Origin of the sequence: Mycobacterium barrassiae (assembly GCF_025822765.1) — a bacterium.
In the GTDB taxonomy this organism is placed as follows: domain Bacteria; phylum Actinomycetota; class Actinomycetes; order Mycobacteriales; family Mycobacteriaceae; genus Mycobacterium; species Mycobacterium barrassiae.
Window position 1 is genome coordinate 227,396 of sequence record NZ_JACKUK010000029.1, and the last position, 114,018, is coordinate 341,413.

Sequence of the window (114,018 nt, forward strand, 5' to 3'; positions counted from 1 at the left end):
CCGCGGCGCACATCGGCGAATTGGAATTGCTCTATCCGAGAAGCGATTCCCGGCACGAGAGCGATCTTGTGCTCAAACGCGGTGGGGCATGAGCGCACCGGGCGGGATCGCGCCGAACTTTCCGGCGTTGTAATCCTCCAGGGCCTGAACCAGTTCGGTCTTTGTGTTCATCACGAACGGGCCGTAATGAACTACGGGCTCGCGGATGGGTTTGCCGCCCAGCAGCAGGACTTCAAGTGCGTCCCGGTGGGACTCCTGCGAGGAGTCGGCGCTGACGTTGATCCGGTCGCCAGGTCCGAGCACCGCGAGTTGGCCCTGGTGAATCGGGTGGCCGACGGGGCCGACCGACCCGCGGCCGGACAACACGTACACGAGCGCGTTGAAGTCGCGGTTCCACGGCAGATTCAGCCGGGCACCGGGCTCAATCGTCGCGTGCGCCAACGTGATCGGCGTGTGCGTGGCGCCCGGACCCCGCTGTCCCGCGATGTCGCCCGCGATCAGCCGCACCAGCGCCCCACCGTCGTCGGAGGACAGCAGCTTGACCTGCTCACCCTCGATGGCCTGGTATCGCGGTGTCGCGAACTTGTGCTTACGCGGCAGGTTCACCCAGAGCTGGATGCCGTGGAACAGCCCGCCACTCTCGACCAGTTCGGCCGGCGGCGTCTCGATGTGCAGGATCCCCGACCCCGCGGTCATCCACTGCGTGGCGCCGTCGGTGATCAGGCCGCCGCCTCCGTGGGAGTCCTGGTGGGCGAAGCGCCCGTCGAGCATGTAGGTGACGGTCTCGAAGCCGCGGTGCGGATGCCAGTCGGTGCCCCTCGGCTCGCCCGGCTCGTATTCGACCTCGCCCATCTGGTCCATGTGGACGAACGGGTCGAGATCGGCGGTGCTGACTCCGGCGAATGCACGCACGACGGGGAAGCCTTCACCTTCGTAACCGCGCGGGCCGGTGGTGATGGAGCGGACCGGTCGCTCGGTGTCGGCGGGTTCGGCCGCGGCGATCCGCGGCAGTGTCAGGGTGTCGGCGCTGATAGCAGGCATGCCATCGATAACCGGACTGCAGTCCGATTTATTCCCGGGCCAACTTCTCCTCGCGAGCAGACGCAAGAGTGCGTGTCGCGGCGGCGTGTCTGGTCGCTTTGCGTCTGCTCGCGAGAACTAGCCCAGGACCGCCAGGGCCGCGGCCCGCGCGTCTGCCGCAGTGCTGGCGGCGAGCACGGCTTCGGCCGCCTCACGGCACTGCGTCAGCGACGCCTCCGCGAGTCTCGCGCCGACGCCCTGGACGGCAGCGGCCGCAGCCGACAACGACGTCACGCCGAGCCCGGCGAGTACACATGCCAGTAGCGGGTCCGCGGCGGCCTCCCCGCAGACGCCGACCGGCTTACCCGCCGCGACGCCCGCCTGCGCCGTCATCGCCACCAGAGACAGCACCGCCGGCTGCCACGGGTCGGTGAGCACCGCGAGGTCGGCCGACATGCGATCGGCGGCCATCGTGTACTGGGCCAGATCGTTGGTGCCGATCGACAGGAAGTCGATATGGTGCAGGATCCGCTCGGCGAGCAGCGCCGCCGCCGGAACCTCGATCATCACTCCTGGCGTCAGTCCGTACGAACGTGCTTGTGCCGCAAAGTGTTCAGCTTCTTCAGCCGTCGCGATCATCGGCGCCATCACCCACGGCGCGTTGCCGGTCCGCCGGCCCGCAGCAGCGATGGCCTCGAGCTGCCTGCTCAACAACCCCGGATTGCCCGCGGCGATCCGAATGCCCCGCACACCGAGCGCGGGGTTGGCCTCCTCGGGATGCCCCGCGAACTTCAGCGGCTTGTCGGACCCTGCGTCGAGCGTCCTGATGACCACCTTGCACCCGGCGAAGGCGTCGAGCACCTCGGCGTAGACATCGGCCTGTTCCTCGATGCCGGGTTCGGTGTCGCGGTCGAGGAAGCACAGCTCGGTGCGGAACAGGCCGACGCCCTCGGCCGCCGTCAGGCGTGCGGCCCGCGCGGCGGCCCCGTCAGCCACGTTGGCGAGGATCGCGACCTTATGCCCGTCGGCTGTGGCACCGGGGCCGCTCCAGCGTGCGGCGCGCTGGGCGTCGCGCTTCGCGGCAGCCACCGCCTCTCCCGCGATCACGGGGTCGGGTGTGACGACGACGGTGCCGGCCGTGCCGTCGACGAGCACCATCGTTGCGGCACCGACGGCGTCGAGCCCTTGGACGGCGACGACGCACGGGATGCCTAGCTGGCGCGCGATGATCGCGGTGTGGCTGGTGGGCCCGCCCAGGGCCGTGGCCAGTGCGACGACGCGCGTCGGGTCGAGGCCTGCGGTGTCGGCGGGGGCGAGGTCGTCGGCGCACAGGATCGACGGCACATCGGGCACCGGGACGCCGGGTTCGGGCAGGCCGAGGAGTTCGGCGAGCACCCGGTCGCGGATGTCGTTCAGGTCCGTCACGCGCTCGGCCATCAGCCCGCCCATCTGGGTGAACATGTCGACGAACTGCTCGATCGCGCCGACCACCGCGCGGACGGCGGGAGCGCCCGCGTTGATCCGCTTCTCCGCGGCGCCGAGCCAGGCACGGTCCTGTGCCAGGGTCGCGGTGGCCGACAGCACCTCCGCAGCGGCGCCCGAGGCGAGTGCCGCGCGGTCCCGCAACCGTGACGCGACCGCGGCCGCGGCGGCCGAAAACCGGGCGGCCTGAGCAGAGCGGTCGGATTCGGGCACCTCACCGGTCCACTCCCCCTCGAGCGAGGGCAGCCGACCGGGCCGGATCACCGGCGCGTACGCGACGCCGGGTACCACCGGCACACCGCGCAGAACAGTGCTCATTCGTTGAATCTTTCGCCCAAACGGCCAATTCGGCGGGCATTGTCGAGAGGATTCCGCCATCACGTTTCTCATCGGCGATCCCACGACCCAGGAGCACCATGCCCACCAAGACCGTCATCGTCGGCTCCGCCATCGGTCTGCACGCCCGCCCCGCGGCCATCATCGCCGAGGAGGTGGTCAAGGCCGGGGTGCCCGTCGCTCTCTCGCTGGACGGCGGTGAACCCGTCGATGCAGGCTCGGCGCTGATGATCATGACCCTTGGGGCGGGCAACGGCGCGGAAGTGACCGTCACCTGCGACGACGCCGACGTGCTGGCCACCGTGGCCGGGTTGGTCGCACAAGACCTGGACGCCTAGGCCCCCGCAAACCGGCCCCCACAAATTGCGGACCTGACCCCCCTCGCCACCCCCTTAGGATTGGCTGGATGTGGGGGACAGCCGGGGGTTTGCTGTGGGCGTATCTGCCCGTCGCAGGCCCGGTGACTATCGGGGGAGGTGCATAGCGAGTGCACCGCCTTGGTGTGTTGCTGGCCGTGTTGCTGCTGGCCTTGTTCAGCGCGCCGCCAGCAACGGCCATCGAGCCACCCGCGATCGACCCGGCGGTGATGCCGCCGGATGAGACCGGTCCCGATCAACCGACCGAACAGCGCCGCGTCTGCTCTGCGCCGACGGCGTTTCCCAACGCCAATTTCGCCGACAAGCCCTGGGCGAGCGACTACCTGCAACTCGCTGAGGCGCAGAAGTTCGCGACGGGCGCGGGGATCACCGTCGCGGTGATCGACACCGGGGTCAACGGCTCACCGCGAGTGCCTGCCGAACCCGGTGGCGACTTCGTCGACCAAGCCGGAAATGGCATGTCCGACTGCGACTCCCACGGCACCCTGACCGCGTCGATCATCGCCGGCCGGGCCGCGCCGACCGACGGCTTCATCGGGGTGGCACCCGACGCCCGCATCCTGTCGCTGCGGCAGACGTCGGAGGCTTTCCAACCGGTCGGCGCCCGCACCGATCCCAACGATCCGAACTCGACGCAGACCGCGGGTTCACTGCGCAGCCTGGCCCGCGCGGTCGTGCACGCGGCCAACCTCGGCGCGCAGGTCATCAACATCAGCGAGGCGGCCTGCTACAAGGTGACCCGGCCGATCAACGAATCGGGCCTCGGCGCCGCGATCAATTACGCGGTCAACGTCAAGGGCGCTGTCGTCATCGTCGCGGCGGGCAACACCGGTCAGGACTGTGCCCAGAATCCGCCGCCCGATCCGGCGATACCCGCCGACCCGAGGGGCTGGCAGCAGGTGCAGACGATCGTCAGCCCGGCCTGGTACTCCCCGCTGGTGCTGACCGTCGGCGGTATCGCGCCGAACGGCCAGCCGAGCACCTTCTCGATGTCCGGACCGTGGGTCGGCGCAGCGGCGCCCGCGGAGAACATGGTGGCGCTCGGCTACGACGGAAGACCGGTCAACGCACTGCAGGGTCAGGACGGTCCCATCCCGATCAGCGGCACCTCGTTCGCGGCCGCCTACGTGTCCGGGCTGGCCGCGTTGCTCAAACAACGCTTCCCCCAGCTGACGCCGGCTCAGATCATCAACAGGATCACCGCGACCGCGCGGCATCCCGGCGGTGGCGCCGACAACTACGTCGGCGCCGGTGTCATCGACCCTGTGGCCGCGCTGACCTGGGACGTGCCCGAGGGGCCGGCGCGAGTTCCCGTCCAGGTCAAGGAAGTTCCGCCGCCGGTCTACATTCCGCCGCCGGACCGCGGACCGATCACCGCCGTCGTCGTCACCGGCGCGGCCCTGGCGCTGGCGCTCGGACTCGGCGCGCTGGCCAGGCGCGCCCTGAGGCGCCGATGAGCCGGATCACGTCCCTGCTCGGGTTGCGTTTCACCACCGGCCACGCCATCTGGGCGGCGGCGCTGACCCCGGCGGTCCTACTGCTGTTCATCAGGCTCGAGCTGCTCTGGCTGGGCATCGCCCTGGCGGTGGTCATCAGCCTGACCGCGGTGCTGACCGTCCGCGGTCGACGCCTGACCGGCTGGGTGGCGGCGGTGTTCGGCTGGCGGCGACGCCACCGCAGCGCACCCGACCGGCCATCTGAGCCGGCCGTCGGCGCCACCGTTATGCCGGGCGATCATGTCGCCGTCCGCTGGGAGGACGGTTACCTGGTCGCGGCCATGGAGCTCGTACCGCGACCGTTCACGCCCACCGTCATCGTCAACGGTGCGGCCTTCACCGATGACGTGGTCGACACCAAACTCGTCGAGCAGTTGGTCGCGGCACACTGCCCTGACCTCGAAGCCGACGTGGTGGCAGCCGGGTACCGAGTGGGCAAGACCGCGCCCGCGAGCCTGGTTGCCCTCTACGAGCAGGTGGTCGGGCCGTATCCGGCGCCGGCGAATCGTCGCACCTGGATCGTCGTCAGAGCCGATCCCGAGCACACCCGAAAGTCCGCACAGCGGCGTGACTCGGGCGTCGCGGGGCTGGCCCGATATCTGGTCGCATCGACTACCCGGATCGCGGATCAGTTGGCCGGCAACGGTGTTGACGCCAGGCCGGTCCGCAGTTTCGACGACTTCGACAGGGCGACCGAGATCAGCTTCGAACGTGAGACATGGTCGACGATCAAGGGACGCAGCACTTTCACCGCCGCCTACAGCGCGCCGGGCGGGCCCGACGTGTGGTGGTCGGCGCGCGCCGACCACACCATCACCCGTGTCCGCATTCGGCCGGGTGAGGCCCCGACCACGACGGTGTTGTTGACCACGCTGGCGAATCCGTCGACGCCCCGCGGATTTTCCTGCCTGTTCGGCGGTCAGCGGGCGGCGTTGCGGGGCATCAGCCCCGTCAGCGACCGGCACTACGAACTGCCGATCGGATCAGCGGGCGTCCTGATCGGCGAGACCGCAGATCGCTACCCGGTCTACATGCCGTTCGATGACGTCGATGCGAGCATCAACCTCGGCGACGCGCGGTTGTTCACCCAGTTCGTCTCACGATCTGCCGCCGCGGGCGCTGTCGTCACCCTGTTGCCGCAGTTCACCGAGTTCGCCGGCGCCATCAACGCTCAGCTCGGTCCCGAGGCCAAGATCGCATGGCCGAATGCGACCACCTACCTCGGAACACATCCCGGACTGGGACGAGTTGTGTTGCGCAACACCTATATCGACACACCACGGCACCGACAGCTTCCGATCCGGTTGATCAACCCGCGCGAGGAAAGCCGCTATCAGATGGCGCTGGAGGTGTAGCGGTGGCGGGCGACGTACAACGGGTCGAACCCGGTGCGCTCACCAGCCAGGCCTCCGAGATGAAGGGCCAGAACTGGCACGCGCCCTCCGAAGTCACGGTGACACCGCCGGATGCCCTGCCTGCCACGAAAGACGCGGTGGCCAACCTCAACGACAATGCGCAGTCGCTGAAGCAATTCGAGCAGTGGGCCGAAGTCGAGAACCACCGGATCGCGGAAATGCTCGAAATCGCCTCCGCCGCTTACCAAAAGGTCGATGACGACTACGGCAGGGCGATCGAGGATCCCGACCGCGCCGCGGCGGTCGACGCCATCACCATCCCCGATCCCGCCACGCCGCCGCCGCAGCTTCCCGGTCCTGTCGGCACGCTGCGCCTACTCGATGGCAGCGGATACAGCAACGTCACCCAGACGCAGGCCGACCTCACCGCGCCCGACAGCGGGGCCTCGTTGAAGACCGCGATGCTGCAGTGGGGCGTGGCGTCGAAACGCATCGAGAACAACAAGCCCAAGCCGCCGCCGGGCAACTGGGAAGGTGACGCCGCCGACGCCGCCTACGCGCGGATGACGGAGTTCGGCAGCTGGCTGACCCAGCTCTCCGAGGCATGGTACGACCTTGCCAAGGCGGCCGCGAAAATCGTTGCGGCACACGATAAGGCAAAGACTACGCACGACCCGATCCATCAGGAGTACGTCGCGCTGGAACAGCGGATGATGGAGCTCGCGAGCGTGACCGGGCCCCATGGCGGCGTGCGGGTTCAGAATGAGATCGAGAAGATCCGCGAGCGGATGCAGGAGCTGCAGAGTCAGTCCGACGAGGTGCGCCAGGACTACGCGAGCAGCGCGACGTTCGCACCGGTGCAGCCCGCAGAGCCACCGTTCAAAGGCAACGGCGGCCCGACGACCGTAGGCGGTGGCGGTGGCGGGCCCAGCGGTGATCCCGCGGCGATGGCCCAGAAGATGGCCGAATCGCTGGGGGTTCCGGCCCCGGCCTCGACCCCCGCCGCGCAGTCACAGCCTCAGCCGGGTGCCGGACAGAGCGGCGGATCCCCCGCCGGCGGTGGATCGCCGTCGGGCGGCGGTACGCCCGGAGACAGCCCGGGCGGGTCGCCCGGTGGATCGCCGGCGGGGCTTCCAAAGACACCCACCGATCCGAGCGTGCGCCCGGCAGCCGGCGGCGGCGGCGCAGGTCGCGGGGCCGGAGGCGGCGCCGGCGGTGCCGGAATGGGGTCGGCACCGCTGTCTCCGGCGGTCACCGCCGAGACGGTCGCGCCCGGCCCACCCGTTCCGGTCGGAGCTGGACCTGCACCCGCGACAGCGGGCGGCGCGGCGGGCGGTGCGATGATGGGCGGCGGTATGGCACCCATGCATGGCGCCCAGGGCGGAGCTCAGGGCAAGGAGAAGCGACGCGATCCGCGCCTGGCCCCCGATGAGGATCTATACACCGAGGACCGGCCGTGGACCGAGGCCGTCGTCGGCAATCGACGCCGCAGGGACGTCCACGACGGCCAGGGCGGCAAGGACGCCTAGTGACCGACGACGTGCATCCGGACGTGGCCGCTGTCCTGCAGCAGGCCGCGCGGCTGCAGTCGCTGATGGACGAGCAGTTGCACAAGATGGCCAGCGACACGTTCCCGGCCACCGACGAGAGCGAGACGGTCGAGGTGACCCTCGACGGGCATCAGCACCTGACGGGGGCGTTCATCGAAGACGGTCTGCTGCGGCTGGGCGCAGCAGCGGTCGAGCAGCGCCTCAACGAGGCCTTGCACAACGCGACCGCCGCCGCGACCGAGTCGAGCGAACTCGACAAGGACCGCATCGACGCCGCGGTCGCCGATATCACCGCAGACCTGCAGACGGACGAACCGACGTGAGTATCGTTCGAGCGTGCCGTCCCGCGATCACGGGGACCCGGGCGATGCCCCCTCGGTCCCTCCCCCACTGGCCCCGATAGTCAACGCCACCCGCCCGTCGGCGGCGGAGGAGGCCCGCACGATCGCGCACTCCACCAACACCGGCACCCTCGCCACACTGACTGAGGACGGTGATCCGTGGGCGTCCTACGTGACGTACGGACTGCTCGGCGGCGCACCGGTGTTGTGCGTGTCGAATCTGGCCGAGCACGGCCGCAACCTCGCCCACGATCCGAGGGCCAGCATCGCGATCGTCGCCCCGAGCTCGGAGTCCGATCCGCTGGCCAGTGGTCGCGTGACCCTCGCCGGCGTCGTGGAGGCGCCCGTCGGCGACGAACTGACCGCGGCGCGCGAAGCGCACCTGAGCGCGGTGGCGGCGGCCAAGTACTACATCGACTACAGCGACTTCACCTTGTGGGTGCTGCGGGTCCAGCGGGTGCGCTGGGTCGGCGGCTACGGGCGCATGGAGTCCACCACCGGCGAGGCGTACTCCGCCGCATCGCCTGATCCGGTGGCGCCGCATGCGGCGAGGGCGATCGCCCATCTGAACGCCGACCACGCGGACTCGCTCACCGCGATGGCCACGGTGCTCGGGGGCTACCCCGACACCACAACGGCGACGTGCACCGGCGCCGACCGCTACGGCCTGGATCTGCGGTTGGTGACCGACCGCGGGATCGCCTACACGCGGATCGGTTACGCCGCACCGATCGACGCGATCGACCAATTACGTTCGGCCACGGTCGAGCTGGCGCGTCGGGCGCGGCAGGGCTGAAATACCATCGCGGTATGGCAGATGCGAGCGAACGCCCGGAAACCTGGCAGAAGGCCTTCGAGCTGATCCGTGACCGCGGCTACGAGCATCGCGTCGAACCGTTCAAGCTGGCCAGCGGTCAGCTCAGCCACGACTACATCGACGGCAAGTACGCCATCGACAACGGCGAACGCCTCGCGATCGTCAGCCGCGCGATCGCCGACCTCGCCGCCGCGAAAGGGATCGAGTTCGACGCCGTCGGCGGACTCACCATGGGCGCGGATTCGATCGCCATCGGGGTCGCGATGGTCACCGGGAAGGCCTGGTTCTCCGTGCGCAAGGAACAGAAGCAGCGCGGACGCGAGCAGTGGATCGAGGGCACACGGCTGCAGTCCGGCACCCGGGTGATGCTGGTCGACGACGTGATCAGCACCGGCGGCTCCACCGAGATCGCCTTCGAGCGCGTGGTGGCCGCTGGCGCCGAGGTGGTCGGCGTGATCCCGATGGTCGACCGCGGCGATGCCGCGGCCAAGCGGTTCGCGAAGCGCAATGTGCCGTTCGCCGCGCTGGTCACCTACCGCGATCTCGGTATCGAACCGGTCAAGGACGTCTGACCCGATTTCAGGCGGCGACCACCAGCACCTCGCCTGGCTCCATACCGACGGTGACCGGATCGCCGGGGGCCAATGCTCTGGCCGCCGAACCGGACAGCTGCGCGTTGATCACCGAACCGTCCGGCATGGTGACGTAGACCCGTGAAATCGGGCCGAGGAACGCGATCGAGCTGACCGCGGCCGTCCCGGCCGGATCGGCGGTGACGGTGACGGCCTCGGGGCGCACCATCGCGAGGCCCCGGCCCGACGTGATGGACCCGGGCAGCGTCGGCACCGCACTTCCGAGCAGCTGCGCGCGACCTCCCGAAACCTCTACGGGCACTTTGTTGTTCAGTCCGACGAACTCCGCGACGAACGGGGTTGCCGGGTGGGCGTACAGGTCCGCGGGCGCCGCCAGTTGTTCGAGCCTGCCCTGGTTCATCACACCGACCCGGTCGGCGACCGCCAGCGCCTCCTCCTGATCGTGGGTGACGAACAGTGTGGTGATGCCGACTTCGAGTTGCACACGGCGGATCTCGTCGCGCAGCTGGGCGCGCACCTTGGCGTCCAGCGCCGAGAGCGGCTCGTCCAGCAGCAGCACCCGCGGCTGGATGGCCAATGCACGCGCCAGCGCGACCCGCTGCTGCTGGCCGCCAGAGAGCTCGTTGGCGTACTTGTCCTTGTGCGCCGACAGTCCGACCAGCTCGAGCATCTCGGCGGCGCGAGAAGTTCTCTCGCGCTTGGCTTTACCGCGCATCTTGAGACCGAACGCGACATTGTCGAGCACGGTCAGGTGCGGGAACAGGCTGTAGGCCTGGAACACCATGCCCATATCGCGTTTGTTGGCGGGGACCCGGCTGACGTCACGCCCGCCGACCGCCACGGTGCCCGACGTCGCTTCGTCCAGACCGGCGAGGATGCGCAGCGCGGTGGTCTTCCCGCAACCCGACGGGCCAAGCAGCGCAACGAGTTCGCCCGCGTCGATGTGCAGGGTCAGCCCGTCGAGGGCCTTGACGTCCCCGTACACGCGTGTGAGGTCGGTCAGGTCGACGGATGTGCCTTGGACGGCCGCGTTCATGTGGTCACTCCTTGGATGCGTCTGCGTCCGCGCGTCACGAGCGACAGCACGAGGAGCAGGGCGAAACCGAACAACAACACCGCCAGCGAAGCCGCCACCGATGTGGGGCCGTCCGTCTTGCCGATCGCCACGATCTGCACCTGCAGCGTCTCGTATCCGGACAGTGAGGCGATCGTGTACTCGCCGAGCACCACCGCGATCGAGATGAACGCGGCGGACAGAATCCCCGACCAGATGTTGGGTACGACGATGCGCAGAATCGTCGTGGTCCAGCCGGCGCCCAGTGAGCGCGCCGCTTCGGTGAGGGTCTGCAGGTCGATCGACGACAGCGCCGCATCGAGTGCGCGATAAGCGAAGGGCAGCACCAGCACCACGTAGACGAACGTCAGCGTCAATGCGGACTCGCCGAGGAAGTACGTCACCCAGAGATACACATTGCGCAGGCCGACGACGATGACCAACGCCGGGATCGTCAGGGGCAGCAGACACAAGAACTCCACCGCGCCCTTCGCCCATGGCGCGCGCAGTCGCACCCAGATCATCGTCGGCACCAAGATCACCAGCATCGCGACGACCGTGAACACCGCGAGCAGCAGTGAGATCACGATTGCCTCATAGAGGGCGTCGTCGGTGACCAGGTTGGCCCACGCCTGCCAGGTGCGTCCGCCCGCGATGAGGTCGCGGGTGGAGAAGTCGGCCATCGCGTACAGCGGAAAGAGGAAGAACAACCCGAAGATCACCCAAAGCGCCCCGCGCACCGCACGTTTCATCGCAACCACCTCGCGGTGCGACGAACCAGCAGGTTGTACGCGATCATCACCACCGCGACGATGACGATCATCTCGAGTGCGAGTGCGTACGCGAACCCCGACTGACCGAGGACGACCTCACTGGTCAACGCGGAGCGGATCAGCAGGGGGACGATCGGGCTGCCCTGGCTCACCAACGCTGCGGCCGTCGCATACGCGGCAAATGCATTGGCGAACAACAACAGTGCCGACCCGAGAAATGCGGGTGTCAACAGCGGCACCGCGACCTCGCGGAAGTACTGCCACCGGGACGCGCCCAGGCTGATCGCCGCCTCCCGCCACTGTGCGCGCAGACCTTCCAACGCCGGTACGAACACGATCACCATCAGGGGGATCTGGAAGTACGTGTAGACGACGATCAGTCCGGTCAGGCTGTAGAGCCACCCCGAGCCGGCCAGGTTCCAGCCGAACGCCTGCTGCACCCACACCGTCAGCACGCCGTTGAGGCCGACGGTCGCCAGGAACGCGAATGCCAGTGCCACCCCGCCGAACTGGGCCAGCACGCTGCACAGCGAGATCACCGCCCGACGCACCATCGAGGTCGGTGCGCTGCTCACGATGAGCCAACCCAGGACCGCGCCGAATACCGCGCCGATGACGGCGGTGGTCGCCGAGAGCACAACGCTGGATCCCAGCGCCGACAGCGCGGTATCCGAGAACAGCGCACCGATGCGTTCCATCGAGAACGCACCGTCGACGAAGAACGCGTTGACGATCACCGTCACCGTCGGAATCACCAGAAACACCGTGACGACAGCAAGGAACGGCAGCAGCGGCAGAGCTTCTGTGAGTCGCTTCGGTCGAAGGTTTCCGCCCGGCACGTCAGCCGATCGCTTCGGCCCAGTGTTCCGCGAGGTACGCGGTCGCCTTGTCGGTCTGTTCGGGACTGGGCACCGTGACCGGACCGTCGATGACCGGAATGGCGGACGCGACGGACTCGTCGAGCTTGCCGTCGGCCATCATGTTGTCAGCGCGCACCGGGCGCACACCGCCTGCGGCGTAGAGGTTCTGGCCTTCGTCGCTGAACAGGAACTCCTGCCACAGCCGGGCGGCGGCCGGATGGGGCGCGTCCTTGTTGATCGCCTGGTAGTAGTAACCCGCGACCGCATGGTCCGGCGGAACCAACACCTGCCACGACGGCAGCTTCTTGGTCTCGACGGCATTGAGGTAGTTCCAGTCGATGACCACCGGGGTCTGGCCGGACTCGATGGTCGCCGGGGTCGGGTCGACCGGCAGGAAGTTGCCCGCGTCGTTGAGCTTGCGGAAGAACTCCACCCCCGGCGCGATGTCGTCGGCGGATCCGCCCTGCGACAGCGCGACCATCAACACCCCGGAGAACGCCGCGCCGGCCTGGGTCGGATCGCCGTTGAGCGCAACCTTGCCCTGGTACTCGGGCTTGAGCAGGTCGTTGACCGACGTGACGGGCGGCACCTTGGCGGAGTCGAAGCCGATCGACATGTAGCCGCCGTAGTCGTTGACCCAGGCCCCGTCGGAGTCCTTGTACGCCGCCGGGATGTCGTCCCACACGGCCACCTTGTAGGGCGCGAACATCGCGGTGTTGGCGAGCGCGACCGACTGACCGAGGTCGAAGACGTCGGGCGCGGAGCTGCGGCCGCGCTGCTGGTTCGCCGCGTTGATCTCATCCTGGCTCGCGGCGTCCGGCTGCGCCGAATTCACCTTGATGCCGTACTTGTCCTCGAACGCCTTGATGATTGCGCCGTAGTTGGCCCAATCCGGCGGCAGGGCAATGACATTCAGTTCGCCCTCCTTCTTGGCCGCCTCCTCGAGACCCGCCAGGCCGCCGAAGTCCTCCGCCGACGTCGCCTCACGGGCGTTGACACCGGACTGCGTCTGCTCTTCGGGCTTGTCTTTCTCCGGGGGCGCGCAACCGATGAGGCCGGCGAACAGCAGAATCGATGCGGCCGCGGCCGCCACCAGACGTGAGGACTTCATTGCCGAACCTTCCGATGGGCAATCGACGGCGCAGTGGCGCGATGGTGACTGCTCTGCGTCGCGGCGGGAAACGTTTGCATACGCGGCGCTCGACCCTACCGTGGCCGCGCCGCCGCCGGTGTGTGTTCCCACGACTTTGATCACCGCACATACACGCAGGTAACAGCGCTAACATCGGGAGGTGGCCGAACGCGAAGCCTCGGGGGACTTCGACTACCTGCTCGGCGACCTGGCCGAAGCCCCGGCGCAAACAGCTGAGACAGACGTAGTGGACGACGGTGCGCCGCCGGTACCCGAACCGCCCGACGAGTTGGACGCCACACCGCCTGTCCGTGACGGGGCTTTCGACGCGTTCGACTCGAGCACCTGGTACTTCGAACCCGCCCGGCCGCCGTGGTATCGGCGCAGGCAGGCGCTGATCGCGTGGGTCGCCGCAGGAACCGCCGCGGCGGCGCTGGTGGTCTCGGCGGTTGTGCTGATCGTCCGGGCGCCCGGAAGCGGAGAGGACAACACGACGTCGGTCGACCCGACCGCTCCGACGACTTCGGCGTCCACCGAACCCCCCACCAGTCGCCAGCCGTCGGCGTCACCGTCGTCGGCGCCGCCACCGCCCCCACCACCGCCGGAGGAGTCGGCAGCACCCATCGAGGCGCCCCCGGCGCAGACCGTGCGCCCCCAGCGGCCGCCACGCGCCACCAAAGAACCCGAGATCGGGGTCACGCGAACTCCGGTCACGCGCTCACCCATCAGCGTCGCGCCGCGGGCGCGCTGACATATGCGAGAGGCGGGAGACTTTCGCCTCCCGCCTCATGCTTTCGATGGTCAGCGTCCGTGGCCGCCGTGATGGAACACCAGCGCCGGTACCCCGTATCCGAAGAACGGGTACTGGAGCTGGCCTGCCTGCACGGCGACGTCGCTCGGGGTGGCAGTCACCTGCGCGTTGCCCGGCGATTCGACGAGCGTGGCGCCGCCGGTGTTGACCGTCTGCGGGCCCGTCGGTGCGGCAGCGGCGATCGGGGCGAGCCCGATTGCGCCCGCAGCCGCCGCCAAAGCCACCGTCGCAATGAAACGCTTCTTCATTGCATCCTCCTCATATTTCGAAACTGAACGTTCAGTTTCAGTAAGTGGAACGCACGGGCTCGCCCCTATCAGTCCACGACTGGAGGGTGCGCTGCATCACAACCGGTCTACTCGGGCACGGCGAAGCCGCGCATCGCCCCGTCGACCAGGGCGTCGGCGGAGGCGTCGTCGAGCGGAGCGTGGCCAAGCAGCAGGCGGTAGAGCATCGGGCCGATCAGCTGGTCGAGCGCGGCGTCCGCGTCGAGGTCGGGCCGCAGTTCGCCGCGCGCCACCCCGCGTGCCCACACCGTCTTCATCAGCTTTCGACGCGGTTCCGCCAGACGCTCGTACAGCTCTGCCTTCAGCTGCTGATCACTCTGCGCCTCCCCGACCAGCTGTGCGAAGACTCGGCCGCTGGCGCCGGTGTAGAAGTGCGCGACACCGCGGATCACCCGGCGGAAGTCCTCGGCCGTGGAACCGGTATCGGGGTCGGGCGACTCGGCCATCATCTCGGTGAGGAACGCTTCGATGGCCACCGCGTACTTGTTGGGCCACCACTTGTAGATCGTCGCCTTGCTGGCACCGCTGCGGCTGGCGATCTGCTCGGTCGTCATCGCGCGCAGGCCCACCTCCTGCAACAGTTCCGAGGTGGCGCGCAGCACCGCGACACGCGATTGCTCGCTGCGCGGGCGCCCGGGGCTGCGCGGCTGCGCGCCCTGGGCGGTGCTCGGGCTCACGCCTATCACTATCGACCACCCGCGGGCCCCCGCACGCTCGAACGTGCTTTCTCAGCGCATGTCCACGGGTGTCAGGCAGCGTTCTCGTCCGCGCTCCGCAGTGCGTCGAGGCGTCGGATTAGTCTCGGATCCATGGCCGACTCCGACGCTGAGGCCGCGTTCGCGCAATCGCCCATCGCGATGCTCGCCACGGTCGGGCCCGATGGTGCACCGCACGTCGTGCCGGTTGTGTTCGCGGTGAACACCTCCCGCGAACAGCCCGTCATATACACCGCTGTCGACGCCAAACGTAAGACCACCCAGCGCCTGCAACGGCTGGCCAACATCGAGGCCAACCCACGAGTGAGCATGCTCGTCGACCACTACGACGAGGACTGGACGCAGCTCTGGTGGGTGCGCGCCGACGGCCTGGCGGAGATTCACTACAGCGGCGACGAGATGGCCGCCGGCTACGCCCTCCTGCGCCGCAAATACGTTCAGTACCAACGAATTGCGCTCGACGGGCCGGTAGTGACGGTCACGGTGAGCCGGTGGGCGTCCTGGCAGGCGTGACGTCGGCCGCCTAGCCGTTCATGGCCCTTCACGCGAGTAGATCTGGCCGCAGATCCCGCGGATTGTGCGAATCCCTTGTGCTCGGTGTCGGTTCGGAGAATTGTGGATCAACAGATCCGATGGGAAGCACAGTCGCTTCCCGGGAGAGGGAACCGTCATGGCTGACAAGACGACAACTTCCCAGGCCGGAGCCGCCCCCACCGCGGACAGTCCGGCCGCCATCCGCAATGTGGTGCTGGTGGGCCCATCGGGTGGCGGCAAAACCACACTCGTCGAGGCGCTGCTCGTCGCCGCCGGAGTGCTCAACAGACCGGGATCGGTCGTCGACGGGACCACCGTCTGCGACTGCGATGAGGCGGAGATCGCGCAACAGCGCTCGGTCGGCCTCGCGCTCGCGTCGCTGGAACACGACGAGGTCAAGGTCAACCTGATCGATACGCCCGGCTATGCCGACTTCGTCGGCGAACTGCGGGCAGGGCTGCGCGCCGCCGACTGCGCACTGTTCGTCGTCGCGGCCAACGAGGAGGTCGACGAGCCGACCAAATCGCTGTGGCTGGAGTGCAGCCAGGTCGGCATGCCACGCGCGGTGCTCATCACCAAGCTCGACCACGCCCGAGCGAACTACGAAAACGCGTTGGCCGCGGCCCAGCAGGCGTTCGGCGACAAGGTGCTGCCGCTGTACCTGCCCGCCGACTCACCGTGCACCGGGCTCATCGGGCTCCTCTCGCAGACCCACTACGAGTACGCCAACGGCAAGCGCACCGGATCCCATGATCCCGACGCGTCCTACGCCGATGCGATCGAGGAGATGCGGGGCAGCCTGATCGAGGGAATCATCGAGGAGTCCGAGGACGAGACGCTGATGGAGCGGTATCTCGGGGGTGAGGAGATCGACCAGTCGGTGCTGATCGATGACCTCGAGAAGGCCGTCGCACGCGGGTCGTTCTTCCCGGTGATCCCCGTGTGCAGCACGACGGGAGTCGGCACCCTCGAGCTGCTGGAGATCATCACCAGTGGCTTCCCGTCCCCACCCGAGCACCAACTCCCCGAGGTGTTCACCCAGCAGGGCAAGTCCCGCGAAAGCCTGCCGTGTGATCCGTCCGGACCGCTGCTCGCCGAAGTCGTCAAGACCACGTCGGACCCGTACGTCGGCCGGGTCAGCCTGGTGCGGGTGTTCTCCGGAACCATCACCCCCGACGCGACGGTCCATGTGTCCGGCCACTTCTCGTCGTTCTTCGGCACCAACGGCGGCGACAGCGCGGCGCACGCCGATCATGACGAGGACGAGCGCATCGGCACCCTGTCCTTTCCGCTCGGCAAGCAACAGCGGCCGGCCCCCTCGGTGGTGGCGGGTGACATCTGCGCCATCGGCCGGCTGTCCCGCGCAGAGACCGGTGACACCCTGTCCAGCAAGGCCGACCCGCTGGTGCTGAAGCCGTGGACGATGCCCGAACCGCTGTTGCCGATGGCGGTGCAGCCGCACGCCAAGACCGACGAGGACAAGCTCGCGGTCGGCCTGCAGCGACTCGCCGCGGAGGATCCGACGCTGCGCATCGAGCAGAATCCCGAGACGCATCAGATCGTGCTGTGGACGATGGGCGAGGCGCACGCCGGGGTGGTGCTCGATGGGCTGTCGCGGCGCTACGGCGTTTCCGTTGACGCCGTCGAACTGCGGGTGCCGCTGCGAGAGACGTTCGGCGGCAAGGCCAAAGGCCACGGCCGGCACGTCAAGCAGTCGGGTGGACACGGCCAGTTCGCGGTGTGCGACATCGAGGTCGAACCGTTGCCGGAAGGCAGCGGATTCGAGTTCGTCGACAAGGTCGTCGGCGGCGCGGTCCCACGCAACTTCATCCCCAGCGTCGAGAAGGGCGTCCGCGCGCAGATGGAGAAGGGGGTCGCCGCGGGTTATCCGGTGGTCGACATCCGGGTGACGCTGTTCGACGGCAAGGCGCACAGCGTCGACTCGTCCGACTTCGCCTTCCAGATGGCTGGTGGATTGGCGCTGCGCGAGGCGGCAGCGGCGACCAAGATCACGCTGCTGGAGCCCGTCGACGACGTCTCGGTCGTCGTGCCCGACGATTTCGTCGGCGCGGTGATGAGCGACCTGGCGGGCAGGCGTGGCCGGGTACTCGGCACCGACAAGGTCGGCGAGGACCGCACGGTCGTGCACGCCGAGATTCCCGAGGTGGAGTTGACCCGTTACGCGATCGACCTGCGCTCGCTGGCCCACGGCGCCGGCTCCTTCACCCGGTCCTTCGCCCGCTATGAGCCGATGCCCGAGCAGGCCGCGGCGAAGGTGCGCGCCCCCGCGTAGTGCACTACTGACGCGTCAGGTGGTACTGCAGGCTGAAGTACACCTCGCGCAGGAGCATCGGCACCTGCGTGGCCAGGGTTTCGAAACGGCTGGTTCGCGTCGGAGACGGATGCGCGTCCAGCCCGAGATCCCCGGCCATCCGCATGGCGCGGCGCATATGCAGCGGATCGCTGACGATGAGCACTCGGCGCAGGGCGTGTTCGGCAAGCACCGGATCGGTGAACAGCAGGTTCTGTCTGGTGGTGCGCGACCGTTTCTCGACGAGGATCCGGTCCGCCGGGATGCCTGCTCTGATCAGCCAGTCGCGACCGGCGTCGGCTTCGGCGACCGAATCGCCGTGTCCGACACCGCCCGTCACGACGACCCAATCGACTTGTCCGGCTTCGAACAACCCGGCGGCGTGCCGCAAACGCTCCGCGAACACTGGCGTCGGCGCACCGTCGTGTACAGCCGCGCCGAGGACGACGGCCGCGTCGGCGGGCGCGGTGTCGGACTGCCGACTGAACGCGACGATATCCACGGCCATGCCGATGACAACCGCCAGCAACAGCGCCAGGACGATCGCGATGCCTCGGGCCAGGCGACCCAACGGATGGCGCGCAGCCACGCCCCCATGATGCCAGCGCTGAGGTGGGTCTATGGGGGCTAGCCGGTAGTCGAGACTTCCGTTTCCGGTACCTGCGATGGATGCCAGCGGTGCAGACATCGCACCGCCGGCACGGAAAAGTCCCCTACGTGCCTGAAAACGATGCGTTGCTCACCGCCCGCTTCGAGCGGGACGCGATTCCACTGATTCACGAGTTCTACCGCCACGCGCTGAAGCTGACCCACGATCACGCCGACGCCGAAGACCTGTTGCAGGAGACCGCGGCGAAGGCGTTCGCCGGTTTCCACGGGTTCCGCGACGGCACCAATCTGGCCGGCTGGCTGTACCGCATACTGCTGAACAGCCACATCAGCTCGTACCGCAAACAACAACGGCGCCCAGCCCAGTGGTTGACCGACGAGTTCACCGACGGACAGCTGGTGGCCGAGGCGGCGCACACCTCACACGGGTTGCGCTCGGCCGAGGACGAGGTCCTTGACCTGATCGGCGACGACAACATCCAGGAGGCGATGCGCCAGCTGCCCGAAAAGCTGCGTACCGCACCGTATTACGCCGATGTCGAGGGGCTGCGCATCAACGAGATCGCCGAGATCACCGGCGCCCCGCCCGGCACCGTGATGACACGCGTGCACCGCGCCCGGATTCGACTGCGCGGCCTGCTCGCCGACGTCGCACGGGCAAGGGGCTACACGCTGGACGACGCTGCCTAGGTCTGCTGCCTAGATCTGCCGCCTAAGACCTGCCAGGAGGAGGGGCCTGATGATGACCACACGTTTCGACCGCCGGGTAGCCCGCCGCGCCGTGCACCCTCGTCCGGTCCTCAACGCCACCACCGCACGATCGCTGATCACGCATCTGGCGACGACGCTGGTGCTCGGAGTCGTTGCGCTGGTGGCCGTTTGGCAGTTCATGTTCGACGGCGTCACACCCCACCACGCGAAGGCGTCTTCGCACAATTCCTCGGTTTCGCACCACTAGCGCGGCGGATCACCCGCCCAGCTGAAGCTGTTGACGTATTTGCCCATGTCCAAAGCGATTTGGGTGTTCGCGCCGGACGGCTTACCGAATCCGAAATCGGGTCCGAACTCGTGGTACGGTCCCACCGCCGATGCGACGAGCGCGACGTCGTTCTTGATCGCCACCATGATCAGTACCCGCATCCTCTGGTAGTTGCTGTTGGCGCCCTGGGGCCACCAGTCGACGATCTCGCCGTACCCAGGCTGGTAGCCGACCATCGCGTTGGGAATCTCGTAGGCGGTGCGGGTATCTGGAAACCTGTTCTTCACCAGTTCTTTGGCGATCTGCTCTGCTGAGCGGTTGCCGGCGGGCACGCTGAAGAACTGCATGCTGCCACCATCACCGCCGAGGAACTCGGCAATCACTTTGTTCGACTCGGTGGTGATGCGATAGGCCGAACTCGGCGCTGGATGCGACACCGAGAACGAACCGTCCGCTGCGGTGAAACGCGGATTGATCGCGACCGGAGTCCCCGTGGGGGGCCTGCCGCACTCCGGCGGACACACGTAGCGCACGGGCGGCTTGTGGATGATCGCCGACAACCCGACCAGCGCCCCCGCCACGACGGCGATGACGGCGAACCAGGTGAGCACCAATCGGGTCCGCGACGTGCGACGAGGCGGGACGGCCTGGTAGGTCGCGGCCGGAACCGCATACCCCGGAAAGAATGTCAGCGGCGCAGTCATGCTTCGTCGGGCCCGGCCCCGCCCCGCACCGGCCGGGCGTCGCGCCGCGATCGGCGTGACGAGCGCGACGACGCCCTGGTCGCCACCCCGCATGCGGGGCAGAAAGCCATGTCGGGAACCACGTGCCCACAGTGCGTGCACAGCAGCGGCTCGTCGGACTGGATTTTGTCGTGTGCCTCGTGCAGCAGCGCCAGGTGCAGACCGACCCGGAGCACCAGCAGCGCAACCAATGCCAGCGCCAGGTAGATGACGAGCATCAACAACTGCGGGACACGAGCGACGTCGATCAGACCAAGGCCCAGGTAGACGGCGAGTATCGCTGCCGCAAGCGCGACGAGGACCAGCCGCACCATGCCGGGATGCTGGTTCTTCTTGCTCTCCGGGCGCGTGAACCACAGTGCCGCACCGATCAATCCGCCCGCCGCGGCCGTGATCAACGGTATTGCGATTCCCCTGATACCCGCCTCGACGATGAGGCTTTCCATCGGACGTTTACTGATCACACCGGTGCCGAACAGCGGAGCGGACCGCGTCATCGCCGCCGCAGCCATGAAGGTGAGTGCGCCCAACATGCCGATCCTGAAGCCGTCCAATGCTTCTCGTGAGGATGGCCGCAAGATCCTGACGACAACCGCCGGCATCTGCATCAGGATCACCCCACCGAGCGGGATGCCGATCCCCACGCGCAACATCGGCATGCCCACAATGGCGGCGCCCAGACCAACCTCATAGGACCGGACGACCATGGCGCCCGTCAGCAGCACCCATCCCACCCCGAGTGCAATACCCAATACCGCAGTGAGCACCAAAGTGCCAATGGGAAAGTCGCGGAAGCCATCTGACTCACGGAGATAGATGAAGAACAGCACCGGTAGGCCCAGCGTGCCGGTGGTGATCAGCGCGGCAGGCAGGCGCAGAAGGGTGAATGCGATCAGGCACACCAGTAACACGACCAGACCGAGCCGGAACGCGGTCCGGGACCGCTGGGCCAGATGCGGAAACAGCGAGCTGGCCAACGACACCTGTAGCAGGTGTTCGTTCGGTGCCGCTCCGTAGTTCCGCATACGCAACCAGTCTGGGCCTTCTCCCCGCCGCGCTTCCAGATGGCATCCGCACAGTCCGCAGTACTCTCCGGCAGGAACATCGGTCTTGCAAATGCGGCACTCCGTGGTCGGCACGGAGTCGTCGGGCGTCGTCATTGGGATGTCTCTTGCAGGATCAACAGATTGCGTACGAGATTGTCGACATCGGGAGTGCCGAGCCCCGTGACGAGGTCATAGCCCGGCCCGGCGTTGGCAACGACGTTGCCACCGAGCGTGACGTCGCGAAAAGCCGGTAGCGGCGCGCCCGCCGCGATCCGGTAGAGCTGTGGGTTGAGAGCGCCGATCAACCGCCCGCCGTTTTCGAGCAGGTACTGGTTCATCACCGCGGCCAGACCCGCCCAGATCGGCGCCGACTGCGACGTCCCGCCGCCCACCAGGTCGGTCCCCTTGAACACTATGCGCACGCCGGTGAACGGGTCGGCGACGGCTGCCACGTCGGGGGTGAGCCTGCGCTCGGGATCGGTGTCGGGCAGCACCCCCCGCTGCCATTCCGGGCGCTCGAAGATGTTCGAGACTCCGCCGCCGGTGCCCACCGACAACGGAACGTCGAACCAGGCCTGCTCGGCGAGCCAGCTGCCGTCCCTCGTCGTGGAGAGTGTGGTCCCGCCGACGTCGGTCATTTCCGGAAGCGACGCCAGCGAATCCAACCCGATGTCGGCTTCGCCCGGCGGAGACGACCAGTCGTCGCCTCCCTTGCACTCCAGCCCGGCGAGGTCACCGCTGGCGTTGAACGCCGTCGTACCGTGCTCCTGCGCCGCCGCCAGCGCGGACCGCGCAGGCGCGAGATCGGCCGCGGTGATGAGCTTGTCGCAACCCCAGCCGATCGAGAAGCTCCATACCGCACCGGGATACCGCCGGTCGGCCTCGGCGAACATCTCGCCGATCTTCTCGAACGCCCCGTCGCCGACGATCGTCGACTGGGCACTGAAGACGACCTTGCGCGCATCCGGTGCGACCGCGTGGGCCACCTCGAGATCCATCGTCGTCTCACCGCGCGGTTCGTCCAGCGCACCACCGACCACTTCCGGGGTGAACTGCGGCAGACCGTATTTCGCCGAGAAGTCGTCGAGATCGGATTGGTCGAAGCCGTCGAACGCGAAGAACACGATCGTGCTGCCCTTGCCTGTGTAGCCTTCAGCGGCCAGGTCCGACGCGTTGTACGTCTTCATCAACGCGCTGGGCATCAGGCCCTTGTCCGGCACATCCAGTGGCAGCATCGGCGTCCGCGACTCGTGGTGCGGCATGTACCCCAGGATGCGGCCCACCTCGGCGACTTCGGGAGTCAGCGGTTCGGGAATCGTGGGCTGTTGGGGCGACGCGTAGAACAGCTGTCCGCGCCTTCCGCGGTAATCGTGCACCTCGACGTCGAACGCGTCGGCCACCTGCTGTGCGGCGCCCTCCAGCACGGCCCACGGCTGACCCGGTTTCCACCGCACCGACAAGCCGTTGCTGTGCGCCCAGTCGAAGACGCCCGCCGGGCGTGACGCCTCATGCAGGGCAACGGTCAGTTGAGCGTTGTCGTTGTGCGACGGTCCCAGATCAGTCGAGCTGGCAAGCAGATACGAATACGGACCGGCGATCACGTCGCCGGCGTTGGCGCGGGTGGGCAGCGAGGACGCGCGTAGGTCCGACACGAGCACCATGACGCTCGCGGCGACCAGCGCCAGCACGCCGAATAGCCGCGCACCCACGCCAGCCAGCGTACGTGCGGGCGGGCCCGGGTGCGTTAGTTGTCGCCCGGGACCGCGGTCGGCGCGGGTGGCGCGAAGACCGTCGGCGAGAACGGGTTGGGGCCCGTGGGATCGATGCGCGGCGCCTTCTCCGTCGGTTCAACCGGCGGCGCTTCCGACGTCGTGGTGGTCGTTGTCGTGGTCGTCGTGGTCTCGGGCGCCTTCTCCTCTTCCTTGGCGCACGACGCGGTGAGTACGACCATCGCGGTGATTGCGGTGCCGCCGGCGATAGCCGCCACGCGACGACCCAAAACTGACCTCATGTTCCAGTCCTAACTGTCCCGACCGATGCCAGCTGCGACCAAGATCAGTCTGGCCCTCGCACTGTATCTGAACGGGGAAAATACCGCCGCCCGAATTCAGTTCTGCGGTCCCGACCCCGTCACGGCGGCCTTGGCGTCATCGACGGACGCATGCAGCGACAGGATCTGGTCCAGCCCGGTCAACTCGATCGGTCGGCTGGTCGCCGGTCCGTCCGCGACGACCGCGAAGCCCGCCTCCCCTCTGACGCTCTCGTGGGTGGCCACCAACGCCTGCAGGCCCGCCGAGGCGAGGAAGTCCACCGCCGAGACATCGACGATCAACGCCGTGGGCCGCTGCTTCAACGCGTCGGCGATGGCCGCCTCGAAGGCCGGAATCGTTGCCAGATCTATTTCGCCGCTGACGGCCAGCACAGCCACGCCGTCGGCATGACTGACCGAGGTGGTGATCGGATCCTTCGGGGGCACAACCGTCCTTCACTCAGCGCCGCGACAGGAAACGGCGGTGCGCCGAGCTTAACCCGTTGGCGCCGAACGGTAGATCCTCGCTTCGATACCGCCCCCTGTAGATGCAGGCTAGGGTCGAAAGGAAAGTTTGATCCGGGAGGTGCCGTGTCCGAACCGACAGACTTGGCCAGCGCCAGCGCAATCGCGCCGACTGCGGCCATCTCTTCCGAGGGACTGTTACCGCAACTGGTCGAGCATCTGCGGCAGAACCGCACCGCACTGCGTGAGGAATGGGCCCGCCGCATCACCGAGGCGGAACTCCTGACCGCGATGTCGCCGGAGGAGATCTTCTCCGAGGCCACCACCGTGTACGACAGCTATGTCGAGGTGCTCGAGACGGGCAGCGTGGAGGCCCTGCAGGATTACGCGCGCGATCTGTCCGAGCGCATCATCCCGCGCGGTGTCGAGACCAACGAGGTGGTCGGCATCGTGCTGCTGCTGCGCGACGTGCTCGCCCGCTCGCTGTTCGAGAAGTACCAGACCGACTTCGAACTGCTGAACAGGGTGCTCGACGCCTATGAACCGGCGGCCAACCGGATCGCCAACACCGTGGCCGTAGGCTTCGTGCAGGAACGCGAACGCATCATCCGCCAGCAGCAGGAGGCCATCCGCGAGCTGTCGACGCCCGTGCTCCAGGTGCGTGAGCAGCTGCTCATTCTTCCGATCATCGGCATTCTCGACAGTCAACGGGCGCGCCAGGTCACCGAACAGCTGCTGCGGGCCATCCGGGCCAACCGCGCGAAGGTCGTCGTCATCGACATCACCGGTGTGCCCACCATCGATTCCACCGTGGCCAACCACCTGGTGCAGACCGTCGATGCCTCAGGGCTGATGGGCGCGAGCGTCATCATCACCGGGCTGTCCTCCGAGATCGCCCTGACACTGGTGACCATCGGGCTCGACCTGTCGAAGATGAACGCCGTCGGCGACCTCCAGGGCGGCATCGAGGAGGCCGAACGACTGCTCGGCTATGAGGTCACCCGCACCGGCGACCAACCCGGATAACGCGCTCAGGGACTCATGGCAGTACCAATACTCAAGCAGGGCACGATCCTCATCGCCTCGGTGCAGGCCGCGCTGTCCGATTCCGATACCGAACAGCTCCGTCACGACCTGATGGAACGCGTGAGTCGCTACCGCGCGCACGGCATCATCGTCGACGTCACCGCGATCGACGTGATGGATTCCTTTGCGGCGCGGTCGCTTCGCACCATCGCGCACATGACGAGGCTGCGCGGCGCTGACACGGTGATCGTGGGTCTGCAGCCCGAAGTCGCCTTCGCGATGGTCCAGCTGGGTCTGGCCTTCGACGACATGCACACCGCGCTGGACCTGGAAGAGGGTCTCGCGCTGCTGAATCGGAAGCTTCAGGACAGGAAGCCGGCGATCGGACGCGACGGTGTCGAATGACTTCGTGGTCGACATCAGCAATCCCGACGACATCGTCACCGCCCGCCAAGCCGGGCACGAGCTGGCCCGGCAGCTCGGCTTCTCCCTGACCGATGTCACGATGATCGCCACGGCGATCTCTGAAATCGCCCGCAACATAACCAGTTACGCCGGCCGGGGCGAGGTTCGTGTCGGAGTGCAGCTTCGTGACGGCCGCAGGGCACTGGTGGTGCGAGCCGAAGACGATGGCCCCGGCATCGCCGACGTGGAACGCGCGCTCGACGACGGCTACTCGACCGGACGCGGGCTGGGGCTCGGCCTGCCCGGTGCGCGCAGGCTGATGGACCGCCTGCACGTGGATTCGGAGTTGGGCAGCGGCACCGTCGTCGAGATGTGGAAATGGATCCCCGACAATGTTTAGGCACGGCAGGTTCGGACCCATCGAGTGGGCCGCGGTGCGCCGCCCCCACCCCGGCGAAGACGTCTGCGGCGACCATCCGATCGCGCTCGAGGTGGGCGATGGCGCCGCACTGTTCGGCGTGATCGACGGCCTCGGCCATGGCGAGGGGGCGGCCGCGGCCGCGCAGCGGGCAGCAGAGGTCATCGGCGAGCATCGATCTGAGCCACTGGACGTGGCGATGAAGCGCTGCCACCTTGCGCTGACCGAAACCCGCGGGGTGGCAATGACGTTGGCCCGAGTGGACTTCGACACCGGCACCATCAGCTGGATCGGCATCGGCAATGTAGCGGCCGATCTCGTCGCCAAGCATCCGACCGGCGTCGAGGTGCGCTCCTCGGCGCTGCTGGCGGGCGGCATCATCGGCTACCGGATGCCGCAGACCCTGTCCGCCCATCACGTGCCGATCACCCCGGGTGACCTGCTGGTCATCTCGAGCGACGGTATCGCCCAAAGTCACCTCGACAGCATCGATTTCGCGGCGAACGCGACAACCATCGCCGAACAGCTCGTGGATCGATACGGTCGAGAGACTGACGACGCACTGGTACTCGCGGCACGTCATCGAGGCGCATTGTGATCGACGACGATTTCTACGCCCGATACGCCGAAGCGCTGACCACGTATCTGGAATCCAAAGACGAGGCCAGCCTTGCGGTCGGTCACGAACTGGGCCGCCGCGCGCTGAGCCAGCGGATGAGTGTGCTCGACATCATCGAGAATCACTCCCGGCTTGTCGAGGAGATCGAGAAGCGGGGCACGCCCCATGATCCGGCCGCCCCGTTGCAGTTCCTGCTGCAAGTGCTGGCGGCACTCGATGTGGCTACCCGTGGATTCCTCGACGGCACAATGCGTTACGAACAGCAGCGGGCGCGTGCCGAAGATCTCGCCGACCGTGACGTGTTTCGCGATGCCCTGGTGAACTCGCTGCAGGAGGGTTTCTTCGTCGCCGATCACACCGGCGCGATCGTCGAGATCAACGACGCTTTCGTCGACATCACGGGTTACGGAGCCGATGGGTTACCGTACCGGCCGCCGTATCCGTGGGTGACCGAGGAGACCGAGTCCGCCGAGCGGCTTGCCACACTCAGGGAGGTCGGCAAGATCACCACCGAAACAGCGATCCGGCGTCGCGACGGCGCCGTTCGATGGGTGGCGATCAGCATCAACGCGGTCACGGCGCAGGGCGTCGACCGCAACGTGTACGTGGGCACCATCCGCGATGTGACGGCCTCCCGCGCGGTGGTGGAGCGCGAACGCACGGTGGCCCGGCTGGCCACCGCTGTCAGCGCCGCGCGCAGCGTCGATGAGGTGTTGTCCACCGCGCTGGCGCAGTCGCGCCAGCGGCTCGACACCCAGCGGATGATGGCGGTTGTTTGGCCACCGGGTGAGGGCGACCCCGCGGTCCACACTGCCGGCGATCCAACGGTGTCGAATTGGCATGACCTCGACGAGGATTGGCGGCGCACATTCGAGGATGCCCGCACGTGGTTACCGCTGACCGTCACTCCGGTCGGCGCGGTGCCGAGTGAGGGTACGACGCGCGGATTCGTGGCCGTGCTGTCCGGCGCGCGCGATGTCGTCGTATGTCTCGAGCACCGCGTTCCCCGTGCGGTCAGCACAGAGGACCGGCAACTGGTCATGGCGCTGTTCGGGCATATGAGTCTGGCGATGCAGCATGTCCGTCAACTCGAGGTCGCACGCGAGACATCGCTGACGTTGCAGCGTTCACTGCTGCCCGCGAGCACATTGCCGGCCGGTTGCGCGGTGCGGTACGAGCCCGCCGTAGCTCCGCTGGAGATCGGCGGCGACTTCTACGATGTCCTGCCCGTCGGCGAGAACCGCGTCGGCATCATCGTCGGCGACTGTGTGGGCCGCGGTCTGTCCGCCGCTGCCGTGATGGGCCAGTTGCGCGCGTCGACGCGTGCCCTGCTGCTCACCGGTGCCGAGCCTGCCCGCTTGCTGGAGCACCTCGACTCGGTGGCGGAGTACATCCCGGATGCGTTCTGCGCCACGGTGTTTGTCGCGATCGCCGACCTGGACGCCCATACCTTGAGCTACAGCAACGCCGGGCATGTGCCGCCGGTGTTGGCCACCGACTCGGCGCCTCCTGAGCTACTGACCGCCGGCCACTCGGTGCCGTTGGCGGTGCATCGCGACGAGCCGCGGCCGCAGGCAGTGCGCCAGTTGCCTGCAGGCGCCACGCTGCTGATGTACACCGACGGCCTGATCGAACGGCGCGACCACTCCCTCGACGAGCAGATCGCCCGGGTCGCCGAGGTCGTCGCCAACACCGTCGAGCTGCCCGTCGAGTCCGTGGCCGACGAGATCCTGAGCAGGCTTGCCCCCGCGGGGGGCTACGACGACGATGTCGCGATCGTGGTGTATCGATGCCCGCCGGCCGCGTTACTCATCGACGATGACGCGTCGCCGCGACAGTTGAGCGACGTGCGACATCGGTTGGCCGACTGGTTACACGCCAACGGTGTCGACGAGCCGCTCGCGGACGACATCATCCTCGTCGTCAACGAGGCGTGCTCGAACTGCGTCGAACACGCCTACCGGGGACGCGAGCCGGGGCGCATGCGGGTCGAGGCCGAGGTGCGCGCCGGCCATGTGCAGATCTGCGTCGTCGATTCCGGCTCGTGGAAGACGCCGCCGGTCGACCCCGGGACCAGGGGCCGCGGCCTGATGCTGATGCGCAAGGTCACCGATCAGGTCGACGTCAGGGGCAGCGAGGACGGCACGACCGTCGAGATGAAGTTCCGGCTGCCTTAACGGTCAGGTCCTAGGTTTGGCGGTCCCTGGCTTCCTCGTCTGCAGCCTGCCGTTCCCGCCTCGCCACGGCCGCCTCCAGCTCGGCTTCCAGCGCGCCCTCCTCGCGTCCGAGCGCGACCGTCGCGGCCGCCATCGCGACCAGCGCGACGGTGATCGCCACGGCTTTGACCCCGTTGACCGTCATGTGCTCCCCGAGCACGACCGCGCCGAGCACGACGGCGATCAACGGTTCGAGGACCAGCATCGTCGGCACCGACGTCTGCAGTGAACCGGCGTGGAACGCCGACTGCTGCAGCAACACCGCCACCACTCCGATCACGACGAGCAGGTACGGCGCGGGCGTGGCGACGACGGCACGCACGCCGTCATGGGTCAGCAGATGCATCACGAGTTTGGTCAGCATCGCGACGACGCCGAACAACACACCGACGGCCACCGCGAGCAGCACCGCCCGCCGCCAGCCGGGATTGCGGATCGCGACGATGACGCACACCGACACCGCAACGAAGCACACCAGGGCGACGACGGCCGTCAACGGCACCGACGCCTCGTAGTCGCCGGCGCTGGCCTTGGCCAACAGCACGAACACCGCCAGCGAGGCGGTCAGCACGATGGCCCACATCCATTCGCCGCGAGTCACCCGGCGATGGGCCAGCCGGGCACTCATCGGCAACGCGAAAAGCAGAGCCGACACCAGGATGGGTTGGACGAGCAGCAACGAACCGTAGGCAAGCGCGAGGGCCTGGAATGCGAACCCGGCGACCGCGGCAGCGGTTCCGGCCCACCACAGGGGTCGGCGTAGCAGCGTGAGCACCATCACGGCGCTCACGCCTTTTTCCTCGGGGACATCCATGGTCGCGCGTTGTCGGACCACGATGCCGATGGCGAGGAAGAGTGCGGCCAGGAGGGCGAACAGCACCGTCAGACCATGGCCTACCAAAGGGGATCAACTCCTCTCAGACCACAGCCGGCCCGCCCGACTACACCAACATATGGTGCGCCCCACTGCTTTGCCGAATCGAGGTTTGGTCCGTGGCTGAGTGGGCATTAAACCGGACATGAATTTGCGATGGTTGGTTTTGGCGGCGGGGGCGATCGTGTTGGTTGTCGGCGTCATCGGTCTGCTCATGCCCGTGTCGGTGGCCGGCCCAGAGGGCCAGAACATCGGTTGTGGAAACGCGATCGCCGCCGATGATTCCGCAGCCCGCGCGGCGGACAACAACAACCCGGTCAACCTGCCGATCCTCAACGAGGTGATCCCCCACACGGATTACGTCGCCCAGTGCGATTCGGCGGTGTCGGAGCGGCGCACGTGGTCCATCCCGGTGGCGATCGTGGGGCTCCTGGTGGTCGGCGGCGCGTTCCTGATCGGCGGGCGGACTGCGTCCAGGACGGTCTAGCCGGCTTCGCGACCGGACACCAGGTGCAGGCGCGGCTGATCGGGCGCCTGCGGTCCCGTCGGTGCGATCCTGTCGTTGACTCCTGCCACCACTGAGTCGACCCGGAGCACCGCCCGGTCGCACAGCCCACGGACCTTGTCGCTGGCCGTGTCGACGTCATCGGCCGCGCTCATCAGATAAGCCCGCAGATTGGTGCGCAACCGCTCCCCCTTGGCCCGCAGCCGACGTCGCAGCCGGTCGTCGACCTCGACGGTGACGTAGGGCAACACCCGAAGCTTCATGTCTTCACAGTAACCGGGGCAGGGGGCGCAGTCCGTATCTCTTTGTCTCGACCAATGTACTGGACTAGATAGTCTCATTTAGACAGCCTATATAGCCGCTGACCTGCGATCAGTTGTTGACTGTGTGTTGTTTTGGACGATATAGTTCAGTTTCCACACAGATAGGACTTCACATGAGCTCAGTTCTGGGTCGGCGTCTCGCGGCCGTGGCCGGTGGCGCCGCCATCACGGCGATGGTTGTGCTCACGGCGTCGTGCGCCAAGGAAGAGGAAAAGGCGCCCGAGACCACCACGACCACCACGACCACCACGACGACGTCTGAAGCACCGCCGGTCGAACCGACGGACAAGGCGCCGCGCATCGATCCCACCGGGCCTAACCCGTTCTCTCCGACGGTGCGAGCGCCAGGTGCCCCCACCGCCATCCCCGGCAACCGCGAGAACACCGGCTAGTAGTCGCGCTTGCTTCGCGACGTTCGTCGGCCGCCGTCAGTGCACTGTTTCGGCGGCGGCGGCGAACGACGCCACATGGCCGATCGCCATGTCCAGCGCGGCCTGCATGAGCCGCGGGTCGCGTCCAGTCTGCGACAGTAGGTAGCCGCCCTCCACGGCGGCGAGCAATCCCGTTGCGAGAGCGCGGGTATCGGCATCCGCGCGCAGTGCGCCGCTGTCGCGCATCCGGTTCAGTGCCGCCTCGAGCAACGTCCGCCACTCGGTGAAGTGCTCTGACAGCGAGGCCCTGGCCTTGTCATCGGAATCCGACAATTCCGCAGCGAGAGAACCGAGTTCGCAGCCCCACAGCCCGCGCCGCAGCGCGCACCGCTGGACGATGGCGTCTCTCCACTGGTGCAGCCCGCGGAATGAATCCACCTTTTCCAGACGCAGTCGCTGCCATGACAACACCTCGTCGGCCCGCTGCGTGATGACCTCGTAGACCAGCTCGGCCTTGTCCTCAAAGTGTTGGTAGAACTGGGATTTACTGGTCGAACTCGCCGCGAGCACGTCGTCGATGGTCGTCGCCGCAACACCTTGCACGTGCATCAGTTCGGCTGCCGCCAGGACAATCCGGTTGCGTGTCGCGGCGCCTCGCGAAGTCAGTCGAGGCCGCGATTCCCCCTTGGATTGTGGCGGCACATACTCACTGTATCGCTGTCGCCTGGTGCCGGTCGCTGGTCTGGGGAAGCGGCATGGCCGCCGTCTCGCGCAGCGTCAAAACCGCGGCCAGCGAGATGGCCGCGGCCACGATCAGATAGATCGCGGGCGCCGTGTTATTGCCGGTCTGCGCGGTGAGCCAGGTGACGACGTACGGCGTTGTGCCGCCGAACCCCGCGACGCAGACGTTGTACCCGATGGAGAACCCGCTGTAGCGCACGTTCGTGGCGAACAGCTCGACACCCGCCGACACCGCACTCGAGATGTAGATCGACTCGATGGCCGCCAGCACGCAGTGCGCGGTGATCGCCGCGGCGAGCGACCCGGAGTCCAGCAGCAGGAACAGCGGATAGGCAAGTACCGCGAAGGCCACCGAGCCGGCGATCAACATCGGCTTGCGCCCGATGCGGTCCGACAGCGCAGCCAACGGCAGGATCAACACCAGCGCCACGAACGTCGCCAGCGTCATGGACGTGAACGCCTCGGTCTTGGAGAACTTCAACGTCACGATGAGGTACGTCTGCAGGAACGTGAACACCACGTAGTAGCCGACGTTGAACACGATGAACAGGCCGATCACCTGCAGGATGGGCCGCCACGAGGTGGTCAGCGCCTCGCGCAGCGGCGACTTCGCCACCTGTTCGGTCTTGCTCAGTTCGGCGAACTGCGGGGTGTCGTCCAGCCGCAGCCGGATGTAGAGGCCGATCAGGCCGAGCGGGCCGGCGATCAGGAACGGGATCCGCCAGCCGTAACTGTTCATCGCCTCGGTGGGCAACAGCGCCTGGAGCAGCGTCACGGTCACGGAGCCGAGCAGGAACCCGACGACGCCCGACCACGCCATGAATGTGACGGTCAGACCGCGGCGCTGGTCGGACGCGAACTCCGCGAGGTAGACGGCACCGCCGCCGTACTCGCCGCCCGCCGAGAAGCCCTGCAGGCAGCGCAGGAAGAACAGCAACAGCGGCGCCGCGACGCCGATGGCGGCATACGTCGGAAGCAGACCGATGCACACCGTCGCGCCGGACATCAGCAGGATCACCACCGCGAGGACGCGCTGCCGTCCGATGCGGTCGCCAAGCGGTCCGAACACAAATCCCCCGAGCGGACGCATGAAGAACGCGGCGGCGAAGATCGCGAACGTCTTCAGCAGGGCCGCGGTCTGGTCGCCCGCGGGGAAGAAGTTCGCGGCGATGAAGGTCGCGAGAAATCCGTAGATGGCGAAGTCGAACCATTCGACGGCGTTACCGATCGAGGCACCGGTGACGGCCTTGCGCACGTCTTGTTTCCCGGCATTGTTCCCGTCGCTGCGCTCGCCCTGGTCTGACGACATGACTCTCCCGAATCTAAGCGTCCCGCTTACCATTTCGCTCACCGCGCTCGCGGGTGGTACCCCGCAAAGATAGCGGTCGCGTCGCGCGCTCGGCGAGGGGTTCGTGCTATCGGGAGGCGCGGTCGGCCCAGAACGGCCGCGTCACCAGCGCAACCAGCGCGAGCACGGAAAGCGGCGCCAGCAGCGGCACCCACGGCAGTTCGAGCGGCAGCGACACCGCCGCCAGGCCCACCGCCGTAAACCCCACGGCACCAATGAGCGTCGGCGCGGTGATGGCTGCGGTGTGCCGAAGCACCAGATAGCAGGCCGCGCAGAGTCCGGACAGCGCGGCGAGCATGGCCGGCATCTCGTTGAGCACCAGTGCGGCTGCGGTCAACAGGACAGCCATCGTCGCCGCGGGACGAAAAATGTTGCCCACCAACACCGCAACGGTGGCGATTCCCCCCATGATCAGGGCGGCATCGTCGGCCTGCACAGCCGCCGCCGCGATCATCACGAGGCCGAAGGCGGTTGACAACGCGCGGTTCATCGGCGCCTCCCCACCGTGCGCCGGTGGTACGGCACCAGTTGCATCGCCGTGTCGAGCGTGTCCACCGAACGCCAGGCGACGATGTCGACTCCGATCGTGGCCATGTCGCGGTACATGAATGACCTTTGCAGCGACCACATCCGGGCCACCACGCGGTCGATCTCGTCCTTGAACGGGGCGCCTTCGAGGACGTCGACGGCCACTACGGTATGGCCGCGCTTGCGCAGGTCGATCAGCGCCAGTGCGAACTCGGTGTCGATCAGCGTGGAGAACGCGACGACGATCGCGCCCGGCGGCACCGCCGCGCGCGGCGCCAAGGTGCCCGGCGTGGTCTCGTATCCGCCGTCGACGGCCAGCACCGCGTCGAGGACCCGGTAGAACTGCCGGCGCCCGATGTCGGCGCCGAGCCAGCGTGGGTGACGGTCGCCGAGCGCGACGATTCCCGCCCGGTCACCGCTGCGCAGCGCGCTCTGTACGACCTGCACCGCTCCGCGCACGGTGCGGTCGGTGGCCCCGGTGGCCGGCCCTGCGGGCTGCGGATAGTTGTCGACCAACACGACGACGTCGGCGGCGCGGTCGGTCAATCGCTGCGTGACGTGCAGGCTGCCGCGCCGTGCACTCACCGGCCAGTTGACCGTGCGGAGGTGATCGCCGGGTACGTATCGGCGGACGTCGGCGTATTCGACACCGGGCCCGATGTGCCGGGTGAGGTGGGTGCCGAGGCGGTCGAGCAGGTCGGTGCGTGGAATGGATGTCGATTGCGGTGGAGTGACGGGAAACACGTAGACGTCGGCGGCGTCGACGACGCTCGTCCCCTGCAGCAGGCCGCCCCGCGCACGCACGGTCACCCGACCCTGGATCGGGTACCGCCCCCAGCGGTCGGCCACGACGACCACGGTGTGGTTCACCCGAGATTCGCTGTGCAGCTGGTCGATTCGCATTTCCGGAAGCGTCGAGGCGGTGAGTTCGAGTGCGTCGGTGTCGGTCTCGGGTTCGGTCGTGGCCCACACGTGCACCCGCGCCGGTTCGGCTTCGAAGCAGCGGTGCGACCCGGGGTCGGCATGCACGACCACCGTGGGAACCGGTCGCTGCCACCCGATCGAACACACGACACCGAGCAGCGGCGCCGCGAACGCAACGAGCTGCCACAGTGAACCGATGACCGCGGTACCGAGCAGCACGGCCACGCAGGTGAGCAGAGCGAGCGTGAGTGATGAAGGGCGCCACTGCAATTGTGCCTCGGTGCTACGTGTCTCGATCACACCGCATCACGCTTGGGTCCGTGGAACGGGCAGCCGCCGCAGCAGCTCCTCCACCACATCGCTGCCGTGTACCCGGCGCACCCACATCTCGGGCCGCAGGCTGATCCGGTGCGCCATCGAAGGAACGGCCAGCGATTTCACATCTTCGGGGATGACGTAGTCGCGTCCGAGCAGCAGCGCCCGGGCGCGGGCCAGCTGCACGAGATCAAGCTCAGCCCGTGGGCTCGCGCCGACCGCGACCTGCGGATGCTGACGGGTCGCCGCAGCCAGCGACACCACGTAGCGGAGCACATCGTCATGGACGGTGACCTCTTCCACGGACTCGCGCATGGCGAGCAACTCGTGCGCGTCGACAACCTGATGCACCGTCGGCTCGGCGGAGCCGCGGTCGATGCGGCGGCGCAGCATCGACTCCTCCTCCGGCTCCGACAGGTAGCGCAGCTCGAGCCGGATGGTGAAGCGATCCAACTGCGCCTCCGGGAGCGGATAGGTGCCCTCGTACTCGATCGGGTTGTCGGTGGCCAGCACGATGAACGGTGCGGGCAGTGCGTGCGTGATGCCGTCGATGCTGACCTGACCTTCGGCCATCGCTTCGAGCAGCGCCGCCTGGGTCTTGGGTGGGGTTCGGTTGATCTCGTCGGCCAGCAGCAGGTTCGTGAAGATGGGTCCGGCTCGGAACTCGAAGCGACCGGACTGCATGTCGTACACCGTCGAACCCAGCAGATCGGCGGGCAGCAGGTCGGGCGTGAACTGGACGCGTTTGAACTCCAGGCCCAACGCGGCGGCGAACGACCTGGCGATGAGCGTCTTGCCGAGGCCCGGGAGGTCCTCGATGAGGACGTGGCCGCCGGCCAGCACGGTGGTGAGAATCAGGGTGAGCGCGCTGCGCTTGCCGACCACCACCCGCCCGATCTCGTCGAGAACGGCCTCGCAGTTCGCGGTGGTGGTGGCCCCCGGCACGTACTCGGTCATACCCGCTCCAACCGTTGCAGAATCTCGTCGAGTGCGGCGCGGCCCGGCCCGGGCTCAGTGACGTCGCTGCGTGAGACGTTCTCGGGATCGACCCACGCCCAGAGGTCTTCACCGAACAGCATCCGTCCCGTCGCGTCGTAGGCGGCACGGTCCTTGGCGCGCTTCTGCCCCGTCGCCATCTCGAACTGTCGCGCCAGCGTGGGCCGCAGGTGCCGGTCCCAGTCCCTGCGGGTGGCGTCGGCCTGGCCGATCAGGGTCTCGGTACGAGACAGCCAGCGGCGCAACGACTCTGCGGCGTCATCGCGCTGCTCTTCGGTGCCGACGTCGGATTCGCGCACCAGAAACCAGCGCACGGCCAGCAGTGCGCAGACGACCGCGACACCGGACATGATGAGGATCAAGCGCCGATCAGTGCCCGCCAGTGCCAACAGCTGAGTGCCCGCGACCAACAGAAACCCCGCTGCGACAAGCTTTTTCATGCGAGGCTCCTGTGGCTGCCATCCGGCAGTTCGGCGAGCACCCGCTCCAGCACCGCCATGGCCGCATCGCGATGTGCCTCGGTCATCACATGCGGCGAGAATCTCGCCTCCTCGAACAGGTCGACCAACTCGGTCGCGCTGTCCGCCCGCAATGCCCGGTTGTGCACGGCGCGGGCAAGTACCTCGGAGGGGGTGTCGCAGTCCAGCGGTGCCGCGCCGGGCACCATGGTCAACTCGCGTTCCATCGCCGCATAGCAGGCGATGATCGCTTCCCGCGGTTCCCGCGTGCGATCGACGATTTCGGCGAGCCCGACTTCGGCGGCGCGGACGAGCGAATCGCCTGCCGCCGTGGTCGTCGTCTCGGCGCGGTCGTCGATGTCCTCGGTGTACCGGGCGGGGCCGGGGCGTTGCCTGCGCGACGCGATCGCCGTTCCCACGATCACGAGCATCATCAGGATCAGCATCGGCGGGACCAGGTAGCCGATGACGTTCGAGTCTGACTCGGGGTCGGGGTCCGCCGGGTCCGCGGGATCGGTCTGCGCGGCGGTGTCAGATGTCGGGGACGTGGTCTCCACATCGGTCGGCGTCGCGGACACCGGCTGGTCGGAGGGCCCGCCCAGTCGCGCCAACAGCAGCACGAGCAGCAGCCAGCCGATGACCAGGGCGAGCACGACCAAGGTGAAGCGCCAGCTCGGCCGACCGAGGCCACCGGAACCCCGCGGTAAGGGCGCTGCCGAAGCCGGGGTCGCCGTGCGGTCCCGCAGGCGAAAGACGATGGAGAACGCGATGATCGCGACCGCCGCGCAGACCATCACGATGACGATGACCAGCGCCGCAGGGTTGCTCGCGGGGCGTTCCCGCTCAGTGACGGGCTCGGCGCCGGGAATGAATCCGCGCAGGGCGATGGCGGCAACGGCCATGAGCGCGATCACGACGATCACGCGCTGTGTCGACCTGTCAATGCCGGGCATGTCCCCTCAACCTCATCCTGGCACGCGCCCCCTCAGGAACCCCTCAGATCGGGTGGATAGGTTCGATGGCGTGACCTCCACACTCCACGATCCGAAAGTCGCGACCGCCCTCGAGCGCATGTTCGCCGAGGCGTCCGAACAGTTCGCCGCGATGCGCTCGGGTGCCACCGACTTCTCCCGCCTGGCCTCGGCCACTCCCCAGGAACGGGCGGACGCGTTCAGCGAGTACTACCTGCCGGTGACGCCGGACGCGGGACGGCTGCTGTACGCGCTGGTGCGCGCGACCCGGCCGGCGACGGTCGTCGAGTTCGGCATGTCGCTCGGAATCTCGGCGATCCACCTCGCCTCGGCGGTGCGCGACAACGGCGCGGGACGCGTCGTCACCACCGAGCTCAGCGCCACGAAAGTGGCTACCGCGAAGAAGACGTTCGCCGAGGTGGGCCTCGACGACCTCATCGACGTGCTGGAGGGTGACGCGCTGGCCACCCTGCAGAACCTCGACGGCCCTGTGGATTTCGTTCTGCTCGACGGCTGGAAAGAGCTGTACATTCCGGTGCTCGAACTCCTCGAACCACGACTGTCGCCGGGCACACTCGTCGTCGCCGACAACACCTCGATGGCCGAATTGCAGCCCTATCTCGACTATGTGCGCGACCCCGCGAACGGCTACGTCAGCGTGAGCTTCCCCGCCCGCGAGGCCGACAGCATGGAAATCAGCTGCCGTCTCTAGCGATTTCGGCGTGTTGCGTCTCGCTCAGCGAGACTGCGCACGCCGAAATCACTTGAGTTTCGCCTTTGCTTCCTTGACGGCTGCCGCTGCGTCGCGGCTGTTCTGCTTCGCCTGCTCGTAGGCGTCTTCGGCTGCGGTGAGCGCGGTTTCGGCCTCCTTCAGCCGCCTGCGCGCATCGTCGCGGCGTAGCCGTGCGGTCGCGAGATCGGACTGGAGTTCGTCGAGCGCGTCGTCGGCTTCGGCCTTGGCGCGTTCAGCAGCGGCGAGTTCCGCGCGGGCCTGCTGCTTTCTGCGACGTTCCTCGTTGTCGCGGTCGTCGTCTTTCTTCGGCGGTGGGGCTGGCTTCTCTTCGACCTTGCTCTTACTCTTGGTGGGCTTGAAAACAATTGCGGTGTCACCGAACTCGCCGAATCCCGACCATTGTTCGGCCTTGACGAGGCGGCCGAGCCGTCCGGCGACCTCGGGATCGGCGATGGCCGCCTGAAGGGTGGCGGTGACGTCGTCGCGCATCGCTGCCGTCGGCGCGCTGACCGAGGCCTTCTTGAACGCGGTACGCGTCAGTTCGTCGATGAGACGGCGCTGTTCGGCGGTCAGCTCGCGGATGCGTGCACCGTCCATGCCCGCGTGGGCGTCGCGTAGCTGCTGACCCAGCTCGGTGAGGCGCCGACGGACGGCCGGGTCGTCAAGCGCCAGCACGTTGACGACGTGCGCCGCGGTGGTGGGCTTACGTGCCGCCGTGATCTGTTTCGCAGCCTCGGTGTCGCCGCGCTTCTTGGCCTCCGCCGCGAGCTTGGTGCGCAGCGGGGTGAAGTCCACGAGCTTCGCGGCGTACAGCGTGTCCAGTTCTGGGAGGTCGCCGTCGGCCATATCGCCATCATCGTCGCGAGTGCACGCTTGTTGTACACATCCGCCGAGTTGACCCGCAAACAAGCCCGCACTCGGCAATGATCTTGGGGTGCAGACAGCGACGGGCTCCGCTCAGGCGTTGCGGCTCGGCGTGATCGTCGCCGCGCTGGGTGTCGTGTTCGGAGACATCGGCACCAGCCCGATCTACACGTTGCAGACGGTGTTCAACCCGCACGACCCGCACCCCGTCCCGGTGGCCCACCACAACGTCTACGGCGTGGTCTCGCTGATCTTCTGGTCGGTGATGATCATCGTCACGCTGACGTACGTCACCCTGGTGATGCGCGCCGACAACAACGGCGAGGGCGGCATCATGGCGCTGATCACGCTGTTGCGGCGCTGGACAGGTCGCAGGGGGCGACGGACGGCAGCGATGCTCGCCGCAGCGGGGGTGTTCGGGGCTGCGCTGTTCTTCGGCGACAGCATGATCACCCCGGCGATCTCGGTGCTCTCGGCCGTCGAGGGACTCAACGTCATCGACCCCGACCTTCGAGACTTCATCGTGCCGATCACCGCGGTGATCATCGTGACGCTGTTCTCCGTGCAGAGTCGCGGGACCGCCACCGTCGGCCGGTTCTTCGGTCCGGTGATGGTCCTGTGGTTCACCGCGATCGGCGCATGCGGGATCCACGGCATCGTCGACAACCCCGAGATCCTCAAGGCGCTGTCGCCGACCTACGCGCTGACCTTCATGGTCGACCACTTCCACATCGCGTTCTTCGCGCTCGCCGCGATCGTCCTCGCGGTGACCGGTGCTGAGGCGCTCTACGCCGATATGGGCCACTTCGGCAGGCGCGCGATCACCTTCGGCTGGCTCGGTCTCGTCCTGCCGGCCTGCACGCTGAACTACTTCGGCCAGGGCGCGCTGGTGCTGGCCGACGAGTCCACGGTGGCCGCCCCGTTCTTTCTCCTGACCCCCGAGTGGGCGCGGATTCCCATGGTGCTCTTGGCAACAGCGGCAACCGTCATCGCATCGCAGGCCGTGATCACCGGAGCGTTCTCGGTGGCATCGCAGGCCGCCCGCCTCGGCTATCTACCGAGGCTGCGTATCGAACACACCTCGGCGTCGACGATCGGGCAGATCTACGTGCCGTGGATCAACGCGACGCTGATGATCGCGGTGCTGATCCTGGTGTTCGCGTTCCGCAGTTCCGCGGCGCTGGCATACGCATTCGGTATGGCGGTGACGGGAACCATCACGATCACCACCACGCTCTTCTTCTATTACGCCCGGACACGTTGGGGCTGGCCGCTGTGGGGCGTGCTGGTCGGCGGCGGACTGCTGCTCGTGGTGGACCTGATGTTCTTCGCCGCCAACCTCACCAAGCTGGTGCACGGCGCATGGCTGCCGCTGACCATCGCCGTCCTCACCTTCACTGTCATGGCGACATGGCAGAAGGGCCGCAAAATCGTCACGCGTGCAAGGGAAAAGGCTGAAGGTTCGTTACGCGAGTTCGTCGACGAACTGGTGCACCGGGACCCGCCGTTGGTCCGGATCCCGGGCACGGCGGTGTTTCTCAACCGAGGGAAGCACACGGCTCCGCTGGCAATGCGGGCGATCGTGGATCACACCCACGTGCTGGCCGAGCACGTCATCATCGTGTCGGTCGAGACGGCGAACGTTCCGCGGGTGCCGGACTCCGAGCGCATGACCCACGACGACCTCGGCTATGCCAAGGACGGAATCGTCCATGTGGAAGCGCGTTTCGGCTACATGGACCGACCCAACGTCCCGCATGCACTCGCACTGCTGAGTACCGAGGACACCGAAGGGCCCATCGATCTCGACAACGCGTCGTACTTCCTGTCGAAGCTCGATCTGTGCATGGGCGACGCCCACACGATGCCGGCGTGGCGCAAACGGCTGTTCATCGCGACGTCGCACATCACCGCCGACGCGGCCGCGCATTTCGGTCTCCCGCTGAGCCGGACGGTGATCGTCGGCTCCCGCATCGAGGTCTAGCTCGAACTATCGGTCAGGCGACGCCGTACATCGAGAGCAGAGACGCTGTGCGCCACCAGATCAGCAGCAGGAACAGCAAGAGCACCGCGACCGTCGCCGAGGCCTGTACCGCGGTCCGGTGTTTCCGCGGCGCGTACGCGTACGCAGCGGCGATCACCGCACCGGTGACCAGACCGCCGAGGTGTCCCTGCCAACTGATGTTCGGCACGACAAACGTGATGACGAGATTGATCACGATCAGAGCGATCACCCAGCGGGTGTCCATGTTCAACCTTCTGCCGATCACGAACGTCGCACCGAACAGACCGAACACCGCACCCGACGCACCCGCAGTCTGGGCGCCGAGGGTCGACAACATGTAGACCACCACCGAGCCGCCGAGTGCGCTCATCAGATACAGCGCGATGAACCGCGCCCGGCCCAGCGCGATCTCCAGCGGCGGTCCGATCACATACAGCGCCCACATGTTGAAGACGATGTGCATCGGGCCGTAGTGCAGGAACGCCGACGTCAGCAGCCGATACCACTCCCCGTCGGCCACCGCCGGCGAGAACAGCACGAGCTCGCGCTGCAGTTCCGGCGACACCATCTGCAGCCCGAACATCACCACGTTGATCGCGATCAGTACGTACGTGACCATCGGCGTGCGCACCGGCGCGCCACCGAAGTGCGTCCGCACCTGCCGCACCGTCTTCGCGCCCTCGCCGACACAGTCCGCGCACTGGTGCCCCACGGCGGCGTCGCGCATGCACTCCGGGCAGATGTAGCGGTTGCAGCGGGTGCATCGAACGTAGGTCGCGCGGTCGGGGTGCCGATAGCAGGTCGGCGTCTGCGCCGGGGTCGTCATGTCTACAGCGTGCCGAACAGTTCGATCCAGTTGCCATCGGGATCGGCGACGAACATCCATCCCATGCCCGGCACCGGCTCGAACTCGGTCAGTGGTTCCACCACCTCGTACGGCGACTCCGCGAAGACCTTCGACAGCCCGGTCAGATCCTTCACCCCGATCGTGAAGTACCGCACCCCGGCCGCCGCACGTCCACCGCCGGGCGTCGCGGGTAGCGGCGGCGGTGTAGTGAACGTCACGAGCTTGAGCACGCTGCCGCCCAGTGAGTAGCGGCGCTGTGAACCGCCCGGAAACTCGATCTCACCCTGAAACTCGAGTTCGAGGAACCCCTCGTAGAAGTCGACCATCGCCTCGAGGTTCGTCGTGACGAGCCCGACCTCGATACCTGGTGAGAGCAGATCCAGTTTCACGACCACCATGATCCATGCCCGCACCCGTCACGATTCGGTCACTATCGAAATCACGATCAATTAAGGGCACCCGGCAAATCTTGAGAGTTTTCAAGATCTGCCAGGCGATCTGCCCGACGACTTATCGAATCGCACCGAAATTGCGGTGAGAATCACGTCCGCCGGATGTAACGCCGTCAGTGCCGGCAGAGCCGTCGCTGTGAGCCACCTTTGCGTGGTTTCTGTTTCGCTACCGTGGATTTCGGGAACGGGGGAAATACGAAACGATACGACGAAACGAAGGAAGCAAAGGTTCATGAAGTTCTCTGATATTCAGGCGCGTCGACGCATCGTCGGCGCCTGTGCAGCAGGTTCGGTTCTCGGGGGTCTGGCTCTAGCAACCATCGCCGCACCGTCGGCCATGGCGACCCCCGCCGGGTGCAGCGCCAGTGAGGTGTCGGGCACCGTCAGCACGGCGACCGGCGAGGCTCGCACTTATCTCGCCAATCACCCGGCCGCCAATGCGGCAGTGACGACCGCGTTCAGCCAGCCCCGCGATCAGGCGGCGACGACTCTGCGCGGCTACTTCACCGCCAACCCGCAGGAGTACTACGACCTGCGCGGCATTCTGGCCCCGATCGGCGACAAGCAGAGCCAGTGCGGCGTGGCCGTGCTGCCGCCGGACCTTGCGTCGGCATATGACCAGTTCATGGCCGGCTAAGACCGAGTCAGCGACCCAGGAGGACCCGCCGTCACCAGCCCGTTGTGACGGCGGGTTCTTCGTCGCCGGAAGTAACACTTATCGGCCGCGCTTAGACTGACTTGATATGAGGCCGACGAGAACCGCTGCGCTCACCGCGGCGCTGCTCATCGCGGCCGGCGTTACTGCTGGTCAGGTGTATGCGCAGCCCTCCGAAGAGCCGGCGCCCCCAGCTGACCCGTCCGCGGAAGCGGCGCCCCCACCCGCCCCGAAGACAAACATCGACACCGACGGAACGTTTGTCGTCGGACAGGACATCGTGCCGGGCACCTACGCCTCGGCCGGTCCCGTTCCCGACGGGGCCTGCTATTGGAAGCGCACCAGCGGCGACCAGCTCGTCGACAACGCGATGAGCAAGAAACCGCAGGTGGTGCAGATTCTGGCCAGCGATACGTCGTTCACGACCAACGACTGCCAACCCTGGCAGTTGACCAATCAGCCGGTGCCCCCAGCGGGCAACCCGATGGACGTGCTGGGGCCGCTCGGCAAGCTCGTCCTGACCGGGCCGTCAGGCCCACCGGCGGGCGGATCAGCGTCAACACCCCCAGCGCAGCCGACCCCTTCGCAGTCGGCTCCGACTGGCCCAAGACCCGGACCCTGACAATCCCCGCCCAGACAACCACGCCCGGCGACGGCCGCATCCGCGTGCCGGTCGATCTCGACTCGGTCACCGCGATCGGCGAGGAGGACCACTCGGAGGTCGACCCGTCGTCGATCGAGCGGATCTGGCAGGCGGCCCGGTACTGGTATCAGGCGGGCATGCACCCGGCGATACAACTGTGCTTGCGGCACAACGGAAAAGTCGTCCTCAACCGTGCCATCGGCCACGGCTGGGGAAACGGGCCGAATGACCCGTCCGACGCCGAAAAGATCCCTGTCACAACGGATACACCGTTCTGCGCGTACTCCGCGGCGAAGGCGATCACCTCAACCGTGGTGCACATGCTGGTCGAGCGCGGCCATTTCTCCCTGGACGACCGCGTCTGCGACTACCTGCCGACCTACACCAGCCACGGCAAGGACCGCACCACCATCCGGCACGTCATGACGCACAGCGCGGGCATCCCGATCTACACCGGCCCTCGCCCCGACCTCAAGCGTATGGACGACAGCGAGTACACGCGGGAGAAGCTGGGGGAGATCAAACCGCTGCACCGGCCCGGGCTCGTGCACATCTATCACGGCCTGACGTGGGGTCCGCTGATGCGTGAAATCGTGTCGGCGGCCACCGGGAAGAACATCCGAGACATCCTCGCCGAGGAGATCCTGGATCCGCTCGGCTTCCGCTGGACGAATTACGGCGTTGCGCCCCAAGATGTTCCGCTGGTCGCGCCCAGCCACGCCACCGGTAAACCGTTACCCGCCCCCATGGCGAAGGTGTTCAGCCTCGCCGTCGGCGGCTCGATGCAGAAGATCATCCCGTTCTCTAACTCGCCGCAGTACCTCACCAGTGTGCTGCCGTCCTCCAACACCGTCTCGACGGCGAACGAGCTGTCGCGGTTCGCCGAGATCCTGCGCCGGGGCGGCGAACTCGACGACGTTCGGGTGATGCGGTCCGAAACGCTGAAGGCGGCGGTGAAGGAGTGCCGACGGCTTCGCCCCGACGTCGCCACCGGGCTGGTGCCACTGCGCTGGGGTACCGGATACATGCTGGGCTCCAGCAGGTTTGGCCCCTTCGGCCGGGACGCACCCGACGCGTTCGGACACACCGGGCTCACGAACATCGCGGTGTGGGCCGACCCCGCGCGCGGACTCGCGGCCGGTCTCATCAGCAGCGGCAAGCCCGGTTCCCACCGAGAGGCGAAGCGCTATCCCGCGCTGCTGGACCTCATCGCCTCCGAGTTCGCCCCCCGCGCCTGATCAGGGCAGCGGCTGGTTCTCCCGAATGCCGCGATAGAAGCCGCGCCGCACGATCCACGCCATCAGAATCCGTTCGAACGCCCACGCCGGGAATCGGAACGGCTTCCCGTTCGGTGCGAAGATCTCCAGTCCATCAGGCTGAATACCGAGCACCGAACCCCACCGCCGACTCGCGGGACGGAATGACCGCAGCGGCTTTCCGTCGAACTCGGCCAGGATGTTTCGCGCGAGCAACCCGTCGGCACGGTTTCGGGCCGACGTGCGAAGCGGGTCGGTGGCCGCGACATCACCGACGGCAAACACGCCGGGATGGCCGGGCACCCGCAGTTCCGGGGTGACACGAACGAAACCGTGCTCGTCGAGAAGTTCGGCGGGCAGCCAGCCGGTGTTGGGCTTGACACGACCGATCGCCCAGAGCACAGCATCCGCTGATGCGGGCGGCTGGCCAGTGCTGAATTCCACTGGTGCACTGGTGATCTCATCGCATTCGAAGCCGTCGGGGATCACTGCGCGGTGACCAGCGTGCTGTCCGACCCCGTACTCGATCAGGTTGGTTTGCACCCGCTCCCACGCCCGGATGTGGTGGTGTTCCAGCGCGCGCTCACCGGGGAAGTACAAGTCGACCCGTTTCCCCGGCCACGTCCGGGCGAGGTTGTAGGCACTGCTCACCGCTGCCGCACCGCCACCGATGACGATCACCGATTCCGCGGCCCCCAGTCGATCATGGGTGGTACGCAGGCCAGCGGCGATCTCGTCGGCCGACTGCACGTCGGGCCGACGCCAGAAGCCGTTGGTGACGCCCGTCGAGATCACCAGCGCGTCATACGGTTCGACGGCGGTCAGACCGTCGTGGCGGTCGACGAAAACCTTGCGCGCAGCCAGGTCGACCCCCGTCAGCGTCCCCTGGACGGTGCGCACGCGGTCCAGGCCGCGGAACTTGTCGAAGGAGATCCAATTGTGCCGGGCCCATTCGGCCGGCCGGGACAGCCGCCAGCCCAGCTCCTGCCCGCTGACGAGGCCCGGCTTGCTCGAGATCCCGACGACGTCAGCATGCTTCGCGAGTTTGATCGCAGTCAGCACGCCGCTGTCTCCGAGCCCGGCGATGACCACGCGTTTGCGGCTCACAGCTAGTCATCATGACAGGTCGGTGTCAGCGCAGCTTTTCGCCGTAGACCCGCTGCACCGTCAACGCCATCAGCACCCTGCGGTCGGACACCATCACCGACCGGTATTCGTCCCAGTCCGGGTGCTCACCGGCGGCGCTGCGGTAGTAGTCGACGAGCGCCTCCACCTCGGGACCGTGCGGATCCGAGCCCGGCCCTGTGAGCGTCACGGTGCCTTCGGCGGTCGCCCACGCCCAACCGTCGGAGCTGGTGACCTCGATCGCGGCGCGCGGATCCCGACGCAGATTGGCGGTCTTGGCGCGACCCTCGGTCATCGACACGTAGACGATGTCGGCGTCGCGGTCGTAGTACGGCGTCACCGGGGACAGCTGCGGCATGCCGTTCGCCTTGATGGTGGCCAGGACGCCCAGCCTGGCTTCGGACAGGAGCGTGCGCGGATCAAAGGTCATGTGGTGGGCAACTCCCGATGGCAGGGCCCCCTACTCCGGGTCAGCCCGACGGCTCGTCGATACGCACCCGGTACATCTTGGGCCAGTACTTTCCGGTGATCAGGAACGTGTCGCCATCGATGTGCGCGATACCGTTGAGCACCCGCTGGCGGTCGGCACCCGCGTCGGCGGCCAGTTCACTGGCATCGACGACGGCGTTCACCTCGCCGGTCTCCGGGTCGATCCGCACGATCTCGTTGGTCATCCAGATGTTGGCCCACACCTGGCCGTCGACACATTCCAGCTCGTTGAGTTTGGCGACCGGTTGACCGTCGCGCGTGACCGCGACCGAGCCCGTTTCGGCGAACGTGGCCGGGTCGTGGAACCTCAGCCGGTCGGTGCCGTCACTGCGGATGAGCCGGTCCCCTGCATTGCACAGCCCCCAGCCCTCGCCGCTGATCGGCACCTCCCGCAGCGGCTTCATGGTGGCCTTGTCGAATTCGACGGCCACGCCGTTCTGCCACGTCAATTCCCAGATTCGGTCGCCGACGACGGTGATCCCCTCGCCGTAGTAATTGTTGGGCGACGGGACGGCACGCAGGACGGCGCCTGTCTCGGGATCGAGCACACGCAGCTGCGACTGGCCCGCGACGCCGGTGCCCTCGTAGAGGGTGGGGCCGTCGAACTCCAGGCCCTGGGTCCAGGCCGAGGTGTCGTGGGGCAGCTGCTCGACGATCACGGGTTTGATCACCGGGACCGGTTCCTTCGAGGCATCGGTCGCCGATTGGCCGCCGCCGCAGCCTGCGACCAAGGCGATCAGCGCCCCAGCCCAGATGACCGAGCGCCGGACCCGCCGGTCACCGTTGCGCATGGGACCTATTGATACCCGATTTGATACCCGACCGCGCCTCACGGTTGAACGCCGTCAATCGCGCGATAGATCCGTTGCTCGCTCACCGGCCGCGGGGTGCCGAGTTGTTGCGCCCACAGGCTGACCCGCAGTTCCTCGATCTGGCGCTCGATGTCACGGATGTCGTCAGCGGCCGCGCGGGTCGGCGAGAGTGCGCCAACGAGGTCGTCGAGCGCGTCCTGGACCGCATGCACGCGGGCCATCCGCTCGCGGTCCACCCCGACCGCGTGTGGCAGCCGGTCGAGCCGACGCAGGATGGCGGTCAGGTAGCGGGTGAGGTCGGTGAGCCGGCCTGCCCCGGTGATGGTGACAAAGCCCGTCGGCATGAGCCGCTCGAGCTGTTCGCGGATGTCGGCGATCGCGTCGGCCTGCGCAAGCACGGGATCGGCAGGCAATGCGAGATCCACCTCGTGGGCGGCGGCAAGTACCTTCTCGACCTGGCCCAGGATCGCCTGCGTCGTCGGCACCAGCTGCCCGGCGACCCGATCCCGCAGGGCGGTGAAATCGGCGCGGGTCCACACGGGTACCGGTGCGAGCCGGTCGGTCGCCGCGTCGGCGCAGTCGTCGAGCAGCGCCGCAAGAGACCCATCCGGGTTGGCGCCCAACACCAGTCGCGCGCGTGGATCCAGTGCTCGCTCAAGGCTCTTCGTGGGCGACGGCACAGCCAGGCGCAGCAGCCGGCGGGTTCCCGGCGCCATCGCGGCGGCCTGCTCCGCCGCCGTGGGGAACACCGTCACGTCGACGGCGGCGCCCGCGTCGACGAGCGCCGGATAGCCGCGCACCGCGTGCCCGCCGCTCGTTCGCTCGACGGTGCGAGGCAATTCGTCGAGGTCGTCGGGCCAGGCACGCAGGCCCGTCCGCTCGAGCCCGCCGGCCACCGCCTCGGCGACGGCCTGCCGGATCGGCGCGGCGAGCTGTGCCTGCAGCGCTTCGAGATCCTTTCCGCGGGCGACCTCCTTGCCGTCGGACTCGACCGCGAACGTGACCCGAAGGTGCGGAGGCAACTTGTCGAGGTCGAAGGCGTCGATGGGCACCAGCACCCGGGTCAACCGGTGTAGCTCACGTTGCAGCGCCTGCAGTATCGGTTCGCCGTCCGGCTCGATCGCCGCGAGCACCGCCCGCGCAGTATCCGGTGCGGGAACAAAGTTGCGGCGCAGGTCCTTTGGCAGCGACTTGATCAGCGCGGTGACGAGTTCCTCGCGCAATGCCGGTACCTGCCAGCTGAATTCGTCGCCGCCGAGTCGGGCCAGCACCTCGACGGGCACGTGCACCGTCACGCCGTCGTCCTCAGCACCCGGCTCGAACCGGTAGGTCAACGGCAGCGACAGCTCATCAGCGTGCCAGGTGTCGGGCTGATCGGAGGAGGGGTCATCCTTGCGCAACAGGTCGTCGCGGGTCATCGTGAGCAGCTCAGGTGTCTTGTGCCGCTGCTTTTTCCACCACGCGTCGAAGTACCTCGCCGACACGGCCTCTGGCGGGACCCGGGCGTCGTAGAACGCGTAGATCTCGTCGTCGCCGACCATCAGATCCCGGCGCCGCGCCTTCTCCTCGAGTTCGGTGAGTTGCTCGCGCAGTGCCGCGTTGTCACGGAAGAAGTGATGCCGGGTCTGCCAGTCCCCCTCGACGAGGGCGTGGCGGATGAACAGCTCCCTGGCCACCGCGGGCTCGACGTTCGCATAGCCGACGCGACGGCGCGGCACCAGCGGCAGCCCGAAGAGCGTGACGCGTTCGTAGGCCATCACCGCGCCGCGCTGGGCGTCCCAGTGCGGCTCGCTGTAGGTCCGCGCGACGAGGTCTCCTGCGATGCGTTCGACGGTGTCCGGCTGAATCCGCGCGGCGATGCGGCCGTACAGCCTGCTCGTCTCGACGAGGTCGGCGACGACGATCCAGCGCGGCGGGCGTTTGGTCAGCACAGAACCGGGTGCGAGCACGAACCTCACGTTGCGTGCGCCTTGGAAGTCGCGGGATTCGCCCTCCCGCAACCCGATGTGGGACAGCAGCCCGGCCAGCAGCGCCGCGTGCACCCGCGCCGGGTCGGCGGGCTCGCGGTCGTCGGACTCTCTGATGCCGAGATCGCGGGCGATGCTGCGCAGCTGGCCCGTCAAGTCCTGCCATTCGCGGATACGCAGGTAGTGCAGGAACTCCTCGCGGCACATCCGCCGAAATGCGTTGCCCGAAAGTTCCTTCCGCTGCTCACCGAGGTAGCGCCACAGGTTCAGGTAGGAGATGAAATCCGAGTGCTCGTCGGCGAACCGGGCGTGCTTCTGGCGTGCGGCCTCCTCGCGGTCGGTCGGACGTTCGCGCGGATCGGGTATCGACAGGGCGGCGGCGAGCACGAGAATCTCGCGCACACAGCCCTCTTCGTCGGCCTGCAGGATCATCCGTCCCAGGCGCGGATCGACCGGCAGTTGCGCCAGCCGGCGGCCGATGTCGGTGATGGCGCCAGCCCCGGTTGGATTGCCGCCTCCGGCAGCGTGGTCGAACGCACCGAGTTCCTGCAGCAGCAGGATGCCGTCGCGGATGCTGCGCCGCTCAGGCGGGTCGAGGAATGGAAACGTCGCTACATTTCCCTCATCACCCAAGCCTAGCGCCGCCATCTGCAGGATGACCGACGCGAGGTTGGTGCGAAGGATCTCCGGATCGGTGTAACGGGGCCGCGATTCGAAGTCATCCTCGGAGTACAGCCGGATGCACACACCCGGTGCGGTGCGGCCCGACCGGCCGGCCCGCTGCGCCGCCGACGCCTGCGAGATCGGTTCTATCGGCAACCGCTGCACCTTGGTCCGACGGCTGTAGCGCGAGATGCGCGCGGTGCCCGGATCGACGACGTAGCGGATGCCCGGCACCGTCAGTGATGTCTCGGCGACGTTGGTGGCCAACACGATCCGCCGCACATTCTTGCTGGGCTGGAACACCCGCTGCTGTTCGGCGGTCGGCAGCCGGGCGTAGAGCGGCAGCACCTCGGTGTTCTTCAGATGGCGTAAAGCCTCTGCGGTGTCACGGATTTCGCGCTCACCCGACAGGAACACCAGGACATCGCCGGGCGGCTCGGCGGTCAATTCGTTCACGGCGTCGACGATGGCCTCGGTTTGATCCCGCATCTCGGTGCGGACGATCTCGTGGTCGGGATCCTCCGGGTCGTCGGAGTCGTCGGCCACGACAGGAACTTCGAGCGGCCGGTACCGGATCTCGACCGGATACGTGCGTCCCGACACCTCGACGATCGGCGCGCCGTTGAAGTGAGCCGCGAACCTCTCCGGCTCGATGGTCGCCGACGTGACGATCACCTTGAGGTCGGGCCGTCGCGGAAGCAGCTCACGCAGGTAGCCGAGCAGGAAGTCGATGTTGAGGCTGCGCTCGTGCGCCTCGTCGAGGATCAGGGTGTCGTAGCGCAGCAGCCGCCGGTCGCGCTGGATCTCGGCCAGCAGGATGCCGTCGGTCATCAGCTTCACCAGGGTCCGGTCGCTCGCCTGGTCGGTGAACCGCACCGTGTATCCGACGGCCTCCCCCAGCGGCGTGCCCAACTCGTCGGCGATGCGCTGCGCCACGGTGCGCGCGGCCAGACGCCGCGGTTGGGTGTGCCCGATCGTGCCGCGGATGCCGCGCCCGAGTTCGAGGCAGATCTTGGGCAGCTGGGTCGTCTTTCCTGAACCCGTCTCACCGGCGACGATGACGACCTGATTCTCGGTGATCGCCCTGGCGAGCTCGTCGCGCCGCTCGCTGACGGGCAGATCGGGGTAGGTGACCGTGGGCACGGCGGCCAGGCGGGTGGCGATGAGACCTTCCGCCGCGGCGATCTGCTCGGCGACCTTTCGAACTTTGTCGGGCCCCGCACCACGAAGGTTCTTGAGGCGACGGCCGAGACGCGACGCGTCGCGGATCGTCAGGCCGTCGAGGCGCTTGCGGAGCTCGGCGACGGACGGCTCGGACATCCCGGCTCGGGTCAGGCCTGGTCCGGCGACCAGTAGGCGAGCATCTCGGCGAACGTGGTGAACGCCGGGGTGGAGACCCCGTAGGTGGCCTCGAAGTGCACGCTGAGCGGGAAGCCGAGGTCGCCGACGCCGTCGATGACCCGCTTGTACAGATCGACCATCAGCTTGCGCTTCTGCGCTGGCTCGGCGGCGGCGAGCTGCCTGACGAACTCCTGCTCGGCGGCGACGGCCGGGTTGCCTGGATCCTGGATCAGCCAGTTGATGAGGCCGACGTTGGTCTCCACCTTCGGCACGAAGCCGAACGACAGCAGGATCTCGGGCCGGTGATCGGTTTCCTTGGCGAAGTTGCGTAGGAATCCGACGATCGCGTCCGAGTACAGCAGTTGGGTCATGCCGTACGTCGCGCCCTGGTCGCATTTGAAGTTGAACCGGCCGTGCTCACCCTCGCGGGTCGGGATCAGGATCACGCCGCGGTTGGGCACCAGGTCGTCGAAGATCGACAGCGCGTCGGTGGGCGCGACACCGGAACCCTCGCCGTCATTCATGGTGCGCGGAACGCCGACGAACGCGATGCCGTCGAAACCCGCCGAGCTCAGCGACATCAGCCGCTGCCGCAGCGCCGGCTTGTCCAGGAACGCCGTCACCTGGGTGCACAGGCCGTTCATACCGGGCAGCTCGGACCTGATGTCAGTCCAGAACTCCAGGACGTCCATCTTCGGCTTCATCTCGATCGGCCGATCGTCGTCCTCTTCGATCATGCCGGGGATCATCACGTGCCGGATGCGGCCCTCGAGGCCGGTCTCCGCGGAGCACCTCAGCACCTTCTGCGCATCCTCCAGCGCCCGCTCACGCCCGTCCTGGACGTTGGGCGGAACGAGTTCGAGCGCGATGGTGTTGAGCGTCACCGGACTGCTCCTAATCGAATGTGAACTTTCCTCGACAGGGCGGGTCGACGATGACTCCGCATGGATTTGCCGGGAGCCTCACCTTACAGACCAGACCTGTGTCCTTCCGTAGCCTGGGTGCTGTGAGCGTTGCACCTGCTACCGGCTCGGCGCCGGGAATCGCCCTCGACGACCGCTTCGCGCGCGAATTACCCGAGCTGGCCGTGCGCTGGCAGGCCGAACCCGCACCGCAACCGCGTCTACTCGTTCTCAACGAGGCGCTGGCCGCCGAACTCGACCTCGAACCGGAGTGGCTGCGCGGACCGGACGGGGTGCGTTTCCTCATCGGCAACCTGGTGCCGCCCGGTGCGCTACCGGTGGCGCAGGCGTACTCGGGACACCAGTTCGGTGGCTACGTACCGCGGCTCGGCGACGGCCGGGCGTTGTTGCTGGGCGAGCTGACGACGGCCGACGGCGGACTTCGCGACCTCCACCTCAAGGGTTCGGGCGCGACCCCGTTCGCGCGGGGCGGGGACGGTCTCGCGGCGGTCGGGCCGATGCTTCGCGAGTACATCGTCAGCGAGGCGATGCACGCGCTCGGCATCCCCACCACCCGATCGCTGGCCGTCGTCGCCACGGGGCGTTCCGTGCAGCGTGAAACCCCGCTGCCGGGGGCCGTGCTCGCCCGCGTCGCACGCAGCCATCTACGGGTCGGCAGTTTCCAGTACGTCGCGGCCGGCGGAGATGTCGACCTGCTGCGACGGCTGGCCGACCATGCGATCGCCCGGCATTACCCGGAGGCGGCCGACGCCGACAATCCGTATCTCGCCCTGTTCGACGCCGTGGGTTCGGCGCAGGCGGCGCTGATCGCGCAGTGGATGCTCGTCGGATTCGTGCACGGCGTGATGAACACCGACAACATGACGATCTCGGGCGAGACCATCGACTACGGCCCGTGCGCGTTCATGGACGCCTACGACCCGGAGACGGTGTTCAGCTCGATCGATTCCTGGGGCCGCTACGCGTACGGCAACCAGCCCTCGATCGCCGGGTGGAACCTGGCCCGGTTCGCCGAGACGCTGCTGCCGCTGATCGACGCCGATCAGGACCGCGCCGTCGAACTGGCCCAGCAGCGCCTCACCGGATTCGGTGGGCAGCTGTCGACCGCGCTGGCGGCGGGGATGCGGGCCAAGCTCGGTGTGGCCGACGATGTCCCCGACGACGTGGCGACGCCGTTGATGAACGACGGCCTCTCGCTGCTGGCGGCCAACCACGTCGACTTCACGTCGTTCTTCCGTCACCTCGGCCGGGCCGCGCGCGGCGACGCCGAGCCGGTGCGCGGGATGTTCGTCGACCTCGCGGGGTTCGACGCCTGGCTGGACCGCTGGCGTGCCCTGAACCCGGATCCGTCGAAGATGGACGCCGTCAATCCGGTCTACATACCGCGCAACCATCTCGTCGAGGAGGCCTTGGAGGCAGCGACCGGCGGCGACCTCGGTCCACTGAATGGGCTTCTGGAAGCGGTCGGCTCGCCGTTCGACGAGCGTCCCGGCCTCGAGCGCTATGCCGAACCCGCGCCCGAGGAGTTCGGCAACTACCGAACGTTCTGCGGGACGTGACCCGCGGCTGCGGTCGGCCTTCACGCCCCGAAGGGGAATCCGCACTTTCAGAAGTCGCGTCGGGGAGTTCAGCGACGTAACCGCCGAATGGCTTCGGCGCCGGCACTTTCAAGCGTCTTGAGCAGTCGGAGGACTGCATCCGGGACATCTTCATGAGGTCGAATCATCGGGAGAAGATCAGCAATGCGCGGCGGAGGCTGACGAACCTCCGAGCGATCGGCAGTGACCTTTGGAAGCGCGTGACAGAACACTGCAAGTGTTTGACAACCTGGCAATGCCGCAGCCGGAGCAAGTACTGCGTCAAATCCAGCTTCACGAGCCGCATAGGCGATTTCCTGGGTGAGGGCACAGTTATCTGAGACCAGGTCGTCCTCGTCCACGCCGAGACGTGCTTGCATCTTTTTGTCCGTGAGGTCGAGGACGCGCAGGTCGACGGATACCCGACCGACACGGCGGCGCACTTCGAACGGGTCGATTCCTTCATTGGTGAAGTGGCGGAAGAACTCCGCCCACGCCCCTTGCTCCTGGTTGGAGGCGTACCAAACCCCGGGTTCACCTTGACGGTGATAGCGGCCGGGCCCGAGCGCGGGATCCGCGCAGGAAGTAACAGGACGTCCTGCCGCGCCCTGGTGCCAGTAGGTGCCCGTCAGCGTTCGGCCGGGCGCAGTTGCAACTGCGCCAACATTCACACGTAAGAGCCCTCGATAAACGCTTCGGCGGCGCTGCGAACTTCCTCATAGCGGTCCTCGGCGAGCAAGTCGACCGGGCGCTGACCGCCGAGAATGCGGTTCTTGGCGTGCAGCCACTGGCCGACACCTCGCGGCGTCAGCGAGTCTGAGAGCAGGAGAACCAGATCACGCAGCTGCGCGAGGCGATCGTAGCGATCTGGTCGGATGTCGCTGTGGCGCCATCCGCGTACCGCGCGGTCAGACACCTGTGTCACGGCGGCAACGTCGACCTGGGTGACGCCAAAGTCCTTCAGGGCGTCGACGATCTCTGTCGCTTCGACGGCCCGTTCTAATGTCACTGCCATGAGAGTTCCTCTTATACTTCCGGTATTACTACCGCATAGACTACCGGTTTGCGGTCGGCGCGGCAACGGCTGAGGCCATGCTCGCGATGCGGTTGACGTCCACAACAGCTTCAGCGATCCGCACCCTTGTCGCGTTCGGAGATGAAATCGCTATAAAGCGGTCACACCAGGACGGCGATGTCGTTGCCGACGTCATCGGCACGTGACCCCGACCCGCCCTATGCGATATCGGGTTCGGCTGAGAAGACATCGGCCTTGCCGACGGCCAGATGAGCCAGCGCAAACCGCAGCCGCTTCCTGCCGCGGGCGACCCGGGACATGACCGTACCGATCGGGATGTCCATCACGACGGCGGTCTCGGCGTACGTGTACTCCAGGACGTCGGCGTAGTAGATCGCTGTGCGCGCACCATCGGGCAGGGTCGCCAGGGCGGCCTTGAGTTCGTTGTCCGGCAACGCATCCAGGAACTCGGCCTCGGCGGAGCGGGGCGCTTCGGACACGTGCCGGGCACCCCCGGTGGACTCCCAGTCGGTGACCTCGTCGAGGGCGACCTCGGACGGCCGGCGCTGTTTGGCCCGGTACCCGCTCACCCATCGGTTGTAGAGGATCCGGAACATCCACGCCTTGAAGTTGGTCCCGTCGGCGAAACTGTCGAATCCCGCGTAGGCGTGCATCAGTGCGTCCTGCAGTAGGTCCTCGGCGTCCGCGTCGCAGCGGGTCAGCCGCCGGGCGCCCCTGGACAGGACGTTGAAAAGGGGTTCTGCCGCACAGGCGAAGCGCGCGGCGAGATCTGCGTCGGCCTCGGGCGTGCTGGTGACGATCTTCATGGTGGACCTCCAGGTGCTCGGCGTTTGACTTCTCAAGTTGGCTCTAGTCAATGAGCCTTGTCGCCGGGGACCGGAAGCGGACCCTTGCAAATCCGTAGTCGGGAATCCGTAGTCCGTAGTGAATCGGGTGCCCGGGACTAACTCGCGGCCGCGGGCACCGAGCGGAAGCTGATCGCCATCCGGTTGTAGGCGTTCATCAGCCCGATCGCGATTGTCAGATCGACGAGTTCCTTCTCGTCGAAGTGCGCCGACACGTCTTGGTACGCACTGTCGGGAACACCCGTCGTCGCCACATGGGTCACCGTTTCCGCCCATGCCAGCGCTGCCTTCTCGCGGGCATCGAACAGGTCGTCCGCTTCGTGCCAGACGGGTACCAGGGCGATCTTCTCGTTGGAGACACCGAGGTCACGCAGTTCGCGGGAGTGCATGTCGATGCAGTAGGCGCAGCCGTTGATCAGCGAGACCCGCAGGTTCACCGCGGCGATCAGCGCCGGTGCGAGTCCCGTTTGACTGACGTAGACGTGTACGCCCGCAAGCGCTTTCACGCCACGGGGCGCGACCTCGTTGTAGTTGATTCGTTGGGACATGTCAGTGAACCTCCAGTGCTGATGTCTTACGTGTGACATCAGCCTGGCAGGCTCACCGAGCCGGCGGACCCTGGTAAGTCCGTAGTTTCCGGTTACCCCTCGATGAACGTGACGTTCTCGTCGAGCGGCGCGCGGGCGTTGCGGACGTAGTTGACCGTCGGGTCCTCGTAGCCGATCGACATGCCGCAGAACAACATGAGTTCCGGCGGAGGGCAGGTCACGGCGTCGACCGACTTGCGGACCTGCGACCACGCCATCTGCGGACAGCTGTGCAGGCCCTCGGCGCGCAGCAGCAGCATCACGGTCTGCAGATACATCCCGACGTCCGACCATTGGGGCATGCCCAGGTCGCGGTCGATGTAGCAGAACAGGGCCATGGGCGCGCCGAAGCAGTCCCAGTTCGCGATCGCGGCCCGCGTGCGCGCCTCCCAGTCCTCCCGCGCAACGCCCAGCGCGCTGTAGCGGTCCCTGCCGAACGCCGAGCGGCGTTCGTTGTACGGAGATTTGAGGTCGGGCGGATACATCACGTACTCGCGGTCATCCCACGGGTCACCGGCGGCCACCCGCTCGGTGGCGACTTTCTTGAGCTGCTCCAGCGGCTCGCCGGTGACCACGTAGATGTTCCACGGCTGGATGTTGGATCCGGACGGTGACCATGCCGCGGCGTTCAGCACACGTTCGATCACTTCCCTGGATACGGGTTCGTCGGTGAAGCCTCGCACCGCCCTTCGCGTTGCGACCGCCTCGTAGACGTCCATCGCCCTGCCCTTCTTCTCTTCTCTTGTGTGGTTAGGTTCTCGCGACCGCTTCGAGGAGCCAGTCCTCGAGCCTGGTGTCGAACAGCGTGGCGCCTTCGCCGGGGACCAGGGTGCGCTCCTCGAGTGCGATGCCCCAGTACTTGGACTCGGGGTCGGCGACGACCTCGCGGGTGTCGCCTCGCGCCGTCAACGCGATCCTGATGGCGTCAGGCAGCCGGAAGGCTTGTGGCCCACCGATTTCGACGATGCCGTTCGCCGGCTCTCCGACCGCTGCTCTCGCGACACCTTCGGCGACATCGGTGCCTGCCATCGGCTGGAAGTACGCCGGTGGCATCCGTACCGTGTCCCCCTCGGTCGCGGAATCCGCGAGAGTGTTGATGAACTCGAAGAACTGCGTTGCATGCACGATGGTGAAGGGGATGGACCCTTCGCTGATCAGCTTCTCCTGCAACAGCTTCGCCTCGAAGTAGCCGCTCTGCAGGGCCAGCTGATCGGTGCCGACGACGGACAGCGCGACATGATGCTGCACTCCGGCGTCCTTCTCGGCGGCGAGCAGGTTGGCCGTCGCCGTGCGGAAGAAGTCCACGGCCGCATCGTCGAGCGTCGGGGAATTCGACACGTCGACGACTACCGAGGCGCCGGCCAGTACGTCCGCCAGGCCCTCGCCGGTGAACGTGTTGACGCCGGTCGACGGAGCGGCCGGCACGACGTCGTGGCCCCGTTCGCTCAAGTTGTGCACGAGCTTGCTGCCCACCATCCCGGTGCCACCGATGACGACGATTCTCATGATGTGCCTTCCTGTTGGTCGATCCCGTTCGATCCCGTCACACCTATGACCGGGAAGGCGGCGGTTCTGTGACAGGGCGGCGCGTTCAGGACACGAGCGGTGCCAGGTGCATCCTGGCGTAGGCCGCCACCGCATCCTCGTCGGTGACGTCGAGCACCGGGGAGCTGACCTGAACCAGCGATGCGGCCAGCCGGATGTGCAGGTCGGCCACCGCGAGGAGGTCGTGGTCGGGCATCTTTGCACCCGCCGCACGCAGCGCCTTCGCCATCGCGGTCGACGCGCTGATCAGAAAAGTTCGGGCCTCGTCGAACATTCCGGTCGTCGCAGTGAAGTCGCCGTCGAGTTGCAGGAACCTGCGCATCACCGGCTCACCGGTGAGCAGCCGGACACCCTCGCGGAACGCCGCGACCGCGGCTTCCTGCGGACCGTTGTCGATCGCCACGGTCTGCAGCCGCGCCATCGCGAATTCGAAGGTCTGTCTGCCCAGCTCGGTGATCAGCGCGTCGCGGCTGGGAAAGCGGCGGTACAGGGTGCTCCTGCTGACACCGGCTTGGCGGGCGATCACCTCCATGCTCAGCCGGCCGACCCCGACGAGCGCCACCTCTTCGGCGGCGGCCTTCAGGATCGCGGCCTCCTGTTGGGTGGGACTGGCGTTGGTGCGTAGCCGTCGCATCCGGGCAGCCCAGGTCAGCCTGCGGGGCAGCCGGGAGGAGGCGCGAACGAATCGAGTGCAACCGAGCGATGCACATGCACGAGCTTCTCATATTCGATTCGGTTGCGCGCCAACGGGATCAGCAACAGCCGGTCGGGCAGGACGCGCCAGGCCAGCTGCAGCATCCGGCAGTACAGCGCGAACTCCAGGTCATGGCGCGGTTCCCACTTGAAACCGGTCAACTCCCGGATTCCGGGATGCAGGATGCCGAACGAGCACACCTTGACGACGTGACCTGCGACGGGGCGCAGAACCATCCACGGCGGTGTCAGCACCCGGCGCAACGGTGCGGGCAGCACGACGGTCGGCAGCGGTAAGCGGGTCAGATCGGCGGTGACACGTTGCAGAAAACTGTTCTCCTGCAGTTCATTCCGCACCATCGTGTCGTAGTAGTCCACGGCGTCGGCGTACGTGGCTGGCAGTTTCGCGTTCTTCCCGGGCAGTTCCAGCGCGCCGAACGCGTCGAGTAGTTGCTCGTAGGCGAGTTCACGCTCGGCCTCGTTCAGCACGATGCCCGTACACGGTGTGAAGGAGTTGAGCACCAAGAACATTCCGCTGACCGCGATCCAGTTCCACAGCTTCGGATCGAGCGCGCTGTAGCGCACGTCGGCGAAGTCTCCGACTCCCTGGCCGTGGACCTCGCGGTGCATCATCTTGAGCCGATCGGCTTCGGCAACACGATCGGCGGCGTCACCCCAAATGGCCAGGAAGGCCGAAAAGCCGCTGCGCACACCGCGGTCGGCGAAATTGGCCGCAAAGCGCCCGGTCCTGTCCACCGCCGCCGCGACCGGGACCAGGGCGACCTCATCGAACGCCGCCGCGCCGAAGAAGCCGCCGAAGACGCTGCCGCTGTGCTTGCGGAATTCCCTGAGGACTTTCGGCCGCACCGATTCGGTGTCGTACGTGGAAGTTGTCTCGGCAGTTGCGACCATTTGGCCCTCCGATGCGCGGCTTGACACAAAGGCTAGCTCTTTGTGTCAACATGTCAATGGTCCGTCACCAGACGCGCGCTACGGCTCGAGCGTCACCACCGTGATGTCCGGCGGCGCCCCGATCCGCACCGGCGGACCCCAGAGCCCGGCACCTCTGGTGACGTACAGCTGGGTGTCGTCGACGGTCGACAGGCCGGCCAGCGACGGCTGCACCATCCTGACGACGTAGTGGAACGGCCATATCTGACCGCCATGGGTGTGCCCGGACAGCTGCAGATCCACGCCGCGGGCGGCGGCTTGCGACACCAGCACCGGTTGGTGCGCCAGCAGGATCGTCGGACGGGACCCGTCCACCCCGTCCAGCGCGCGGTCGAAATCGGGCGGGTCGTCGCGTCTGCGCCCGGCGATGTCGGTGACGCCTGCGAGATCGAACGCCGCGCCACCCCGCCGGATCACGGTGTTCTCGTTGCGCAGCGGGTGCACGCCCAACCTGTCCAGTTCGGTCAGCCAGGCGTCGGTGTCGTCGTTGAAGTACTCGTGGTTGCCGGTGACGAAGAACGCCCCCTCGGGAGCGACCAGGTCCCGCAGCGGTGCGGCTGCGGAGCCGAGTTCGGCGACCGTGCCGTCCACGAGGTCACCCACGATCGCCACCAGGTCCGGCTTCGCCCCGTTGATGATGTCGACGATGCGCTCGGTGTGCGCGCGGCCGGCCAGCGGCCCGAGATGAATGTCGGACACCAGCGCGATGCGAAAGCCTCCGAACGCGGGATCCAGCCTGCGCAGGCGCACCGGAACCTGAAGCAGGGCGGGCGGTCCCATGCCGGTCGCGGCGCCGACACCGACCAGGCCCACCGACGCGGCTCCGGCCGCCACCGCGCTGGCGCGGGCGAGGAACATCCTGCGGTTCAACGCCGGTGGCGGTGCGTCGTCGACGGCGGTTGTCTCTTTCGGTTGCCGCTTGACCCAACCGCGCAACGCGAGTCGAACCGGTTCCAGCACGAGCAGCGTCAGGAACAGGTAGACGAGCAGACCCAGCCACACCAGGCCCGGCCACGCGTACCAGGCCGACCCGCGCACACCGGTGACGCGCGGCATGACGACCGCCGCGATTAGCAGGACCGCGAGGCCGAGGAGCATGGCCGTGAAGACCCATCTGGTGCGTCCCGGCCGGGTGGTGTCCTTGATCAACCGCTTCCACACGTAGGCGTTCATCAGCGCCAGAACCGTGGCCAGCAAGACGAAGAACATTGGCGCCAGCTTATGCAGACCGGCGATTCTTTGGATCGGGTAAGGAGACAGCCAATGCGTTGGCGTCATCCAGAGACCAGAATGGAAGGCGAACCCCTTCCACCTCCAACGTATAGCGGGTACCGGGGCTTGCGGCAAGGCCCCGGTCATGCCGCACAATCTGTCGCCTAGGTCCGAACGGCAATTGGGGGCGTGTGTCAACTCAGGACTACGACGACGAACTGCAATCAGAGCAGAGCTATGTGGACGGGCTGTATGCCCGACTCGACGCCGAGCGCGCACGGGTCAAGGCCAAATACAGCGCCGCGTTGAGCGGTCCGATCGACCGCATGGACGGCGGCACCCTGGTGGCGCGCGACGTCGAGGTGCGCGCGCTGGCCAAACAGGCCGCGCGGCTGGACGTGGCCGACAGCGGACTGTGCTTCGGCCGGCTCGACAGCGTCACCGGCCAGCGGTTGTACATCGGCCGCATCGGCATCCTCGATGACGACAACGAATACGAGCCGCTGCTGCTGGATTGGCGTGCACCCGCCGCCCGCGCGTTCTACGTCGCGACCGCCGCGCATCCGGAGAACATGCGCCGACGCCGCCAATTCCTCAGCCGCGGCCGACGGATCGTCGACTACACCGACGAGGTCCTGGGCCGGCCCACCGGCGACGAACGCGGGGACGCCGCGCTGCTGGCCGCGGTCAACGCGCCGCGCGGGGAGGGCATGCGGGACATCGTCGCGACGATCCAGGCCGAGCAGGACGAGATCATCCGGCTCGACCACCCCGGCGTGCTGGTGATCGAAGGCGGGCCCGGCACCGGCAAGACCGTGGTGGCGCTGCACCGCGTCGCGTACCTGCTCTACACCCAGCGCAAGCAGATGGAACGCCACGGCGTCCTCGTGGTCGGGCCCAACGCGGCGTTCCTGAACCACATCGGCCGCGTGCTCCCCTCGCTTGGCGAGTCCGACGTCGTGTTCATGACCGTCGGCGACCTCGTGCCGGGACTGCACGTCAGCGCCGAGGACTCCGACGAGGTGGCGCGGGTCAAGGGCTCGTTGAAGATGCTCGACGTGCTGGCGGCCGCGATCGCCGATCGGCAACGGCTGCCGAAGGATCCGGTGCCGATCGAGCTGTCAGACGTCACGGTGCGCATCGACGCCGAAACCGCCGAGTGGGCGCGCGACGAGGCGCGCTCGAGCGGGCGACCACACAACGAGGCGCGCGAGGTGTTCACGGAGATCATCACGTACGTCCTGACCGAGCGGGCGATCGCGCGGATCGGCAAGGGCTGGCTGAGCCGCGACGATCGCGACGCCTGGGAACAGCTGCGCACGAGCCTGATCGACGAGCTCGCCGACCACGCCGCGTTCGCCGCCGCACTCGACGAGCTCTGGCCGATCCTCACGCCGCAGACCCTGCTCGCCGAGCTCTACGAGTCACCCGAGCGGTTACGTGCCGCGCACGCCGACCCGGTGCTGTACCGCGCCGACGGCCAGGCGTGGACCGTCTCCGACGTCCCGCTGCTCGACGAGTTGGTTGACCTGCTGGGCCGTGACAAACCGGCCGACGATGCGGCCGCACGGGAACGCAACGCGGAGGCCGCGTACGCCGCAGGCGTCCTGGACCTGCTGGTCAGTCGCGAGGACCTGATGGACGACGAGGACCACCTGCTGGCTCAGGACCTCCTCTACGCCGAGGATCTGGCCGAGCGCTTCATCGAGCGCGATACCCGTGAACTCGTCGAACGTGCTGCCGCAGACCGGGATTGGACGTACCGGCACGTCGTGGTCGATGAGGCGCAGGAGCTCTCGGAGATGGACTGGCGGGTGCTGATGCGACGCTGCCCCAGCAAGTCCTTCACCGTGGTCGGCGATCTGGCCCAGCGCCGCTCGGCCGCGGGTGCGACGTCTTGGGACTCGATGCTCGAGCCGTATGTGTCGGGGCGGTGGGTCTACCGCTCACTGTCGGTGAACTACCGAACGCCTGCGGAGATCATGGACGTCGCCGCCGCGCTGCTCGCGGAGTTCGCCCCCGACATCCGGCCGCCGGAATCGGTCCGCGCATCCGGAGTGCCGCCGTGGTCGCGCCAGGTCACCGATGACGAATTACCTTCCGCTATCCAGGAATTCGTCGATGACGAGGCGCAGCGCGAAGGTACCAGCGTGGTGATCGGGCCACCGGATGTTCCCGGTGCGGTGCCGCCGTCGCAGACGAAGGGCCTGGAATTCGACGCCGTGCTGGTGGTGGATCCGGACCGGATCCTCGCCGCGGGGCCGCGCGGGGCGGCCGAGCTGTACGTCGCACTGACGCGCGCCACGCAGCGCCTTGGCATCCTGCACCGCGCTCCCTTGCCGACCGCGCTGACCGGACTCGTCCGATCTCGTGAGGCTCTGGCGAAATAGCTGCCGCGCCATCCTGGTTGTGCTCGAACATGAGCGACCTCAAAGGTGACCTCTCGCAGTTCGGACCCAATGCCCCCGGATACGCGTGGACCCTGGCCGACGACGTTGCCCCGATTCCGGTGTTCCCCGGCATCACCGTCAAGCCGTTGTGGGAGGGCGACAACGGTGCCAAGGCCTTCATCACCGAGCTCGAACCGGGTGCGGTGTGGGGCACGGAAGACCACCACGGTCCCGGTCCGGAGGAGGTCTTCGTGGTGTCAGGCGTGCTGAACGACGGGGTGCAGGACTACCCGGCCGGCACCTTCCTGCACGCACCTGCCGGTTCGTGGCATGTTCCGCAGTCGGTCACCGGCTGCGTGCTGTTCGTCTTCTACCCCGAAGGCTGAGAGCGCTACTTCAGTCCCGCTACTTCCACGCGAAGACGGGCTGTTCGAGCTCGTCGACCGGATCGTGGCGGCCCTCCAGGCCCAGCCATCGCAGCTGCAGCAGCACCGCACCGGTGGGTGCGTGGATCAGGTCGTTGCCCAGCGGGATCTGCACGACGGGGCGCGGGCTCTCCGGGATGGTGATGAAGCGCGGCGAATCGTCGCGCTGAAGTTGATGCAGCCCGACGCGGTAGACCGCCACCACCTCCTCGGGTGCGGGGCGTAAGTCGAGCCGTCCGCCACCCCAGATCACCACCGGGGTGATCACGTAACCGGACCGCGTCGGGTAATCGTCGAGGAAGCCCAGCACGGTCGAGTGGGGCAGCGTCACGCCCACCTCCTCGTCCAGTTCGCGCAGCGCCGCGTCGACGGCGTCCTCGCCGGGATCGAGCCGGCCACCGGGCAACGCCCACTGCGCCGCGTGCGACGAGAGCCGTGATGCCCTGCGGCACAACAGAAATGCGGCGCCGCCCGAAACGTCGACCATGCGGCCGTCCAGGTTCCCGGGCATCGGCCGGCCGTCGATCCAGTCGTCGACCGGCGCGGGGTCGACGCGATCCTCCCCCAGCACCGAGTCGACGAGGACCACGGCGACGGCGGCGTGCCGTTTGGTCGGGTCGGTCACGGTACGGCGATCGTGCCGCGCGAGATGGGCGCGGACGCGTTCCCGGAGCGCCTCGTCGTAGCTGACAGTCACCGCCTGACCATATGCAGGCGGGGGCGGTCCCCCGCCGCCTGGGCGGGATACATGTATGTGCTATGCATATATGCGTGCCGCACTCGCGCTACGACCAACTCGACGAATTGCTGACGCGCCTTCATGTCGCGCGCCAGCGGCCGAATTGGCGGCGCCGGCTCCTCGACGGCGCCGACCCCGTCACCAGCGTTTCCACGCTGCGGGTGCTGCGGGCGGTCGAGCAATCCCAGCAGGCCGGCGACGGGGCATCCATCAGCGACGTCGCCGACTACATGGCCGTCGAGCACTCCACGGCCAGTCGCACCGTCGCGGGTGTCGTCGCCGCAGGCCTGCTGACCAAGGCGTTCGCGGCCGACGACCAGCGGCGCTGCGTGCTGGTGCTGACCGACGTGGGGCGCAAGACCCTCGCGACGGTGACCGACCGTCGGCGTGAGCTCGTCGCCGAGACCATCGCCGACTGGGCCGACGCCGACGTCGACGCGCTCGTGGCCCTGTTGGAGCGACTGACCGAACGATTCGAATCCGCGGCGGCCCAATGACCGCGGAGACCACCACACACACCACTGCCCTGCCGACCAAGCCTCGAGGCGCGCTCGGGCTGATGTTCGACCCCGTCTTCGGGGCGCTGTTCTGGGGCAGGATGATCTCGGTCGTCGCGGTGTGGACGCACGGCATCGTCGCGGCGATCGTGATGTACGACGCGACGCGTTCGGCCCTCATGGTCGGCCTTGTCGGCGTCGCCCAGTTCGCTCCCCAACTCGTCCTCAGTCCCACCAGCGGTAAGTGGGCCGACACGGGCAACCCCGCCCGCCAGATCCTGCTCGGCCGGGTGTTGTGTGTCGCCGGGTCCGGCTTCACCGCGGCATGGCTGTTCGTCGAACCTGCACAGCAGGGGCTGTCCGCCGCCCTCCCGGTGCTACTGGGCACCCTGCTGGTGGGCTTCGGCTTCGTCGTCGGCGGCCCCGCGATGCAATCGATCGTGCCGAACCTGATCCGCGACGGTGAGCTCTCCACGGCCATGGCGCTCAACAGCATTCCGATGACGATCGGGCGGATCCTCGGCCCGGCCTCGGGGGCGTACCTTGCCGCACACTTCGGGGCGGCGACCGGGTTCGGCATCAGCGCCGCCCTGCATCTGGTGTTCGCGTTACTCCTGCTGATCGTGCGCTTCCCGGCGCCACCCGTGCGGCTGGGCGACACGGACTACCGCGTTCGCGTCGCGCTCAAATACGTGTGGCGCGACCGGCCACTGCTGCTGGCGCTGGTCGCAGTGGGCGCCGTCGGGTTCGCCTCGGACTCGTCGATCACGTTGGCGCCGTCCATGGCCGACGAGCTCGGTGGCGACGCCCGACTGGTCGGGATGCTGTCGGCGAGCTTCGGTATCGGTGCCGCGGTCGGGATGGCGGCGCTGGCGATCATGGCGGGCCGGATGGTGTCGACGCGAGTGTCGGCCATCGGCTTGGCGGGCCTCGGCGCGGGATGCGCCGTCCTGGTCACCGCGACGAACCCCACGCTGGCGATCGCCGGATTCGCGCTGGCCGGTCTCGGCTTCGGCTGGGCGATGACCGGGCTCAGCACCGTCGTGCAGGAACGTGCGCCCGAAGAACTGCGCGGCCGGATCATGGCGCTGTGGCTGGTCGGCTTCCTCGGTTCGCGCCCGATCGCGGCGGCGCTGCTCGGCGGCGCGGCCGACGTCTTCAGTGTCTATACGGCCTTCGCCGTCGCGGCGGCGCTGTGCGTGATCATGGCGCTGTGGTGCCGGCCGTCGAAGCTCGCAGGCCCGCTGCCTGCCCGGATCTGATGGCTGCGGACGGCCCCGACCGGGTCGACGCCAGCATGCTCACCGGCGTCTCGGAGACGGCGCTGCTTACGCTGAACGGTCGAGCGCATCAGGCCCGCCACCCACACGCCATCATCGATGATCCGATGGCGATCCGGCTGGTCGATTCCATCGACTTCGACTTCGACAAGTTCGGCCGCCGTAAGGGCCAGGAGATGGCGCTGCGCTCGCTGGCCTTTGACCGGGCCGCAGTGCAGTACCTGTCCGAGCACCCGGCCGCCACGGTCGTGGCGCTCGCCGAGGGTCTGCAGACCAGCTTCTGGCGGCTGAGCAGTGCGCTACCCGATGCGCAATTCCGGTGGTTGACAGTCGATTTCGAGCCGATCATCGCGTTGCGCAAGCGGCTGCTGCCGTCCTCGCCGCGCATCACCACACTTGCCCAATCGGCGCTCGACTATTCGTGGATGGACGCCGTCGATACCTCAAACGGCGTCCTCATCACTGCGGAGGGTCTGCTGATGTATCTGCAGCCCGACGAGGCGATGGGTTTGATCACCGAGTGCGCCAGGCGATTTCCCGGCGGCCAGATGATCTTCGACCTGCCGCCTGTGCTGGTGAAGAAGTTCGCCAAGAACGGCTTGAGGTCGTCCAAGGAGTATCGCGTCCCGCCGATGCCGTTCAGCCTCACGCCCAACCAACTGGCCGACCTCGCCAACACCGTGCCCGGTATCCGAGCCGTGCGCGACCTGCCGATGCCGCGGGGTCGTGGCTTCCTTTTCGAGAAGGTCTACCCGGCGTTCTGGCAGTGGCGGCTGACCAAGCAGATTCGCGGCGCCTATACGCTGCTGGAATTCGGCTGAGCAGCAGCGAGTCCTAACTGTTCACCGAGTGCTGAGCGCCGGTTCCTGCACCTGCGTTGACGATTCGTCGCCCTCGACACGGCCGCGGGCGAGGCCGAACAGCGCCACGCCCGCCAGCACCGCGGAGACGAACATCACCACGCCCATCGGCACCGCCGTGGCCTCGCCAGCCAGACCGACCAGAGGTGCGGTGACCGCGCCTGCGCCGTACTGCAGGAACCCGAGCACCGTAGAGCCGGTGCCCGCCGCATGGCGCACCTCGGTGGTGGCCAGCGCAGCCGCGTTGGCGTAGATGAATCCGACACTGCCCATGAAGCACGCCATCAATGCGATTGTGACCCAGGCGATCACACCGCCGATCGTCACGTCGATCAACATCAGGGTGGTAACGAGCACCATGCCCGTGACGCCGGCCGTCAAGACCTGCTGTGGGGCGAACGTGCGGACCAGCCGCGCGGAGACGAGGCTGCCGAGACCGATCGTCAGCGCACACGACCCGAAAGTCACGGAGTAGGCGGCAGGCGAGAACCCGAGAACGTTCTGCAGGACGAACGGCGACGCCGATATGTAGGCGAACATCGCCGCGGCGGAGAACGCCATGCACAGCGTGAAGCCGAGATAGTGCCGGTTGCCCAGCACGCTTCGGGTGCTCTCCGCCAACGCTTTCAGGCCACCGGGCTTGCGCCGGTCCGCCGGAAGTGACTCGCCGACGGCGAAGACGACCTGCCCGAACACTGAACCCCGGCGGATTTGGCACGTACAGGCCAAACGTTGGCGCGCTCGGCCCGCGACCTCTCTCCATACGGGCGCGACCATCGGTGTACGGCAACGAGTGGAGGAGCCATGCACATCACCGTCGACTACACGCTGTGCGAAGGACATGGCCAGTGTCTGATGGCCGCGCCCGATGTGTTCGATCTGCCCGACGGGGCCGAGCAGGTACAAGTGACCGTTCCGGCCGCGTGGGAAGCGGAGTACGACGCCGTCCTGCGCGCCGTCGCGATGTGCCCGGCGCAGGCCCTGCGGGTGTGCGAATAGACATTTGTTGTCTCACAACGCAACTGACGCATAGCCGGCCCCACCCGTCCTGATACGACGCTGCTGATGCGGCGTCGTTGTTGCAGCTAGCCTCCATAGCGTTGTCCGGTCAGCGCGCACTGCGGTTGGTGGCCAGCGTGGGAGACAGTCGGCTCGGTCCTGGGAGAACGTAGGTGCGATTCGCCCGCTACCAGGGATTGCGCCGAAGGAGGCCCCCAAATGTCCACTCCCACTAGGCAAGCCACCAACCTCGACAGCGCCGCGATCGAGCGGTTCACCGCAGCGGTCGCCGGCCACGCCGAGATCGTCACCGACGAGACGGTGCTGACCCAGCGCGGCCACGACTTCTGGGGTGTGGGCGGGACGGCGGATCTTCTGTTGCGCCCGCACAGCCGCGACGAGATCGCCGCGATCATGCGGATCGCGTCCGAGTACGGCATCGCGATCGTTCCCCGCGGCGGGGCGTCGAACTGCTCCGGCGGCATGATGCCCGAGCACGGCCGGGTACTGCTGGACCTGTCGGGCCTGAATCACATCATCGACGTCGACGTGGCCGGCCGGCGGGCGCGGGTGGAGGCCGGGGTCATCAACTCCGACCTGCAGGACGTTCTGGCCCCGCACGGGTTGTGCTTCTCCCCCGATCCGGTGTCGGCACACCTGGCCACCGTGGGCGGCAACCTCATCGAAAACGCCGGCGGCCCACACGCATTGAAGTACGGCGTCACCTACAACCACATCCTGGCGGCGGAGGTCGTGCTGCCCGACGGATCCACCGTCACCTTCGCCGTCGACGACGACGGCCCGGATCTGCTGGGTGTGCTCATCGGGTCGGAGGGCACGCTGGGCATCGTCACCGAGGTGACGGTGGCACTGCGCCCGATCGCCCCGGTGACCCACAGCCTGATGGGCGCGTTCGCGTCTGCGCGCGAGGCCGCCGACACCATCTCGGCGATCATCGCCACCGGTGTGGTGCCGTCGGCCGTGGAATGGCTGGACCGCGACGGCATCGCCGGGTTGCAGCAGTTCTACGACACCGGCTATCCGCTGGATGCCGATTCGATCGTGCTCATCGATGTCGACGGGACCGCCGAGGAGGTCACCCGCGATCAGGCGATCGTGGAGCGGGTGCTGCGTGAGCACGCCACCGAGGTCCGCGTCGCCGAGGAAGACAAGGACCGCGCCGCCCTGTGGTACGGCCGGTTGCACGCTCCCGACTCGGTGGTGGCCAGCGGCAAGGGCTTCTTCATCGGCGATGTCACCGTGCCCCGCGACCGCATCCCCGAGATGCAGGAAGCCATCCAGGCGACCGCCGAACGGCACAAGGACGGGCTGCTGTTCATCGCGGTGTGCGGACACGCCGGCGACGGCGATCTGCATCCCACCACGTTCTACGACAAGGACAACCCGAAGGCCGCCGCAGCATTGAAAGCCGCCAACGACGAGATCATCGCCGCCGCTTTGGAATTGGGCGGCACCATCACCGGCGAGCACGGAGTGGGCACCGAGAAGATCGCGTTCATGACTCAGCGGTTCACCCCGGTCGAGATCGCCGCGCAGCGCGCCATCAAAGCGGTGTTCGACCCTGCCGGTCTGCTCAACCCCGGCGTCATGCTGCCCGAGGTGTCACCGGCCGAACCCGACGTGCACCGGTTCGGCGCCGCGGTCCGCGACGCCCTGGCCGGGACCCTCACGCCCGATGCCAAGGCACCGTTGACCGCAGGCGGTAACACCGACATCGAGGTCAACCTCGGCAACCTGAGCTTGGTGGTGGGTGCGGAGGCGACGCTGGACGACATTCGGAGTCATCTCGACGAGCAGGGCGTCGTCTGCGTCGCCGTCCCGGCGACAGGCGGCGGGCGCACCATCGGTGAGCTCGTGGCGACCGCCACCGGTGATGAACGCATCGAGGTTCGGCATGCCCTGCTGGGCGCCGACGTCACCGTCATCGACGGCGACGCCCCCGCCCGCTTCGGCGCCGAAACGATGAAGGACGTCGCGGGTTACGACACCAAGCGCCTCTACATCGGCGGCCATGGTGCCTTCGGCGCCCTGACCAAGCTGATCTTCAAGATCAAGGTCAAGGCCTGACTCGCCGCACCGACTGCACGCTTGTTTACACGGCTATTCGGCCGATACGTACAACAAGCGTGCAGTGGCGGCGAAAAGAACTGCAAAGGGTGTCGGTTCCGAGCCCCGATAATGGACAAGTGGCCACCTCCCTGTCAGCCGTCGAGGCGTCGCAGCCGGAACGGCTGGTTTCGGCGGCCGCCGAAGTCGGCGCACGGACGGCGCAGCTCGACAGTCTGATAACGACGCAGCGCGAGTCCGTCGACAAGCTGCGTGAGGGGTGGTCGGGATCCGCGGCCAACGCCGCATTGGCCCGCGGCGAAAAGAATCTCGTCAGCCAGGAAGCGCTGCGCGACAAACTGCGGACACTGCAGGGAGTGCTCGCCACCGGAGGTGGGCAGCTGGCCTCGACGCGCACTGCCCTGCTGGACTTGGTTTCTCAGCTGAAGAGCCAGGGTTGGCAGGTCTCCGACAGCGGGGTTGCGACGCCTCCGCCCAACCTGCCCGAGGTGTTCCGCAGCTATCCGCAGGCTTACACGCAGATGCTGCAGCGCCTGCTCAAGACCTACGACGGTATCGACGGTGAGACCGCAAGCAAGTTCCCTACGTTCGACGAGGACGGGGACGCCAAGCCCGACATGTCATTCGTCGTCGGGGACGACCCCCGCAAGGAGGAGATCGAGGACCTGGTGCGCCGCTCGCTAGCGGGCGACAAGGACGCCGCCCGACAGGTCGACGACATTCTCGACGGCATCAACCCGAATCAACTCCAGCCGCACACCGATCCGAACAATCCAGGCGTCACCGCGCCGCCGGTGCCATTGACGCCGGACCAGGCCGAAGTGGTCAGCCAGATGCAGTCGCAGATGAGCGGCAAGTCGCTCGACGAGCTGGTGCAGCTGAAGAACGACCTCGGTGAACACGGCGACATCATCGGCGACTCGATGCAGGTCATGAGCGATCCCGACGTGAAATTCCCGCTGGTGATCGATGAGCCGTTCCAGGACCAGCTTCCGCCGGGCATCGACGCCGACTCGATGACGGGCGGCAAAGGCATGCTGCCCCAAAGCGTGAAGGATGCGCTCGACGCTCCCGCGGTCAGCCGCGACATCACCGATCCCAACCAAACCGTTCCCGTCACCACCTATCCGTCCGGCGATGATCTGAAGAAGGTCTCCGATCTGATCAAGGCCGGCGACGCGCAGTTCCAGCAGGGTTCCGAACTCGACCGCACGATGATGGACCGCGCGGTCGACGTATTGCACGGGGCCGAGCAGGAGAACCGGGATTACTTCAAGAGCTCGAACCCGCAAGGCGATTCGATCGCTCAGGACATCTTCAACTCGGCCGGCCGCGATCAGATCGTCAGCCACGACATGCTCACAGAGCCGAACTCGACGTTCCTCGACGACATCGCGCGACACGAGTGGACCGACAACGGCGCCTCGGTCCGAACTCTCACCGATTGGGTGCACGACGGAGCGACATCGAGCAATCCCGACGTTGCGCTGCGAGCAGGCGAGACAGCGAACGCGCTGTCGTCATACCTCGGCGACAAGGGCGACGACCTGTTGAATCTGCAACACCCCGGGGGGTGGGGCCTCTACGAGAACACAACGGTCGGCCAGATGAATCCCGATCTTGTGCAGGGCTGGGGCGATGCGCTCGATCCGTATCAGAAGGCGATGCTCGGTGACGGGCAGATGCCCGGCTTCGAACCCGTACCAGGGACGGCGAATTCAGATTTCACCGAGATGCGCAACATCTTCGCCGTGATGGATTCGGACCCGACGGCGGCGAAGGCGTGGAACGAAACGGCGTACGGGCACATCCTCGACTACCAACGCAATCCCGACTACAACAACCTCGCGAACGCCGGCGCCATGCTCGGCGTCATCGATTCTGCGGCGGTACAGGAGATGGAGTCCCGCGGCGCCAACAATCTCGACAACCAGAAGGCCGTCTACGACATGAGGAAGGCCGCGCTGGGCGCTGCACTCGGCTGGCCGGCGAGCCAGGTGCCCGCTGTCGGCGGCACGATTGCAGAGCTGACGATCAAGGGGATGATCGGCTCGGAGCCCACCCTCGAATCGGTGGCGGCGAATGCGCCCACCACCACCGTTGCCGACGCGATGAACCAGACGAACTTCTACATCGCCGAAGACCTGGTGCAAAACGATCCCAATCTCGGCGAGATGGCCCAGTACGTCGAGGACGGGGCGCTGAAGCGCCCCGAGGACATCCCGGAGGGCCAACGACGTGACTACTTCCTCGATATGCAGGAGTATGTGGAGAACCGCGGTTTCGCCAACGCGATGGACACCTTCTACAAGCAGTACCAGGAGGCCGGCGGAATCAACGTGCCGAAAGGATTCTCCCTGCGCGGATGACACGCTCGACGAGAACGATCAGCATTCTGGCGGCGCTGCTCATTGCGGTGTCCGCCTGCGGTAGTTCACCTCCCGAGCTTCCCCCGGACTCTCCGTCGGCGATGGTCGAGTTACTCACCAGCGATACGGGCAACGCCGACCTGAAGAAGTTGACGACGTACGAATGGGACGACGACGGCGCGGCCGCCGGGGCTCAGTTCACGTGGATCGGCGAAAATGCCGCCTCGACGGACGGCGCCGTCGCCGCACAGGCGGCACAGGCTGCGGCGGCACTCGCCGAGTTCCTGATCGCCGACCACGCCGCCCTGATGGCCGTGGGTTCGGGCTTCCTCGGGCTTTCGAAAGTTCCAGCTGCACAACTCAATCCGCTTCTTGTCAGGAGCTACTCGGCTGCGCTGGCACCCTTCTTCGGCGACCTGGTCGGCGGGCAACAGCAGGCCTTTGAAACCGTTCGCACCGAGGTGTTGGCCGACCCGTCCGCGCTACGAAACCTGCTGTCGGTCCTGGTCGCAGACCCTGAGGCCGGTCGAACCGCAGTCGAAACAGCCCGAGTTGCCGCGGAACGGTATGAGGATGCCGCCGCTGCGGATCCACCGGGCGGTGACGAGTCCGTCACCGACCTCACCGCGGCCGGATCGCTACTGGGGTCGTCATTCGGCGCCGTCAAGCAGGAGGGCAGCGACATCCCGACCCGGACCAGCGGTGAGGCGCTCAACGACATGGCGGTCCGCATCGCTTCGACTCTGGTGCGGTCGGATCCGAATCCGGCGAAGGTCAGCAAGTACGTGCAGGACGGCGCACTCATGACTCCCGACGAGGTGGAGCGCACCTTCTCCAATGCCGCGATGCGCACATACTTCCTCGACTTGCAGGATTACATCTCGACCAAGGGATTCGGCGACGGCCTGAGCGCATTTCAGGATGCTTTCAAGGCCACGTCCAACGAAGCCGCGCGGTAGCGTCAGGTCGGGATGTCGACGTCACGGATGGCGTCGGCAGTTGATGCATCCTCGCCGAGATACGCGCGCGCCGCGGCACCCAGGTTGTCACCGTACTTGCGAACACTCTCGACTGCGGCAGTGACGGCGGCGGCTACACCCTGTTGCGCCCTCCGGCATGAGTCCGCCGTCAGTGACTGCCCCGCCGCGGCGGCCGCGTCACCGATCGGGGTGTCGGCCTCAATGCGGTTCAACGCGTCGACCACGTCACCGAAAACCATTGTCGCGCTTTGCAGCGCCTGGGGATTTACCCTGAGTATCTCGGCATTCACGGTAGCTCCTCTCTCGATCAGAACCGCAGATTTCGCAGCAGGTCGTAGACGCTGGCGATCCACAGCAGCATCGGGATCACCGCAGCTATCGCCGCACCGTCGAGCAACTCCAAGATCCGCTTCGTCACCGGGGAGACCCGCTGCACGCTGCGCGTCGCTCCGAGCACGATCAAGGCCACGACCCCCATCGCCGTATAGACACTGAGCACCAGCCACGCACGATCGGGCGACCACAGTGCCAGCTTGACCATCAACCCCGTCGGGATGATGACGACCGCCGCCAACAAGGCCCACGCACACCACCGTTCGGCGTACAGACGGGATCGGAATGCGCAGATCGACATCACCAACCCCGCGACGATCATGCTGTGGAGGAAGAAATGTCCTTCAACCACAACACTTATCGCTCCGAGCGACAGGATCAGCGCACCCGCTGTCACGAAGCCGATGAGCAACCGCCTGGCCAACTGACTACGGGCGTGCAGTCGCGCAGCGGAATCCGGCACCGACTCGATGATCGCCTGCCACGTCGGTGATTCATGGCCGTCAGGCGTGATGACCGGGTCGAGAAGTTCCTCGCTGCCCACGGTTTCGCCGGGCGCAGGGATCGGCGGCAGGGCGATCCGCGCGACCGCGACCGTCAGCTTGGCGGCGTTGGTGACGACGATCAGGCCGAACGCAATCGCACCGGCGGGCACCCAGAACCCCCAGCCGTAGCCGACGGCGACTGCGGCCGCCGTCGCGGCAATCGAGACCACCGCCGAAAACGCTGCCAATTCGGCTCTCTTGCGCGGCCCACCCCTGGTCGCGAGCGTCAACAGCAGCACCACTGCCGCGGCACCCGCCACCTGGGGCGCACCTAGCGAGTCGTAGCCCAGCGGCAGCGGAACCGCCAGCGCCGCGCCGCCGGCGAGTGTCGGTAGCGCGGCGACCAACAGGCTCTCCGCCATGTCGACGTTCTGGTACCTGCTGGCCGCGAACGCGCTGCCACCGAGCAGTACCAGGCCGAGCATTCCGAGCGCTGCCGCCCACCACCAGTCATGACCGCTCTGCGTCCACGCCACCATCGACATGACGGTCAGCGCCAACGCTGCGAACGGAATTGCCAGCGTGACAAAGCGGCTGAGGGCTTGACGGTCGAATTCCGGCGACTCGTCGAGCACCGCGATCGCATCGATCACATCCTCGACCAGCGGTCGATAGCGCTCTGTTCGGCTGACCGACACCAGGGTCAGAAGTGATCCGTCAACGACACCGGCGTCGTCCAGCGATTCGTTGAACTTCAACGGGGGCGCACCCGGCCGCGCGAACGCCCACACGCCTTGTGCACCAAAGTCGAACCCCGCGAGGACATCCTTGGACGTGTCCTCGTGGAGATCAGCCAGCACCGACACCGTCTCGTCGATATACGTCTCGATCGGCGCCGACGCCGGCAGCACCAGGTCGGTCATCCGTCGCCCGGTCAGGATCGTCACCCGCGTCGTCAACGGCCGACCGGGCGTTACGCCCGACGACACCGGCGTGGGAGCAACGGGGGCGGTCAACGCCGCTCGAGCCGGTCGAAGTCGTCGGACAACGCGGCCGCCAACTCGACGATGCGGCGCCGGAACGTCTTGCCCAACAGGTCGAGCTGAATCTCGGTGCCTGCTGCGATGTGCTTGTCGTACGGCAGCACGATGACACGGCCGGGCGGGACGTGCCGCTCGAACTGCTGCACCAGATCATCGATGTCGATGTTCGGCTTGCCCGGCACCACATGATTGATCACCACGCACGAGCGGCCCAGCAGATCCTGATAACCGTTCTGCCGCAACCAGTCCATCGTGATCGCGGCCTGTCGCGCGCCATCGATAGACGCACTGGCCACGATCACCAGACCTGAGACCGTCGAAAGCACACCGCGCGCGGCCGGCTGGAACAATCCCGCTCCGCAATCGGCAAGCACGAGGTTGTAGTAACGCGACACGATGCCGGTGGCGCCGTTCCAATCGTCGTCGTTGAACTCGCGGCGTGCGCCGCTGTAGTCCTCGGCGGACAGCACCTCGAGGTTCGAGCCGTTCATGCTCGTGTACGCACGAATGTCGTTGTACCGCGACAGTTCGTTGTCCGAGAGCAGGTCTGCGATCGTCGCGGCGGACTGCCGCCCCGCCCGGTCGGCCAGGTTTCCGCCGTCCGGGTCTGCGTCGATCGCCAGGATCCGATCGCCGCGCACCTTGCTCAACGCAGAGCCGAGTGCGACTGTGATGGCTGTCTTACCGACTCCGCCTTTCAGCCCGAACACGCCGATCTGGTATGAGTCCCTCGCATTTCGGCGGATCCGGGTATGCAGATCCAGTTCATAGAGTTCGTCGGGCGACAACCCCAGATTGATACGCGTCAACACATACAACAGATGCCGCCACCCGCGTGCCGACGGCATCTTGACCGCCGACTTGACGCCGACATGCGACAGCGCGTCGATGGCGCGGTGGTTGCCCATCGTCGCTGCAGATGTCGGCGCAGGCTGAATCGCCCGGCCCACGCCGTCGATCTCGGATTGCGCGTCGGCGAAGTGTTGCGAAGGCGCGGGTGCCGGTGTCGGCCGCGGCGGCGGCGTGGGCGCAGTCCGCGGCTGTTCGTACCTGGCCCCGGCCGGTCCGGTGGACATCGGGGTCCGCATCATCCCGTTCGGCTGTTGCCGGGTCGCAGGACGTGCGGTCGGCATCTGCGTCGTCACCTCGCTTTGGCGCGGCGGCGGAGCGGTCGCGGTTTGAGTCTGGTTTACCGCAACCGGAATTACGGGCGACGTCACTTCACTGCGGCCCGGCCCGCTGTTGGCGATCGGGGCCTGAGTTGTGATGTCGCGGTCCAGGTCGTCGGCTGTGGCCACAGCGTCCACCGACGATCCTGAAGAGTGGAAAAGCCTGTCGTAATCAGCCGACATGAGTACCTCTCATAGTTGGAAATCGAGACGCACGCGGTGGGCGGGTTAGCCTGAGCCCCGCCCGCCCACCTGCGAGCACCATCGAACGGTCAGAACATTCCGGTGACGCCGGCCTCGGTCTGCGCCATGGACTGGCCGGCGTTACCGATTGTGTGCGCGAGGTTGAGCAGAGCCGCATTCAGCTCCGCAGATGTTGCATCCCAGCGCATCTGGACGGCCTGGTAGGCATCCGAACCCGTGCCTCCCCATACCGCGGCCAGCGCCGCCAGCGAGGCTTTGCCTTCATCGAGCAAGGCATCGGTGCGCTGGACCGCCGAGCCGATCTCGCCGGCCCCACCCTCGATACCCGCGAAGTTCCATACCTGTTCAGTCATTGATGTCTCCTAGTGGTTGATGTTCATCGCCGACGACAGGGCGCTGGCCTGATCGTCGTCGGTGGTCTGGTACTGGACACCGCCCGTGTTGATGTTGGCGGCGATGTCGTCCAACTGCTTCGTCTGCTGCGCGGCCGCCTCATGGAAGCGGATCAGCGCCTGCTGGGCCGCAGTGCCCGCTTGACCGACCATCTGGCTGGCGAGTGCACCGGCGGTCCCCTCGACCTGCGCGATGACGCCCGTCAGCTCACCGGAAATTCGTCCGAAATTCGCTGCCTCCTTGGCGAGGACAGCAACGTCTGTATTCATTGCCATGCTGGATACTCTTTCCTCTTCCTGTGTCCTCACCACGTGATGGCGAGTCTTTCCGGCCGGTCAGCCGGGAAGTCCGTTGTGCGAGCACTACTTCCGTCACCAGTCGTCGTCCTCGTCTTCGGCCAGGTCTTGCGGCAGCACACCCGGCACCGTCAGACCCGTCTTGGTCCCTCCGCTCTTACCGCGCTGGCCCATCCCTCCCATGGGCCCCATGCCGCCGACCCCACCCGCCCCCACGGGCGCCAGGCCCATCGCGCCGGCTCCGGCAGCCGCTCCAGGCGTGACCGCTACCGGTTTCGTTTCGCCGATCAGGTTGGCCAGCAACGGGGTTCGCGGTGTGGTCCCGCCGGCGCCCGGCAACGATGCTGCACGCACCAGCCCGGCGCCGGAGCCGGCACCGGTTCCACCGGCCAACGGGTGATTCGACAGCGGGCTGGCCCCGATCAACCCCATCTGGGCCTTGTCGGTGCCCATGCTGCCCAGCTGGCTGAACATCGAGGTCACCTGCTGCAACGGCTGAGTCAGCTGCTGCATCGGCTGCATGACCATCTGACTGGCTTGTTGCGGAAGCTGACCGAGGGTTGATCCCAGTTGGGTGGCCATCTGCGCGCCCATCTGCATGCCCTGCTGCAGCGGCTGGCCTTGGGCTGCGCCGTCGTCGGCCTTGGCGACCTGGCCTTCGGCACGCTGCGCGGCCATGTTGCCCTGCGCGACCGCGCTGCCGGCATTCAGCCGCGTCGATTCCATCTTTGATTGCGCGCTGACCGTCGCGATCGCTGCATTGCGCACAGCGGCGGCAGGAGCCATGGCCGTCGCCTGTCCCAGTGCGGCGCTGACGACACCCTCGCCCACACCGGGCACGACGATCGGCTTGGGCGGCGCGATCATCTCGAACATCAGGTTCAGCAGCGTCTCCGCCTGGTAGACGTCCATCGCCCCAGCAGCTTGATTCCACATCCGGACGAAGTAGTCGGCTTCGTTCAACGCGATCGGAATCGTGTTGACCCAGAAGAAGTTCGTCGCCTCGAGCACCGCGTGGGTGATGTGGTTCTGCTCGATCTCCGCCAGCGGCGGAGTGGTCGCCATCGCAAGGCTGTACGAATTCGCCTGCGCGGTCGCCTGTAGCGCCCGCTTCATCGCCTGCGCCGAGACGGTACGCAGCCAGATGACCATGGGCATGGTCGACGCGACGGCACGTTCACAGGCCGATCCGCTCCACACCGATGCCAGGGCCGCGAGACTCGCGGCCAGTTCGTCGGCCTGAATCTCGAGGGAGATCGCCAGTGCCTCCCACCCCGCGGCAGCCTGCAGCATGGGGGCCGGACCGGCCCCCATCATCAGCCGCGCAGTGTTCACCTCCGGCGGCATCCCATGCCACAGCATCGATTACGAATTCCTCGCGTGTACCGGTCAGCGCGACGTCAGAAGTTGGCGGCGTTGGCGCCGTCCACCGCGGCATAGATGCCCGCGATCTCCATGTACGCCGCACCCGCGCGGGACAGCTCTTCCTGCGCGAACGTGTTCAGCGCCAAGGCCTCCACGCCCTCCTTGGCGAAAACCGCCGCCGCCTGGGCGGAAACCTCATCGGCGCCCGCAGGTGCAAGCGCAGACACCGCAGCGGAAGCCGTGGTGCCGGCGGCAAGCCCCCTGACACCGTTTGCGACTACCTGCGCGCCGATACCGACGGCACCTGGATTGTGCTCCATGGGTTGCATTGCGATATCCCCCAAATTCGTTGATTAGCTTGGTTGTTCACTTGTGACCATTGCAGCAGCAATCAACGCTGCATCAGGACGCTTCCCCCGACCCCGGTCGCCAGTGCGCAATCCCCTGTTTGCTGGCGTCTTGTCAATCCTAAGTGGGTTCCAGGAGTGCTCAGAACACTTCTTCTTCCGGCGGATCCACGTACGCCGCCTGGATGACCTCCTTCGCGTCCGGTGCCACGAGAAACGCCTGGCCGGGTGGCCGGCGCTGCACCTTGATCTCCCGCGATGGGAAGTCCTGCTTCTCACCGGAAAGGAACAATGTCGGAGTACCGGCGCCGTACGCGCCGCCCACGAACTTGTCCATCGTCGCCCGATGCGCCTGGCTCATCTGGCACGTCACGATGATGTGCAGGCCGATATCCGCCGCGGCGGGCAGTAGCGGGAACAGCGGCGCCATCGGCGGCACCACTCCGCTTGCCGCGACGATCATGTGCCAGTCGTCGACCAGCAGGACGACGTCGGGACCTCGCCACCATGACCTCGCGCGTAGTTGGGCGGTGGTGAGGTCGGGCGGTGGGAGGCGCTGCTGCAGGTTGATCGCGAGCGCTTTGATGGCCTCTTCCAAAGTCGCGCTGTTGCGGTTGACGGCCCCGGCGTCCAACAGATGGCTCTCCGGAACCGCGTCGAGCAGACCAGAACGGAAGTCGGCCAGCATGAACCGCACCTGCGCCGGGCTGTTACGCGCGCAGATGGCCTGCGCCACCGCGTGCGCTATGCGCGTCTTGCCCGACTTCGGAGCTCCGAAGATCAACAGGTGCGGCGTCATGTGCATCGGGTTGTAGGCCACCGACAGATCGGATTCGCGTACACCCAGCGGCACCGTCCACCGCGTGCGGTAATCACTTTCCGGTCCAGGAGGATTCGGGTCCAGTTCATGCAGATGTATCCGCTCAGGCAGCACCCGCACCCTGGGCGCCTGCTCTGTCGTCTGTCCTTTGATGACCTGCACCGCCTTCGACATTGCGGAGACGAGGTCGTCGGCGCCGTGCACGCCATCGAGCCGCGGGACTCCAACCATCAGGTGATGCTTCTCCATCGAGACCGCGCGACCCGGCCGATTCTGCGGGATCTCCCGGGTGATGCGGTCGATCTGGGTTTCGTTCACATCGCCGAGGCGGAATTCGATCTTGGTGCCCAGGTAGTCCCGAATGCGTGACTTCAGCTCGGTCCATCGGGGTGTGGAAATCACCGTGTGGACACCGAATTGCAGACCCTGCCCGGCGAGATCCTGCACCATCGGCTCGAGGTCGGCGAACTCCGCGACGAATGCGGGCCAACCATCGATGATCATGAACACATCGCCGAACGGGTCGGCGGCGGCGGGATGATTCGGATCCTCACGCATCTGCCGGTAGGCGGCCATCGAGCCCACGCGCAGCTGTTTGAACAACGCCTCGCGTTGCCGTAGAACGGCTTTCATCTCCGCGATCACGCGGTTGACCTTGTCCGGCTCGGATCGCGTCGCGACGCCGCCGACGTGTGGAAGATCCTCGAGGTACAACAAGCCGCCGCCGCCGAGGTCGACGCAGTAGAACTGAACCTGTCGTGGCGTATGCGTCGCCGCGGCGGCAAGTACCAGCGTCTGCAGGAAGGTGGACTTGCCGGTCTGCGGCGCACCGCCCACGGCGATGTTTCCGCTCGCCGACGCAACATCGATACCCCAGACTTCCTGCCGATGCCGTCGCGGCTCATCCATGATTCCCAGCCCGAATCGCAGCGGTCGGCGCTCGCTGTCACGCTCGATGAGTTCGTTCACCGGCGTCGGATCAGCCAACGGCGGCAACCACATCCGATACGCCCGGGTCTCCCCCGTGGCCAACTGGTCGAGGACGACCTCACGCAGCACCCGCTGTTCGGCGTCGACCGTCACCGCGTCACCGCCGTGTCGAAGATGGGGGATGCGGTGAACTGGTGGATCCGGATGCGATCCGGTCTCTGAACCTGAGGCTTCGCTTCGCCGTTGTCCTGCACCGGCGCAGTCGGCACGTAGTTGACACCGGTGTAGGTGCTGTGGAACTTGACAGGGTCTTCCATGCCCACTCGGAGGAAACCCACGCCACTCTCCTTGTTCGTGATGTACTGCGCCTCAGGCGTTCCGATCACTGCCTTGGATTCCGCCGAACTCGTGGTCCGCAGGGCGATCCGGTAGGTGAGGTTGGGCTCGAGCTTGTCGATGCGGACGCCGCCGGTGTTGAGCGACTGCGTCGCGAGCAGCAGGTGCACGCGCAACGATCGGCCCACACGGCAGATCCGATCGAACAGCGCGATGAAGTCGGGGTGATTCTGCAGGAGTTCCGCGAACTCGTCGACGACGACGAAAAGCGTTGGCAACGGGGGCAGATCCGCACCTCGTTCGCGGTGCTTCTCGTACTCGGCGACGCCGGACAGCGCGCCCGCGGCGCCGACCTGCATTCCGGCCTGACGCAGGATCGACTGGCGTCGGTCCAACTCACCCGTCAGCACCTCCCCCATCCGGCTGACGAGCTCGGCCTCTTCCTCCATGTTGGTTACGACGGCAGCGGTATGCGGCAACTTCTCCATGCCCAGGAATGTCGAACCGCCCTTGAAGTCGGTGAGCAGCAGATTGATCTGGTCAGGGTGGTGAGTGGCGGCGAGCGAGAGAATCAGCGTCCGCAGAAACTCCGATTTGCCGGAACCTGTTGTGCCGATCAGCATCCCGTGTGGACCGGCGCCGAACTCGGCGCCTTCCTTGATGTCGAGATACATGATGTCGCCGGTTTTGAGTTCATGTCCGAACGGGATACGCAGCCTGTCGCGGTCGGTATCGGTGAACATCCGCCACCGGCTGGGTGTGACCTCTTCAATGGTCTGCGCGCCGACCAGTTGGTGCCACTCGGTGGCGACCTTCTTCTGCACCCGCACGCTCTTGTCGATGATCGTGCCGGTGATGGACCAGCCGGCCAGCTTGCGGGCGACGCGGGTGGCCTGGTCCGCTGTCATTCGGTCGGCGACCGAAGTGACGAGCCGGAAGGTCTGGTTGGGCAACCGATCGTCGGCGGTGCCGTCGGCATCGACACGGATGCGATACGCCGAGCCGCGGTGGTTTCCCAGCGTGATGACGGTGACGCCGGCCCGGCCGTCGACCGGGAAGCCGGCCCTGCCGCCCGACAGGTCGACAACGACGACGTACGGTCCGCTCGGGGTGGCGTCGGGAGTGTGCGGACCGCGGGCGGTCAAGTCGCTCAACCCGTCGGGGCGGGTGAACACCAACCGCGTCGGGCCGGCGGCGTCGGTATCCGTCTGATGCGCCACGTGGGGCAGCCACTTGAGCCAGGCCCACTGCGGATCCTCCGGGTTGTCGGTGAGCACCCGAATCTGCAGCAGGTCCGGCGGGTGGTACACGGCCAGATGGCAGATCATCGCGGTGAGCAGGCCCGCCGCCCCTTCGGGGTCGCCTCCGACGGCGATCGTGGGAAATGTCCGCAGTTGCACCAACTTCGGGCAATCATGGATCAACCCGTGGGTGCGCAGGAACTTGGTGACCCACATGTGGCTGACAGGCTCGAGATGCGGCTGAGGCGCCCCTTGCGGCCCGGCCAGCTCACCACCGACCGCAGGCTTCAACAGACGGTCGACGGCGGGCTCGCTGCCGAGTCCGATCCGAACGGCCGAAAAGAAGTCGGCGTTGGTGGGACGCGACCACTGACGGTTGGTCCCGATGATCGAGAGCAGATCGTCGGGATGTGGTGCGTGGTAGTTGAAGAAAGTCACCTGCGCGGACGCGGACGATGTGACCCGGGTGCGAAGGCCCGCGAGGTAGCGCAGGTACTCCTTGCGGTCGGCGTTGATCTCGGGCACCCGCTTGCCGCCTGGCCCGCCGCCTGCCATGAAGCCGACGGTGGCCATCACCATCATCAGCGGCATCATCAGCATGTAGGGCGACAACTGCCGGATGCCGGTGAAGATCATGATCGCGATCATTCCGAGCATGCCGCCACCCATGACCCACGGCAGCGCCTTCTGGAGACCCGACGGCGGGATCTCGACACCGAGGTCGTCGGGCGGCGTCACGTTGATCTCACCGGGCGTAAGGCGCGGCCCGCGTTTGATGATCGGGGTGAACTTCTTGGTGCTCACCGGCCACCCCCGGCGTTGACCGTCACGGTCTGAGCACCGGGGTGGGATCCCTCGGCGACCTTGCGCGAGCTGGGGTTTGGCGGCAACGTGTCGTGCTCGATCAGTGCCCCCTGTTTGGACAGCACCGGCCCGTCGACCAGCCGACCGACCACTTGCCATGGTGCGGTCACTGGGGCGTTCAAGCCCAGGGTGCCGCCCGTCTGTTCGTCGGGCAGGCCGTAGCGCACACCCTGCGGATCGATGTAGTACAGGCTTTCGCCGTACCGCGGGTCGGGCGATTGCAGGCGGATGTATTTGCCTCCGTCGAGGTAAACGGTTGCGTCGCCGCCGATTTGGTGGATCCCCGAATTCATCGCCGACGGTGCGATCGGCAGATGACGTCCGGCGATGACCGTCGTTTTCGGGGCCTGGTCGCCGGGTTCACGCTGCCACGCCCAGCACAGGACGGGGGCGTCCTCACGCGCCTGGATGGTCAACGGCTGATCTGGTAGCGGTGAGACGAACACCTGCTCGGTGATTCTGGCGACGGTGCTGGACTCGACAGTGGGTGGAGTGACCAGGCCGAAGGAATTGGTGGCACGCAACGCCGCCGCGGTGGTGTCGTTGATCCGCGCCACCCCGTCGGCCAGAACGACGAAGTGTTGGTCTCCGTCCTCCGTCAGGGCCTTGAATACCGCGCCGATGACCAGGTTCGTCGGCAGGCCAACGGTATTCGGCTCACCGTAGCGGGGGATTGCGGGCAGTCGCCAAGGCCCGGCGTTTGGCAGGGCGTTGAACAGTCCCTCCGAGATCGGGGACGCCTTTGAGGTCACGGGTATGCCCACCGCCGAGGTCAGCGCGCGGTCGGCGAGGTCGATGTCGTGCCGCCCCGTCTCGGTCACCAGCCAGGTGTCGTTCTCGAAGCTCACCAATACACCCTGTTCAGGGCGTATCGGGCCGACGGAGGCGTCCGGCAGTAGCGGCTGCGCGATCACCGCCGTGTCGACGGCGGGGGCGACACTCTCGGGCTTGGTCACGGTGTCGCACAGCGTCCACATCGAGTTGGCGCCGCCGACCGGTGTGGCGTAGGGCGCACCTGGAATGCCGAGCGGTTGCCCCTTGGCCAGCCGGTTCAGCTCGTCGGATTTCACGGCGACCGGAGTGCCCGCGTTCCCGAGGATCAGGCGTGCGGACGTCAGGTTGTAGACGGGTCGCAGCTGGTCCGCGCCGGGGATCACGACATAGAGCTGGTTGGTGGTGCGGTCAACGAGAAGTGAGTCACTACCGCGCTTTCCGAGCGGCTTGAAATAGGCCAGCAGGGCCGCACCCAGGCAGACCAGCACGGCGATGACGACGCCTGCCGACACTGCGCGGCTGTAGAACTGCAGTGGGTCGTCGAACATCCGGGTGTCGCGACGGACGATCGCGTGCTCGACCCTGCGCAGCAGAAACCGCCAGCCACTGACCTGCACCTTGGTGGTTAGCCGGAAGTTGGACATGGTTACTCGCCGATGCTCAGCCGGTTGTGCACAGCAGTGATTGCCGCTGCCATGTCATCGCCGTTGATCTCACTGAGCTGCTCGACGTCGAGGCTGTCGAAGTCCGCAGCCCTGGCCAGCCGCATGTCTCGGTTTTGCTCACCGGCCTCCACCAGTTGGCGGGCATACCGGCCATTGCCGGCGATGTCCAACGCAGGCTTGCCGTTCAACGCCCGCTCGCTCAGCAGCGTCGCCGCTTCGAGCACCCGCTTGGCGGCTTCGTCATCCATCGTCGAATCGTTGCCCTGCGCAATTACTTTGGCGATATCGACGATCTCGTCGGGCAGGTAGGAGTCGAATTCGATCCGGGTGGCGAAGCGCGAGCGCAGACCGTCGTTGGATTCGAGCAGCCGATCGATGTCGGAGCTGTAGCCTGCGATGATCACGACGAGGCGGTCGCGATCGTTCTCCATGCGGGCGAGCAGCGTGTCCAACGCCTCGGTACCGAACGGGTCCGCACGACCGTCGCGCTCCTGCACCAGGGTGTACGCCTCGTCGATGAACAGCACGCCGCCGACAGCCCGGTCGATGGTCCGGCTGGTTTTCACCGCCGACTGACCTTCGTACTCGGCGACGAAATCCTTGCGTGACGATTCGACCAGCCTGGGTTCGCTGATGACGCCGAGCCCCGTGAGGATGTTGGCCACGATGCGCGCGATCGTCGTCTTACCGGTGCCTGGCGGGCCGGCGAAAATCATGTGCTTGGACGTCTGCGCCACCTTCATGCCGCGCGCCGCGCGGACCCTCGCCATTTGCGTGGCCGCCCGGTACGCCTCTATCTGTTCCTTGACGCGGGCCAGGCCGATCTGGCGGTCCAGCTCGGCTTGCGCCTCGGCGAGCAGCCGCTCGCGGCCCGAGTTGTCCGCCTCCACACTCGCGACGTCCCACGGGTCCCTACGGGAGGCGATCTTCTCGGCGCTGGTGGTCGCTATCCGATAGGTCGGATCCTTGAGTGCAGTAGCGACTTTGGGTGATGGGTGGGTGGCCTGTAACCATTCGAGGAGCGCGACCGCTGCTTCCTCATTGCCTTGCCCACGTCGCGTCATCGCGAGGTACCACGCGATCGCTGGTGCACATGCCTCCCCGGCCGGCGACGCGTTCGTCTCGGTCAACCGGCGTTCGGCCTCCGTGAACAGGCCGAGGTTGGCGGCAGCCACCCCATGTGCGACACCCGCCGCGGCGGCCAAGAACTTGTCGGGCCACCCGGCGGCACCCTTGACCTCGTCGATGACGTCGGTCCAACGCTCCGCCGCCCCGTAGATCACCGCTTTGACCCAAGACACCAGATGCTCTGCGCCAGTTGCGGGAACGTCGTCCAGGGCCTCCATGGCATCGGTGTAGTTGCCGACCGCGGCCTCGTGCACGGCGAAGCCCATTGTGATGGCCAGGGGTGAGTTGATCGGGTAGGTGATGTCGCCGAATTGACCTCCGATCGGAACCCGGGCGCTGATGCTGTTCATCGAGATTTCGGCGGAGCCGGCTAGCTGTCCGAAATTAGCGCGCGAATACCACGCGCGGAACAACGTGACTCGGTCGGTGTCGCCGCATCGGATTCGTCCCACCCAGGCGTCACAAGCGGTTTCGTCCATGGACGTGATTTCGGAGAAGAGTTCGAACGAGCGCGCCGGGGAGCTTGGCAGCATTCCGACCGCGCTCCCGAAGAGGCTGGTGAGGTGATCAGACATGATCGCCCGAATACCTCGTCGCGAAGATGTGTGCGCGCGCTGTTCGGGCCTCTTCCGGTGTCGGCAGGTCCAGGTCTCGGGTGAGGAAGTCGCGGGTGGCGGCATCGTCGTGCCCCTGTTCGCGCATACCGTCGAGCATGAACATGTACTGAGCCGACTTCGCCTCCTGTGTCGCCAGTCCTGCGATGACCACGATCTCGTCCGCGAGCTCCTGTTCCGTCATCTCGGTGACGCGCGACGACAGTTCGATTCGTTTGACCCGACCGTCCATGAAGACCGTAACCGCCACGGTGCCAGGCGGATTGGTCACGGTGAACACCTGCACCGACGGGTTGTCATCCGGACGATCAGCCGGATGCGAAAAGTCGAGTGCGGCCAGGTCGTCGCGCTCGCCGTGGACGAGCGGTGGCTTCTCAGTCGCCGTGTCGTGGTTGCTCACTGCGGTGATGCCTTCTGGTCAAACCACGTGCCCGAGGGGAGGAACCCGATCAGGCCGTCGAGTGCGCGCTGAAGGTTCTCCGGAGTACCTGGCAGAAAGCTGCCGTACAGCTCGCCGTTCACGCGGCGAGGTATCGACACGATCCGCCCGTGGCGGGAATCGAGCACCCCTGCCGCGACGTCGGCTTGCGTGAACGTGCCGCCCGGATGCCGCTCGGCGGCAACGATTTCGACCCAGCTCGCAGGGTCGCTGATGATGTCGGCATAGGCACGCGCCGAGCTGGGTGCGACACCGTACTTCAGCAGTTGATCCGCGTCGCGGCATTTCGCCAACTGGTCGGCGACACCCGTCAGTGGTTCCACATCAGCAGGGCTGTTGGTTCCCAGCACGGTGGTCACCATGCCTGCCAACCCGACTTGCGGTGCGACGCGCTGCAGCACCAGCATGTCGCCGTCGCGTGCGGCGACCACATGACGATTGCCCTTCCGGCACACTACGAATCGGATCATCTTGCCGCCGACATCGCGCCGCCACCAGCGGGCCTCCAGAGTTCGGTCGGGCCGGCTGAGGGTATCGACCATCGCGGCGACCTCCGCGTGGGGCTGACCGAAAACATCCAGCACTCCCTGCGCCGTCAGATCCCGCGCCACCTGTTCCCAGACGATGTCGCGCAGTTCCGGCTGGGGGATGTTGAGGCGGATGCCAAGAGCGGTCGGAAACTCCGCCTGGCCCAAGCGATCTGCGATGACGAGCATCCCGTCGATCGTGACCTCGACGCCGACGACATCATCGATGTGCGCCGCGTCGGGCCGCGCAGTTTGTGTCATGCCTATCGTCATGCCGGTCGCACCTGCCCCTCCAGTGCTTGACCCACCGCGTCATCCGTCTCGTCGTAGCAGTTGGCTGCGTGCGCCAACGTGTGTCCGAGTCGATCGGAGGCGGCCGCCATGGCGGTTGCGGCGCCGTGTCGCGCCGAGATGGTCTCTACAAGCGCATCGACGACCGCCGCCGCGACGCTGCCGTGGGTGTTGCGCACCGCGGTGTCGACGCCCTCGAACGCAAGAGTCGCGGACCTGATCTCGGCGGCGACTCGAATCTGCCGGGCGGTCAGCTCGCCGAGATGCGTCGTGGTGACGCGCAAATCCTCACCCGACATGGACCGCTACTTCGGTGCTGTCCAGCCCATACTCTCGCAAGCTCACGTCGATGAACTCGCCGGCGATCGTCGTTGCTCACCGACCTGCGGCTCTTTGCCAGGAAGCACGCGCATGCTGTTGGTCCCCCTCTGCCTTCCCCTTGGCTCGGTCGACACTATCAGCGGTTCAACCCCACCCATGTCACTAATTTTTCGACCCGCTCGGACCAGGTCATCCGCCGATACAGCAATTGACGTGTGCGTCGATAGTCGCTAGTCCAGCCAATTGTGCGGGTGCTCAGCAAATCATCTACATCGCTACGACAGTCGTGCAGCCGTCATGACTTCACACCTGTCTCAGGGGCAACATTCGCGGAGGAACGAGCCGCTCAGGCGGCTCTCCGGTGGCACGCAAGATGTCGGGGCTTCGACGCCTTTGCGCAACACCGTGTTTGCCAGCCAGGTGATTTGTGTGCACTCGGGAGCGGTGAGCGCTCCTAAATGCACACAAGTCGCTAGGACTGGCTCACCAATTCGCGTTCTTCCGGTGGGGCGCTGATACGGGTCCTGTCCTTGTCCGGGCGCAGCCAGTCGGGCAGCCATCGCGGCGGGGCGTCAGGGGCGCCGTCGAAGACTCCGCCGGCGGGATCGTCGACTTCTCCGCGGCACCGGACCAGATCCTTCTCGGGGCGGTAGATCTGGTGAATCACCAACGCACACAGCCCAACCACAGCGATATCGCGCAGCAGCACCATGACGGTGAACGGCTGCTCGGGCAGGCCCTTGTTCTGCTCGCCGTAGAGGTACAGCATCCGCGGGATCCACACCAGCGCGTCGATCGTCATCCACGCCAGCAGGATCCGTCGGTGCGGCAGCGCAAGCACCGCCAGCGGCACCAACCACAGCGAGAACTGCGGGCTCCACACCTTGTTGGTCAACAAGAATGCCGCGACGACGAGGAACGCGATCTGTGCCACCCGCGGCCGCTGCTTGGCCGTCAGCGCGATGTAAGCGATTGCGATGCAACACGATACGAACAGCACCGCCGTCACAGTGTTGAGCACCATCGGTGGCTGCCAGAATCCCAGATCGGGATCGAAGCCCCGCCAGCCGGTGAACGACTTGATCACGTTGTAGATCGAGTCCATGTCGTCACCGCGACGGGTGTTGAGCCGGAAGAACTCCGACCACCCGCGCGGGAACAGCACCATGATCGGCAGGTTCACCACCAGCCACGTCACCACCACGGCAAGCGCCGTCTTGCCCACCTCGCGCACCTTGCCGGTGCGCACCGCCAACACCAGCAGCGGGGCCAACAGCAGCAGCGGATACAGCTTGGCCGCCACCCCGATACCGATGAGCATGCCCGCCAGCACCGGTTTTCGCCGGGCCCATGCCAACAGCGCGCCGGTGGCGAAAGCCGTTGCGAGCGCGTCGAAGTTGGTGAAGATCTGGAAGATCACGATCGGTGACGCCGCCACCAGGGCGGCATCCCAAACCCGACGCTGGCCGGCCAGCATGGAGGTGGCCCACACCGTCACCAGCCACGCCAGCGCCAACCCGAACGCGGCGATGTTGAAGAACATCACCACCTCGGCGATGATCGGCAGCGACACCAGCTTCGACAACGCGGTGTACGACTTGGCCAGCGCCATCGACGAGTACTGGTAGAGGCCCGTCAACACCGGATACTCCATGTACCGCACCGCGATGTTGCCATCGAACTGGATGCGCGGCTTGCCTTCGGAGTCCTTCTCGATCCAGCTGGACTTGTACGGGAACTTGCCGAGATTCAACAGTTCGGCGGTGAACAGCGGAACCGTGTCGGAGTAGCAGAACTCGTAGTAGGCCCGCTGGTTGTCCCAGTTGGCGACCCGCTGGTCCGGCGGACCCGTGCCGGTGGTCTGCAGGCACGCCGCCTTGGTCGAGTACCCGAGCGCGAGGAATACCAGCGCGATCAGGAGCATCGCGCGCAGCGGGGTGAAGAACCGTTGCCTTCCGATCAGCGCGTGCTTGCCGACCGGCCCGCCGATGACTCCAGACAGCGCGGCGCCGAGCGAGTCGGTGCGGCTGGGGAAGTCGCGGTTGTCCAGGCTTCGGGTATCGCGCGCAAGCGTCGTCGGCGAGACCGTGTCCGGCTCGCCTGCTTCGCGCTCTGTGCCGTCGGTCACGGAGGCGGCGGCGGGGCGCCGGGCGCGACGGGCTCGGGCGGCGGACCCGGAGCGGGTGCACCAGGCACCGGCGGCGGGCCAACAGGCACCGTCGTCGGCGGGCCCCACGGGATCGTGACCCCGGGCGCCAGCTCGATCGTCGGCTGGATCACGGTGGTCGACGGCGGTGGCGGAACATCCGACGGCTCGGTCGATGGGGGCGGCGGCGGAGCCTGCGGGACCCCCGCATAGCCGCCGATCTCTTCGGGCTTGGGGAACGACTCGTTCTCGGTGTCCTCGAGCGCACCGTCCATCGTCGCTTTCCAGATGTCCGACGGCAGGCCCGAACCGTACACCGGCGAACCCCATTTGTTCTCAAGCGGTTTCGTGCCCTCGGTGGTGCCGACCCAGACCGCCGTCGACAAGGACGGCGTGAAGCCAACCATCCACGCGTCACGGTTGGCGCCGGTGTCGCCCAGCTGATTGGTGCCCGTCTTCGCCCCCGACGGGCGCCCGCCAGCCAGCGCGTGACCGTTCGAGTACGCGGCGATGGGCTGCATGGCGGCGATGACGTTGTCGGCGACCTTCTTGTCGATGCGCTGCTCGCCCTGGTCGTCCTGCTGCGAGGCGTCGAACAGCACCTCGCCCTGCGCGTTGACGACCTTCTGCACGAAGTGAGGCTTGTGGTAGACGCCCGACGCCGCGATGGTCGCGTAGGCCGACGCCATGTCGATGACCCGGCTCTGGTACTGGCCCAACACGATTCCGTTGTTCGGCGGTCCGCCCTTGCCGTCCTCGGACAGCGTGTGCTCGACACCGGGGAAGCTCTCGGCGATACCGGCCGCGTGCGCGGCCTTGGCCACGTCCTCGGGTCCGTTCTCCAGCTTGAGCATCAGCCGGTAGTAGCTGGTGTTCAGCGAGCGCTTCAGCGCCTCGGCGATGTTGCAGGTGCCGCAGCCGCCGCCTTCGACGTTGTTGATGGTGATGCCGTTCAGCTGCACCGGTGAGCTGTCCACCTGCGTGCCAAGGCCCATGCCCTGCTCCAGCGCCGCGATCAACGCGAACACCTTGAACGACGATCCGGTCGGCAGCCCCGCTTGAGCGAAGTCGAATCCGTTGGCGTCGGTGCCGCCGTAATACGCCTCGACGCCACCGGTCTTCGGGTTGATCGACACGATCGCGGTGCGCATGTCGGGGTCTTGTCCCTCGAGATACTCGGCCGCGGCTTCCTCGGCGGCCCGCTGCGCCTGCGGGTTGATGGTCGTGGTGATCTGCAGACCCTCGGTGTTCAGCGTCTGCTCATTGATGTCGAAGAGCTCGAGCAGTTCCTTCTGCACCTGCCGCTCGATCAGACCGTTGGGGCCCGTCGTCTGGTTCTGCGAGCGTGCCAACTCGGGCGGCACCGTCTGCGGGAACACCTGCTCCGCACGTTCACTCTGCGACAGTGCCCCGATCTCCACCATGCCGTCGAGCACCCAGTTCCAGCGCCGCTCCGCACCCTCGGGGTTGACGGCCGGATCCAGCCCCGACGGCTGCTGGATGAGCGCGGCCAGCAGGGCGCCCTCGGAGACGTTGAGCTGTTCGACAGGTTTGTTGAAGTACGCCTTCGACGCCGCGGCGACTCCGTAGGAGCCGCGCCCGAAGTAGATGATGTTCAGATACGACTGCAGCACTTGGTCTTTGGACCACTGGCCGGCCATCTTCGTCGAGATGACCAGCTCCTTGGCTTTTCGGATCAGGCCGCCGATGCCCGAGCGTTCGGAGCCCACCAGCGCGTTCTTGACGTACTGCTGGGTGATCGTGGACCCACCCTGCAGGTCGCCGCCGAACAGGTTGTTCTTGATGGCCCTGATGAAGCCGGTGAACGAGAACCCCGGGTTGCTGTAGAAGTCCCGGTCTTCGGCCGCCATCACCGCGTTGCGCACCTGCACGGGGATCTGGTCGATGTTGACGTCGACGCGGTTGCCTTCCGGCGGAACGATTTTCGCCAGCTCGCTGCCGTCGCTGGCCAGGATCGTCGACACCTGGTTGGTGCGGATGTCGCCCGGCTTGGGCACGTCGACGATCATGTAGGCCATCGCAAAAGTGATGATCGGCAGCACGATCATCGCGACCACCGCCACGACGAGCCCGCGCCGGACCCACTTCCAATTGATCTGCGGCCCCTGGCCCGGAGGCCTGCGCGGGCGTTCCGGCGGTCCGCCGCCACCAGGAGGACGACGCGGCGGTGGGGGCGGAGGAGGCGCCTGCTTGGGCGCCGGAGTGCCGTCGAGTGCGGCCTTCACCACGTCGATGGGATCGCGATACTGCGGCGGCGCCGCTCCGCGCACCGGCGGCAGGATGGTCGTGTGCCTGTCGTCGGGCGGCAGGCTGCGGGCGCGGGGCGCTGCGGGCGCGTCCATCTGCTGGCGGGCGCGTCCGGCGTCCGCAGAATGCTTGGGTTCGGAGTCGCTCACACCATCAGCCACCTGCCCCCTACGGGCGTCATTGGCTGACCGGTCGTGGCGTCCTTCGCTATTCACTGGCCGTGCGCGCACGACTGCGCGCGGTCTGAGTACGCCTCGGCGTCCGCGACCCCTTCGGTGGCGGCACGGCACCAAGCACGTACGACTTGACCAAGTGATTCCAGCTGCAGGTTCGGCATACCTCCACCACGTGTACGGAGAACTCGTCGTAGCGGGTTGCCAGCAGGACCAACTCCTCGGCGGTGCGCGCCGATCCGGACACGGCGCCCAGGTGGTCACCGAACACCCACGACACCAGGGTGAGCTGCTCCTTGCGGCAGATCGGGCACGTCACCGAACTGGGCTTCCCGTGGAACTTCGCGGCGCGCAGCAGGTAGGGGTTGGCGTCACAGACCTCCGAGACGCCTGTGCGCCCCGAGTAGACCTCCGCCAGCAGGGACCGTCGCCGAAGCGCGTAGTCCACCACCTGTCGCTGCAACCGCACGGAGACCAGAGTACGTCGGCCACCGGACAGCGGAGGCGCGACGCCGCCGACGTCGTCTCCCCATACACGGTGACCAGCGCGGCAGACATTTACGATCATCGTCGTGGCGAACCGGCAGACGGCAGGAACGCGGGCGCGAGACGCCGACCGCAACGACACGTGCCAGATCCTCGACAGTGCGCTGGCCGACGGGCAGCTGTCGATGGAGGAGCACCGCACCCGGGTGGCGCTGGCCACGCAGGCCGAGACGCTGGGCGATCTGCAATCGCTCATCTCCGACCTGCAAACCGAGAACGCGCCGGTGCAACTCCCCGACCTCAAGCGGCGGCCCAAGCTGTCGCCTGCCGGCGCTGGACTGGGCATCCGCCTGGCCGTCGCGGGCGTACTGGTGGTGCTCGGCATCGCGATCGGCTGGGGCCTCTACGGCAACACGACGTCCCCGGTGGACTTCACCTCCGATCCGGGCGCCAAAAGCGACGGGATTCCGGCCAGGGTGCTCACCGCACCCAAACAGTTGCAGTCGCTCGGCGGGTTGAACGGTCTCATCGAGCAGATGAAGCAGAAGTTCGGCGACACCGAGGGGTACCGGCTGGTGGTGTATCCGGACTACGCGTCGCTGGACCGGCCCGATCCCAACGATGAGCGCCGCAAGCTCAGCTACACCTACCGCGGCGGCTGGGGTGACCCGTCGTCGTCGGCCAAATCCGACAGCGACCGTGTGACCGACCTGAGCAAGTTCGAGGCGAAGGAGATCGTCGCGGTGCTGCGGGGCGCACCCGAGACGCTCGGCGTCAAGTCGGCCGACGTCAAGAGCACCTACCTCATCTTCGAGCCGAGCAGCGATGAGACCGCGCCGCCAGGCGCGCTCGACGTGACCATCTATGTCTCCACCGACTTCGGCAGCGGCTACATCGAGCTCAACGGCGACGGCTCCACCAAGCAGATCAACTACCTCGACTGACCGTCCCCCTCGGGCGGGGTCGATCGGCCCTTTGGTAGCGGCGAATATATCGGCGCGATACTATTGCCGGAGGTGTTGGACCGCAGCACCAGCCAAGCAAAGGGGGTGACTCGATGTTGGAGCTCGCCATCCTGGGCCTTCTACTCGAATCGCCCATGCACGGCTACGAGCTGCGCAAACGTCTGACAGGTCTGCTGGGCGCCTTCCGCGCGTTCTCCTACGGCTCGCTGTACCCGGCGTTGCGGCGCATGCAGGCCGACGGCCTGATCGTCGAGGACGCCGCGCCGGAGGGGGTGCCGAAGATGCGCCGTGCGCGACGCGTCTACCGGCTCACCGACGCGGGCATCCAGCGCTTCACCGAACTGGTCGCCGACACCGGGCCGCAGAACTTCTCCGACGACGGATTCGGCGTTCACCTCGCCTTCTTCAACCGCACGCCCGCCGAGGCGCGGATGCGGATCTTGGAGGGGCGCCGTCGTCAGGTGGAGGAGCGCCGCGAGGGTCTGCGCGAAGCGATTGCGCGGGCCAGCAGCTCGATCGACCGCTACACCCGGCAGCTGCATCAGCTCGGGTTGGAGTCCAGCGAGCGCGAAGTGAAATGGCTCAACGAATTGATAGCGGCGGAACGGTCCGCACAACAACGGGCTGAACAGCCGTAAGCACTACCGGGTTAGTCAGGAGAGGGAGATAGACGTCAAATGAGTGGAAACAATGACGTGCGCGTCGCAATCGTCGGCGTGGGGAACTGCGCGTCCTCACTCGTGCAGGGTGTGCAGTACTACAAGGACGCCGACGAAAATGCGACGGTCCCCGGCCTGATGCATGTGCGGCTCGGCCCGTACCACGTGCGCGACGTGAAGTTCGTCGCCGCCTTCGACGTCGACGCCAAGAAGGTCGGCTTCGACCTCTCCGAGGCGATCTTCGCGTCGGAGAACAACACCATCAAGATCGCCGACGTGCCGCCGACCAACATCGTCGTACAGCGCGGCCCGACGCTCGACGGCATCGGCAAGTACTACGCCGACACCATCGAGGTGTCTGACTCTGAGCCGGTCGACGTCGTCAAAGTGCTCAAGGACAACGAGGTCGACGTGCTGGTGTCCTACCTGCCCGTCGGGTCGGAAGAGGCCGACAAGTTCTACGCGCAGTGCGCGATCGACGCAGGCGTGGCATTCGTCAACGCGCTGCCCGTCTTCATCGCCTCCGACCCGGTGTGGGCGAAGAAGTTCGAGGACGCGGGCGTGCCGATCGTCGGCGACGACATCAAGAGCCAGGTCGGCGCGACCATCACCCACCGTGTGATGGCCAAGCTGTTCGAGGACCGCGGCGTGCAGCTCGACCGCACGATGCAGCTCAACGTCGGCGGCAACATGGACTTCCTCAACATGCTCGAGCGCGAGCGCCTCGAGTCGAAGAAGATCTCCAAGACGCAGGCCGTCACCTCGAACCTGCAGCGCGAGTTCAAGACCAAGGACGTGCACATCGGTCCGTCCGATCACGTCGGCTGGCTCGACGACCGCAAGTGGGCCTACGTGCGGCTGGAGGGCCGGGCGTTCGGTGACGTGCCGCTGAACCTCGAGTACAAGCTCGAGGTGTGGGACTCGCCGAACTCGGCAGGCGTGATCATCGATGCGGTGCGTGCCGCGAAGATCGCCAAGGACCGCGGTATCGGAGGCCCCGTCGAGGCGGCGTCGGCCTACCTGATGAAGAGCCCCCCGAAGCAGCTGCCCGACGATGTCGCGCGCGCTCGCCTCGAGGATTTCATCGAGGGCTGATTCTTACCGAGACTGTCCCCTGACTTCGTCGTGGGCCCAGGCAGATCGCGATTTCAGGCTGATGCGCGATCTGGCCGCAGTTTCGACGTTTGTAAGCACCGGTTAGGGTCACCTTTGTGACCGACATCAGCGCTGATGACGAACTGGCCTCGCTGTCCGAATTCACCTTTCTGAAGGAGAACGCCCTTCAGGCGGGGGCGACGGGTCCGCTGCCGGCCGTCGAACGGATCGACACCGCGGCGATCAGCGCGCTGAAGTTCGGCGACTCCACGCCCCGGGTGGTTTTCCTGCACGGCGGTGGTCAGAACGCGCACACGTGGGACACGGTGATCGTCGGCCTCGGCGAACCCGCGCTGGCGATCGACCTGCCCGGGCACGGCCGCTCGGCCTGGCGCGAGGACGGGGACTACGGGCCCAAGCTCAACGCAGTCGCGATCGAACCCGTCGTGCGCACGTTCGCCCCAGACGCCGAACTGGTCGTCGGGATGTCGCTGGGTGGGCTCACCGCGCTGAGGTTGGCGGTGTCGGCGCCCGATCTGGTCCGCAAGCTGGTGCTCGTCGACGTGACGCCGTCGGCGCCGGAACGCCACACCGAGATGACCAAGGCGCAGATGGGCACGGTGGCGCTGGTGCAGGGCGATCGGACGTTCCCCAGCTTCGACGCGATGCTCGAGGTCACGGTCGCGGCTGCGCCCCATCGCGATCGAGAGTCCTTGCGGCGCGGCGTCTTTCACAACGCCAAGCGGCTCGACGACGGCACCTGGACCTGGCGATACGACTCGTTCCGTAAGGGCGACGGTTTCGAAGGCCTGTGGGACGACGTTCCCAACCTCACCACGCCGACGACCTTGGTGCGCGGCGCGAAATCGTTCTTCGTCAACGACGACGACGCCGCCGAATTCGCCCGCAACGCACCGGGATTCCAGACGGTGCACATCGTCGAGGATTCCGGGCACTCCGTGCAGAGCGACCAGCCGATCAAACTCATCGAGATTCTGCGCGGGGTGCTGGGCGGGTAACCCGTCGCGTGTAACCAGGCGGCGGGAATTCTCCCGATTCCGCGCCGCACCGTTACAACCGATTGAGGTCCGACGGGAATATCCGAACGTGATCTGGGTTACATATAGACCGTGAGCTTCCCAATACGCATCGGCGTACAGCTGCAACCCCAACACTCCCCGCAATACAGCCACATCCGCGACGCGGTGCGGCGCTGTGAAGACATCGGCGTCGACGTCGCCTTCAACTGGGATCACTTCTTCCCTCTCTACGGTGACCCCGACGGCGCGCACTACGAATGCTGGACGATGCTCGGTGCGTGGGCCGAGCAGACGACGCGCCTGGAGATCGGTGCGCTGGTCACGTGCAACTCGTACCGTAATCCGGAGCTCCTCGCGGATATGGCCCGCACCGTCGACCACATCAGCGACGGCCGGCTGATCCTGGGCATCGGGTCGGGCTGGAAGCAGAAGGACTACGACGAGTACGGCTACGAGTTCGGCACGGTGGGCAGTCGACTCGACGACCTCGCCGAAGCGTTCCCGCGGATCACCTCACGGCTGGCCAAGCTCAATCCCGCGCCGACGCGGGACATCCCGATCCTCATCGGCGGCGGCGGCGAGAAGAAGACGCTGCGGCTGGTCGCCCAGTACGGCGACATCTGGCACAGCTTCTCCGACAGCGCCGCATATCCCCGCAAGGCTCAGGTCCTCGACAGCCACTGCGCCGAGGTCGGTCGCGATCCCGCGGAAATCGAGCGCTCTGCCGGAGTCGCCGGGGGCGACGAGGACGCGCTTCTCAAGGAGGCCGACGCGCTCGCCGGGTTGGGCGTCACCCTGCTGACCGTCGGCGTCAACGGCCCCGACTACGACCTCACCCAAGCCCAGGCGCTGTGTCGCTGGCGCGACCGCCATACCGGCTAGTACTGAAAGCTCGCATATCGGGTTCGGTGGCATGAGAAGCTGGCTTCTGCATGCCCAAGAAGTACGGAATCAAAGAAAAAGACCTCGTGGTTTCGCACGTGGTCAATCTCGTGCTGACCGGCAAGCTCCGCTCCGGAGATCGGGTGGACCGCAATGAGATCGCGCAGGAACTCGGCGTCTCGCGGGTGCCGATCCAGGAGGCCGTCGTGCAACTCGAGCATGACGGGATCCTGTCGACGCAGTACCACCGCGGCGCGTACGTCGAGACGTTCGACGCCTTCGTCATACGCGAGCACCTGGAGATATACGGACTGCTTATGGGCATCGCGTCGGCTCGCGCCGCAACGGATCCCGAGGCGCGGGTACTCGAGCAGCTCGAATCGATACTCGAATTCATGCGCAACAACCGCGAGGCGCGCGCTTTCCAGGACGCCGCATGGGATTTCCGCGCCGCCATCAACGACGCATACTGCGGACCGCGGCTGAAGGCGATGATCGCGGCTTCGCATGCCTTCAACCCGCGCGACTTCTGGGCCACCTACCTCCACAGCTACGAGGAGATGCTGTCCCACTACGAGCTCGAGCTCGACGCCATCCGTCGCCGCGACCCCGAAGGCGCCAGGACCGCCTGCGCCCAGCGGGCCGCGATGATGTCCCGCATCCTGCTGGGCGAACTCGTGCGGCGCGGCGTGCTCTCACCCCAGGAATCGCCGGCGCTGCATTCTGAATGAGGCTAATGCGGTGTGAGAACGCCGTTGGTGGATACGTTGCATGAATGATCTCGCTCCCCCGCCTCTGTAGAGCGTTCGTCGTCGCGCTGATCGGCGCGCTGATCGGCGCCATGGGACTGGCGTCGCCCGCGGCGGCGCAGGTGGACCAGTGCGCGCCGCCCGGTATCGAAAGCGCCAGCGCCCTGCCGACCAACCTGGCCAAGGCGGCGACCGGACCCGGCGCCGACAAGTACACGACGGCGACGGTCAAACCGCTCGACAGCATCGACATCACCGCGTTGGGCCTCATCACGCCGGGGACACTGACCGTCGGAACCCTGTCCGACGCGCCGCCGAGCATCTGCATCAACAGCGCGGGCCAGTTCACCGGCTTCGACAACGAACTGCTGCGCGCGGTCGCCGACCGCCTCGGGTTACGGATCAACTTCGTCGGCACCGAGTTCTCGGGCCTGCTGGCACAGGTGGCGTCACGCCGCTTCGACGTCGGGTCGTCGTCGATCACCACCACCGACGCCCGCCGCCAAACCGTCGGCTTCACCAATGGTTATGACTTCGGCTACTTCTCGCTCGTGGTGCCGACGGGGTCCCCCATCAAAGGCTTCGGTGACCTGGCACCCGGCCAGCGCATCGGCGTCGTCCAGGGCACCGTGCAGGAGTCGTATGTGATCGACACGCTGCACCTGCAGCCGGTCAAGTTCCCCGACTACAACACCGTCTACGCCAGCCTCAAGACCCGCCAGATCGACGCGTGGGTGGCGCCGTCGCAACAGGCGTCAGGCACGGTGCAGCCCGGCGACCCCGCGCAGATCATCGAAAACACCTTCAGCTTGGACAATTTCGTCGCGTGGGCAGTCGCCAAGGAGAACCAGCCGCTCATCGATGCGCTGAACTCGGGACTCGACGCGGTCATCGCCGACGGCACGTGGGCGCGGCTGTACACCGAGTGGGTGCCGCGCGCGTTGCCCCCGGGGTGGAAACCGGGATCGAAGGCCGCGCCGCTGCCGCAGCTGCCCGACTTCGACGCGATCGCCGCCGAGAATCAAACCGAGGCGCCTGCCGCGGCCGGGCCCAAGTCGACGCTGTCGTATCTCAAAGACGCGTTCCTCAATTGGGATCTCTACAAGCAGGCGATCCCCGATCTGCTCAAGACCGGCCTGCCCAACACGCTGCTGCTGACCGCCAGCGCGGCGGTGATCGGGTTGGTGCTCGGCATGGCGCTGGCGGTGGCAGGCATTTCGCGGCACCGCTGGCTGCGCTGGCCGGCGCGCGTCTACACCGACATCTTCCGTGGGCTTCCCGAAGTCGTGATCATCCTGCTGATCGGGCTCGGCGTGGGTCCGGTGGTCGGCGGGCTGACCGGAAACAACCCCTACCCGCTCGGCATCGCCGCGCTCGGGTTGATGGCCGCCGCGTATGTGGGTGAGATCTTCCGGTCCGGCATCCAGAGTGTGGACCCCGGCCAACTGGAAGCCTCTCGGGCACTTGGCTTTTCGTACTCGACGTCGATGCAGCTGGTGGTCGTCCCGCAGGGCGTGCGGCGAGTGCTGCCCGCGTTGATGAACCAGTTCATCTCGCTGTTGAAGGCGTCGTCGCTGGTGTACTTCCTCGGGCTGGTGGCCAACCAGCGCGAGCTGTTCCAGGTCGGTCGCGATCTCAACGCGCAGACCGGCAACCTGTCGCCGCTCGTCGCGGCGGGCTTGTTGTACCTGGCGCTGACCGTGCCGCTGACACACCTGGTCAACTACATCGACAATCGCCTGCGCCGCGGACGTCCACCGGGCCAGGAGGATCCGCTCGAGCTCTCGACTTCTCAGGAGATGATCTGATGACCACTGCAGTCGATCCGGTCTCGTTGAGCGCCAAGGACATTCACTTGTCGTTCGGACCCAACTCGGTGTTGAACGGGGTGGACCTCGACGTGCCCGCAGGCACCACCGCGGCGGTGATCGGGCCGTCGGGTTCGGGCAAGTCGACATTGTTGCGGACGCTGAACCGGCTGTACGAACCCGACCGCGGCGACATCCTGCTCGATGGGCGCTCGGTGCTGGACGACAATCCGGATCGATTGCGACAGCGCATCGGGATGGTCTTCCAGCACTTCAATCTCTTCCCGCACCGCAGCGTGCTGGACAACGTCACGCTCGCGCCGCGCAGGCTCAAGCGGTTGGGGGCCGAGGAGGCGCGCGAGCTCGGGTTGGCCCAACTGGACCGGGTGGGGCTGCGGCACAAGGCGGACGTGCGGCCGTCGACGTTGTCGGGCGGTCAGCAGCAGCGGGTGGCGATCGCCCGCGCCCTGGCGATGGCGCCCCAGGTGATGTTCTTCGACGAAGCCACCTCGGCACTGGACCCCGAACTGGTGAAAGGCATCCTCGCGCTGATCGCCGACCTCGGGGCCGACGGGATGACGATGGTCGTGGTCACCCACGAAATGGGCTTCGCCCGGGAGACCGCCGACGCCGTCGTCTTCATGGATCACGGCAAGGTCGTCGAGACCGGTGCACCCGAGCAGATCTTCGAGGCTGCCGAGACGGACCGGTTAAAGCGTTTCCTTTCGCAAGTACTCTGAGTTTTACGAGCTCGTCACACAACTTGGCAGGCTCAGACAGGTTAGACTGCCGAAATTATGGTGGAGACCGAACCGCAGGTCGCTGAGCTGGCCGGAGAGCTGCAGCGCGTCCTCTCCCGGGTGTTCTCCGTGCTCCGCCGCAGCGACCCGAGCCGGGACGCCGCCACCGGTGATCTGACGCTCGCTCAGCTGTCGATTCTGCTGACCCTGCTGGAGCAGGGACCGATCCGCATGACCGAGCTCGCCGCCCACGAACGGGTGCGGACGCCGACGACGACGGTCGCCATCCGCCGCCTCGAGAAACTGGGCCTGGTCAAACGCTCCCGTGATCCCTCCGATCTGCGGGCCGTGCTGGTCGACATCACGCCCGAGGGTCTGGCCCAGCACCAGGAGGCCCTAGCGAACCGGCGGGCCTTCCTGGCCACGCTGCTCGAAAAGCTCGAACCCGAGGATCTCGAGACACTGAGCAAGGCGCTGGGCCCGCTCGAACGCCTCGCCGAATAGCGGCGTCCTCAGCCAAGCCAGTCCAGCACCGCCGCGGCGGTCCATGACTGCTGCATGCTGCCCAGCGGTTCGCCGGTGAACGGTTCGTAGTACTCGGCGAAGGTGCCATCGCTGACCTGCCGCAGACCTTCCCGCCGCAGAATCGACGACCGCTCGGCCCAGCCGCGGCGCGCGAAGCACCACGAGAACAGCCAGGTGGTCACCGGCCACACCGGGCCGCGCCAGTACTCGCGCGGGCGGAAGTCACGCGACACCGGCGACGTCGTCGGGATGAGCGCGAACTTCAGGTCCGGATGTCCGCAGAATCGCGGTCCCTCCAGCAGCCGCAGCAGGGCGCGTTCCTTTTCGTGGGGCATCCCGCCGCACAGCAGCGGCGCGAACTGCGCGACGGTCTCGGTGGCCACCCACTTCTCCGCCCGCACGTCGTAATCCCTTGCGGCACCGTTGCGTTCGTCGACAGTCTCGATGACGCCCGCGCGGAACCGCTCGGCCCAGCCGTACAGGTCCCGCACGTCGGCGCGCGGCCGCTTGTAGTCCTCGCCGATCTCGGCGAGCACGTCGCACGCCACGGAGAGGATCGCCGAGACGAACACGTCCTCGACGGCGAAGCTCATCACCTTGGGCAGCAGCTCGTCGTCGTAGCGGGCCGACTTCATCTCCTCGAGCAGCCAGAGGTAGCGGTCGTATTCGATGTCCGACGGGCGCTGGCTGGCGTCGGTGACGATGGCGTTGTCCTCGCGCTGGTATTCCGGGAGCCGGCCCGGCACCACGTTGGCGTAGGCGCTGTCCCAACGCGGCGAGTTGTCCATCCCGGACTCCCAGCCGTGGTACAGCGTGACGCGGCCGCGTTCGCGCGGGTCGCGGGCCTCGGCGAGCCAGCGGTGCCAGCGGACCAGGTCGTCCCACCGGCGGTCGAGGAACGCCTCGGCGACGGCGCGCGTGGACCGTCCGCGACGGCGCGCGTGGTCGAGGATGCGCTGCACGGCGATCGCGTGCACAGGCGGCTGAGTGATCCCGGACGTGTGCCGGGTGCGCGGGGCGTTGGCGGCCAGCGCCGAGGTCGCCCACCGGGCCGGGCCGGGGAAGTATCCGTCGACGCCGTTGGCGAAGACGATGTGCGGAATCATGCCGTTGGCCCACTGCGCCGACAGCAGGGTGTCGAGCTCGACGACTGCGCGTTCGACGCTCAACGGGGCCAGGCCGATCGCCACAAAAGCGGCGTCCCAACTCCACATATGCGGGTACAACAGCGGCGCTGCGGTGGTCATGGTGCCCAGGTCATTGCCGCGCAGGAGGTACGCAGCACGGGCGGAGAGCTGCGTCGGGGCGAAGCTGGAATCGTGGGCCATTGCCTCAATGATGCGACGGGTCGGCTCGGCTTGCAGGTCGGTAGGGTGACGACATGCCGACGGCTATGATCACCGGCGCGTCTCGGGGGCTCGGTGCGGCTATCGCGGCGGCGCTGGCTCCGACCCACACTCTGTTCCTTGCGGGGCGGCCGTCGGCCGAGCTCGACGCCGTCGCCGAGCAGTTCGGCGCCACCACCTGGCCGATGGATTTCGGCGATCCCGATGCCATCGAGACGGTCGTGGAACCGATCGACGAATTGGACGTGCTGATCCATAACGCGGGCGTGGCCTACCCCGCCACCGTCCCCGAATCGACGGTCGACGAGTGGCGCGCCACGATGGCCGTGAATGTCGTTGGCCCGGTGGCGCTTACGCTGCCGCTGCTGCCGGCACTTCGCGCCGTGGGCGGCCACGTCGTCTTCGTCAACTCCGGCGCGGGGATCAACGCCTCACCCGGCCTGGCGTCCTACACCGCGAGCAAGTTCGCGCTGCGCGGTTTCGCCGACTCGCTTCGCAACGACGAGCCGTCGCTACGGGTGACGTCGGTGCATCCGGGCCGGATCGCCACCGAGATGCAGGAGAGCCTGGTCGCGTACGAAGGCCGCGAGTACACGCCCGAGAAGTTTCTCAGCCCGGAGACCGTCGCCAAGGTCATCGCCGACGCGGTCAACGCCCCCCGCGACGCGCACATCCACGAGATCATCGTCCGCCCCCGGTGATTTGCGTGCGTTTAGGAGCGGTGAGCGCTCTCGAACGCACACAAATCGCAGGGATCAAGCGACGATATTGACCAGCCGACCCGCCACCACGATCACCTTTTTCGGTGTCGCGCCGTTGAGAAACTCCTGCACCTTCGCGTCGGCCAGCGCCGCGGCCTCCAACGCGTCGGCATCGGCGTCGGCGGCCACGGTGATGCGCCCGCGCACCTTGCCGTTCACCTGCACCGGCAGCTCGACAGTGTCCTCGACGAGGTACTGCGGGTCGGCCACCGGGAACGGGCCGTGCGCCAGCGACGACTCGTGACCCAGCCGCCGCCACAGCTCCTCGGCCAGATGCGGCGCCAGCGGTGCGACCATCAACACCAGCGGCTCCAGCGCCGCGCGCGCCGTGACCCCCTGCTTCGTCAGATGGTTGGTGTACTCGATCAGCTTGGCCGCCGCGGTGTTGTTGCGCAGGTTCGCGTAGTCGTCGGTGACCCCCGCGATCGTGCGGTGCAGCACCCGCAGGGTGTCCTCGTCCAACGCCTCGTGTTCGGCCACCCGCTCGGCGCCGGTCTGCTCGTCGACCACCAACCGCCACACGCGCTGCAGGAAGCGGTACGCACCAACGACATCCTTGGTCGCCCACGGCCGCGACGCGTCCAGCGGACCCATCGACATCTCGTAGACCCGCAACGTGTCGGCGCCGTAGTTGTCGCAGATCTCGTCGGGCGACACCGAATTCTTCAGGCTCTTGCCGATCTTGCCGAACTCCTGCGACACCTCGATCTCGCCGTCGGGTCCGTCCCAGAAGAACTTCCCGTCGCGCTCAACGACTTCGGCGGCGGGCACGTACGCGCCGCGAGAGTCGGTGTACGCGAACGCCTGGATGTAGCCCTGGTTCACCAGTCGGCGGAACGGCTCCTTGGAGCTGACGTGGCCCAGGTCGTAGAGCACCTTGTGCCAGAACCGCGCATACAGCAGGTGCAGCACGGCGTGCTCGACACCGCCGACGTACAGGTCGACGCCACCGGGGTCGCTTTGCCCGTGCTCGGCGGGCCGCGGACCCATCCAGTACGCCTCGTTCTCCTTGGCGCACAACTCTTCTTTGTTGTACGGGTCGGCGTAGCGCAACTCGTACCAGGAGCTGCCCGCCCACTGCGGCATCACGTTGGTGTCGCGGGTGTAGGGCTTGAGGCCGTCGCCGAGATCCAGTTCGACGTTGACCCAGTCGGTCGCCTTGCCCAGCGGCGGCGACGGCTCGCTGTCGGCGTCGTCCGGATCCAGCTGTGCAGGCGCGTAATCCGTGATATCGGGCAGCTCAACGGGAAGCGCCGACTCTGGGAGGGCGTGGGCCCGGCCGTCACCGTCATAGACGATCGGGAACGGCTCACCCCAATACCGCTGCCGCGCGAACAACCAGTCCCGCAGCTTGTACTCCACGCGGGCCTGCCCACGGCCGTCGGCGACCAACCGATTGGTGATCGCCTCCTTCGCCGATGCGACGGACAGACCGTTGAGATAGTCCGAGTTGACCAGCTCACCGTCGCCCGGATACGCCTCGGCCGAAATATCGCCGCCCGCAATCACTTCGACGATCGGCAACCCGAACTCGTGCGCGAACTCCCAGTCGCGCTGATCATGCCCGGGCACCGCCATGATGGCCCCGGTGCCGTAGCCCAGCAGCACGTAGTCCGCGATGAACACCGGAATCCGTTCGCCGTTGGCGGGATTCGTCGCATAGGCGCCGAGGAACACACCGGTCTTGGTCTTGTTCTCCTGGCGCTCCAGATCCGACTTAGCGGCAACGGAGGCGCGGTAGGCGGCGACGGCCTCCGCGGGGGTCGCCGCTCCGAAGGTCCAGCGCGCATCGACGTCCGCCGGCCATTGGTCGGCGACCAGCGCGTCGACCAGTTCATGCTCGGGCGCCAGCACCATGTAGGTCGCGCCGAACAACGTGTCGGGCCTGGTGGTGAACACCTCGATGTCGCCGGCATCGGTGCCGAACAGGACCGATGCCCCTGTCGACCGGCCGATCCAGTTGCGCTGCATGGTCTTGACCTTCTCCGGCCAATCCAGCACGTCGAGATCGTCGAGCAGTCGATCGGAGTACGCGGTGATACGCATCATCCACTGCCGCAACCGTTTCCGGAACACCGGGAAGTTGCCGCGTTCGCTGCGGCCATCGGAGGTGACCTCCTCGTTGGCCAGCACCGTGCCCAGGCCGGGGCACCAGTTGACCAGCGAATCGGCCCGGTACACCAGCCGGTACGAGTCGATGACGTCGGCGCGCTCATCCGCCGACAGGTCCTGCCACGACCGGCCGTCGTCGACAGCCCTGCTACCGGACTCGAATTCGGCGATCAGCTCGGCGATCGGCCTGGCCTTGTTGGCCGCCGGGTCGAACCACGCGTTGTAGATCTGCAGGAAGATCCACTGCGTCCACTTGTAGAAGTCGACGTCGGTAGTGGAGAAGCTGCGCCGCGCGTCATGTCCGAACCCGAGCCGGCCCAGCTGCCTGCGGAAGTTGACGATGTTGGCCTCGGTCCGGATCCGCGGATGCGTGCCGGTCTGGATCGCGTACTGCTCGGCGGGCAGCCCGAAGGCGTCGAAGCCCAACGCGTGCAACACATTGCGTCCGGTCATCCGGTAGTAGCGCGCGTAGACGTCGGTGGCGATGTAGCCGAGCGGATGGCCGACGTGCAGGCCCTCCCCCGACGGGTAGGGGAACATGTCCAGTACGAACATCTTGTCGGCGGGCACCGCCGCTCCGTCGGGCGCCGCCAACGAGCCCACCGGGTTGGGCACGTGGAACGTCCCCGAATCGGCCCAGCGCTGCTGCCAGGCGCGCTCGATCTGCCCGGCGAGCGCCGCGGTATAGCGGTGCTGCGGGACATCCGTGCCGGCGTCAGGCGAGTCAGTCACGTGAACAGGGTATAAGCCCGTCGATCGGGGCCCACCGGCCACAGGTTGGTCTCGGTTCCGTCACCGGCCGGTCAGGGCTTGGTTCCAGGTCGGTTCCAGGCCTAGTGACCGTCACTTCGCCCTGGATACATTCGGCGCCTGCACTAAATGGCCAGCGATTCCCAGTGGACCCAGTGGAAAGGACCGACGTCGATGACCGACACCGCCCGACGCTCGAGGACCCTGGCCACTGGTGTGGCCGCCGCCGTCGTCGGTGTCCTCGGCTTCTCCGCGACGCCGGCCGCCGCCCAGCCTGCGCAGCCCCTACCTCCACAACCCAGTCCGTCCGTGGTGTCCCAGAGCGCGGCGACCGCCGGCACCGCCCTCACCCCGGCGGTGCCCAACACCGCACTAGCCGTACCGACGACCCCCGGCACCGCCGTCACCCCCGCGGTGCCGAACACGGCCCTGACCGCCCCCCAGGTCGCCGGTCAGCCGGTGGCCACCGCGGCCGCACCCACCGCGGCGTCGCCGGCCGCCGCGACCCCGGGCGGTATCTCCACGCCGCAGGTCGGCGCACCTGCAGCGGTACCGATCACGCCGGCGGCCTCGGGCACATTGACCGACTTCTTCCACGAAAAGGGCGTGACCCTCGAACCGCAGAACAGCAGCGACTTCAAGGCGCTCAACATCGTGCTGCCGATGCCGCGCGGCTGGGCGCACATTCCCGACCCGAATGTCGCCGACGCGTTCGTCGTCATCGCCGACCGGGTAGGCGGCAACGGCCTGTACTCGTCGAACGCCCAAGTGGTGGTCTACAAGCTGATCGGCGAGTTCGATCCGCGCGAGGCCATCAGCCACGGCTTCGTCGACGCGCAGCAGCTGCCCGCGTGGCGGAGCACCACCGGTTCCATGGGCGAGGTCGGTGGCATGCCGATGTCGACCATCGAGGGCACCTACCGCGAGAACAACATGACGCTGAACACGTCGCGGCGCCACGTCATCGCGGCCGCAGGCCCCGACAAGTACCTGGTATCGCTCGCGGTGACCACCAGCGTCGACCAGGTCGTCGCCGCGGCGGAGGCCACCGATGCGATCCTGCGCGGCTTCAAGGTCAACGTGCCGGCTCCCCCCGGCGCCACTCCCCCGGCCGCCCCACAGGCCGCGCCGCAAGCAACCCCGCAAGCAACCCCGCAAGCAACCCAAGGCCACACACCAACCGGACAGTCCGCGGCACCGGCGTCTACCGCGCCGGCCACGCACGTCCAGCCGACCAACGGACTATCCGGATAAGGGCCTGTCCCCCCGGGCGAAGCCTGGCGCCCGGGGGGACGCCCAAAAATCCAGGCGCTGCCGCCTCGTATTCTGTGGCGCATGTTCATCGTCGCGGTGCTGTGCTGGTGCGCCGCCGTCGCGCTCGCGGGCCTGGGGATACGGCTGTTGGTCCGGCCCCGTCCGGCGGATCCCGCCCAGTCGGTGCTGCGCGGGGTCGCCCCCACTCAGCTGGCCGCCGCAGCCATGCTCGCGGCCGCGGGCACCGTGGCGTTTTCGAGCCGGCCCGACACCGCGCTCGTCGTGGTGGTCGTCTGTGTCATCGGCGCCGTGAGCACCGTGGCTGCCGGCTGTTGGCAGGCGGCGAAAGTTCTCGCCACGACGCAGAGCTCCGAAGAGATTGGCGCGTGCGGCGGCGCTTGCGCGACGTGCACGCTGTCCTGCAGCTGAAATACGGCTTCAGTTGCGGCTGATGTCGATCGGGTGCGTGGCGAGCAGCGACATCGGCAGCGGCTGACGCCGCAGCACCTTGGCCCACAAGTCGGTGCGGGGCTCGGCGAGCACGTCAGATGGCAACGCGGACAACACAATCCAGTCGTCGCGCTCGATCTCACCGTCCAGCTGGCCGATGGTCCAGCCCGAGTAGCCGGCGAAGATTCGCACCCCTTCGACGACCGGCGCGATCGCGTCGGGATCGGCGTCCAGATCCACCATCGCCATGCGGCCCTGCACATGTCGCAGTCCGGGCAGGCCGGCGGGATCGACCCCGACCCGCAAGGTCGCCAGACACAGCGCGGCGTCCCGCTTGACGGGGCCCCCGATGAACATGGTCTTCGGTTTGGTGGCGAGCTTCGCCCACTGCGGAAGAACGTTGTACACCGCGGTCTCGCTGGGTCGGTTGAGCACGACACCCAGTGTGCCGCCGTCGTTGTGCTCGACGATGTAGATGACGCTGCGCCGGAACGTCGGCTCCAACAGATCGGTGTTCGCGAGCAGCAGTGTGCCCGCCCGCACCCGGTGTTTCGCAGGCGCGATGAAGTCCTCGGGATCCTCTGAGTGCGCCACGTCACCATCATGGCATCAGCACCCAGCCAACGTGGCGAACAAGCGCGGCCCGCCGGGATATTTGTACTGTGGGTCGGGCTCCCAAATCAGCCCGACATAGAACCAACAGGACGGATTGCTGTGGCTGACGCGCGTGCGCCGATCGCCTGGTGGCAGTCAATCCGCGAGCTGTGGCGGTCGGTGCGTGCCCTGCCCGAATTCCAGCGCCTGCTCGAACTGCGACTGGTCAGTCAGTTCGGCGACGGACTCTTCGCCGCGGGCCTCGCGGGCGGGCTGCTGTTCAGCACCGAGCGCGCCGCGACACCGTGGGCCATCGCCGGTTCGTTCGCCGTCCTCTACCTCCCGTACTCGCTGCTCGGCCCGTTCGCCGGCGCGCTGCTGGACCGGTGGGACCGGCGCCTGGTGCTCATCGGCGCAAACACCGGGCGGCTGCTGATGGTGCTCGTCGTCGCGTCACTGCTCGCGGTCAGCGCCCACGACCTGGCCATCCTGATCGCCGCGTTGATCGTCAACGGGTTCACCCGCTTCGTGTCCTCGGGTCTGTCGGCGGCGCTGCCGCATGTGGTGCCTCGCGAACAGGTCGTGACCATGAACTCCATCGCGACCGCGACGGGTGGAGCCGCCGCGTTTCTCGGCGCCATCTTCATGCTCGTTCCGCGGTGGCTGTTCGGAGCCGACGACATCGGCGCCGCGTCGATCATCTTCCTCGTCGCGGTCCCGGTCGCATTCGCGCTGTGGCTGTCGTGGCGCTTCTCGCCGCACCTACTCGGTCCCGACGACAGCGTGCGCGCCGTGCATGGCTCCGTGCTGTACGCGGTCGCCACCGGGTGGATGCACGGCGCCCGCACGGTCGTGTCGGTGCCGACGGTGGCGGCGACGCTGACCGGTCTCGCCGCCCACCGCATGGCGCTCGGCATCAACAGCCTGCTGGTGCTCGTGCTCGTCCGGCACACCGATGCCCCCGACGTCGCCGGTCTGGGGACCACGGCGGTGTTCTTCGCGGCCGTCGGCATCGGGCAGTTCCTGGCCGCCGCGATCATGCCGATGGCTGTCGCCCGATGGGGCCGCTACGCCACGGTCAACGGTTCGCTCGCGCTGGCGGCAGGGATTCAACTCGCCGGGGTGGGCATGCGACTACCGGTGATGCTCGTGTGCGGGTTCCTGCTCGGGCTGGTCGGCCAGGTGGTCAAGCTGTGCGCCGACAGCGCCATGCAGTTGGACGTCGACGATGCACTGCGCGGCCACGTGTTCACGGTCCAGGACGCGTTGTTCTGGATTTCGTTCATCGCCGCGGTGACGGCGGCCGCCGCGGTGATCCCGCCCGGCGGCCATCAGCCCGGACTCGTCGTGGCCGGGTCCGCGGTCTACCTGCTCGGCCTGGCCGCTCACGCCGCGATCGGCCGTCGGGCCCGGCCCTCGGGCTAAGGTGACCGGCATGGCTGGTGCCGAGCCGATGGTCGCCGATCTGCGCGACGAAAGCGATGAGCTCGACGCGCTGGTGGCCGACCTTCCCGCCGAACGCTGGGCCGAGCCCACCCCGTCACCGGGATGGACGATCGCCCATCAGATCGCCCACTTGTTGTGGACCGACCGGGTGGCCCTAATGGCGGTCACCGACGAACCTGCGTTCGCCGCACTGCTCGAAGAGGCCGGCAAAGACCCCGGCGGCTTCGTCGACGCGGGCGCCGAAGAACTCGCCGCGGCATCGGCCAACGAACTGCTCGCCGACTGGCGCAACACCCGCAACCGGCTGCATGACGAGCTTCTGACCGTGGCCGAGGGCCGCAAGCTGCCGTGGTTCGGACCGCCGATGAGCGCCGCGTCGATGGCCACCGCCCGGCTGATGGAGACATGGGCGCACGGCCTCGACGTGGCGGACACGCTCGGCGTCGACCGGCCCGCCACGGGGCGGCTGCGGTCGATCGCACACATCGGGGTGCGCACCCGCGACTTCGCCTTCGCCGTCAACGGCCTTGCGCCACCGGCGGATCCGTTTCTCGTTCAGCTGCGCGCACCGGATGGGTCGACGTGGTCGTGGGGCCCTGAGGACGCAACACAGCGCGTCACCGGGTCGGCGCTGGACTTCTGCATGCTCGTCACCCAGCGCAGGCCGCTCTCGAAGTTGGACGTGACGGCCACCGGGGAGGACGCCGAGCGGTGGCTCGGCATCGCGCAGGCGTTCGCCGGCCCCCCGGGCGCGGGCCGGTCAGCTTGAGCCAGGCTGGAACACCACGGTTGGCGGCTTTGGTGGAGAGCTTTGTTGCGGCGTATCCGTGTCCACGATCACCGGCGGCAACGGCCGAGGGGCCTGTGGCCGAGGGGCCTGCGTCTCGCCCTGATCGAGCACCCCGGTCGGCGCTTTGGGCATGACATCGACCGCCGGTCGTGCGGGCGGGGCAGTGCATGTGCCGAAGCTGCCCTCCAATTCCCCGCCAGACAGGATGCAGCAGTGCATGGTCTCGTCTAGCTTCTGCTCATAGGTGATCTCGTCATCCAAGAATCTCTGGTCCACCTTTTTGATGCAGTTGTCGTACACCCCGATGTCCCATTCCTTTTCGGCGTGTGCCACCGCGGGCGTCATTAGTGCGCCGATCGCGATCGCGGCCGCGCCAGCCACGGCTGCTGTTGCGCTTCTGCGCCACAACGGAATTGGGTGTCAATGTTGCACGGTTTGGTTGCGTGTGTCGGGATGGTATTCATCGGTTAGCCCTTCTGCATGGTGGTTCGTCCGTCGACGGCCCCCGACTAGCCGCCTTCAGATGTGATTGGGTCCTGCACAGCATCCGGACGGCGTTGGCGCACCACAAGATCCCCGTACCAGCCAGTGATACAAGCGCCGAAATCAAGGGAACTCGTCGGATGTCCGCTGCGCGGTGTTACGGGGGCGCAGCGCATTCCCGTTCGTCGCGCTCGGTGACCGATTGCGCTCGATGTCGCTACGGTTGGGCCGGAGGCTCGGCTCCAGGCCACGTGTAGCCAATTCCGGTGCTTTGGTTGAACATCGGCGTGTTCCATACGACTGCAGACCGGGGTTGCACTGCCGCCTTCAACTCTTCCAGGAGTGTTTCGCCGAAGCGCAGCAACGCATTTCGTAGTCCTCGAGCATCCGGGTGACTGCGCCGTCCCGTCACGCCGATGGCGCCGACCAGCTTTCCGGAGGGCTCACGGACCGCGGCCGCCGTACACCCCACCCCCAGCACAGCCTGCTCTGCCTCGTACGCGTAGCCAGTGTCGCGAACCTCCCGAAGGCGCTGGCGAAGCCGGCCGGTGTCGGTAACGGAGTGCCGGGTCAGCGGACGCAGTTTGTCGGTGAGCACGCCCTCGACCAGCTCGGGATGATGCCCCACCTCGATGACACCCGCGGCGAGAAGCACTCTGCTTGGACCGAGCTTGGACATGTTCGGAAACCAGGACTTGGCCATCGGTTCCATGTACGAGCGCCCGAAAGCGGCGCCGGCCAGCATCAGTTCACCGCCATGCACGGTCGCGAACCAAGCGGCTTGACCCCGTGTACGCAGATGCAGCTCCTGCAGATAAGGCTGCGCGGTGACGGCGATGCCGTGGCGGTGTGCGGAGAGCATCCCGTGGCGCATCAGGCGTTGTCCGGGTGCGTAGCCGTCGGGAGCGCGGTCGAGCATGCCGCGCGCGACGAGATCGTTCGCGATACGACGGACCGTCTGTTTCGGGATGCCTGTGCGGCGAGTCAACTCCGCCAAGGTGATGGGCGCTGCGCTTTCCACGACGGTGTCCAGAATCGTGACGGCGCGTCCGACAACGGTGTGATCGTCAGCCACTTCGACGCTCCTTCGCAGCATCGGTGGCCCGGTCGTGCGGGTACATCGCACCCCTTTCGCGGTGACGGTCGCTCGAGATACGTCACCGGGGCGGAAAAGGTTCATTTCGCAATCTCAGCTCGTCGGCACCGTCCGCCTTGCCGTCGGCATCGCGGTCGCTCAGCTTGACGTCCCACCGGCCGTCGGCGTCGGTGTCGACGTAGGCCTGATCGCCGCTCACCGCGCGGTCGGCCACCCCGTTGCCGTCGACGTCGAAAAGTCGGTCGTCGGCCTGACCGTCCGCGTCGACGTCGACCACGACCCCACCGCTGTGCTCGACCCCGTCGAGCCCGAACCACCGCAGGAGACCGGCCCGGTCCAGACTCACCGCCCACGTGCCGGTGCCGTCATCAGTGAAGTACGCCGCGCCGACGCCGAGGGCGAAGTCGCGGACCAAGTGGTCGGCGACACCGTCGGCATCGAGGTCGACCATCGCGTCATCGAGCAGACCGTCGTCATCGAAATCCAGCGCTGCCGCCTCGAACGCGCCGTCGCCGTTCAGGTCGATATCGGGTGCTGTCGTCCACATCGAAGCCGAACCGTCGCCGTCACCGAGGCAGTACTCCATGACCGTTCAGACGGTGCGCTCACCCCGCGCGTTCCACCATTTCGTCAACTCGTCGACGGCTTCCTCGTGCGACAGCGGGCCGCGGTCGAGACGCAGCTCTTTCAGGTACCGCCATGCCTCACCCACCTCGGGCCCGGCCGGAATGTCGAGGATCTTCATGATCTCGTTGCCGTCGAGGTCCGGGCGCACCCGCGCCAGATCCTCCTTGGCGGCCAGCTCGGCGATGCGGTGCTCGAGATCGTCATAGGCGGCCTGCAGGCGGGCCGCGCGGCGCTTGTTGCGGGTCGTGCAGTCGGCTCGCACCAGCTTGTGCAGCTTGGGCAGCAGCGGTCCCGCATCGGTGACGTAGCGGCGCACGGCGGAATCGGTCCAGCGGCCATCGCCGTAGCCGTGGAACCGCAAGTGCAGGTACACCAGCTGCGAGACGTCGTCGATCATCTGCTTGGAGTACTTCAGCGCGCGCATCCGCTTGCGCACCATCTTCGCGCCGACCACCTCGTGGTGGTGGAAGCTCACCCCGCCGTCGGGCTCATGCTTGCGGGTGGCGGGCTTGCCGATGTCGTGCAGCAGCGCCGCCCAGCGCAACACCAGATCCGGACCCTCATCCTCGAGGTCGATGGCCTGGCGCAACACCGTCAACGAATGCCAGTAGACGTCCTTGTGCTGGTGGTGCTCGTCGATGGCCATCCGCATGGCGCCCACCTCGGGCAGCACGACGTCGCCAAGGCCGGTCTGCACCATCAGGTCGATGCCCGCGACCGGATCCGCACCGAGCAGCAGCTTGTCCAACTCGGCGGCCACCCGTTCCTTGGAGATCCGCTCCAGCTGGGGCGCCATCTCGATCAGGGCCGCGACCACCCGCGGGGCGACGCTGAAGCCCAGCTGCGAAACGAACCTCGCCGCCCGCAGCATCCGCAACGGATCGTCGCCGAACGACGTCTCCGGCGCGGCGGGAGTGTCCAGTGTCTTGGCGCGCACCGCCGCCAACCCGCCGAGCGGATCGTGGAACTCCCCGGGTCCGTCGGCGGTGATACGCACCGCCATCGCGTTCGAGGTGAAGTCGCGACGCACCAGATCGTCGTCGAGGCGGTCACCGAAGCGCACCTCCGGGTTGCGCGACACCTGGTCATAGGTGTCGGCGCGGTACGTGGTGATCTCCAAGCGGTGGCCGGACTTACCGACCCCGACCGTCCCGTACTCGATGCCCATGTCCCACAGCGCCTCGGCCCAATCGCGCAGGAACTTCTGCATCTGCTCGGGGCGCGCATCGGTGGTGAAGTCGAGGTCGGAGCCCAGGCGGCCCAGCAGGGCGTCGCGCACGCTGCCGCCAACCAGGAACAGTTCGTGGCCCGCATCAGCGAACACCCGCCCGACGTCGCGCAGAACGTCGCCGTGCCGATTCAGCGCAACCTGCGCCGAGGCAAGCAGTTCTGCGTCAGCAGCGGATCCGGCCACGTTCGGACAGCCTAATGTGCAACGGCTCCATCACGACCGGTGAGTGCGGCGGGAACGAAACTTCGTGGCAGCTACTATCGCTTGGGTGTCGGACGGCGAACAGGCCAAGCCCCGACGGCGCCGCGGGCGTCGTCGCGGCCGACGCGCGGCAGGTCCCCCGGACGCCGAGGCC

At 67.1% G+C, this 114,018-nt stretch carries 116 protein-coding genes (2 of these 116 only partly in view); 50 read left to right on the plus strand and 66 right to left on the minus strand.

Annotated features, from left to right (window positions below; genetic code table 11):
* A protein-coding gene (locus tag H7J93_RS20750) for an FUSC family protein (protein ID WP_267308188.1) crosses the window boundary here: on the plus strand, positions 1-92 show its end. The gene continues 2,074 nt to the left of window position 1, outside the view; the window shows 92 of its 2,166 coding nt (coding positions 2,075-2,166); its start codon lies off the left edge, out of view; it ends in the stop codon at positions 90-92.
* Here H7J93_RS20750 and H7J93_RS20755 read toward each other — a convergent pair.
* Entirely contained in the window at positions 73-1,041 is a 969-nt protein-coding gene (locus H7J93_RS20755; protein WP_267308189.1) for a pirin family protein, read from the minus strand. The two genes, H7J93_RS20750 and H7J93_RS20755, sit on opposite strands and share 20 nt — an antisense overlap.
* A gap of 117 nt (positions 1,042-1,158) precedes the next feature.
* Positions 1,159-2,820: a putative PEP-binding protein gene (locus H7J93_RS20760; RefSeq protein WP_267308190.1), complete on the minus strand. Its 1,662-nt coding sequence runs from the start codon at positions 2,818-2,820 to the stop codon at positions 1,159-1,161.
* Between the two features lie 98 nt (positions 2,821-2,918).
* Here H7J93_RS20760 and H7J93_RS20765 point away from each other — a divergent pair, with 98 nt between their 5' ends.
* From H7J93_RS20765 to pyrE, 7 genes are all read left to right on the plus strand, one after another.
* Positions 2,919-3,176 carry an HPr family phosphocarrier protein gene (locus tag H7J93_RS20765; RefSeq protein WP_267308191.1) on the plus strand — a complete coding sequence of 86 codons (258 nt, stop codon included), beginning with the start codon at positions 2,919-2,921 and terminating at the stop codon, positions 3,174-3,176.
* A gap of 149 nt (positions 3,177-3,325) precedes the next feature.
* Positions 3,326-4,672, plus strand: a complete 1,347-nt coding sequence (gene mycP, locus H7J93_RS20770) for a type VII secretion-associated serine protease mycosin (RefSeq protein ID WP_267308192.1) — start codon at positions 3,326-3,328, stop codon at positions 4,670-4,672.
* A complete protein-coding gene (gene eccE / locus H7J93_RS20775) occupies positions 4,669-6,066 on the plus strand; it encodes a type VII secretion protein EccE (RefSeq protein ID WP_276022195.1) in 1,398 nt (465 codons plus the stop codon). The genes mycP and eccE overlap by 4 nt, the downstream gene beginning before the upstream one ends.
* Positions 6,067-6,068: 2 nt before the next feature.
* On the plus strand, positions 6,069-7,595 hold the full coding sequence (locus H7J93_RS20780; RefSeq protein ID WP_267308193.1) for a PPE domain-containing protein: 1,527 nt from the start codon (positions 6,069-6,071) through the stop codon (positions 7,593-7,595).
* Complete coding sequence (locus tag H7J93_RS20785) at positions 7,595-7,939, plus strand: YbaB/EbfC family nucleoid-associated protein (protein ID WP_267308194.1); 345 nt, start codon at positions 7,595-7,597, stop codon at positions 7,937-7,939. The genes H7J93_RS20780 and H7J93_RS20785 overlap by 1 nt, the downstream gene beginning before the upstream one ends.
* A 13-nt stretch (positions 7,940-7,952) precedes the next feature.
* Positions 7,953-8,753 (plus strand): HugZ family pyridoxamine 5'-phosphate oxidase, encoded by an 801-nt coding sequence (locus H7J93_RS20790; RefSeq protein WP_267308195.1) that lies wholly within the window; start codon positions 7,953-7,955, stop codon positions 8,751-8,753.
* Positions 8,754-8,767: 14 nt separating this feature from the next.
* The gene (gene pyrE / locus H7J93_RS20795; protein ID WP_267308196.1) at positions 8,768-9,346 is read left to right on the plus strand and encodes an orotate phosphoribosyltransferase; all 579 of its coding nucleotides are present in this window, start codon (positions 8,768-8,770) and stop codon (positions 9,344-9,346) included.
* A gap of 7 nt (positions 9,347-9,353) precedes the next feature.
* Here pyrE and H7J93_RS20800 read toward each other — a convergent pair whose 3' ends face one another.
* Genes H7J93_RS20800 through H7J93_RS20815 form a run of 4 tightly spaced genes read right to left on the minus strand, consistent with a single transcriptional unit; the run spans position 9,354 to position 13,165 of the window.
* Positions 9,354-10,403, minus strand: a complete 1,050-nt coding sequence (locus H7J93_RS20800) for an ABC transporter ATP-binding protein (RefSeq protein ID WP_267308197.1) — start codon at positions 10,401-10,403, stop codon at positions 9,354-9,356.
* Positions 10,400-11,173 carry an ABC transporter permease gene (locus tag H7J93_RS20805; RefSeq protein ID WP_267308198.1) on the minus strand — a complete coding sequence of 258 codons (774 nt, stop codon included), beginning with the start codon at positions 11,171-11,173 and terminating at the stop codon, positions 10,400-10,402. Before H7J93_RS20805 ends, H7J93_RS20800 begins: the two co-directional genes overlap by 4 nt.
* Positions 11,170-12,033 carry an ABC transporter permease gene (locus tag H7J93_RS20810; RefSeq protein ID WP_267308199.1) on the minus strand — a complete coding sequence of 288 codons (864 nt, stop codon included), beginning with the start codon at positions 12,031-12,033 and terminating at the stop codon, positions 11,170-11,172. The genes H7J93_RS20805 and H7J93_RS20810 overlap by 4 nt, the downstream gene beginning before the upstream one ends.
* A gap of 1 nt (position 12,034) precedes the next feature.
* Positions 12,035-13,165, minus strand: coding sequence for an ABC transporter substrate-binding protein (locus H7J93_RS20815; RefSeq protein WP_267308200.1), 1,131 nt, complete (start codon positions 13,163-13,165; stop codon positions 12,035-12,037).
* Positions 13,166-13,346: 181 nt separating this feature from the next.
* On the opposite strand from H7J93_RS20815, the gene H7J93_RS20820 reads away from it, so the two are divergent.
* Positions 13,347-13,937 (plus strand): hypothetical protein, encoded by a 591-nt coding sequence (locus H7J93_RS20820; RefSeq protein ID WP_267308201.1) that lies wholly within the window; start codon positions 13,347-13,349, stop codon positions 13,935-13,937.
* Between the two features lie 50 nt (positions 13,938-13,987).
* Here the strand turns inward: H7J93_RS20820 and H7J93_RS20825 are convergent, their stop codons facing one another.
* Positions 13,988-14,245, minus strand: a complete 258-nt coding sequence (locus H7J93_RS20825; protein ID WP_267308202.1) for a hypothetical protein — start codon at positions 14,243-14,245, stop codon at positions 13,988-13,990.
* A 107-nt stretch (positions 14,246-14,352) separates the two neighbouring features.
* Positions 14,353-14,961 carry a TetR/AcrR family transcriptional regulator gene (locus tag H7J93_RS20830; RefSeq protein WP_267308203.1) on the minus strand — a complete coding sequence of 203 codons (609 nt, stop codon included), beginning with the start codon at positions 14,959-14,961 and terminating at the stop codon, positions 14,353-14,355.
* Between the two features lie 132 nt (positions 14,962-15,093).
* Here H7J93_RS20830 and H7J93_RS20835 point away from each other — a divergent pair, with 132 nt between their 5' ends.
* Entirely contained in the window at positions 15,094-15,513 is a 420-nt protein-coding gene (locus H7J93_RS20835; protein WP_267308204.1) for a TIGR03668 family PPOX class F420-dependent oxidoreductase, read from the plus strand.
* A gap of 157 nt (positions 15,514-15,670) precedes the next feature.
* Complete coding sequence (locus H7J93_RS20840; protein ID WP_267308205.1) at positions 15,671-17,827, plus strand: elongation factor G-like protein EF-G2; 2,157 nt, start codon at positions 15,671-15,673, stop codon at positions 17,825-17,827.
* 4 nt (positions 17,828-17,831) lie between these two features.
* Here the strand turns inward: H7J93_RS20840 and H7J93_RS20845 are convergent, their stop codons facing one another.
* Entirely contained in the window at positions 17,832-18,434 is a 603-nt protein-coding gene (locus H7J93_RS20845) for a YdcF family protein (RefSeq protein ID WP_267308206.1), read from the minus strand.
* An 80-nt stretch (positions 18,435-18,514) separates the two neighbouring features.
* On the opposite strand from H7J93_RS20845, the gene H7J93_RS20850 reads away from it, so the two are divergent.
* Positions 18,515-19,144, plus strand: a complete 630-nt coding sequence (locus H7J93_RS20850; protein ID WP_267308207.1) for a sigma-70 family RNA polymerase sigma factor — start codon at positions 18,515-18,517, stop codon at positions 19,142-19,144.
* A 49-nt stretch (positions 19,145-19,193) separates the two neighbouring features.
* Positions 19,194-19,412 carry a hypothetical protein gene (locus tag H7J93_RS20855; protein ID WP_267308208.1) on the plus strand — a complete coding sequence of 73 codons (219 nt, stop codon included), beginning with the start codon at positions 19,194-19,196 and terminating at the stop codon, positions 19,410-19,412.
* Here H7J93_RS20855 and H7J93_RS20860 read toward each other — a convergent pair.
* From H7J93_RS20860 to H7J93_RS20880, 5 genes are all read right to left on the minus strand, one after another.
* Positions 19,409-20,137: a hypothetical protein gene (locus tag H7J93_RS20860; RefSeq protein WP_267308209.1), complete on the minus strand. Its 729-nt coding sequence runs from the start codon at positions 20,135-20,137 to the stop codon at positions 19,409-19,411. The genes H7J93_RS20855 and H7J93_RS20860 overlap by 4 nt on opposite strands.
* Entirely contained in the window at positions 20,134-21,336 is a 1,203-nt protein-coding gene (locus H7J93_RS20865; RefSeq protein WP_267308210.1) for a zinc ribbon domain-containing protein, read from the minus strand. The genes H7J93_RS20860 and H7J93_RS20865 overlap by 4 nt, the downstream gene beginning before the upstream one ends.
* Positions 21,333-22,931: a S53 family peptidase gene (locus tag H7J93_RS20870; protein ID WP_372507976.1), complete on the minus strand. Its 1,599-nt coding sequence runs from the start codon at positions 22,929-22,931 to the stop codon at positions 21,333-21,335. Before H7J93_RS20870 ends, H7J93_RS20865 begins: the two co-directional genes overlap by 4 nt.
* 35 nt (positions 22,932-22,966) lie before the next feature.
* Positions 22,967-23,233, minus strand: a complete 267-nt coding sequence (locus H7J93_RS20875; RefSeq protein ID WP_267308211.1) for a hypothetical protein — start codon at positions 23,231-23,233, stop codon at positions 22,967-22,969.
* 96 nt (positions 23,234-23,329) lie between these two features.
* Positions 23,330-23,698: an STAS domain-containing protein gene (locus tag H7J93_RS20880; protein WP_267308212.1), complete on the minus strand. Its 369-nt coding sequence runs from the start codon at positions 23,696-23,698 to the stop codon at positions 23,330-23,332.
* A 144-nt stretch (positions 23,699-23,842) separates the two neighbouring features.
* Between H7J93_RS20880 and H7J93_RS20885 the strand changes: the two genes are divergently transcribed.
* Genes H7J93_RS20885 through H7J93_RS20905 form a run of 5 tightly spaced genes read left to right on the plus strand, consistent with a single transcriptional unit; the run spans position 23,843 to position 28,361 of the window.
* Positions 23,843-24,742, plus strand: coding sequence for an STAS domain-containing protein (locus H7J93_RS20885; protein ID WP_267308213.1), 900 nt, complete (start codon positions 23,843-23,845; stop codon positions 24,740-24,742).
* Between the two features lie 15 nt (positions 24,743-24,757).
* Positions 24,758-25,147: an STAS domain-containing protein gene (locus H7J93_RS20890; RefSeq protein WP_267308214.1), complete on the plus strand. Its 390-nt coding sequence runs from the start codon at positions 24,758-24,760 to the stop codon at positions 25,145-25,147.
* Positions 25,137-25,547: an anti-sigma regulatory factor gene (locus tag H7J93_RS20895; protein WP_267308215.1), complete on the plus strand. Its 411-nt coding sequence runs from the start codon at positions 25,137-25,139 to the stop codon at positions 25,545-25,547. Before H7J93_RS20890 ends, H7J93_RS20895 begins: the two co-directional genes overlap by 11 nt.
* Positions 25,540-26,163: a SpoIIE family protein phosphatase gene (locus H7J93_RS20900; RefSeq protein ID WP_267308216.1), complete on the plus strand. Its 624-nt coding sequence runs from the start codon at positions 25,540-25,542 to the stop codon at positions 26,161-26,163. The genes H7J93_RS20895 and H7J93_RS20900 overlap by 8 nt, the downstream gene beginning before the upstream one ends.
* Complete coding sequence (locus H7J93_RS20905; protein ID WP_372507977.1) at positions 26,160-28,361, plus strand: SpoIIE family protein phosphatase; 2,202 nt, start codon at positions 26,160-26,162, stop codon at positions 28,359-28,361. Before H7J93_RS20900 ends, H7J93_RS20905 begins: the two co-directional genes overlap by 4 nt.
* 10 nt (positions 28,362-28,371) lie before the next feature.
* On the opposite strand, the gene H7J93_RS20910 is transcribed toward H7J93_RS20905, so the two are convergent.
* Positions 28,372-29,301, minus strand: coding sequence for a DMT family transporter (locus H7J93_RS20910; protein WP_267308217.1), 930 nt, complete (start codon positions 29,299-29,301; stop codon positions 28,372-28,374).
* Between the two features lie 118 nt (positions 29,302-29,419).
* Between H7J93_RS20910 and H7J93_RS20915 the strand changes: the two genes are divergently transcribed.
* On the plus strand, positions 29,420-29,761 hold the full coding sequence (locus H7J93_RS20915) for an aminopeptidase (RefSeq protein WP_267308218.1): 342 nt from the start codon (positions 29,420-29,422) through the stop codon (positions 29,759-29,761).
* On the opposite strand, the gene H7J93_RS20920 is transcribed toward H7J93_RS20915, so the two are convergent.
* Complete coding sequence (locus H7J93_RS20920) at positions 29,758-30,042, minus strand: hypothetical protein (RefSeq protein WP_267308219.1); 285 nt, start codon at positions 30,040-30,042, stop codon at positions 29,758-29,760. The two genes, H7J93_RS20915 and H7J93_RS20920, sit on opposite strands and share 4 nt — an antisense overlap.
* 173 nt (positions 30,043-30,215) lie before the next feature.
* Between H7J93_RS20920 and H7J93_RS20925 the strand changes: the two genes are divergently transcribed.
* On the plus strand, positions 30,216-30,494 hold the full coding sequence (locus tag H7J93_RS20925; RefSeq protein ID WP_267308220.1) for a hypothetical protein: 279 nt from the start codon (positions 30,216-30,218) through the stop codon (positions 30,492-30,494).
* Positions 30,495-30,530: 36 nt separating this feature from the next.
* Here H7J93_RS20925 and H7J93_RS20930 read toward each other — a convergent pair whose 3' ends face one another.
* The 7 genes from H7J93_RS20930 to H7J93_RS20960 form a co-directional block, all read right to left on the minus strand.
* Entirely contained in the window at positions 30,531-31,175 is a 645-nt protein-coding gene (locus H7J93_RS20930; RefSeq protein ID WP_267308221.1) for a TetR/AcrR family transcriptional regulator, read from the minus strand.
* 4 nt (positions 31,176-31,179) lie between these two features.
* Complete coding sequence (locus tag H7J93_RS20935; RefSeq protein WP_267308222.1) at positions 31,180-32,523, minus strand: MFS transporter; 1,344 nt, start codon at positions 32,521-32,523, stop codon at positions 31,180-31,182.
* A 106-nt stretch (positions 32,524-32,629) separates the two neighbouring features.
* Positions 32,630-33,052, minus strand: a complete 423-nt coding sequence (locus H7J93_RS20940; RefSeq protein WP_267308223.1) for a hypothetical protein — start codon at positions 33,050-33,052, stop codon at positions 32,630-32,632.
* On the minus strand, positions 33,049-34,314 hold the full coding sequence (locus tag H7J93_RS20945; protein WP_267308224.1) for a DUF58 domain-containing protein: 1,266 nt from the start codon (positions 34,312-34,314) through the stop codon (positions 33,049-33,051). Before H7J93_RS20945 ends, H7J93_RS20940 begins: the two co-directional genes overlap by 4 nt.
* 6 nt (positions 34,315-34,320) lie before the next feature.
* Positions 34,321-35,286 (minus strand): AAA family ATPase, encoded by a 966-nt coding sequence (locus H7J93_RS20950; protein ID WP_267308225.1) that lies wholly within the window; start codon positions 35,284-35,286, stop codon positions 34,321-34,323.
* On the minus strand, positions 35,283-35,765 hold the full coding sequence (locus tag H7J93_RS20955) for a hypothetical protein (RefSeq protein WP_267308226.1): 483 nt from the start codon (positions 35,763-35,765) through the stop codon (positions 35,283-35,285). The genes H7J93_RS20950 and H7J93_RS20955 overlap by 4 nt, the downstream gene beginning before the upstream one ends.
* The gene (locus H7J93_RS20960; protein ID WP_267308227.1) at positions 35,762-36,736 is read right to left on the minus strand and encodes a DUF4129 domain-containing protein; all 975 of its coding nucleotides are present in this window, start codon (positions 36,734-36,736) and stop codon (positions 35,762-35,764) included. Before H7J93_RS20960 ends, H7J93_RS20955 begins: the two co-directional genes overlap by 4 nt.
* A 151-nt stretch (positions 36,737-36,887) precedes the next feature.
* Here H7J93_RS20960 and H7J93_RS20965 point away from each other — a divergent pair, with 151 nt between their 5' ends.
* Positions 36,888-37,466: an O-methyltransferase gene (locus H7J93_RS20965; RefSeq protein ID WP_372507986.1), complete on the plus strand. Its 579-nt coding sequence runs from the start codon at positions 36,888-36,890 to the stop codon at positions 37,464-37,466.
* Positions 37,467-37,514: 48 nt separating this feature from the next.
* On the opposite strand, the gene H7J93_RS20970 is transcribed toward H7J93_RS20965, so the two are convergent.
* Positions 37,515-38,333 carry a hypothetical protein gene (locus tag H7J93_RS20970; RefSeq protein ID WP_267308229.1) on the minus strand — a complete coding sequence of 273 codons (819 nt, stop codon included), beginning with the start codon at positions 38,331-38,333 and terminating at the stop codon, positions 37,515-37,517.
* Positions 38,334-38,421: 88 nt separating this feature from the next.
* Here H7J93_RS20970 and H7J93_RS20975 point away from each other — a divergent pair, with 88 nt between their 5' ends.
* The gene (locus tag H7J93_RS20975) at positions 38,422-40,335 is read left to right on the plus strand and encodes a potassium transporter Kup (protein ID WP_267308230.1); all 1,914 of its coding nucleotides are present in this window, start codon (positions 38,422-38,424) and stop codon (positions 40,333-40,335) included.
* A gap of 13 nt (positions 40,336-40,348) precedes the next feature.
* Here the strand turns inward: H7J93_RS20975 and H7J93_RS20980 are convergent, their stop codons facing one another.
* Both H7J93_RS20980 and H7J93_RS20985 read right to left on the minus strand, forming a co-directional pair.
* A complete protein-coding gene (locus H7J93_RS20980) occupies positions 40,349-41,182 on the minus strand; it encodes a rhomboid family intramembrane serine protease (RefSeq protein ID WP_267308231.1) in 834 nt (277 codons plus the stop codon).
* A 2-nt stretch (positions 41,183-41,184) separates the two neighbouring features.
* The gene (locus H7J93_RS20985; RefSeq protein WP_267308348.1) at positions 41,185-41,598 is read right to left on the minus strand and encodes a VOC family protein; all 414 of its coding nucleotides are present in this window, start codon (positions 41,596-41,598) and stop codon (positions 41,185-41,187) included.
* A 289-nt stretch (positions 41,599-41,887) separates the two neighbouring features.
* On the opposite strand from H7J93_RS20985, the gene H7J93_RS20990 reads away from it, so the two are divergent.
* From H7J93_RS20990 to lipE, 3 genes are all read left to right on the plus strand, one after another.
* The gene (locus H7J93_RS20990; RefSeq protein ID WP_267308232.1) at positions 41,888-42,292 is read left to right on the plus strand and encodes a heme-binding protein; all 405 of its coding nucleotides are present in this window, start codon (positions 41,888-41,890) and stop codon (positions 42,290-42,292) included.
* Positions 42,293-42,398: 106 nt separating this feature from the next.
* Positions 42,399-42,932: an Rv1352/Rv1906c domain-containing protein gene (locus H7J93_RS20995; RefSeq protein WP_267308233.1), complete on the plus strand. Its 534-nt coding sequence runs from the start codon at positions 42,399-42,401 to the stop codon at positions 42,930-42,932.
* Between the two features lie 2 nt (positions 42,933-42,934).
* On the plus strand, positions 42,935-44,191 hold the full coding sequence (gene lipE / locus H7J93_RS21000) for a lipase LipE (RefSeq protein WP_267308349.1): 1,257 nt from the start codon (positions 42,935-42,937) through the stop codon (positions 44,189-44,191).
* Here lipE and H7J93_RS21005 read toward each other — a convergent pair whose 3' ends face one another.
* Genes H7J93_RS21005 through H7J93_RS21025 form a run of 5 tightly spaced genes read right to left on the minus strand, consistent with a single transcriptional unit; the run spans position 44,192 to position 51,490 of the window.
* Positions 44,192-45,316, minus strand: a complete 1,125-nt coding sequence (locus H7J93_RS21005) for an FAD-dependent oxidoreductase (protein ID WP_267308234.1) — start codon at positions 45,314-45,316, stop codon at positions 44,192-44,194.
* 25 nt (positions 45,317-45,341) lie between these two features.
* On the minus strand, positions 45,342-45,764 hold the full coding sequence (locus H7J93_RS21010; RefSeq protein WP_267308235.1) for a PPOX class F420-dependent oxidoreductase: 423 nt from the start codon (positions 45,762-45,764) through the stop codon (positions 45,342-45,344).
* 40 nt (positions 45,765-45,804) lie between these two features.
* On the minus strand, positions 45,805-46,614 hold the full coding sequence (locus H7J93_RS21015) for a glutaminyl-peptide cyclotransferase (protein WP_267308236.1): 810 nt from the start codon (positions 46,612-46,614) through the stop codon (positions 45,805-45,807).
* A 38-nt stretch (positions 46,615-46,652) separates the two neighbouring features.
* Positions 46,653-50,585 carry an ATP-dependent RNA helicase HrpA gene (gene hrpA, locus H7J93_RS21020; RefSeq protein WP_267308237.1) on the minus strand — a complete coding sequence of 1,311 codons (3,933 nt, stop codon included), beginning with the start codon at positions 50,583-50,585 and terminating at the stop codon, positions 46,653-46,655.
* A gap of 11 nt (positions 50,586-50,596) precedes the next feature.
* Positions 50,597-51,490 carry a mycobacterial-type methylenetetrahydrofolate reductase gene (locus H7J93_RS21025; protein ID WP_267308238.1) on the minus strand — a complete coding sequence of 298 codons (894 nt, stop codon included), beginning with the start codon at positions 51,488-51,490 and terminating at the stop codon, positions 50,597-50,599.
* 122 nt (positions 51,491-51,612) lie between these two features.
* On the opposite strand from H7J93_RS21025, the gene H7J93_RS21030 reads away from it, so the two are divergent.
* The gene (locus H7J93_RS21030) at positions 51,613-53,088 is read left to right on the plus strand and encodes a protein adenylyltransferase SelO (RefSeq protein ID WP_267308239.1); all 1,476 of its coding nucleotides are present in this window, start codon (positions 51,613-51,615) and stop codon (positions 53,086-53,088) included.
* 68 nt (positions 53,089-53,156) lie between these two features.
* On the opposite strand, the gene H7J93_RS21035 is transcribed toward H7J93_RS21030, so the two are convergent.
* The 9 genes from H7J93_RS21035 to H7J93_RS21075 all read right to left on the minus strand — a co-directional run bounded on the left by H7J93_RS21035 (position 53,157) and on the right by H7J93_RS21075 (position 59,972).
* Entirely contained in the window at positions 53,157-53,777 is a 621-nt protein-coding gene (locus H7J93_RS21035; protein ID WP_267308240.1) for an RES family NAD+ phosphorylase, read from the minus strand.
* Complete coding sequence (locus H7J93_RS21040; RefSeq protein ID WP_267308241.1) at positions 53,774-54,121, minus strand: antitoxin Xre/MbcA/ParS toxin-binding domain-containing protein; 348 nt, start codon at positions 54,119-54,121, stop codon at positions 53,774-53,776. Before H7J93_RS21040 ends, H7J93_RS21035 begins: the two co-directional genes overlap by 4 nt.
* Positions 54,122-54,339: 218 nt before the next feature.
* A complete protein-coding gene (locus tag H7J93_RS21045) occupies positions 54,340-54,948 on the minus strand; it encodes a sigma-70 family RNA polymerase sigma factor (RefSeq protein WP_267308242.1) in 609 nt (202 codons plus the stop codon).
* Positions 54,949-55,085: 137 nt separating this feature from the next.
* Positions 55,086-55,535 carry a carboxymuconolactone decarboxylase family protein gene (locus tag H7J93_RS21050; protein ID WP_267308243.1) on the minus strand — a complete coding sequence of 150 codons (450 nt, stop codon included), beginning with the start codon at positions 55,533-55,535 and terminating at the stop codon, positions 55,086-55,088.
* A 92-nt stretch (positions 55,536-55,627) separates the two neighbouring features.
* Positions 55,628-56,293 (minus strand): nitroreductase, encoded by a 666-nt coding sequence (locus H7J93_RS21055; protein ID WP_267308244.1) that lies wholly within the window; start codon positions 56,291-56,293, stop codon positions 55,628-55,630.
* Positions 56,294-56,324: 31 nt separating this feature from the next.
* On the minus strand, positions 56,325-57,080 hold the full coding sequence (locus tag H7J93_RS21060) for an SDR family oxidoreductase (RefSeq protein ID WP_267308245.1): 756 nt from the start codon (positions 57,078-57,080) through the stop codon (positions 56,325-56,327).
* Between the two features lie 85 nt (positions 57,081-57,165).
* The gene (locus tag H7J93_RS21065) at positions 57,166-57,753 is read right to left on the minus strand and encodes a TetR/AcrR family transcriptional regulator (RefSeq protein ID WP_267308246.1); all 588 of its coding nucleotides are present in this window, start codon (positions 57,751-57,753) and stop codon (positions 57,166-57,168) included.
* 14 nt (positions 57,754-57,767) lie between these two features.
* The gene (locus H7J93_RS21070) at positions 57,768-58,724 is read right to left on the minus strand and encodes an oxygenase MpaB family protein (RefSeq protein ID WP_267308247.1); all 957 of its coding nucleotides are present in this window, start codon (positions 58,722-58,724) and stop codon (positions 57,768-57,770) included.
* A gap of 78 nt (positions 58,725-58,802) precedes the next feature.
* Positions 58,803-59,972, minus strand: a complete 1,170-nt coding sequence (locus tag H7J93_RS21075) for a metallophosphoesterase (RefSeq protein ID WP_267308248.1) — start codon at positions 59,970-59,972, stop codon at positions 58,803-58,805.
* Between the two features lie 194 nt (positions 59,973-60,166).
* Between H7J93_RS21075 and helR the strand changes: the two genes are divergently transcribed.
* Together helR and H7J93_RS21085 are read left to right on the plus strand one after the other, a co-directional pair.
* Positions 60,167-62,365, plus strand: coding sequence for an RNA polymerase recycling motor ATPase HelR (gene helR, locus H7J93_RS21080; protein WP_267308249.1), 2,199 nt, complete (start codon positions 60,167-60,169; stop codon positions 62,363-62,365).
* A 29-nt stretch (positions 62,366-62,394) separates the two neighbouring features.
* Positions 62,395-62,751 (plus strand): cupin domain-containing protein, encoded by a 357-nt coding sequence (locus H7J93_RS21085; RefSeq protein WP_267308250.1) that lies wholly within the window; start codon positions 62,395-62,397, stop codon positions 62,749-62,751.
* A 19-nt stretch (positions 62,752-62,770) separates the two neighbouring features.
* Here the strand turns inward: H7J93_RS21085 and H7J93_RS21090 are convergent, their stop codons facing one another.
* Entirely contained in the window at positions 62,771-63,487 is a 717-nt protein-coding gene (locus tag H7J93_RS21090; protein ID WP_267308251.1) for an NUDIX hydrolase, read from the minus strand.
* 62 nt (positions 63,488-63,549) lie between these two features.
* Between H7J93_RS21090 and H7J93_RS21095 the strand changes: the two genes are divergently transcribed.
* From H7J93_RS21095 to H7J93_RS21105, 3 genes are read left to right on the plus strand one after another with little or no spacing between them, the layout of a single operon-like run.
* A complete protein-coding gene (locus tag H7J93_RS21095; protein ID WP_267308252.1) occupies positions 63,550-64,026 on the plus strand; it encodes a MarR family winged helix-turn-helix transcriptional regulator in 477 nt (158 codons plus the stop codon).
* Complete coding sequence (locus H7J93_RS21100) at positions 64,023-65,288, plus strand: MFS transporter (protein WP_267308253.1); 1,266 nt, start codon at positions 64,023-64,025, stop codon at positions 65,286-65,288. Before H7J93_RS21095 ends, H7J93_RS21100 begins: the two co-directional genes overlap by 4 nt.
* Entirely contained in the window at positions 65,288-66,127 is an 840-nt protein-coding gene (locus H7J93_RS21105) for a class I SAM-dependent methyltransferase (RefSeq protein ID WP_267308350.1), read from the plus strand. The genes H7J93_RS21100 and H7J93_RS21105 overlap by 1 nt, the downstream gene beginning before the upstream one ends.
* Positions 66,128-66,148: 21 nt before the next feature.
* Here the strand turns inward: H7J93_RS21105 and H7J93_RS21110 are convergent, their stop codons facing one another.
* Positions 66,149-66,862, minus strand: a complete 714-nt coding sequence (locus tag H7J93_RS21110) for an MFS transporter (protein ID WP_267308254.1) — start codon at positions 66,860-66,862, stop codon at positions 66,149-66,151.
* Positions 66,863-66,970: 108 nt separating this feature from the next.
* Between H7J93_RS21110 and H7J93_RS21115 the strand changes: the two genes are divergently transcribed.
* The 4 genes from H7J93_RS21115 (at position 66,971) to H7J93_RS21130 (ending at position 72,581) form a co-directional block, all read left to right on the plus strand.
* Positions 66,971-67,165 (plus strand): ferredoxin, encoded by a 195-nt coding sequence (locus H7J93_RS21115; protein WP_267308255.1) that lies wholly within the window; start codon positions 66,971-66,973, stop codon positions 67,163-67,165.
* 219 nt (positions 67,166-67,384) lie between these two features.
* Entirely contained in the window at positions 67,385-69,253 is a 1,869-nt protein-coding gene (locus tag H7J93_RS21120) for an FAD-linked oxidase C-terminal domain-containing protein (protein ID WP_267308256.1), read from the plus strand.
* Between the two features lie 119 nt (positions 69,254-69,372).
* The gene (locus H7J93_RS21125; RefSeq protein WP_267308257.1) at positions 69,373-71,622 is read left to right on the plus strand and encodes a WXG100 family type VII secretion target; all 2,250 of its coding nucleotides are present in this window, start codon (positions 69,373-69,375) and stop codon (positions 71,620-71,622) included.
* Positions 71,619-72,581: a hypothetical protein gene (locus H7J93_RS21130; RefSeq protein ID WP_267308258.1), complete on the plus strand. Its 963-nt coding sequence runs from the start codon at positions 71,619-71,621 to the stop codon at positions 72,579-72,581. Before H7J93_RS21125 ends, H7J93_RS21130 begins: the two co-directional genes overlap by 4 nt.
* 2 nt (positions 72,582-72,583) lie before the next feature.
* Here the strand turns inward: H7J93_RS21130 and H7J93_RS21135 are convergent, their stop codons facing one another.
* The 17 genes from H7J93_RS21135 to H7J93_RS21215 form a co-directional block, all read right to left on the minus strand.
* Complete coding sequence (locus tag H7J93_RS21135; protein ID WP_372507978.1) at positions 72,584-72,841, minus strand: hypothetical protein; 258 nt, start codon at positions 72,839-72,841, stop codon at positions 72,584-72,586.
* Between the two features lie 68 nt (positions 72,842-72,909).
* Positions 72,910-74,436, minus strand: coding sequence for a type VII secretion integral membrane protein EccD (gene eccD / locus H7J93_RS21140; RefSeq protein WP_267308260.1), 1,527 nt, complete (start codon positions 74,434-74,436; stop codon positions 72,910-72,912).
* The gene (locus H7J93_RS21145) at positions 74,433-75,815 is read right to left on the minus strand and encodes a MinD/ParA family ATP-binding protein (protein ID WP_267308261.1); all 1,383 of its coding nucleotides are present in this window, start codon (positions 75,813-75,815) and stop codon (positions 74,433-74,435) included. The genes eccD and H7J93_RS21145 overlap by 4 nt, the downstream gene beginning before the upstream one ends.
* 89 nt (positions 75,816-75,904) lie before the next feature.
* Complete coding sequence (locus tag H7J93_RS21150; protein ID WP_267308262.1) at positions 75,905-76,189, minus strand: WXG100 family type VII secretion target; 285 nt, start codon at positions 76,187-76,189, stop codon at positions 75,905-75,907.
* A gap of 9 nt (positions 76,190-76,198) precedes the next feature.
* A complete protein-coding gene (locus H7J93_RS21155) occupies positions 76,199-76,504 on the minus strand; it encodes a WXG100 family type VII secretion target (RefSeq protein WP_083151717.1) in 306 nt (101 codons plus the stop codon).
* Positions 76,505-76,600: 96 nt separating this feature from the next.
* On the minus strand, positions 76,601-77,887 hold the full coding sequence (locus tag H7J93_RS21160) for a PPE family protein (RefSeq protein ID WP_267308263.1): 1,287 nt from the start codon (positions 77,885-77,887) through the stop codon (positions 76,601-76,603).
* Positions 77,888-77,925: 38 nt separating this feature from the next.
* On the minus strand, positions 77,926-78,219 hold the full coding sequence (locus tag H7J93_RS21165; protein WP_267308264.1) for a PE family protein: 294 nt from the start codon (positions 78,217-78,219) through the stop codon (positions 77,926-77,928).
* A 160-nt stretch (positions 78,220-78,379) separates the two neighbouring features.
* Positions 78,380-80,140, minus strand: coding sequence for a type VII secretion protein EccCb (gene eccCb / locus H7J93_RS21170; RefSeq protein WP_267308265.1), 1,761 nt, complete (start codon positions 80,138-80,140; stop codon positions 78,380-78,382).
* Positions 80,137-82,368 (minus strand): type VII secretion protein EccCa, encoded by a 2,232-nt coding sequence (eccCa, locus tag H7J93_RS21175; protein ID WP_267308266.1) that lies wholly within the window; start codon positions 82,366-82,368, stop codon positions 80,137-80,139. Before eccCa ends, eccCb begins: the two co-directional genes overlap by 4 nt.
* On the minus strand, positions 82,365-83,846 hold the full coding sequence (gene eccB / locus H7J93_RS21180) for a type VII secretion protein EccB (protein ID WP_267308267.1): 1,482 nt from the start codon (positions 83,844-83,846) through the stop codon (positions 82,365-82,367). Before eccB ends, eccCa begins: the two co-directional genes overlap by 4 nt.
* Positions 83,847-83,848: 2 nt before the next feature.
* Positions 83,849-85,570, minus strand: coding sequence for a type VII secretion AAA-ATPase EccA (gene eccA, locus H7J93_RS21185; protein ID WP_267308268.1), 1,722 nt, complete (start codon positions 85,568-85,570; stop codon positions 83,849-83,851).
* The gene (locus tag H7J93_RS21190) at positions 85,563-86,009 is read right to left on the minus strand and encodes a YbaB/EbfC family DNA-binding protein (protein ID WP_372507979.1); all 447 of its coding nucleotides are present in this window, start codon (positions 86,007-86,009) and stop codon (positions 85,563-85,565) included. The genes eccA and H7J93_RS21190 overlap by 8 nt, the downstream gene beginning before the upstream one ends.
* Positions 86,006-86,836: an ESX secretion-associated protein EspG gene (locus H7J93_RS21195; protein WP_267308269.1), complete on the minus strand. Its 831-nt coding sequence runs from the start codon at positions 86,834-86,836 to the stop codon at positions 86,006-86,008. The genes H7J93_RS21190 and H7J93_RS21195 overlap by 4 nt, the downstream gene beginning before the upstream one ends.
* Before the next feature lie 8 nt (positions 86,837-86,844).
* Positions 86,845-87,165 carry a type VII secretion target gene (locus tag H7J93_RS21200; RefSeq protein ID WP_267308270.1) on the minus strand — a complete coding sequence of 107 codons (321 nt, stop codon included), beginning with the start codon at positions 87,163-87,165 and terminating at the stop codon, positions 86,845-86,847.
* Positions 87,166-87,659: 494 nt separating this feature from the next.
* Positions 87,660-89,315, minus strand: coding sequence for a glycosyltransferase family 87 protein (locus tag H7J93_RS21205; RefSeq protein WP_267308271.1), 1,656 nt, complete (start codon positions 89,313-89,315; stop codon positions 87,660-87,662).
* Positions 89,312-91,816, minus strand: a complete 2,505-nt coding sequence (locus tag H7J93_RS21210; protein WP_267308272.1) for a transglycosylase domain-containing protein — start codon at positions 91,814-91,816, stop codon at positions 89,312-89,314. Before H7J93_RS21210 ends, H7J93_RS21205 begins: the two co-directional genes overlap by 4 nt.
* Positions 91,809-92,243 (minus strand): DUF5318 domain-containing protein, encoded by a 435-nt coding sequence (locus tag H7J93_RS21215; protein WP_083151691.1) that lies wholly within the window; start codon positions 92,241-92,243, stop codon positions 91,809-91,811. The genes H7J93_RS21210 and H7J93_RS21215 overlap by 8 nt, the downstream gene beginning before the upstream one ends.
* A gap of 103 nt (positions 92,244-92,346) precedes the next feature.
* On the opposite strand from H7J93_RS21215, the gene H7J93_RS21220 reads away from it, so the two are divergent.
* The 9 genes from H7J93_RS21220 (at position 92,347) to H7J93_RS21260 (ending at position 100,702) form a co-directional block, all read left to right on the plus strand.
* Positions 92,347-93,204 carry a DUF1707 SHOCT-like domain-containing protein gene (locus H7J93_RS21220; protein ID WP_267308273.1) on the plus strand — a complete coding sequence of 286 codons (858 nt, stop codon included), beginning with the start codon at positions 92,347-92,349 and terminating at the stop codon, positions 93,202-93,204.
* A gap of 113 nt (positions 93,205-93,317) precedes the next feature.
* The gene (locus H7J93_RS21225) at positions 93,318-93,863 is read left to right on the plus strand and encodes a PadR family transcriptional regulator (protein ID WP_083151685.1); all 546 of its coding nucleotides are present in this window, start codon (positions 93,318-93,320) and stop codon (positions 93,861-93,863) included.
* A 39-nt stretch (positions 93,864-93,902) separates the two neighbouring features.
* Positions 93,903-94,979 (plus strand): inositol-3-phosphate synthase, encoded by a 1,077-nt coding sequence (locus H7J93_RS21230; RefSeq protein ID WP_267308274.1) that lies wholly within the window; start codon positions 93,903-93,905, stop codon positions 94,977-94,979.
* Positions 94,980-95,095: 116 nt separating this feature from the next.
* Positions 95,096-95,998, plus strand: coding sequence for an Rv0045c family esterase (locus tag H7J93_RS21235; RefSeq protein WP_267308275.1), 903 nt, complete (start codon positions 95,096-95,098; stop codon positions 95,996-95,998).
* Between the two features lie 111 nt (positions 95,999-96,109).
* Positions 96,110-96,901: an LLM class F420-dependent oxidoreductase gene (locus H7J93_RS21240; protein ID WP_267308276.1), complete on the plus strand. Its 792-nt coding sequence runs from the start codon at positions 96,110-96,112 to the stop codon at positions 96,899-96,901.
* A gap of 50 nt (positions 96,902-96,951) precedes the next feature.
* Positions 96,952-97,632, plus strand: a complete 681-nt coding sequence (locus tag H7J93_RS21245; RefSeq protein ID WP_267308277.1) for a GntR family transcriptional regulator — start codon at positions 96,952-96,954, stop codon at positions 97,630-97,632.
* Positions 97,633-97,676: 44 nt separating this feature from the next.
* Positions 97,677-99,458: an ABC transporter substrate-binding protein/permease gene (locus H7J93_RS21250; protein WP_267308278.1), complete on the plus strand. Its 1,782-nt coding sequence runs from the start codon at positions 97,677-97,679 to the stop codon at positions 99,456-99,458.
* Entirely contained in the window at positions 99,458-100,198 is a 741-nt protein-coding gene (locus H7J93_RS21255; RefSeq protein ID WP_267308279.1) for an amino acid ABC transporter ATP-binding protein, read from the plus strand. The genes H7J93_RS21250 and H7J93_RS21255 overlap by 1 nt, the downstream gene beginning before the upstream one ends.
* Positions 100,199-100,255: 57 nt before the next feature.
* On the plus strand, positions 100,256-100,702 hold the full coding sequence (locus H7J93_RS21260) for a MarR family winged helix-turn-helix transcriptional regulator (RefSeq protein WP_267308280.1): 447 nt from the start codon (positions 100,256-100,258) through the stop codon (positions 100,700-100,702).
* An 8-nt stretch (positions 100,703-100,710) separates the two neighbouring features.
* On the opposite strand, the gene ggh is transcribed toward H7J93_RS21260, so the two are convergent.
* Positions 100,711-102,051 carry a glucosylglycerate hydrolase gene (ggh, locus tag H7J93_RS21265; protein ID WP_267308281.1) on the minus strand — a complete coding sequence of 447 codons (1,341 nt, stop codon included), beginning with the start codon at positions 102,049-102,051 and terminating at the stop codon, positions 100,711-100,713.
* A gap of 53 nt (positions 102,052-102,104) precedes the next feature.
* Here ggh and H7J93_RS21270 point away from each other — a divergent pair, with 53 nt between their 5' ends.
* Positions 102,105-102,770, plus strand: coding sequence for an SDR family oxidoreductase (locus H7J93_RS21270; RefSeq protein ID WP_267308282.1), 666 nt, complete (start codon positions 102,105-102,107; stop codon positions 102,768-102,770).
* A gap of 54 nt (positions 102,771-102,824) precedes the next feature.
* Here H7J93_RS21270 and leuS read toward each other — a convergent pair whose 3' ends face one another.
* Positions 102,825-105,674: a leucine--tRNA ligase gene (gene leuS / locus H7J93_RS21275; protein WP_267308283.1), complete on the minus strand. Its 2,850-nt coding sequence runs from the start codon at positions 105,672-105,674 to the stop codon at positions 102,825-102,827.
* 192 nt (positions 105,675-105,866) lie between these two features.
* On the opposite strand from leuS, the gene H7J93_RS21280 reads away from it, so the two are divergent.
* Both H7J93_RS21280 and H7J93_RS21285 read left to right on the plus strand, forming a co-directional pair.
* Entirely contained in the window at positions 105,867-106,946 is a 1,080-nt protein-coding gene (locus H7J93_RS21280) for an LpqN/LpqT family lipoprotein (protein ID WP_267308284.1), read from the plus strand.
* An 81-nt stretch (positions 106,947-107,027) separates the two neighbouring features.
* Complete coding sequence (locus H7J93_RS21285; RefSeq protein WP_267308285.1) at positions 107,028-107,375, plus strand: hypothetical protein; 348 nt, start codon at positions 107,028-107,030, stop codon at positions 107,373-107,375.
* A 9-nt stretch (positions 107,376-107,384) separates the two neighbouring features.
* On the opposite strand, the gene H7J93_RS21290 is transcribed toward H7J93_RS21285, so the two are convergent.
* On the minus strand, positions 107,385-107,990 hold the full coding sequence (locus tag H7J93_RS21290) for a YqgE/AlgH family protein (protein WP_267308286.1): 606 nt from the start codon (positions 107,988-107,990) through the stop codon (positions 107,385-107,387).
* A gap of 120 nt (positions 107,991-108,110) precedes the next feature.
* Between H7J93_RS21290 and H7J93_RS21295 the strand changes: the two genes are divergently transcribed.
* Together H7J93_RS21295 and H7J93_RS21300 are read left to right on the plus strand one after the other, a co-directional pair.
* The gene (locus H7J93_RS21295; RefSeq protein WP_267308287.1) at positions 108,111-109,415 is read left to right on the plus strand and encodes an MFS transporter; all 1,305 of its coding nucleotides are present in this window, start codon (positions 108,111-108,113) and stop codon (positions 109,413-109,415) included.
* A gap of 10 nt (positions 109,416-109,425) precedes the next feature.
* Positions 109,426-110,205, plus strand: coding sequence for a TIGR03084 family metal-binding protein (locus H7J93_RS21300; RefSeq protein ID WP_267308288.1), 780 nt, complete (start codon positions 109,426-109,428; stop codon positions 110,203-110,205).
* Here the strand turns inward: H7J93_RS21300 and H7J93_RS21305 are convergent.
* The 4 genes from H7J93_RS21305 to H7J93_RS21320 form a co-directional block, all read right to left on the minus strand.
* Entirely contained in the window at positions 110,197-110,607 is a 411-nt protein-coding gene (locus H7J93_RS21305; protein ID WP_267308289.1) for a hypothetical protein, read from the minus strand. The two genes, H7J93_RS21300 and H7J93_RS21305, sit on opposite strands and share 9 nt — an antisense overlap.
* Before the next feature lie 319 nt (positions 110,608-110,926).
* Complete coding sequence (locus tag H7J93_RS21310; RefSeq protein ID WP_267308290.1) at positions 110,927-111,784, minus strand: IclR family transcriptional regulator; 858 nt, start codon at positions 111,782-111,784, stop codon at positions 110,927-110,929.
* Positions 111,785-111,866: 82 nt separating this feature from the next.
* Positions 111,867-112,391, minus strand: coding sequence for a pullulanase (locus H7J93_RS21315; protein ID WP_267308291.1), 525 nt, complete (start codon positions 112,389-112,391; stop codon positions 111,867-111,869).
* Positions 112,392-112,397: 6 nt separating this feature from the next.
* Entirely contained in the window at positions 112,398-113,846 is a 1,449-nt protein-coding gene (locus H7J93_RS21320) for a CCA tRNA nucleotidyltransferase (protein WP_267308292.1), read from the minus strand.
* Between the two features lie 85 nt (positions 113,847-113,931).
* Between H7J93_RS21320 and H7J93_RS21325 the strand changes: the two genes are divergently transcribed.
* Positions 113,932-114,018, plus strand: partial view of an NUDIX hydrolase gene (locus H7J93_RS21325; protein WP_267308293.1) — the 5' end (the start) only. Its footprint extends 696 nt past the window's final position; 87 of the gene's 783 nt are visible here — the first part of the coding sequence; its start codon is at positions 113,932-113,934; its stop codon lies off the right edge, out of view.

Bases quoted from the DNA above. Each gene is read 5' to 3' on its own strand.
- H7J93_RS20755 (WP_267308189.1), bottom strand. From the start codon at position 1,041: ATGCCTGCTATCAGCGCCGACACCCTGACACTGCCGCGGATCGCCGCG.
- H7J93_RS20760 (WP_267308190.1), bottom strand. From the start codon at position 2,820: ATGAGCACTGTTCTGCGCGGTGTGCCGGTGGTACCCGGCGTCGCGTAC.
- H7J93_RS20765 (WP_267308191.1), top strand. From the start codon at position 2,919: ATGCCCACCAAGACCGTCATCGTCGGCTCCGCCATCGGTCTGCACGCC.
- eccE (WP_276022195.1), top strand. From the start codon at position 4,669: ATGAGCCGGATCACGTCCCTGCTCGGGTTGCGTTTCACCACCGGCCAC.
- pyrE (WP_267308196.1), top strand. From the start codon at position 8,768: ATGGCAGATGCGAGCGAACGCCCGGAAACCTGGCAGAAGGCCTTCGAG.
- H7J93_RS20800 (WP_267308197.1), bottom strand. From the start codon at position 10,403: ATGAACGCGGCCGTCCAAGGCACATCCGTCGACCTGACCGACCTCACA.
- H7J93_RS20805 (WP_267308198.1), bottom strand. From the start codon at position 11,173: ATGAAACGTGCGGTGCGCGGGGCGCTTTGGGTGATCTTCGGGTTGTTC.
- H7J93_RS20815 (WP_267308200.1), bottom strand. From the start codon at position 13,165: ATGAAGTCCTCACGTCTGGTGGCGGCCGCGGCCGCATCGATTCTGCTG.
- H7J93_RS20825 (WP_267308202.1), bottom strand. From the start codon at position 14,245: ATGAAGAAGCGTTTCATTGCGACGGTGGCTTTGGCGGCGGCTGCGGGC.
- H7J93_RS20835 (WP_267308204.1), top strand. From the start codon at position 15,094: ATGGCCGACTCCGACGCTGAGGCCGCGTTCGCGCAATCGCCCATCGCG.
- H7J93_RS20840 (WP_267308205.1), top strand. From the start codon at position 15,671: ATGGCTGACAAGACGACAACTTCCCAGGCCGGAGCCGCCCCCACCGCG.
- H7J93_RS20850 (WP_267308207.1), top strand. From the start codon at position 18,515: ATGCCAGCGGTGCAGACATCGCACCGCCGGCACGGAAAAGTCCCCTAC.
- H7J93_RS20855 (WP_267308208.1), top strand. From the start codon at position 19,194: ATGATGACCACACGTTTCGACCGCCGGGTAGCCCGCCGCGCCGTGCAC.
- H7J93_RS20860 (WP_267308209.1), bottom strand. From the start codon at position 20,137: ATGACTGCGCCGCTGACATTCTTTCCGGGGTATGCGGTTCCGGCCGCG.
- H7J93_RS20865 (WP_267308210.1), bottom strand. From the start codon at position 21,336: ATGACGACGCCCGACGACTCCGTGCCGACCACGGAGTGCCGCATTTGC.
- H7J93_RS20875 (WP_267308211.1), bottom strand. From the start codon at position 23,233: ATGAGGTCAGTTTTGGGTCGTCGCGTGGCGGCTATCGCCGGCGGCACC.
- H7J93_RS20890 (WP_267308214.1), top strand. From the start codon at position 24,758: ATGGCAGTACCAATACTCAAGCAGGGCACGATCCTCATCGCCTCGGTG.
- H7J93_RS20900 (WP_267308216.1), top strand. From the start codon at position 25,540: ATGTTTAGGCACGGCAGGTTCGGACCCATCGAGTGGGCCGCGGTGCGC.
- H7J93_RS20915 (WP_267308218.1), top strand. From the start codon at position 29,420: ATGAATTTGCGATGGTTGGTTTTGGCGGCGGGGGCGATCGTGTTGGTT.
- H7J93_RS20920 (WP_267308219.1), bottom strand. From the start codon at position 30,042: ATGAAGCTTCGGGTGTTGCCCTACGTCACCGTCGAGGTCGACGACCGG.
- H7J93_RS20925 (WP_267308220.1), top strand. From the start codon at position 30,216: ATGAGCTCAGTTCTGGGTCGGCGTCTCGCGGCCGTGGCCGGTGGCGCC.
- H7J93_RS20935 (WP_267308222.1), bottom strand. From the start codon at position 32,523: ATGTCGTCAGACCAGGGCGAGCGCAGCGACGGGAACAATGCCGGGAAA.
- H7J93_RS20940 (WP_267308223.1), bottom strand. From the start codon at position 33,052: ATGAACCGCGCGTTGTCAACCGCCTTCGGCCTCGTGATGATCGCGGCG.
- H7J93_RS20950 (WP_267308225.1), bottom strand. From the start codon at position 35,286: ATGACCGAGTACGTGCCGGGGGCCACCACCACCGCGAACTGCGAGGCC.
- H7J93_RS20955 (WP_267308226.1), bottom strand. From the start codon at position 35,765: ATGAAAAAGCTTGTCGCAGCGGGGTTTCTGTTGGTCGCGGGCACTCAG.
- H7J93_RS20960 (WP_267308227.1), bottom strand. From the start codon at position 36,736: ATGCCCGGCATTGACAGGTCGACACAGCGCGTGATCGTCGTGATCGCG.
- H7J93_RS20965 (WP_372507986.1), top strand. From the start codon at position 36,888: ATGCGCTCGGGTGCCACCGACTTCTCCCGCCTGGCCTCGGCCACTCCC.
- H7J93_RS20970 (WP_267308229.1), bottom strand. From the start codon at position 38,333: ATGGCCGACGGCGACCTCCCAGAACTGGACACGCTGTACGCCGCGAAG.
- H7J93_RS20980 (WP_267308231.1), bottom strand. From the start codon at position 41,182: ATGACGACCCCGGCGCAGACGCCGACCTGCTATCGGCACCCCGACCGC.
- H7J93_RS20990 (WP_267308232.1), top strand. From the start codon at position 41,888: ATGAAGTTCTCTGATATTCAGGCGCGTCGACGCATCGTCGGCGCCTGT.
- H7J93_RS20995 (WP_267308233.1), top strand. From the start codon at position 42,399: ATGAGGCCGACGAGAACCGCTGCGCTCACCGCGGCGCTGCTCATCGCG.
- H7J93_RS21010 (WP_267308235.1), bottom strand. From the start codon at position 45,764: ATGACCTTTGATCCGCGCACGCTCCTGTCCGAAGCCAGGCTGGGCGTC.
- H7J93_RS21015 (WP_267308236.1), bottom strand. From the start codon at position 46,614: ATGCGCAACGGTGACCGGCGGGTCCGGCGCTCGGTCATCTGGGCTGGG.
- hrpA (WP_267308237.1), bottom strand. From the start codon at position 50,585: ATGTCCGAGCCGTCCGTCGCCGAGCTCCGCAAGCGCCTCGACGGCCTG.
- H7J93_RS21040 (WP_267308241.1), bottom strand. From the start codon at position 54,121: ATGGCAGTGACATTAGAACGGGCCGTCGAAGCGACAGAGATCGTCGAC.
- H7J93_RS21045 (WP_267308242.1), bottom strand. From the start codon at position 54,948: ATGAAGATCGTCACCAGCACGCCCGAGGCCGACGCAGATCTCGCCGCG.
- H7J93_RS21050 (WP_267308243.1), bottom strand. From the start codon at position 55,535: ATGTCCCAACGAATCAACTACAACGAGGTCGCGCCCCGTGGCGTGAAA.
- H7J93_RS21055 (WP_267308244.1), bottom strand. From the start codon at position 56,293: ATGGACGTCTACGAGGCGGTCGCAACGCGAAGGGCGGTGCGAGGCTTC.
- H7J93_RS21060 (WP_267308245.1), bottom strand. From the start codon at position 57,080: ATGAGAATCGTCGTCATCGGTGGCACCGGGATGGTGGGCAGCAAGCTC.
- H7J93_RS21065 (WP_267308246.1), bottom strand. From the start codon at position 57,753: ATGCGACGGCTACGCACCAACGCCAGTCCCACCCAACAGGAGGCCGCG.
- H7J93_RS21070 (WP_267308247.1), bottom strand. From the start codon at position 58,724: ATGGTCGCAACTGCCGAGACAACTTCCACGTACGACACCGAATCGGTG.
- H7J93_RS21075 (WP_267308248.1), bottom strand. From the start codon at position 59,972: ATGTTCTTCGTCTTGCTGGCCACGGTTCTGGCGCTGATGAACGCCTAC.
- H7J93_RS21085 (WP_267308250.1), top strand. From the start codon at position 62,395: ATGAGCGACCTCAAAGGTGACCTCTCGCAGTTCGGACCCAATGCCCCC.
- H7J93_RS21095 (WP_267308252.1), top strand. From the start codon at position 63,550: ATGCATATATGCGTGCCGCACTCGCGCTACGACCAACTCGACGAATTG.
- H7J93_RS21100 (WP_267308253.1), top strand. From the start codon at position 64,023: ATGACCGCGGAGACCACCACACACACCACTGCCCTGCCGACCAAGCCT.
- H7J93_RS21105 (WP_267308350.1), top strand. From the start codon at position 65,288: ATGGCTGCGGACGGCCCCGACCGGGTCGACGCCAGCATGCTCACCGGC.
- H7J93_RS21115 (WP_267308255.1), top strand. From the start codon at position 66,971: ATGCACATCACCGTCGACTACACGCTGTGCGAAGGACATGGCCAGTGT.
- H7J93_RS21120 (WP_267308256.1), top strand. From the start codon at position 67,385: ATGTCCACTCCCACTAGGCAAGCCACCAACCTCGACAGCGCCGCGATC.
- H7J93_RS21130 (WP_267308258.1), top strand. From the start codon at position 71,619: ATGACACGCTCGACGAGAACGATCAGCATTCTGGCGGCGCTGCTCATT.
- H7J93_RS21135 (WP_372507978.1), bottom strand. From the start codon at position 72,841: ATGGTTTTCGGTGACGTGGTCGACGCGTTGAACCGCATTGAGGCCGAC.
- H7J93_RS21145 (WP_267308261.1), bottom strand. From the start codon at position 75,815: ATGTCGGCTGATTACGACAGGCTTTTCCACTCTTCAGGATCGTCGGTG.
- H7J93_RS21150 (WP_267308262.1), bottom strand. From the start codon at position 76,189: ATGACTGAACAGGTATGGAACTTCGCGGGTATCGAGGGTGGGGCCGGC.
- H7J93_RS21155 (WP_083151717.1), bottom strand. From the start codon at position 76,504: ATGGCAATGAATACAGACGTTGCTGTCCTCGCCAAGGAGGCAGCGAAT.
- H7J93_RS21160 (WP_267308263.1), bottom strand. From the start codon at position 77,887: ATGCTGTGGCATGGGATGCCGCCGGAGGTGAACACTGCGCGGCTGATG.
- H7J93_RS21165 (WP_267308264.1), bottom strand. From the start codon at position 78,219: ATGCAACCCATGGAGCACAATCCAGGTGCCGTCGGTATCGGCGCGCAG.
- eccB (WP_267308267.1), bottom strand. From the start codon at position 83,846: ATGTCCAACTTCCGGCTAACCACCAAGGTGCAGGTCAGTGGCTGGCGG.
- eccA (WP_267308268.1), bottom strand. From the start codon at position 85,570: ATGTCTGATCACCTCACCAGCCTCTTCGGGAGCGCGGTCGGAATGCTG.
- H7J93_RS21195 (WP_267308269.1), bottom strand. From the start codon at position 86,836: ATGACACAAACTGCGCGGCCCGACGCGGCGCACATCGATGATGTCGTC.
- H7J93_RS21200 (WP_267308270.1), bottom strand. From the start codon at position 87,165: ATGTCGGGTGAGGATTTGCGCGTCACCACGACGCATCTCGGCGAGCTG.
- H7J93_RS21225 (WP_083151685.1), top strand. From the start codon at position 93,318: ATGTTGGAGCTCGCCATCCTGGGCCTTCTACTCGAATCGCCCATGCAC.
- H7J93_RS21230 (WP_267308274.1), top strand. From the start codon at position 93,903: ATGAGTGGAAACAATGACGTGCGCGTCGCAATCGTCGGCGTGGGGAAC.
- H7J93_RS21245 (WP_267308277.1), top strand. From the start codon at position 96,952: ATGCCCAAGAAGTACGGAATCAAAGAAAAAGACCTCGTGGTTTCGCAC.
- H7J93_RS21250 (WP_267308278.1), top strand. From the start codon at position 97,677: ATGATCTCGCTCCCCCGCCTCTGTAGAGCGTTCGTCGTCGCGCTGATC.
- H7J93_RS21255 (WP_267308279.1), top strand. From the start codon at position 99,458: ATGACCACTGCAGTCGATCCGGTCTCGTTGAGCGCCAAGGACATTCAC.
- H7J93_RS21260 (WP_267308280.1), top strand. From the start codon at position 100,256: ATGGTGGAGACCGAACCGCAGGTCGCTGAGCTGGCCGGAGAGCTGCAG.
- ggh (WP_267308281.1), bottom strand. From the start codon at position 102,051: ATGGCCCACGATTCCAGCTTCGCCCCGACGCAGCTCTCCGCCCGTGCT.
- H7J93_RS21270 (WP_267308282.1), top strand. From the start codon at position 102,105: ATGCCGACGGCTATGATCACCGGCGCGTCTCGGGGGCTCGGTGCGGCT.
- H7J93_RS21280 (WP_267308284.1), top strand. From the start codon at position 105,867: ATGACCGACACCGCCCGACGCTCGAGGACCCTGGCCACTGGTGTGGCC.
- H7J93_RS21285 (WP_267308285.1), top strand. From the start codon at position 107,028: ATGTTCATCGTCGCGGTGCTGTGCTGGTGCGCCGCCGTCGCGCTCGCG.
- H7J93_RS21300 (WP_267308288.1), top strand. From the start codon at position 109,426: ATGGCTGGTGCCGAGCCGATGGTCGCCGATCTGCGCGACGAAAGCGAT.
- H7J93_RS21315 (WP_267308291.1), bottom strand. From the start codon at position 112,391: ATGGAGTACTGCCTCGGTGACGGCGACGGTTCGGCTTCGATGTGGACG.